At 54.4% G+C, this 90,681-nt stretch carries 85 protein-coding genes (1 of these 85 only partly in view); 35 read left to right on the forward strand and 50 right to left on the reverse strand.

Going from position 1 to position 90,681, the window contains the following annotated elements:
* Window positions 1-129, reverse strand: partial view of a hypothetical protein gene (locus CMR03_RS02425; protein WP_063881173.1) — the 5' portion only. It extends 507 nt beyond the left edge of the window; the window shows 129 of its 636 coding nt (coding positions 1-129); it begins with the start codon at window positions 127-129; its stop codon lies beyond the left edge, outside the window.
* A 561-nt stretch (window positions 130-690) separates the two neighbouring features.
* Window positions 691-1,083: a VOC family protein gene (locus tag CMR03_RS02430; RefSeq protein WP_096010645.1), complete on the reverse strand. Its 393-nt coding sequence runs from the start codon at window positions 1,081-1,083 to the stop codon at window positions 691-693.
* A gap of 70 nt (window positions 1,084-1,153) precedes the next feature.
* Between CMR03_RS02430 and CMR03_RS02435 the strand changes: the two genes are divergently transcribed.
* Window positions 1,154-1,717, forward strand: coding sequence for a GNAT family N-acetyltransferase (locus CMR03_RS02435; protein WP_096010646.1), 564 nt, complete (start codon window positions 1,154-1,156; stop codon window positions 1,715-1,717).
* A gap of 151 nt (window positions 1,718-1,868) precedes the next feature.
* On the opposite strand, the gene CMR03_RS02440 is transcribed toward CMR03_RS02435, so the two are convergent.
* The gene (locus tag CMR03_RS02440; protein WP_096010647.1) at window positions 1,869-2,963 is read right to left on the reverse strand and encodes a LacI family DNA-binding transcriptional regulator; all 1,095 of its coding nucleotides are present in this window, start codon (window positions 2,961-2,963) and stop codon (window positions 1,869-1,871) included.
* A gap of 195 nt (window positions 2,964-3,158) precedes the next feature.
* Here CMR03_RS02440 and CMR03_RS02445 point away from each other — a divergent pair, with 195 nt between their 5' ends.
* The 6 genes from CMR03_RS02445 to CMR03_RS02475 all read left to right on the forward strand — a co-directional run bounded on the left by CMR03_RS02445 (window position 3,159) and on the right by CMR03_RS02475 (window position 9,309).
* Entirely contained in the window at window positions 3,159-3,980 is an 822-nt protein-coding gene (locus CMR03_RS02445; protein WP_063879570.1) for an ABC transporter substrate-binding protein, read from the forward strand.
* A 73-nt stretch (window positions 3,981-4,053) separates the two neighbouring features.
* Window positions 4,054-4,860: an amino acid ABC transporter permease gene (locus CMR03_RS02450; RefSeq protein ID WP_096010648.1), complete on the forward strand. Its 807-nt coding sequence runs from the start codon at window positions 4,054-4,056 to the stop codon at window positions 4,858-4,860.
* Window position 4,861: 1 nt separating this feature from the next.
* Window positions 4,862-5,608 (forward strand): amino acid ABC transporter ATP-binding protein, encoded by a 747-nt coding sequence (locus tag CMR03_RS02455; protein WP_063879568.1) that lies wholly within the window; start codon window positions 4,862-4,864, stop codon window positions 5,606-5,608.
* Window positions 5,608-6,681 (forward strand): Gfo/Idh/MocA family protein, encoded by a 1,074-nt coding sequence (locus CMR03_RS02460; RefSeq protein WP_096010649.1) that lies wholly within the window; start codon window positions 5,608-5,610, stop codon window positions 6,679-6,681. Before CMR03_RS02455 ends, CMR03_RS02460 begins: the two co-directional genes overlap by 1 nt.
* Window positions 6,682-6,712: 31 nt before the next feature.
* Window positions 6,713-7,831, forward strand: coding sequence for an NAD(P)/FAD-dependent oxidoreductase (locus tag CMR03_RS02465; RefSeq protein ID WP_096010650.1), 1,119 nt, complete (start codon window positions 6,713-6,715; stop codon window positions 7,829-7,831).
* 446 nt (window positions 7,832-8,277) lie between these two features.
* Entirely contained in the window at window positions 8,278-9,309 is a 1,032-nt protein-coding gene (locus CMR03_RS02475; protein ID WP_096010652.1) for an NADP-dependent oxidoreductase, read from the forward strand.
* 47 nt (window positions 9,310-9,356) lie between these two features.
* On the opposite strand, the gene CMR03_RS02480 is transcribed toward CMR03_RS02475, so the two are convergent.
* The 6 genes from CMR03_RS02480 to CMR03_RS02505 all read right to left on the reverse strand — a co-directional run bounded on the left by CMR03_RS02480 (window position 9,357) and on the right by CMR03_RS02505 (window position 15,680).
* A complete protein-coding gene (locus CMR03_RS02480) occupies window positions 9,357-10,217 on the reverse strand; it encodes a PfkB family carbohydrate kinase (RefSeq protein WP_096010653.1) in 861 nt (286 codons plus the stop codon).
* A gap of 2 nt (window positions 10,218-10,219) precedes the next feature.
* Window positions 10,220-11,077, reverse strand: coding sequence for a MurR/RpiR family transcriptional regulator (locus CMR03_RS02485; protein ID WP_096010654.1), 858 nt, complete (start codon window positions 11,075-11,077; stop codon window positions 10,220-10,222).
* Window positions 11,077-12,048, reverse strand: coding sequence for an ABC transporter permease (locus CMR03_RS02490; RefSeq protein ID WP_096010655.1), 972 nt, complete (start codon window positions 12,046-12,048; stop codon window positions 11,077-11,079). The genes CMR03_RS02485 and CMR03_RS02490 overlap by 1 nt, the downstream gene beginning before the upstream one ends.
* Before the next feature lie 29 nt (window positions 12,049-12,077).
* Window positions 12,078-13,577, reverse strand: coding sequence for a sugar ABC transporter ATP-binding protein (locus tag CMR03_RS02495; protein WP_096010656.1), 1,500 nt, complete (start codon window positions 13,575-13,577; stop codon window positions 12,078-12,080).
* Between the two features lie 16 nt (window positions 13,578-13,593).
* The gene (locus CMR03_RS02500; protein WP_096010657.1) at window positions 13,594-14,634 is read right to left on the reverse strand and encodes a sugar ABC transporter substrate-binding protein; all 1,041 of its coding nucleotides are present in this window, start codon (window positions 14,632-14,634) and stop codon (window positions 13,594-13,596) included.
* Window positions 14,635-14,699: 65 nt separating this feature from the next.
* Window positions 14,700-15,680, reverse strand: coding sequence for a TIM barrel protein (locus CMR03_RS02505; protein ID WP_096010658.1), 981 nt, complete (start codon window positions 15,678-15,680; stop codon window positions 14,700-14,702).
* A 353-nt stretch (window positions 15,681-16,033) separates the two neighbouring features.
* On the opposite strand from CMR03_RS02505, the gene CMR03_RS02510 reads away from it, so the two are divergent.
* A complete protein-coding gene (locus CMR03_RS02510; protein ID WP_063879557.1) occupies window positions 16,034-17,500 on the forward strand; it encodes a catalase in 1,467 nt (488 codons plus the stop codon).
* A gap of 53 nt (window positions 17,501-17,553) precedes the next feature.
* On the opposite strand, the gene CMR03_RS02515 is transcribed toward CMR03_RS02510, so the two are convergent.
* From CMR03_RS02515 to CMR03_RS02610, 19 genes are all read right to left on the reverse strand, one after another.
* The gene (locus CMR03_RS02515) at window positions 17,554-18,183 is read right to left on the reverse strand and encodes a DapH/DapD/GlmU-related protein (RefSeq protein WP_096010659.1); all 630 of its coding nucleotides are present in this window, start codon (window positions 18,181-18,183) and stop codon (window positions 17,554-17,556) included.
* Between the two features lie 627 nt (window positions 18,184-18,810).
* Window positions 18,811-20,112, reverse strand: coding sequence for a PQQ-dependent sugar dehydrogenase (locus tag CMR03_RS02525; protein ID WP_096010660.1), 1,302 nt, complete (start codon window positions 20,110-20,112; stop codon window positions 18,811-18,813).
* 12 nt (window positions 20,113-20,124) lie between these two features.
* Window positions 20,125-20,532 carry a DUF2231 domain-containing protein gene (locus CMR03_RS02530; protein WP_063879554.1) on the reverse strand — a complete coding sequence of 136 codons (408 nt, stop codon included), beginning with the start codon at window positions 20,530-20,532 and terminating at the stop codon, window positions 20,125-20,127.
* Between the two features lie 153 nt (window positions 20,533-20,685).
* Window positions 20,686-21,117 carry a thiol-disulfide oxidoreductase DCC family protein gene (locus tag CMR03_RS02535; RefSeq protein ID WP_096010661.1) on the reverse strand — a complete coding sequence of 144 codons (432 nt, stop codon included), beginning with the start codon at window positions 21,115-21,117 and terminating at the stop codon, window positions 20,686-20,688.
* Window positions 21,068-21,709: a P-loop nucleotide/nucleoside kinase family protein gene (locus CMR03_RS02540; RefSeq protein ID WP_096010662.1), complete on the reverse strand. Its 642-nt coding sequence runs from the start codon at window positions 21,707-21,709 to the stop codon at window positions 21,068-21,070. The genes CMR03_RS02535 and CMR03_RS02540 overlap by 50 nt, the downstream gene beginning before the upstream one ends.
* Window positions 21,706-22,143 (reverse strand): PTS sugar transporter subunit IIA, encoded by a 438-nt coding sequence (locus CMR03_RS02545; protein WP_063879551.1) that lies wholly within the window; start codon window positions 22,141-22,143, stop codon window positions 21,706-21,708. The genes CMR03_RS02540 and CMR03_RS02545 overlap by 4 nt, the downstream gene beginning before the upstream one ends.
* A gap of 9 nt (window positions 22,144-22,152) precedes the next feature.
* Window positions 22,153-22,422: a hypothetical protein gene (locus CMR03_RS02550; RefSeq protein WP_063879550.1), complete on the reverse strand. Its 270-nt coding sequence runs from the start codon at window positions 22,420-22,422 to the stop codon at window positions 22,153-22,155.
* 66 nt (window positions 22,423-22,488) lie between these two features.
* Window positions 22,489-23,331, reverse strand: coding sequence for a class II fructose-bisphosphate aldolase (locus CMR03_RS02555; protein WP_096010663.1), 843 nt, complete (start codon window positions 23,329-23,331; stop codon window positions 22,489-22,491).
* Window positions 23,318-24,685 carry a PTS sugar transporter subunit IIC gene (locus CMR03_RS02560; RefSeq protein WP_063879548.1) on the reverse strand — a complete coding sequence of 456 codons (1,368 nt, stop codon included), beginning with the start codon at window positions 24,683-24,685 and terminating at the stop codon, window positions 23,318-23,320. Before CMR03_RS02560 ends, CMR03_RS02555 begins: the two co-directional genes overlap by 14 nt.
* Window positions 24,678-24,992 (reverse strand): PTS sugar transporter subunit IIB, encoded by a 315-nt coding sequence (locus CMR03_RS02565; protein ID WP_063879547.1) that lies wholly within the window; start codon window positions 24,990-24,992, stop codon window positions 24,678-24,680. The genes CMR03_RS02560 and CMR03_RS02565 overlap by 8 nt, the downstream gene beginning before the upstream one ends.
* A 9-nt stretch (window positions 24,993-25,001) precedes the next feature.
* On the reverse strand, window positions 25,002-25,982 hold the full coding sequence (locus CMR03_RS02570; protein ID WP_096010664.1) for a 6-phosphofructokinase: 981 nt from the start codon (window positions 25,980-25,982) through the stop codon (window positions 25,002-25,004).
* A 537-nt stretch (window positions 25,983-26,519) separates the two neighbouring features.
* The gene (locus CMR03_RS02575) at window positions 26,520-27,104 is read right to left on the reverse strand and encodes a YceI family protein (RefSeq protein WP_063879545.1); all 585 of its coding nucleotides are present in this window, start codon (window positions 27,102-27,104) and stop codon (window positions 26,520-26,522) included.
* A gap of 118 nt (window positions 27,105-27,222) precedes the next feature.
* Window positions 27,223-29,499, reverse strand: coding sequence for a pyrroloquinoline quinone biosynthesis protein PqqF (pqqF, locus tag CMR03_RS02580; RefSeq protein WP_096010665.1), 2,277 nt, complete (start codon window positions 29,497-29,499; stop codon window positions 27,223-27,225).
* On the reverse strand, window positions 29,499-30,641 hold the full coding sequence (pqqE, locus tag CMR03_RS02585; RefSeq protein WP_096010666.1) for a pyrroloquinoline quinone biosynthesis protein PqqE: 1,143 nt from the start codon (window positions 30,639-30,641) through the stop codon (window positions 29,499-29,501). Before pqqE ends, pqqF begins: the two co-directional genes overlap by 1 nt.
* On the reverse strand, window positions 30,628-30,906 hold the full coding sequence (gene pqqD, locus CMR03_RS02590) for a pyrroloquinoline quinone biosynthesis peptide chaperone PqqD (protein WP_063879542.1): 279 nt from the start codon (window positions 30,904-30,906) through the stop codon (window positions 30,628-30,630). The genes pqqE and pqqD overlap by 14 nt, the downstream gene beginning before the upstream one ends.
* Before the next feature lie 2 nt (window positions 30,907-30,908).
* On the reverse strand, window positions 30,909-31,664 hold the full coding sequence (gene pqqC / locus CMR03_RS02595) for a pyrroloquinoline-quinone synthase PqqC (RefSeq protein WP_096010667.1): 756 nt from the start codon (window positions 31,662-31,664) through the stop codon (window positions 30,909-30,911).
* 3 nt (window positions 31,665-31,667) lie between these two features.
* Window positions 31,668-32,585, reverse strand: a complete 918-nt coding sequence (gene pqqB, locus CMR03_RS02600; RefSeq protein ID WP_096010668.1) for a pyrroloquinoline quinone biosynthesis protein PqqB — start codon at window positions 32,583-32,585, stop codon at window positions 31,668-31,670.
* Window positions 32,586-32,637: 52 nt separating this feature from the next.
* Window positions 32,638-32,709 carry a pyrroloquinoline quinone precursor peptide PqqA gene (gene pqqA, locus CMR03_RS02605; RefSeq protein WP_009090272.1) on the reverse strand — a complete coding sequence of 24 codons (72 nt, stop codon included), beginning with the start codon at window positions 32,707-32,709 and terminating at the stop codon, window positions 32,638-32,640.
* A gap of 139 nt (window positions 32,710-32,848) precedes the next feature.
* On the reverse strand, window positions 32,849-33,871 hold the full coding sequence (locus CMR03_RS02610; RefSeq protein ID WP_096010669.1) for a dipeptidase: 1,023 nt from the start codon (window positions 33,869-33,871) through the stop codon (window positions 32,849-32,851).
* Between the two features lie 187 nt (window positions 33,872-34,058).
* Between CMR03_RS02610 and leuA the strand changes: the two genes are divergently transcribed.
* Window positions 34,059-35,774 (forward strand): 2-isopropylmalate synthase, encoded by a 1,716-nt coding sequence (gene leuA, locus CMR03_RS02615; RefSeq protein WP_096010670.1) that lies wholly within the window; start codon window positions 34,059-34,061, stop codon window positions 35,772-35,774.
* Here the strand turns inward: leuA and CMR03_RS02620 are convergent.
* On the reverse strand, window positions 35,695-36,477 hold the full coding sequence (locus tag CMR03_RS02620; protein ID WP_063879537.1) for an AraC family transcriptional regulator: 783 nt from the start codon (window positions 36,475-36,477) through the stop codon (window positions 35,695-35,697). The two genes, leuA and CMR03_RS02620, sit on opposite strands and share 80 nt — an antisense overlap.
* Window positions 36,474-37,334, reverse strand: coding sequence for an NAD(P)-dependent oxidoreductase (locus CMR03_RS02625; protein ID WP_096010671.1), 861 nt, complete (start codon window positions 37,332-37,334; stop codon window positions 36,474-36,476). Before CMR03_RS02625 ends, CMR03_RS02620 begins: the two co-directional genes overlap by 4 nt.
* A 365-nt stretch (window positions 37,335-37,699) precedes the next feature.
* Here CMR03_RS02625 and pqqU point away from each other — a divergent pair, with 365 nt between their 5' ends.
* The 3 genes from pqqU (at window position 37,700) to CMR03_RS02640 (ending at window position 40,737) form a co-directional block, all read left to right on the forward strand.
* On the forward strand, window positions 37,700-39,829 hold the full coding sequence (pqqU, locus tag CMR03_RS02630) for a TonB-dependent receptor PqqU (protein WP_096010672.1): 2,130 nt from the start codon (window positions 37,700-37,702) through the stop codon (window positions 39,827-39,829).
* A 234-nt stretch (window positions 39,830-40,063) separates the two neighbouring features.
* Window positions 40,064-40,312 (forward strand): type II toxin-antitoxin system Phd/YefM family antitoxin, encoded by a 249-nt coding sequence (locus CMR03_RS02635; protein WP_063879534.1) that lies wholly within the window; start codon window positions 40,064-40,066, stop codon window positions 40,310-40,312.
* Window positions 40,312-40,737: a type II toxin-antitoxin system VapC family toxin gene (locus tag CMR03_RS02640; RefSeq protein ID WP_063879533.1), complete on the forward strand. Its 426-nt coding sequence runs from the start codon at window positions 40,312-40,314 to the stop codon at window positions 40,735-40,737. Before CMR03_RS02635 ends, CMR03_RS02640 begins: the two co-directional genes overlap by 1 nt.
* A 3-nt stretch (window positions 40,738-40,740) precedes the next feature.
* On the opposite strand, the gene CMR03_RS02645 is transcribed toward CMR03_RS02640, so the two are convergent.
* The gene (locus tag CMR03_RS02645; protein WP_096010673.1) at window positions 40,741-41,298 is read right to left on the reverse strand and encodes an isochorismatase family protein; all 558 of its coding nucleotides are present in this window, start codon (window positions 41,296-41,298) and stop codon (window positions 40,741-40,743) included.
* A 179-nt stretch (window positions 41,299-41,477) separates the two neighbouring features.
* Complete coding sequence (locus CMR03_RS02650) at window positions 41,478-42,023, reverse strand: helix-turn-helix domain-containing protein (RefSeq protein WP_096010674.1); 546 nt, start codon at window positions 42,021-42,023, stop codon at window positions 41,478-41,480.
* A gap of 92 nt (window positions 42,024-42,115) precedes the next feature.
* Here CMR03_RS02650 and CMR03_RS02655 point away from each other — a divergent pair, with 92 nt between their 5' ends.
* The 4 genes from CMR03_RS02655 (at window position 42,116) to CMR03_RS02670 (ending at window position 50,126) form a co-directional block, all read left to right on the forward strand.
* Window positions 42,116-43,291 carry a benzoate/H(+) symporter BenE family transporter gene (locus CMR03_RS02655; RefSeq protein ID WP_096010675.1) on the forward strand — a complete coding sequence of 392 codons (1,176 nt, stop codon included), beginning with the start codon at window positions 42,116-42,118 and terminating at the stop codon, window positions 43,289-43,291.
* A gap of 162 nt (window positions 43,292-43,453) precedes the next feature.
* Complete coding sequence (locus CMR03_RS02660; protein ID WP_096010676.1) at window positions 43,454-44,788, forward strand: SrfA family protein; 1,335 nt, start codon at window positions 43,454-43,456, stop codon at window positions 44,786-44,788.
* A gap of 2 nt (window positions 44,789-44,790) precedes the next feature.
* Window positions 44,791-47,754 (forward strand): virulence factor SrfB, encoded by a 2,964-nt coding sequence (locus CMR03_RS02665; RefSeq protein ID WP_096010677.1) that lies wholly within the window; start codon window positions 44,791-44,793, stop codon window positions 47,752-47,754.
* On the forward strand, window positions 47,751-50,126 hold the full coding sequence (locus CMR03_RS02670) for a virulence factor SrfC family protein (protein ID WP_096010678.1): 2,376 nt from the start codon (window positions 47,751-47,753) through the stop codon (window positions 50,124-50,126). Before CMR03_RS02665 ends, CMR03_RS02670 begins: the two co-directional genes overlap by 4 nt.
* Here the strand turns inward: CMR03_RS02670 and CMR03_RS02675 are convergent.
* The 3 genes from CMR03_RS02675 to CMR03_RS02685 form a co-directional block, all read right to left on the reverse strand.
* The gene (locus CMR03_RS02675) at window positions 50,123-50,386 is read right to left on the reverse strand and encodes a barstar family protein (protein WP_096010679.1); all 264 of its coding nucleotides are present in this window, start codon (window positions 50,384-50,386) and stop codon (window positions 50,123-50,125) included. The two genes, CMR03_RS02670 and CMR03_RS02675, sit on opposite strands and share 4 nt — an antisense overlap.
* 2 nt (window positions 50,387-50,388) lie before the next feature.
* Window positions 50,389-50,826 (reverse strand): ribonuclease domain-containing protein, encoded by a 438-nt coding sequence (locus tag CMR03_RS02680; RefSeq protein WP_063879525.1) that lies wholly within the window; start codon window positions 50,824-50,826, stop codon window positions 50,389-50,391.
* An 89-nt stretch (window positions 50,827-50,915) separates the two neighbouring features.
* Window positions 50,916-51,272, reverse strand: a complete 357-nt coding sequence (locus CMR03_RS02685; RefSeq protein ID WP_063879524.1) for a helix-turn-helix domain-containing protein — start codon at window positions 51,270-51,272, stop codon at window positions 50,916-50,918.
* A 311-nt stretch (window positions 51,273-51,583) separates the two neighbouring features.
* Between CMR03_RS02685 and CMR03_RS02690 the strand changes: the two genes are divergently transcribed.
* The 3 genes from CMR03_RS02690 (at window position 51,584) to CMR03_RS02700 (ending at window position 56,313) form a co-directional block, all read left to right on the forward strand.
* Window positions 51,584-52,738, forward strand: a complete 1,155-nt coding sequence (locus CMR03_RS02690) for an efflux RND transporter periplasmic adaptor subunit (protein ID WP_096010680.1) — start codon at window positions 51,584-51,586, stop codon at window positions 52,736-52,738.
* 12 nt (window positions 52,739-52,750) lie between these two features.
* Window positions 52,751-55,906, forward strand: a complete 3,156-nt coding sequence (gene oqxB, locus CMR03_RS02695; protein ID WP_096010681.1) for a multidrug efflux RND transporter permease subunit OqxB — start codon at window positions 52,751-52,753, stop codon at window positions 55,904-55,906.
* Between the two features lie 221 nt (window positions 55,907-56,127).
* Window positions 56,128-56,313, forward strand: a complete 186-nt coding sequence (locus CMR03_RS02700; RefSeq protein ID WP_096010682.1) for a hypothetical protein — start codon at window positions 56,128-56,130, stop codon at window positions 56,311-56,313.
* 11 nt (window positions 56,314-56,324) lie between these two features.
* On the opposite strand, the gene CMR03_RS02705 is transcribed toward CMR03_RS02700, so the two are convergent.
* On the reverse strand, window positions 56,325-56,819 hold the full coding sequence (locus CMR03_RS02705) for an RrF2 family transcriptional regulator (protein WP_063879521.1): 495 nt from the start codon (window positions 56,817-56,819) through the stop codon (window positions 56,325-56,327).
* Between the two features lie 188 nt (window positions 56,820-57,007).
* The gene (locus tag CMR03_RS02710) at window positions 57,008-58,186 is read right to left on the reverse strand and encodes an MFS transporter (RefSeq protein ID WP_096010683.1); all 1,179 of its coding nucleotides are present in this window, start codon (window positions 58,184-58,186) and stop codon (window positions 57,008-57,010) included.
* A 192-nt stretch (window positions 58,187-58,378) separates the two neighbouring features.
* On the opposite strand from CMR03_RS02710, the gene tus reads away from it, so the two are divergent.
* The gene (tus, locus tag CMR03_RS02715) at window positions 58,379-59,320 is read left to right on the forward strand and encodes a DNA replication terminus site-binding protein (protein ID WP_096010684.1); all 942 of its coding nucleotides are present in this window, start codon (window positions 58,379-58,381) and stop codon (window positions 59,318-59,320) included.
* A 33-nt stretch (window positions 59,321-59,353) separates the two neighbouring features.
* Here the strand turns inward: tus and fumC are convergent, their stop codons facing one another.
* A complete protein-coding gene (fumC, locus tag CMR03_RS02720) occupies window positions 59,354-60,751 on the reverse strand; it encodes a class II fumarate hydratase (protein ID WP_096010685.1) in 1,398 nt (465 codons plus the stop codon).
* A 197-nt stretch (window positions 60,752-60,948) separates the two neighbouring features.
* Between fumC and manA the strand changes: the two genes are divergently transcribed.
* The 3 genes from manA (at window position 60,949) to add (ending at window position 64,966) form a co-directional block, all read left to right on the forward strand.
* The gene (manA, locus tag CMR03_RS02725) at window positions 60,949-62,124 is read left to right on the forward strand and encodes a mannose-6-phosphate isomerase (protein ID WP_096010686.1); all 1,176 of its coding nucleotides are present in this window, start codon (window positions 60,949-60,951) and stop codon (window positions 62,122-62,124) included.
* A 131-nt stretch (window positions 62,125-62,255) separates the two neighbouring features.
* A complete protein-coding gene (locus CMR03_RS02730; protein WP_096010687.1) occupies window positions 62,256-63,755 on the forward strand; it encodes a YdgA family protein in 1,500 nt (499 codons plus the stop codon).
* Between the two features lie 215 nt (window positions 63,756-63,970).
* A complete protein-coding gene (add, locus tag CMR03_RS02735) occupies window positions 63,971-64,966 on the forward strand; it encodes an adenosine deaminase (protein ID WP_096010688.1) in 996 nt (331 codons plus the stop codon).
* 77 nt (window positions 64,967-65,043) lie between these two features.
* Here the strand turns inward: add and CMR03_RS02740 are convergent, their stop codons facing one another.
* The 5 genes from CMR03_RS02740 to CMR03_RS02760 all read right to left on the reverse strand — a co-directional run bounded on the left by CMR03_RS02740 (window position 65,044) and on the right by CMR03_RS02760 (window position 70,796).
* The gene (locus CMR03_RS02740; protein ID WP_063879514.1) at window positions 65,044-66,084 is read right to left on the reverse strand and encodes an oxidoreductase; all 1,041 of its coding nucleotides are present in this window, start codon (window positions 66,082-66,084) and stop codon (window positions 65,044-65,046) included.
* 78 nt (window positions 66,085-66,162) lie between these two features.
* The gene (gene araC, locus CMR03_RS02745; RefSeq protein WP_063879513.1) at window positions 66,163-67,080 is read right to left on the reverse strand and encodes an arabinose operon transcriptional regulator AraC; all 918 of its coding nucleotides are present in this window, start codon (window positions 67,078-67,080) and stop codon (window positions 66,163-66,165) included.
* A gap of 72 nt (window positions 67,081-67,152) precedes the next feature.
* Entirely contained in the window at window positions 67,153-68,139 is a 987-nt protein-coding gene (gene araH / locus CMR03_RS02750) for an L-arabinose ABC transporter permease AraH (RefSeq protein WP_063879512.1), read from the reverse strand.
* Between the two features lie 12 nt (window positions 68,140-68,151).
* Window positions 68,152-69,672: an L-arabinose ABC transporter ATP-binding protein AraG gene (araG, locus tag CMR03_RS02755; protein WP_096010689.1), complete on the reverse strand. Its 1,521-nt coding sequence runs from the start codon at window positions 69,670-69,672 to the stop codon at window positions 68,152-68,154.
* A gap of 140 nt (window positions 69,673-69,812) precedes the next feature.
* Window positions 69,813-70,796: an arabinose ABC transporter substrate-binding protein gene (locus tag CMR03_RS02760; RefSeq protein ID WP_063879511.1), complete on the reverse strand. Its 984-nt coding sequence runs from the start codon at window positions 70,794-70,796 to the stop codon at window positions 69,813-69,815.
* Between the two features lie 365 nt (window positions 70,797-71,161).
* On the opposite strand from CMR03_RS02760, the gene CMR03_RS02765 reads away from it, so the two are divergent.
* Window positions 71,162-72,847 (forward strand): ribulokinase, encoded by a 1,686-nt coding sequence (locus tag CMR03_RS02765; protein ID WP_063879510.1) that lies wholly within the window; start codon window positions 71,162-71,164, stop codon window positions 72,845-72,847.
* 11 nt (window positions 72,848-72,858) lie between these two features.
* Entirely contained in the window at window positions 72,859-74,349 is a 1,491-nt protein-coding gene (gene araA, locus CMR03_RS02770) for an L-arabinose isomerase (RefSeq protein ID WP_096010690.1), read from the forward strand.
* 57 nt (window positions 74,350-74,406) lie between these two features.
* Here araA and CMR03_RS02775 read toward each other — a convergent pair whose 3' ends face one another.
* From CMR03_RS02775 to CMR03_RS02790, 4 genes are all read right to left on the reverse strand, one after another.
* Window positions 74,407-74,835: a VOC family protein gene (locus CMR03_RS02775; protein WP_096010691.1), complete on the reverse strand. Its 429-nt coding sequence runs from the start codon at window positions 74,833-74,835 to the stop codon at window positions 74,407-74,409.
* Window positions 74,836-75,050: 215 nt separating this feature from the next.
* On the reverse strand, window positions 75,051-75,434 hold the full coding sequence (locus CMR03_RS02780; RefSeq protein ID WP_128604270.1) for a hypothetical protein: 384 nt from the start codon (window positions 75,432-75,434) through the stop codon (window positions 75,051-75,053).
* A gap of 191 nt (window positions 75,435-75,625) precedes the next feature.
* Entirely contained in the window at window positions 75,626-76,369 is a 744-nt protein-coding gene (locus CMR03_RS02785; RefSeq protein WP_096010693.1) for an HD domain-containing protein, read from the reverse strand.
* A gap of 28 nt (window positions 76,370-76,397) precedes the next feature.
* The gene (locus tag CMR03_RS02790; protein ID WP_096010694.1) at window positions 76,398-77,102 is read right to left on the reverse strand and encodes a DJ-1/PfpI family protein; all 705 of its coding nucleotides are present in this window, start codon (window positions 77,100-77,102) and stop codon (window positions 76,398-76,400) included.
* Window positions 77,103-77,193: 91 nt separating this feature from the next.
* Here CMR03_RS02790 and CMR03_RS02795 point away from each other — a divergent pair, with 91 nt between their 5' ends.
* Window positions 77,194-78,120 carry a GlxA family transcriptional regulator gene (locus tag CMR03_RS02795; protein ID WP_096010695.1) on the forward strand — a complete coding sequence of 309 codons (927 nt, stop codon included), beginning with the start codon at window positions 77,194-77,196 and terminating at the stop codon, window positions 78,118-78,120.
* A gap of 77 nt (window positions 78,121-78,197) precedes the next feature.
* Here CMR03_RS02795 and CMR03_RS02800 read toward each other — a convergent pair whose 3' ends face one another.
* On the reverse strand, window positions 78,198-79,193 hold the full coding sequence (locus tag CMR03_RS02800) for a LacI family DNA-binding transcriptional regulator (protein WP_096010696.1): 996 nt from the start codon (window positions 79,191-79,193) through the stop codon (window positions 78,198-78,200).
* Window positions 79,194-79,456: 263 nt separating this feature from the next.
* Between CMR03_RS02800 and CMR03_RS02805 the strand changes: the two genes are divergently transcribed.
* From CMR03_RS02805 to CMR03_RS02835, 7 genes are all read left to right on the forward strand, one after another.
* Window positions 79,457-80,695: an MFS transporter gene (locus CMR03_RS02805; RefSeq protein ID WP_063879504.1), complete on the forward strand. Its 1,239-nt coding sequence runs from the start codon at window positions 79,457-79,459 to the stop codon at window positions 80,693-80,695.
* A 19-nt stretch (window positions 80,696-80,714) separates the two neighbouring features.
* The gene (locus CMR03_RS02810; protein WP_096010697.1) at window positions 80,715-82,151 is read left to right on the forward strand and encodes a glycoside hydrolase family 32 protein; all 1,437 of its coding nucleotides are present in this window, start codon (window positions 80,715-80,717) and stop codon (window positions 82,149-82,151) included.
* A gap of 94 nt (window positions 82,152-82,245) precedes the next feature.
* Entirely contained in the window at window positions 82,246-83,532 is a 1,287-nt protein-coding gene (locus CMR03_RS02815; protein ID WP_096010698.1) for an OmpG porin family protein, read from the forward strand.
* A gap of 14 nt (window positions 83,533-83,546) precedes the next feature.
* Window positions 83,547-85,040: a glycoside hydrolase family 32 protein gene (locus tag CMR03_RS02820; protein ID WP_096010699.1), complete on the forward strand. Its 1,494-nt coding sequence runs from the start codon at window positions 83,547-83,549 to the stop codon at window positions 85,038-85,040.
* A gap of 12 nt (window positions 85,041-85,052) precedes the next feature.
* Window positions 85,053-86,066, forward strand: a complete 1,014-nt coding sequence (locus CMR03_RS02825) for an OmpG porin family protein (protein WP_096010700.1) — start codon at window positions 85,053-85,055, stop codon at window positions 86,064-86,066.
* A 123-nt stretch (window positions 86,067-86,189) separates the two neighbouring features.
* The gene (locus tag CMR03_RS02830) at window positions 86,190-86,795 is read left to right on the forward strand and encodes a class I SAM-dependent DNA methyltransferase (protein WP_063879499.1); all 606 of its coding nucleotides are present in this window, start codon (window positions 86,190-86,192) and stop codon (window positions 86,793-86,795) included.
* Between the two features lie 232 nt (window positions 86,796-87,027).
* Window positions 87,028-87,726 carry an RluA family pseudouridine synthase gene (locus tag CMR03_RS02835; protein WP_096010702.1) on the forward strand — a complete coding sequence of 233 codons (699 nt, stop codon included), beginning with the start codon at window positions 87,028-87,030 and terminating at the stop codon, window positions 87,724-87,726.
* A gap of 77 nt (window positions 87,727-87,803) precedes the next feature.
* Here the strand turns inward: CMR03_RS02835 and CMR03_RS02840 are convergent, their stop codons facing one another.
* Entirely contained in the window at window positions 87,804-88,739 is a 936-nt protein-coding gene (locus tag CMR03_RS02840) for an alpha/beta fold hydrolase (RefSeq protein ID WP_096010703.1), read from the reverse strand.
* A 97-nt stretch (window positions 88,740-88,836) separates the two neighbouring features.
* Between CMR03_RS02840 and CMR03_RS02845 the strand changes: the two genes are divergently transcribed.
* Together CMR03_RS02845 and CMR03_RS02850 are read left to right on the forward strand one after the other, a co-directional pair.
* Window positions 88,837-89,427 (forward strand): CGNR zinc finger domain-containing protein, encoded by a 591-nt coding sequence (locus CMR03_RS02845; protein ID WP_096010704.1) that lies wholly within the window; start codon window positions 88,837-88,839, stop codon window positions 89,425-89,427.
* Between the two features lie 2 nt (window positions 89,428-89,429).
* The gene (locus tag CMR03_RS02850) at window positions 89,430-89,612 is read left to right on the forward strand and encodes a hypothetical protein (RefSeq protein WP_063879495.1); all 183 of its coding nucleotides are present in this window, start codon (window positions 89,430-89,432) and stop codon (window positions 89,610-89,612) included.
* Window positions 89,613-89,621: 9 nt separating this feature from the next.
* On the opposite strand, the gene CMR03_RS02855 is transcribed toward CMR03_RS02850, so the two are convergent.
* Entirely contained in the window at window positions 89,622-90,161 is a 540-nt protein-coding gene (locus CMR03_RS02855; RefSeq protein ID WP_063879494.1) for a DUF2058 domain-containing protein, read from the reverse strand.
* Between the last annotated feature and the right edge of the window lie 520 nt (window positions 90,162-90,681).

The raw sequence follows: 90,681 nt of genomic DNA on the forward strand, positions 1-90,681 counted from the left end.
TTCGGCTTCAGCCAGCAGGTGCGGCATGACCAGATGGCTGAGCTGCAGATGCGTCAGATTAAGCTGCCGGGCAGCATCGTCAAAGATGGCGATATTGCTGGCGGCGGTATGTAAGCAGGCAATATTGATCACGTGTTGGCTCTTTGGCTAGAAAACGTTCCCCATCATGCCATGTGTTTATCCCGGCACCAACACCAGGCTTGCGCACGCAGAGATGTCCACTTTGGCAGACATGGGCATTCCCTGACGAATCCGCTAACCATCACGTCCGCTATCGCTGTTTAGTCGCTTATGCGGAAAGTGTGCGGCGCAGTACGGCGTTTAACGACGAATCCCGTTGACCTTAGCCACCATGAAAAAGAATGCGTGCGGTAGAGGTAAAAGCAAAAGAATAGCGGGGAAATTGCGTTAACAAGATCGGGCATCAGAATGGCAGTTGCTGTAGCGCTTGTGAAAAATTCCGTGGTTTAGCCGTTGCGCTGAGTTTTAAAAAAATCCGATGTGAGTCGTAAAACCCTGTTGGCTACAGGCAAGAATTCGCTTTATCGACAACGTAAATGAAAATATGCCATGCATTAACGTTTAATTGATTGCCATAAAATTAGCGTCCATTGGCGATAGTCAGCTGCGCTTTGCTTCGCCTTAACTGAAACAAAGCGCCTGTAACGCGCGAAACTGAAAAGGCAGGCGTTAAGGTTGCCACGCGCCGTGCTGAAGCACGATCCGATAACCATCGTTGTCCTGAAAGGTTGCGCCGTTTTTCTCCCAATAAGGATTAAACGCGGTGACTCTCACAAAGCCTGCGCGCGTCAGGTCTGAGCAGCGCTGTTGCCAGTGGGTTTCATCCGGCAGATAAAGCACCAGAAGATCCTCGGCTGTCGAAGCCGGTTGTACCGGATGGTAATGACATTGGGTAAATTCCAGATGCCATGACAGGGTTTTATCGCCCAACATCACCCCGCTAAAACCCTCATGATCCGTGAATTCTCCCATGCGCGTGAGTCCCAGACCGGCACAATACAGGCTGCTGCTTGCGGCTACATCGCTCACGGGCCGCGCAATACGCATTTGCTGAATATTCATCACTTCTCCTTGTTGAGTAAACAGGCTATTAATACGTCATTCAGATGACTTTATTACAGTGAGGTTTATAGTGCATCTTCAGACCGCGCGTTTGTTGCTCAGAGCTATGCGCCCTTCCGATGACAAGGATCTGTTCAGCATTTACGGCGACCCCGCGACCAATACGTTTAACCCCGCAGGCCCTTATCCTGACCTGGCCCACGCGCAAAAGGTGCTGGCCGACAGACTGGCGTCGTTTCAGCGTTACGGCTATGACAGCTGGGCGATAGCGACTCAGGATGCGCCAGAGATCATCATCGGCTTTGGTGGATTAAGCGTGCGTACTTATGGCGAAAGGACCGTCAACAACCTTGGCTACCGCTTCGCCACCCACGCCTGGGGCAAAGGGTTCGCTACCGAGTTGTCACGCTTCGCCGTTGACTATGGTTTTGGCGAACTGGGGCTGGAGACGATTTCAGCCTCGGTAAGACGCCCTCATCAGGCCTCAATACGCGTGCTGGAAAAAACCGGTTTGCGGTTTATCGACGAGATCTATGATGTCGACAATGCACCGCCCAGCCTGTTTTATTCGATTAATCACAAAGCGTGGCAAGCACTGAGGGCGGCGGGTAACACCCCCAGCGCCAGAGAGTAATAGCAGTTGTTCAACTGCTGAAACGCAGATTCTTAAGGCTCGCGCAGTGAAGGCGCCGACATCACGACGGCTAATAAGCTGGTTGATAACAACCTGAACAGCGGTCTCAGGTGATCAATGCGATTGCCGTGGTTGCTGCCAACAACGCAAGCTAGCCGCCAGATTCTCTGCACGCTTTTGGCCGCTTTTCGCCAATCGATCCCCGCACCACCATCCAGCTTTCAAACTCAGGTAACGCGCCGGCCGGTTGCTGTCGGATATGGCAGATCAGCCTGCGCGCAGCCTCTCTGCCCATCTCATACACTGGTTGCGCCACGACGGTAATCGCCGGCGTCATCAGTTCGGTCCAGGGAAAATCATCATACATCACGAACGAGATATCCTTGGGGACGCGTAGCCCGCGTTTTGCCAGTCCGCGCAGTATCCCCATGGCAATGAGATTATCCGAGGCGATCAATGCGCTGGGCGCATCGGAGAGTGCGAGCAGTTCAGTTAATATCTGCTCAATGCAGTCATTATTAATAGCATTCAGACGGACCAGGGCCGGATCGAGAACCTTTCCCGCTTCATGGTGCGCATCAATCATGCCTTTAACACGTTGCGCGACAGGCGTGGGCCCCAGCGCCACAGAGTGGGAATAAGGTGTGGCGATGCGCATACTGGAAAGATAAGCGATACGTTGGTGGCCGGCGTTCAGTAATAATTCCGTGGCATGCTTTGCCACGTTCAGAAAGTTTGCCTGAATCGTTTCCACCTCCAGCCCTTCGACAGAGCGGTCAAAGGTCATCAGTGCCCGCCCTTCCACCAGCACCTGTTTCAGATGTTCATTATCCCGTGCCAGGGAGCTACAGGGCGCCACGATGATGCCATCGACGCGTTTATCCAGCATCACACGTACGGCTTCCCGTTCCTCTTCCACGGTTTCATCACTGTTACTCAGAAGCAAATGAAAACCCGCCTGGCGGGCAACATCGGCCATGCCACGTAATGCCAGCCCAAAATGGGGGTTTTCGATATCGCCCACGATGACGCCAAGGGTATTTGAACGCCCGGTGTTCATGCTGCGTGCCAGTTCATTGGGCCGATAGCCCAGCGTTTCCGCCGCCTGAGCCACACGGGTTTGTACATCTTCACTGACCGATCCATATCCGCCTAACGCTCTTGCTGCCTGCGCTTTGGAAACGCCTGCCTGGCGTGCAACATCCGCGACCGTCGGCCCCCGTAATTGAGGTTTTTTTGTTGTCATAATTATTTCGAATCACAAGTTGATAACATCTGGATTGACGCTGCTTAAAGCGTGTGCTTAATATCATTATATCCACTTGAGACCGGTCTCACAACAAGCACCGGTTTCATTTTACGCCTCACTGAGACCGGTCTCAATATAATATCACCGGCTAAGTGGACTCTGACGTTTCACCTGCACAATCGGAAGAGCTTTATGACATCGCATAAACGTTTACCCTCTTTATCCGCAGCCCTGTTTGGCATTGCTGTAATGCTCTCAGCCAGCTTCAGTGCACACGCGGCAAGTGATAACAATCCGTATGGCTTAATCGAACCGGGGCACCTGCGTGTCGCCAGTCTGGGTGATTCAAAGCCTTATACCTTTACGGACAAAAACGGCAATTTCACCGGTTTTGACGTCGAATTTTTCAGAAATGTGGCCCATCGCATCGGGATCGATAAGGTGGATTTCGTTGGGCAAGATTTCTCCGCCATCCTGCCCGCCGTCGCCAATGGGCAATATGACGCGGGCGTAGCCGCAATCGGCATTACCCCCGCCCGTGAAAAAACCGTGGATTTCTCGACAGGTTATCTGGCGGGTTATTTGACGGTGTTAACGCGCAGTGATTCTGGCGTGAAAAATGTCGAGACGCTGGCCCATAAGCGACTTGGCGTGATTCAGGGAACGCTGCAGGAAACCTATGCGCTGCAGCACTTTAAACAGACCGACCTGGTTCGGTTTCCTGACAACAACGCGGCGGTTTCCGCGCTGAATAACGGCACGCTTGATGCCACCTTCCTTGATTATGAAGCCGCCAAAGATTATGCCGCGCGCTTCAATCTGGTCATGGCCGCGAATATCCCTTCTTTTGATGCGCCTGCCGGGGTGGCGATAGCCAAAAACAAGCCAGCGTTCAAAGCGGCGCTGGATAAAGCCATTAAAGATGCGATGCAGGATGGCACCTGGGAAAAGCTCTATGAGAAGTGGTTCCCAGGCTCGCCGATGCCTGCACAGTACCTGCCCCAGCACCCTTAATCGCCGCGCACGTTGTGCGTGTGAATGTACCTGGTGATGGACCCTGTCTGTCACCCGCAAAAGAGAATCGGCTATGGATCTCATTACTATTCTTTCGCGTACCTTCTTCGATATCCCTGCGATGATGGACGTCCTGCCCCAGTTGCTGGCAACGGGGCTGGTTAACACCATGATCATCTCGGTGTCGGCCACGCTACTTGGCACCTTTTTCGGCCTGATCCTGGCGCTGATGGGGATCTCACCTTCGCGCTGGCTGCGCCTGCCTGCCCGGCTGTATACCGACTTGTTTCGCGGCCTGCCTTCCATCCTCACCATTTTGCTTATTGGTCAGGGGCTGGCGCGTTTCAGCTACCAGTTATTTGGCCCCACGCCTTATCCCCTCGGCATCTTTGCCCTAAGCCTGATTGCAAGTGCCTATATGGGTGAAATCTTTCGTGCGGGTATTCAGAGCATCGAACAGGGGCAGATGGAAGCCTGTCGGGCGCTGGGCATGAGTTATAGCCGGGCCATGCGGCTGGTGATCATTCCACAGGGCATCCGGCGTGTATTACCCGCCATCGTGAACCAGTTTATCGCCATCATCAAAGACTCTTCACTGGTGTATCTGCTGGGGCTGATGACTTATCAGCGAGAGCTGTTCCGGGTAGGCCAGGATGCTGCGGTACTCAGCGGCAACCTGTCTCCCCTGATGCTGGCCGGCCTGTTTTATCTGGTGATTACCGTGCCACTCACGCACGCCGTGAACCACATCGATATCCGTTACCGCACCGGACGCCGTCGTGCTGCGGCCCCTCAAAGCGGTTTAAAAGAAATCGATGAAGTGGATGTAAAACGGGCGGTCGCGCCCACTGCCTCTCTGACCAGCGGACAAGGACATTAACATGGCAACCTCTTCTGCCTTTCATGGCGCAAGCCTTGAGCTGCGCAATCTGACCCTGGCATACGGCCCGATTGAAGTGCTGCGCAATGTGTCGTTAGCCATCGCCCCCGGCACCACGACCTGCATTATCGGCCCTTCCGGTTCGGGAAAATCGACGTTACTGCGGGGCATCAACCGCCTGCATGAACCGAAAAGCGGCGATGTTTTACTCGCCGGCCGCTCGGTATTAAAAGACAAACCCGATGCGCTGCGACTGCGCATCGGCATGGTGTTTCAACACTTCAATTTGTTCCCCGACCACAGCGCGCTGGAAAACGTGGCGCTGGCACCGTGGAAAGTCAAAGGCCAGCCGAAAGCGAAGGCGCTGAGCATTGCCAGGCAACGTCTGGCCGAAGTGGGATTAGCACAACGCACCGATCATCGACCGCGCGATCTTTCCGGGGGGCAGCAACAACGCGTGGCCATCGCCAGGGCGCTGGCGATGGAACCAGAAGTGATGCTGTTTGACGAAGCCACCTCCGCACTCGACCCCGAACTGGTGAAAGGCGTACTGACGCTGATGGCCGAGCTGTGTCAGCGCGGCATGACAATGGTGGTGGTGACGCATGAGATGGGATTCGCCCGACGCGTTGCCGACCAGGTGGTATTTATGGACGAAGGCGAGATCGTCGAAGCCGGCACGCCCGAGCAACTGTTTGAACGTCCCCAGTCTGCCCGTTTACAGCGATTTTTATCGGAGGTGCTCTGATGTCACATTCTACCGTTTCAGGCCCTGTCCGCACGGCGCTGGTGGGTTTTGGTATTGCCGGAAACGTCTTTCATGCCCCGCTGCTAGCGCACAATGCCGATTACCGGCTTGACGTGATTGTCAGTCGCGATGAACAGCGCGTGGCATCCGCCCAGCAAGGTTACCCGCAGGCACGGATTGTGCCGGACTGGCCTTCGCTGATGCAGCTTATCGACAGCGGTGAAATCGCCCTGGATCTCATCGTGCTGGCCACACCACCTGCACAACATCGTGAACAGGCTTTGCAGGCCAGTATGCGCGACATTCATCTGGTGGTGGACAAACCCTTCGCCCCTGACGTCGAGGCAGCAGAAGCGATGATCAGCGCTGCCCGTCAAGCCAATACCTTGCTGACGGTCTTTCACAATCGCCGTTGGGATGGGGATTTTCTGACGCTTAAGCGCCTGGTGCAGGAAGAGGCGTTTGGCACTGTAAGAAGTTTTGAATCCCGCTTTGAATGGTGGCGACCTGAGGGGTTTGGCAACTGGCGTGACACGGTGTCCCTTGCGCAAGGCGGCGGCCTGCTGCTGGATCTCGGCAGTCATCTGATTGATCAGGCCATACAGTTATTCGGTCCGGTAGAGGAAGCCAGCGCCGAGTTAGCCCGCTATTCGGGCCAACAGTCGGACACCGACGAGGATTGTTTTGTCTCCTTGCTGCATAAAAACGGCGTGCGTTCGCGGCTGTGGATGAATGGTCAGGCTGCCCTGAACGCCCCGCGCTTCCATCTGCTGGGCAGCAAGCGCGCCTTTACCCACTGGGGACTGGATAACCAGGAGCCACAGCTGGCTGTAGGCATGTCGCCCACGGACAACCAGTACGGCGTTACGCCGCCCGAAGGTTATCCCCGGATGGGGACCGCGGAGGAAAGCGATGTCGTTATCCTGGAGCGCGGTAACTATCCCGCATTTTATCAATTGCTTGCCAGTGCGCTTTTGCATGGCGGCCCACCGCCTGTCGAGACAGATGAGGCGCTTGCGGTACTGAAGCTTATCGATCAGCTTCATCAGCAAAACCGCGTGCGTACTGCCTGAACGGCGTAACTTTTTAACAAAGGAATCAATCATGACTGAACAAGCTGTAGTCAAAACCGTTGTTGTACTGGGCGGTGGCGTGCTGGGCGTATCGACCGCCTGGCAACTGGCCAAAGCCGGTGCCAGAGTGACGCTGGTAACCGAAGCGGAACTCTGCTCCGGGGCCTCGGGACGTTCACTTTCCTGGCTCAACTCGTCGGGCGAACGGTCGCAACCTTATCATGCGCTAAGAATGGCAGGAATTGCGCGTTACCATACCCTGTTTGCACGCCATCCCGATCTCGACTGGCTGCGTTTTGATGGCGCGCTGTTCTGGGAGGAGGACGATGATGCGGGAACCCTGGCGCGCCATGATTACGAAAAAGCGCATGGCTATGAATCTCTCCTTGTCGATCACACCACAGTAAATCGTGTTGACCCTCAGGTGAACAGAACCGCCCTTACCCGTGTCGCGATTGCCAATCCGGGTGAAGGCTGGGTCAGCCTGCCCCATCTTATGGAACATCTGATTCATGAGTTCAAAGCCTCAGGCGGCGAAGTCGTTGAGCATGCGGGAAAAGCAAGCGTGATCACCACTGCGGGGCGTGCGACAGGCATTCGTAGCGAAAAGCGCGGTGAGTTTAGCGCAGATTGTGTGCTTGTCGCCTGTGGCCCCTGGACACCCGAGGTGGTTGCGCCGCTTGGCGTGCACATTGCAAACGCGTCGCCTGTCGCCATGCTGGTCACCAGCACTGCACAAAATCAGGGTTTGCAGATTGTCATGAACACGCCGCGCGCGGCGATACGCCCCAATCCGGGCAACACGCTGGCGGTTGACCATGACTGGTACGAAGAGGATATCGTTGCGCATGCCGATGGTCAGTACAGCATTGATCAGGCGGTCATCAACCAGTTAATGGCGGAAGCCGGTAAACTGATTGGTGAGGGTAAACCCCTGGATGCAAAGAGCTGGAAAATCGGGTTAAAGCCGGTTCCGGGTGACGGGGAACCGGTTGTCGGGGAGCTGAAAAAAGTGCCGGGGTGCTTTGTTGCGTTTACCCATTCGGGCGCAACGCTGGCACTGATTTTGGGCGAGCTTCTCACCGATGAAATACTCAATGGTGTGCAACATCCGATGCTCGCCACTTTCCGGCCAGAAAGGTTTAGCTAAGCCCTTTCCAGCGTCATGGCGGCGATGCGGTGATGGCCGTTATGGCGCTGGATGAACGCCCTGAAGCCTGTCACTGCCGTGCATGTCGTTACTGGCGCAGGCTTGATTTTGACTCGCCTGCAGAAAGAGACAAATATCAGGTCTGCTAATCTCGGTTTCAGCAGTTTTAGCGGCTGTATCTCACACCAGGGCTGTCACGGCGGTCCTGAAAAGCGCCACCGCCAACCCGCTTCGCGCGTTAAAGCACTGTCACGCCGCGCGGGTGATTCAGAGCAATCTGAATCGCCCCAGCAGAATCGCGCGCTGCTGCGTCGCGCGCCGGTCTTGCCCTTTCCCTCCTGCCTGTTAACCGCCAGCAGGGTTAAGCATCCTTTTTTCAGTCATCTACACTTTAGCCATTCATTCCCGGCAACCCCTAGCGGTTAGCCCATGCAAAGGACGACACTATGACTGAACAATCGACAACAAATCACGCCTGGCTTCTGGCTTCACGCCCACAGGGTGAACCAACGGAAGAGAATTTCCGTTATGTTGCGCAGCCGACGCCGGAGATTAAAGACGGCGAGATCTTACTGCGGACGATTTATCTGTCACTGGACCCTTACATGCGTGGTCGCATGGATGAGGGAAAATCGTACGCGCCACCGGCTGAGCTGGATCAACCGATGGTCGGCGGTACGGTATGTCAGGTCGCTGCATCCAAAAACAGTGAGTTTAAAGAGGGCGACTGGGTACTTTGCCAAAGTGGCTGGCAGGAATATGCGGTTTCTGATGGCAAAGATGTTGCCCGTCTGGATAACAATCTGCCCCATCCTTCCTGGGCGCTGGGTATTCTGGGCATGCCCGGTTTTACCGCCTATATGGGATTAATGGACATCGGTCAGCCGAAAGAAGGTGAAACCCTCGTGGTCGCCGCCGCAACCGGTCCTGTGGGTGCCACTGTGGGTCAGTTAGGTAAAATGAAAGGCTGTCGCGTGGTGGGCGTGGCGGGCGGCGAGGAAAAATGCCGTCATGCTGTAGAAAACCTGGGGTTCGATGCCTGTATCAACCACCACAGCCCGGACTTTGAAGAACAGCTTAAAAACGCCTGTCCGGACGGCATCGATATCTATTTCGAAAACGTCGGTGGCAAAGTGTTTGACGCCGTCTTCCCGCTGTTAAACACCGCCGCGCGCGTGCCGGTCTGCGGTCTGGTTTCCGCCTACAGCCAGAAAGCACTCCCTGCCGGTCCGGACAGAACCTCGCTGATTATGGCGGGCATCCTGAAACGTCGCATTCGTATGCAGGGTTTCATTATTTTCCAGGATTACGGCCATCGTTATCCCGAATTCCTGAAAGCCATGACGCCGTTGGTTGAGAGCAAAAAAATTCAGTATCGTGAACACGTGATTGAGGGCCTTGAACAGGCCCCCAAAGCCTTTATCGATATGCTGAACGGCAAAAACTTCGGAAAAACCGTGGTTAAAGTCGCCTCGTAAACCAGCCGATCCTGTAAAAATGCAACGTCCCTGACGTTGCATTTTTTTTATCTGATCGGGCGTGAGACGTGCTCTGCCGCAGCATCGTTGGCGGTTGCTACCGCGTGCGCAAGGCTGTTGCCATCATTAAGCGCCTTGCACAAGACGCCCATGAAGCAGTCACCCGCGCCGTGCGTGCTGACCAGCGTAATCTGACGGGCAGGCAGGCTGTGCGTTTCGCCGGCTTCGCTGAAAGCCACGCCATGTTCCCCTGCCGTGACCACAACACGACTGAAACGTGATGCCAGCTGCTCTGCCGCCTGTCTGGCTGACAGCAGATCGGTCACCGCTACGCCGCTCATATCCCGGGCTTCAACCGCATTCACCACCAGCAACTCGACGCAGCGTTCAAATTCGGCAGAGAGCTGGCGAGCCGGGGCGGCATTAATGCATACCGGAATACGCTGCTGCCGCGCAGCCTGCGCCGCCGCCAGATTCACCGCTTCCGGCACTTCATTTTGCAACACCAGCATCGACACATCCTGCCAGAAACCGGCCTGCATGAACGGCTCCGCCGCTATGTGCTGATTGGCATTGGATACCACCACCGCACCATAGTCGCCTTCCGCGTCGGTAATCGCCACGCTCATGCCAGACGGGACATCGTTAATCGTTGCGACCGAATCGGTGTTAACCCCGGCCTGACGCAGCGTATTCAGTAAAAACACACCCTGTTCATCGGCCCCTACGGCCCCGATAAAACGTACATCTGCGCCAGCGTTGGCTGCCGCTATCGCCTGGTTACCGCCTTTACCACCAAACTTGTAGTGGCAGGCGTTTCCCATCACCGTTTCGCCCTTTTCAGGCCGATGATGGGCATCCAGCATAATGTCGTAATGAAGACTGCCGGTAACTGCAATTTTACTCATGCTCAGAATTCCCGCAGATCCTGAACCGCATGCTGGGTTTTGATCAGGTTTTTCTCCGCCCGCTTTAAATCCTTTTTCGCGATAGCCACGAACAGCGCATCCAGTATATTTAACTGGGCAATTCGTGATGCGGCATTTTCACCTAATAGATGCGATCCCTGAGAAGTTGAATTAAGTACCACATGCGCATGACGCGCAACAGGCGACTCGGCGTAATTCGTAATCACAATCACTCTGGCACCGTTACGGGCGGCTAATTTAACCGGATCGTTCACAGCACGCGTGGCACCGGAGTGACTGATGGCGATAACCACATCATCATCAGATAACACTGCCGCAGACATCAGCATTATATGGGCATCATCATAAGCGGTGGATTTAATCCCAATCTTAAGCATCTTGTGGGAAAGATCGCGCGCAACCGTTGCCGATCCGCCCACGGCATAAAGATCGATATGACGAGCCTTAAAAATAATCTCTGCCGCACGGTTAAATTCAGAGACATCTAAAACCGACAGGGTTTCTTCAATGGCCTGAATTGAGGTTCTGAATACTTTCGCCAGTAACTGTTCCGATGAATCATCGGGCTCAATTTCCGCATGCAAACCTGCCACTTCAGAGGCGTTATAATAAATTAAACTGCTTCTGAAATTTCTGAATCCTGTGAAGTTAAGCTTTTTCGTGATCTTAACCACCATTGCTTCCGATACACCGTTTTCCTGCGCGATCTCTTTTAACGACGTTTGTTCGGTAATATCGGTTCTGGCAGTGATTGCCTCAATAACCCGCCGTTCTAACGGCGTCAGTTGAGGTAATCGCATACGTATCTGAGCGCCAATGGCTCGCGGATCTTGCTTCATTACTTGCCTCGGGTCGCTCGGTCAATCAACATCGCTATGATAATAATAAGACCCGTAGCGAGCAATTGATAAAACGCCTGAATATTAAGCAAGGTCAGACCGTTACGCAGCGCCCCCAAAATAATCACCCCAATCAGGGTGCCAAAGATACTGCCTTTGCCGCCCATTAATGACGCGCCGCCAATGGCCGCAGCGGCGATGGCGTCCAGCTCCCACAGGTTGCCGATGGTCGGTTCCGCCGCGCCCAGGCGACCAATCAGAATCAGCGATGCCAGAGAGGCCAGCATGCCTGAGATCACGTACACCGTGACTTTGGTTCGTTTGACCGGCACACCGGCCACACGAGCCGCCTCTTCATTGCCGCCAATCGCCAGAATGTACTCACCCAACGGGGTTTTGTTCATTACCGTCCACAGGCAGAGGGCAATCACGGCCACCACGACGATGGGCGTTGGCACACCGAACACCGTGCTGTTAATCAGGCTGCGGAACGACATCGGAATACCAAAGACCGGATTGCCGCCGGTGTAGATCAGCGCGATGGCACGAAACAGCGACAAGCCGCCCAGCGTCACGATAAAGGGTTGCAGCCCGGCATAGGCGATAAGCGTACCGCTGAAAATACCGCTCAGTGCGCCAATGCCCAGCGTGGCGATAACCGCCAGGGGCACAGGCACGCCAGAGACCATGAGCGTTGCGCCAAACACGGCAGAGAGTGCGGCGGTTGGCCCGACCGATAAATCAATACCGCCTGAAATAATCACCAGCGTCATGCCCAGAGCAATCAAGGCATTAATCGAAGATTGCTGCAAAATATTCAACAGATTCGGGACAGTAAAAAATACCGGCGACAGGAAAGAGAATGTCACCACAATAATCAGTAAGCCAATTAAGGTTCCGGCATCGCGCAGGTTAAATTTCAACAGCGGTGATGCACGGCCAACCGGCTGCATATTTGTTTCAGTCGTCATAGTGATAACCTTTATAGAGAGGTGTTCGCTCAGGCAGTTTCGACATCTTTAATCGCAAAGCGGGCAATATTGTCTTCGGTAATCGCCTCGCCCTTTAACTCTTTCGTTATTTTTCCTTCCCGCATCACTAATACGCGATCGGAGATGCGAATAATTTCCGTCATCTCTGACGAGACAACAATAATGGCTTTACCTGCCTGCGCCAGTCGTTCAATCAGATTATAAATTTCGGATTTGGCACCAATATCAATGCCGCGCGTGGGTTCATCAAATAAAAAGACTTTGGCATCCGCTGCGACCCAGCGTCCGATAATGACTTTTTGTTGATTTCCGCCACTCAGCGTACCGATGGTTTTTTCAATATCCATGGGGCGAAGTTTAAGGTCGCTCATGACATCGTGCGCCACCCGATTTAACCGGACTTTATTTATCACACCCGCCAGGGTGAACTGACGCATGGACGGCAGCGCCATATTCATCTTCACCGAGCGCGCTTTAATAATGCCCTCTTTTTTCCGGTCTTCCGGTACCAGACCGATTCCGGCTTTTATGGCCGCGCTGATATTATGATTCGGGACGGGCTGACCATTGACCTGTACCGTGCCGCTGCTGCGCTTGTCGATACCGGCAATCAGCTTGAGCAACTCGGTGCGTCCTGCCCCGACCAACCCGGCAATGCCCAACACTTCCCCGGCGTTGACGCTAAAATTAGCGGGTAATATTTCGTTGCCACGCGCCAGATTTTCGACCCGCAACACTTCCTGTGCGGTCACGAAGGCGTTGTGATCGAGCCTTTCTATCTTGCGGCCGACCATTTTGGCGACGATGCTCTCTTCATCTTCGTCACAGATATTCACCACCCCAACCTGTTTACCATCGCGCATGATGGTCGCCCGGTCGCAGACTCTGAAAATCTCGTTCATCTTGTGTGACACATAGATCAAGGACACACCCAGCGACTTGAGATCGGCAATCAGTTCAGCCAGCCGGTCAAATTCGCGCGGCGTCAGGCTGGATGTCGGCTCATCCATGGCGATGATTTTAGCGTCATCCAGTAACGCACGAGCAATTTCGACGATCTGCTGCTGAGACACTTTAAGATCTTTGATCGGGCTGTTGGGATCGATCGTGGGATCAAGCCGTTTCAAAATCAGCGTGGCGCGCGACAGCTGGGCTTTTTTATCCACCCACCACCCTTTTGCTTTGGTCAGTGGGCGGCCCAGGAACATATTCTGCGCAACCGAGAGCTCTGGAACGTGTTGCAGTTCCTGGTGGATCATCGCAATCCCCGCATGACGGGCGCTGAGTGGGCTTTTCATCTGCACCGTCTGACCGTTGACGCTGATTTCTCCACTGTCTGCGCCCCGCACGCCGGAAAGAATATTCAACAGCGTGGATTTCCCCGCGCCATTCTCACCAATCAGGGCATGCACTTCACCGGGCTTCACAAAAAAGTCGACATTCTGTAAAGCTGCGGCGCTGCCGTAGGTTTTGTTGATGCCGCGCATCATTAAACGATACTGTTCCATACGCTCTCCGCCAGGCTTATTGTTGCGCTAACAGTTGACGCAGCTTGTCCATGTCTTTGGTGGAAAATGCATCCGCATTCTCTTTGGTGATCAGCGCCTGCGGTGTGGAAACCACGCGTGAGATTTTCTGGCCGTTAATCAAACGCAGCATCACATCCATCGCCACTTCACCCGTCAGCACCGGGAAACTGTCCACGGTACCGGTCAGTTCACCGCGCTTGATGGACGCATAAGCATCGGAGATCCCGTCAGTACCAAATACGGCTACCTGTTTGGCTTTGTCCATCGAACGCACCGCTTCCACGACACCCAGTGCCATGGTGTCGTTATTGGCGTAAAAGCCGATCAGGTCAGGATGCTGTTGCAGAATAGTGCTGGCGGCATTAAATGCCTGCTCACGGCTCCAGTTGGCCGGTACGCTGGCCACCACATTGAACTTGCCGTTGGCCTTCAGCGTTTCTTTAAATCCACTGGTGCGCTGTCCGGCAGCATAGACGCCAGGCTGGCCTTCAATCACCGCAACTTTGCCGCCCTGCGGATGGTGCTCGATAAACCATTTCGCCACCCGCACACCGTTGTCTTTCTGGACGTTACCGACGTAATGTTCGGCATCTGGCATCACCGCATCGTTAACGTTCACTACCGGGATTTTTTTACTGTTGGCGCTTTCCAGGGCAGGCTCAAGGTTAATGTCGGTTTGCGGGGAAACCAGCAGGCCGTTATAGCCCTGGGAGATCATGGTTTCGGCAATCGACAGCTGCCCCAGTTGATCGTCTTCATTCGCTGCGGCCTGATAAGCCACGGTGATGCCATATTTTCTAGCGGCGTTCTGATAACCCTCGCCCAGCAAACGCCAGTATTCATTGGTCAGGGTTTTAGAGACACCACCGATTTTAAGCGATTTATCAACTTTGGGCATCGCGCCATATTTACTGTCGAGCTGCGACCATTCGGTGCGATCCTGTTCGGTATCGGACTTGAGCGGCGCCATCTCTGCGGCATAGACACTGGCGCACAGCAGCGAGGAAGCGATGACGGCGAGTAAACGTTTTTTCATTTTTTCAGCCTTTTATTATGCATTTGTAGGGTAAGATTTTGCTGTTCTGCAGCTGACGCCGTGCGTTAACGCGCCAGCATAATGTCGTTGACGATTTGCTGTGAGGCGACAGCGTCCTGACGGCTTATCGCCTCCATCAATGCGGGATTATCGTTAAGCTGGTCGCAAAGCTTGAGTAATCGCGTCACGGTGGCGATGTTGATTTCTGCTTCGCGCACCGGATCCAGCCCGCTGGCATCCGGGAAGGTGTCAAAATAGTAGGCACCCTGATAACCATCGCGCTGCATCTGCCACAGAAACTCCAGCGTGGCGCGCGGATTAACCGATGCCGCCATCAGCCCGTCATCCCGTTTGCCCCAGCCGTCATTCAAATCCAGCCCCAGCAGCATTGAACGACGTGCCACCATGGCCGCCGCCCAGGCAGGAATTTCATTGGCGAACAGGACATGGGCAAAATCCAGCGTGATGCCCAGATTAGGGCTACCGGCTTCTTCTACGGCCAGCAGGCAGGTTGTCACGTTAGGAAAGATGCTGTAGGCGCGAGGCTCATTGGGTTTGTATTCAATGCTCACATCCACGTCCGGCGCATAGTCGGCGATTTCACGCACCGCACTCACCGCGTCCTCCCAGATTTTTTTGTAATCGACCTGGAAGCAGTAGTCGAAACCGTCCTGCCCCATCCATAACGTCATTAACCGGGAGCCAAACTCGCGGCCGGTATCGATGCCGCGCTTGGTCAGATCAATCGCCTCACGACGAATCTTTGCGTCGGGATGCGTAAACGCACCGATTTTGAACTGCGGTGCATCCCAGCGCATCTGCATGCCGTTGACCGCCAGGCCCGCGTCGTCGATAGCCTGGCGCAGGGTTTTCACATCACTGGTCAGGTGCTGGGGATAGTTGAGATCCAAATGCGTTAAGCCTTTAACCTTGCCCGCGCGCGCAACCATTTGCAGTACAGAGGGTTTGCCCTGCAAATCTGGCCAGTAGAGATGTGCCCCTGAAGCGAATGAGTTAAGACGTGTAGCAAACTTTAAATCTGACATGAGGCTCAATCCTTAGTAACAGGGTTGTAATGTACTTTCCTTTTTCACAACTAAATGTGAAGTTATAATAGAATTTACTCTTTACGCGATAACGCGCAACCGTTGTTGTGGGGGAAATAAGTAAATTGCGAGAGCGGTCACGTATTAATCACCTCAGGCAACAACCTGTGGTGGTCAGTCAAAATGACACAACCTCTGCGTCAGCAAGGCGTTGCGGGGACAGGTGCGGGAAGGCGTCAGAAACGGGCAGGCGCCGTAAAAATGCACATCGGCGCGAGATCGGCCGTTGCTGTGTCCAGATTTACGCTACGCTTACTCCATGCATTACCCTTACAAAAATGGAGACAATTTCAATGAGTCATGATGAGCGTAAACCCACCACAACAGACGCTGGTATCCCCGTCGCTAGCGATGAACACTCGCTTTCCGTCGGTCCCGACGGTCCGCTGGTGCTTCACGACCACTACCTGATTGAACAAATGGCCAACTTCAACCGCGAGCGCATTCCTGAGCGGCAACCCCATGCGAAAGGAAGCGGCGCGTTTGGCTTTTTTGAGGTGACTGAAGATGTGAGTCGCTACACCAAAGCCAAAGTCTTTCAGCCGGGCACGAAAACCGACGTCGTGATGCGTTTTTCAACGGTGGCTGGCGAGCGCGGCAGTCCGGATACCTGGCGCGATCCACGTGGATTTTCCATTAAGTTTTATACCAGCGAAGGCAATTACGACATGGTGGGCAACAATACACCGGTGTTCTTTATTCGCGATCCCATGAAGTTCCAGCATTTTATCCGCTCGCAAAAGCGCCGCGCCGATAACAATCTGCGTGACAACGACATGCAGTGGGATTTCTGGACCCTGTCACCCGAATCCTCACACCAGGTCACCTGGCTGATGGGCGATCGCGGTATCCCTAAAAACTGGCGTCATATGAATGGTTATTCCAGCCACACCTATATGTGGGTGAATGACCAGGGTGAGAAGTTCTGGGTGAAATACCACTTCCATACCGATCAGGGCATTGAAAACCTGACGCAGGAAGAAGCCGACAAGCTGGCAGGGGAAGATGGCGATTACCACACGCGTGACCTGTTCATGTCTATCAAAAACGGCCATTTCCCGAGCTGGACGCTGTATATGCAGATCATGCCGTTTGCCGACGCTGACCACTATCGTTACAACCCTTTCGATTTGACCAAGGTCTGGCCGCACAGTGATTATCCGCTAATCAAAGTCGGCAAGCTGACGCTCAACCGGAACCCGACCGATAACCATGCGCAGATTGAACAGGCCGCTTTCGAGCCCAATAATCTGGTGCCTGGCATTGGACTCAGCCCGGACAAGATGCTTCTCGGTCGCGTGTTTGCCTATGCCGACGCCCACCGCGCACGACTTGGGGTGAACTATAAGCAGATTCCGGTTAATGCCCCGCAGTCGCCGGTGAACAGCTACAGCAAAGATGGCGCGATGCGCATGAACCCGGTGTCCGATCCGGTTTATGCCCCTAACAGCAAAGGTGGCCCCGCCGCCGATGGCGATCGTTATCCGACCGACTCTGTCTGGTCTGCCAGCGGTGATATGGTGCGTGCTCCTTACACTTTGCGTCGGGACGATGACGACGTCGGCCAGGCAAATACCTTAATCAACAAGGTGATGGATGACGCCGCGCGCGACAGGCTGGTGAATAATGTCAGCGGGCATCTGCTGAACGGCGTTGAAGAACCGGTGCTTTCACGTGCCTTTGCCTACTGGCGCAATATCGATCAAACCATCGGCGACCGTATCGCCAGCAAGGTGCAGGAAGCGCGCGCTAAGCGCTAACCCGCACGCCAAACGGTGGCGTTCGCCACCGTTTATTGGCTTTTCTGACGTTCTCAGCCATGTCTGGCACAAAACTGCTCAATGTCGTCTGACTGAAAATCGGCCAGGTTTGCCATGATTTTTTCCAGCGGCCAGTTCCACCATGCAATGTGCTGTAACCGGCTTGCAATGGCCGGATGAAAGCGAACGCGAATCGGTTTTGCTGGCACACCGCCGACCACGGTATAAGGCGCAACGTCTTTCGTCACCACCGCACCCGCCGCCAGGACCGCCCCATCGCCTACCGTCACGCCCGGCAGCACAATCACGCCATGGCCTATCCAGACGTCGTTGCCAATCACTACCCGGTCCTCACGGCGCGCCGTGAAAAAACCGTGGTCGCGCGTCGCGTCAGCATCATAATACTCTGGGCAATAGGTAAAGCGGTGTTGTGATGCCCGATCCATAGGATGGTTGGGCGCGCCAATACGCACCTGATTGGCGATGGCGGTGAAGCGGCCTATTTCGGTATCGGCTATGCAGCAGTGCTCGCCGACGTAAGAGAAATCGCCAATGGCGCTGTACTCAAGGTAACTGTGCGCCAAAATTTCACACTGCGCCCCAACCTCGGTTTCACGCATACGTACGCTGGTGTCAATTTCGGTCTGCTGAAGCCTGGCGGGTTTGACTGCGGCAAGTGACATGAAAAACTCCCGGATCTGGTCTGATGTCTGGATAAGTCGTGCCTTTCGGGCGCCTGATTGCCGCGCCACTGTAGCCGGGAAAGATGACAGGCAATTGACAACGAAAAAGGCGGAGTGGTTAGCTCCGCCTTGGTCAAAGTTCCGGTTAGTTTGCATGACCGGTCAGTTGCATAAGGGCAACGATGATCTGCAAGATGATCCGGATAATCTCCAGAATCAGCTTTGTCAGTTCCATCACTTTCCTTCTCCCACAACAGGAGCGCGCTGTTCAGCAGCCGGGGCTTTACCCTTACCCGCCGGGTGCCTGAGCACATCTTTGTGGAGAGGGCTGAGCGGCACTCATGGTTTAAGCCACAGGTCAGCACCACCTGTTACCTGCCGGGATTTATGTAACCGTGCTCCCCTGGAAGCAGTCAGTTAACCATGAGGCGATGCCCAACACTCAACACCTGTATAAATATACAGCATTTTGGCTAAACTTGAAGTCTGCGGCGGCACTCTTTACAATCTGTTTGTGGAGAGTGCTGAGCACCTCGTTCGCCATCCGGTTACCCGCCGGGCAACGAACACAAGAAAAAAGGATTTGGCATCACGCCAAATCCTTTTTTTATGCCTGCTGTTTACCGCTTAGTTTGCCGAACTGACGCGCCAGATGGAATCACCCGCATCATCTGCGATGATTAAACCGCCCTGTTTGTCACTGGCCAGGCCGACCGGTAAGCCGCGCACCTCTTTTTCATCTTCGGTTAAAAAGCCCGATACCACGGTTTGCGGTTGCCCCACCGGTTTTCCATTCTCGAACTTCACCCAAACCACTTTGTAGCCGTTAAGCGGTTTACGGTTCCAGCTACCGTGCTCGCTGATAAATGCGCCGCCGCGATACTGTGGCATATTCTCCGCGCCATAGAACAGCAATCCCAACGGGGCGACATGCGAGCTTAGTGCATAGTCAGGCTTGATCGCTTTTTCGACCAGGTCTGGACGCTGCGGCTGTGCCCGTACATCCACATGTTGACCAAAATAGCTGTAGGGCCAGCCATAGAAGCCGTTCTCTTTCACGGAGGTCAGGTAATCAGGCACGAGGTCCGAACCAATTTCGTCACGCTCGTTAATCACCGCCCACAGCTGCTTCGTCTGGGGTTCCCAGCCAAGACCGGTGGGATTTCGCAAACCGCTGGCGTAGATACGACTGGCACCGCTGGCGGCATCCACTTCCAGAATGGCGGCGCGGCGATATTCTGCGCCGATGCCGTTCTCGGTAATGTTGCTGTTGGAACCCACGCCAACATAGAGTTTACTGCCGTCCGGACTGGCGAGTAGCGCTTTGGTCCAGTGGTGGTTGATCGGGCCGCCAGGTAACTCGGTGACCCGTTGCGGAGCGGTCCGAATTTCGGTTTGTCCTTCGGTATAAGGGAATTTCACCAGGCTGTCTGCGTTGGCGACATACAAGGTGTTACCCACCAGCTGCATACCAAACGGGGCGCTCAGGTTGTCAATAAAGCGGTGCTGTTCCCATTTTCCGTTAACGTTACGCAGCAGGGTAATGCGGTTGCCGCCCTTACCACCTTTCCCCGAGGCATTTTTCACCAGACCGGTGATTAACTCTTTGGGTTTGGTCGTGGGTTTGGGCATGCCGTTGGATTCGGCAATCAGAATATCGTTATTGGGCAGCACATAAACCTGACGCGGATGCTGAAGATGGTCAGCAATCTTCTCAATCTTCAGGCCCTGCGCCACCGTGGGTTTTTCACCGTTCTTCCACGGCACGCCTTTAGGCACCTGCATTGGCGGCACCATAAAGTTTTTGGCTTCGGGTAATTCGGGATTGGCACCCGTTTGCTTTTGCGGATCGATTGTCGCACCGGTATCACAACCCGTCAGCAGGGCCATCATCGTCAGCGCAATAAGGGAATGTTGCGGCATTTTCATTATGGCTTCTCCTTAAGCAGTACGTTGACGCAGTGCAAGTTGCACATTCGCCAGCAGCAGCAGTATCACGACCAGCGTCGACAGCACAGCCGCCGTCGGCACCACGGCATAAGCATCACGGCTGTGAATAAAGGCATTGGCGATAGCCAGAAGAACGGCAACCAGGGAGAGCCAGAAATGGGTTTTCTCGGGTGCGGTACTGCCGCGAAACATATAAACCAGACTAATTACTCGGGGCAGGATGGCCATCACCAGGCCGATGGCAATCAGCCAGCTGGCACTGATTGACCAGAGAATGATATAGGTCTTCATATAGATGATGTCGAACAACCAGGCTGCCACAAAAAAGCCAAGCGGCACGGGTTCCAGAAGAGCATAAAGCGTCACGGCAACGGCCGATCGTCCAGAGGTATTGCGCATTTTCATCTCCATTTTCAATAATAATACCGCTCAGGCACAGCGCATTACGTTTCCATCGCGCGGTAAACCTGCCTGTAAAATATTAGTAAACCTGAAGGAAAATGAGGGTTTTAATTCACATTCGTGGTGTTTTTTACTGCAACCGCGTTGCAGTTAGGGATGTGGCGGCAGAAAGCGGCCCGGATAATCTGCCTGAATAGCCTGTTGAGCCGGGTGGCGGCCAAACCACCTGTAGCGGTTTAGCGCAATACAGTCGTAAAAACAATTACTGATGCGCGGGGGAAACCAGCGCAGCACACTCAGCGCCCGCCACGGCATCGGTAGCTGCTGCATAACACGCAGCACCGCCTGTGCCCGCAGCCAGTGCCGATCGCCACGGATATAGACGATGGTATTGATATTGTCCTCCGGCAACCCCGCCCACTTCAGCAGCGCTTTGCCCTGCTCACTTTGCACTGCAGCAAAACGGACCTGCTGCGCCAGTCGATGGCGCAGCAGGAAACTCACCCAGCCTGTACAGAGTTTGCAAACGCCATCATAAAGCACGACGCTCTCGCCCGTTTGCAGATAAGGCGGCTGTGGCATGCTGCTTCTCCTCGGTATTATCCTCATCAGAAGCAGTATAGCCTGCCCGGCCCAGAGACTGAGCCAGCCACTGGATCACGGCGTGCTCGTCGATAGCACTGGCATTGACCTTTAACAGCGGCCCCAGTCCCATCGGCTGCGCTTCCTCAGCCAGACGACGCAACTCAGGAAGGTACTCAGCACCGGGATGACCCGGCATGCGTTGCGTCAGCCGCGCCTGGTAGCGTGCTACGGCGGCATCCGGTGAGATCTGCATCCATACCTCCAGCACGTCATTCACGCCAGCCCGCTGTAATCCCTGCTCCAGGACCGTTTTAGGCTGAAAGCCAAACCAGGCATCAATCAGGAATACGCAGTCGCTGGGCGACTGGCCGATGATATTCCAGATAGCCTGATAAGCCGCACAGCCCAGCTGTCGGTTGCGCTGGCGATCGACCGGCGCAAAGCTGGACATAAACGGCTCCTTCAGGCTGTCCAGCGTTAACACCGGCAAGGAAAAACGCTGTGACAACGTGCGGGCCAGCGTGCTTTTCCCGGAGGCAGGAATCCCGTTAACTAACACCACGCGCTTTATGTCAGTCTCACTGGTCATAGGATCTCCATTACTTCCGCAACGCTGCTGGCACGCCGTAATTTTACCAGCGTCTCTTCATCCTCAAGCATACTGACAATGGCACGAATGCCCTCTTCTATGTGCGCATTACTGTCGCGGGCACCAAACATGATCACAATATCCGCCTTATCGCTTCCCTCAAACGAGATGGGTTCCGCCAGCAATACCATGCTGAAGCAGTCACGGATAACACCCGTTTCCGGGCGGGCATGGGGAATAGCGATACCTTCTTCAAACACGTAATAGGCACCATGCGTCAGCGTATTATCAATGACCGCCTGAGGATAAGAGGCATGAACATAACCGCCCTCCACCAGCGGTTTTGCCGCCATGGCAATCACCTGCCGCCAGTCCCTGGCGGCAATGCCTACCTGAACAGCATTGGCTTCCTGTAATAACTGTTTAATGGTCATTACTGCTCCTTAAACTGATTTACGCACCAGATTACGTAATTCATCAATTTTCACAAAAAGAGGATCAATGTCATCCCGGTAACGGCGGCTTTTCGCAAACAGGGATAATGCACGATTATATTCCAGCATTAATTGTTTCTGCGTTTCAATATCGCCTGAATTAATCGCCAGTTTCGCTTCCAGCGCCGTTATTTTTTCACTGACACTTTCTGCCTGACGATCCCGTTCTGCATCATCTGGGGCATTATTTCCCCCTTTCTTTTTCATGAATCCAAACATAGCGTCTCCTGCCCCGAAAAGCGCCAGGGCACCTCAGGTTTATTCACGTCGGGATAATAAAAGTGCTTAACGGAACAGCTGCATTTTCTCAACTAATACATTGGTGACGGCATTATTGGCAGGCACAAGGAAATTACGCACGCTGTCATTGACTTTGCCTTTCTCAAACGTCGCTTTGCACTGGGCAACCCACTGCACATTCATTTCCGTACCTACGTTAACTTTTTCGATACCGCTGCCCACGGCCAGGCGCATGTCCTCGTCACTGACCCCGGTTCCGCCGTGCAGGACCAGCGGCGTTCCCGTGGCAGCCGTGATCTCCGCCAGGCGTTGATGCTGGATGTGGGCTTTACCGGTGTAAAGGCCGTGAACGGTACCGATGGAGATGGCCAGCATGTCCACGCCGGTTTCATCCACAAAGCGTTTCGCATCCTCGACCGTGGTAAATACGATATCGCTCATTTCCACACATTTTCCGTCTTCAGAACCGCCGATCGCGCCCAGCTCAGCCTCGACGGAAACATTCACGGGACGGGCCATATCAATCACCCTGCGGGTATTCGCGATATTCTCTTCCAGCGATAAATGTGAACCGTCATACATTACTGAACTGAATCCGGCATTAATTGCCGTCTGAATCGCGTCTAAATCGGAACAGTGATCCAGATGCAGACAGGTCGGAATATTTTTACTTTTGGATAATGACTTAATGGCATCAACCAATAATTCGTGTCCCAGATATTTCGCGGTCCCGGTTGATATTTGAATCATCAGTGGACTGTGCGTATTTTCTGCCGCTTTAAAAAAGGCCGGCAACATCTCAAGACAGTGTAAATTAAACGACCCTACCGCTTTAAATTCGCGTTCTTTGGCAATTTTCAGCAATTCGGTAAAGTTATAAAGTTTCATGCACGTTTTCCTCACGGGGCTTAGTGGATTTTCCGTTAACAAACCAGGCGATGGCGGTAACAAAAGCAACGAATACGGCGACAAACAGCCAGTTATGCTGGAAAGCATGTCCCAGAACCAGACCGGTACTGATCACGTCGGAATCACTGAAGGTCACGCCGGTGAAGCCGTAGCTTTCCAGCATCGGTACCAGAATGGCGGGCAGGAAGGTAATAAATAATCCGTGGACGAATCCACCAATCATTGCCCCGCGCCGTCCACCCAGTGCGTTACCAAATACGCCTGCTGTACCGCCGGCAAAAAAGTTGGTCAGCAAGCCGGGCAGAATCATCGCCAGACCAAACATTGGGAAGACCAGCATGCCCACAACAGAGCCGAGCGTGGTCGCAAGAAAGCCGACGATGACCGCGTTAGGCGCATAAGGGAACATGACCGGGCAGTCGAGTGCAGGTTTGGCATCCGGCACCAGTCGCATCGCAATGCCGCGGAAGGCCGGGACCAGTTCATTCAGCAGCAGTCTCACGCCGCTGTATAAAACAAAGACGCCCGCCACAAACTGGATAGACTGCATAAAGGCATACATCAGGTAGTTGGTACCACTGCTGTACTGGGCGATAAAGGCTGGACCTGCCGCCACAGCGGGAATCAGGTACATCGGCACCATGACCACCGCCATCGACAGATAGGTGTCCTGCAAAAACTTAAAGTTATCGGGGAGTTTTAAATCTTCCGTTGAGCGTGAGCCTCGGCCGACGACTTTCGCCACCGCCGCCGTGAGCAGATAACCGATAGTGCAGAAGTGGCCGAGCGCGACGTCATCCGAGTCCGTGATACGACGCACCACCGGCTGGGCCAGTGCCGGCATCACCACCGCCATGATGCCGCCGAAAATACCGCCGGTCAGAATTAACGGTAATCCGGTCAGACCAGCTTTGTAGCCGATCACGGCCCCGATGGTTGCCATCCACAACAGCGCCTGGCCGGTGAGGAAGATGTATTTGAACGGTGTCAGGCGCGCAATGATGATATTGACGATAAAGATCACCAGTAGCGTCATGGCCACTTCCGAGCCCAGCTCACGGTTTGCCAGCCCGGCAATCGCGGCCACGTCGGTGATGTAGCCCTGCATGCCGAAACCGTGGGTAAAAATGCTGTTAAGGAAGGTAAGCGCACCCACAATAATGTTGATGCCCGCCATCATGATCAAGAAGCCCAGAAGGGTTTTAAAGGTCCCTTCCACGACCTTCCCGGCCGATTTTTTTTGCAGGACCAGTCCGATTAGCGCAATAAACGCGATCAGAATAGACGCCTGCCCCAATAAGTCTTTAACCAGAAAATTGATTACACTATTCATGATTAGCAACCTTCACATTACGTTCTTTTAAGAAAGCCACGATCTTTTGCTCAATTTCAGCTTTATCGGTGAGTTTATTTAATATAATTACGCGTTTAATTTGCTCTGGTGTGGCGTCGGCATTTAAGACATCCGCAAAGGCTTTTTGCGTTAAAATCATGTCGGATTTAAATGCGTTAGCTTCTGAAATCGTGGTGTGATCGATATCGGCTTCAATCTCCAGTTTTTTTAAAACTGATTTCGCACTCATTTCGATAGCGAAACTTGATCCCAGACCGCAACCACAGACACATAAAATTTTCAGCATGTTTTCTCCTCACAATATATGCAGTTGTTTAGCGAGTTTATAATGGTGCCCTTCTGTATCGACCAGGCGTTTTTTCATGCTTATTAAGTCAATCGGAATAGGCTTATTGCTGCCATTAATAATGACGGCTTTATTACGCATCCCGGATTGAATACAACGGACGACTTCACTTGCCATAATGGTGCCCTGATAAATCTCCTCACAGGTGGGGTCGCCATTACGCAGCCCATAGCCGACGATCGTTTTGCGAATACGCACGCCGATCAACGGTTCAAGTTGCTTGATTAATGTATCAATCGCGCCCTGAAATCCCGGTGAATATTCTCGTGTGTAACCTTCTGAACAGAGGATTACCACGCTGTTCTGTTCGCTGAGCCGCTGAGTGATGCGTTCTGCCAGCACGCCAGTGGGAATCTGGCACTCCGGGATCAGCGCAAAATCGGCATTGGATTTTATGGCGGACTGTAGCGTCAGCTCACCACAATAACCGCCGAGCAGTTCCACCATAAACACACGTCCGGTTAAGGCCCGACCGGTGTTTCTCAGCTTTGCCACCTCTTTTAAAACCTGCTCACAGGCGGTGGAAAAACCCACGGTGTAATCACTGCCGTAGACATCGTTATCAATGGTCATTCCGATGCCAAAACAGTTGACGCCAAATTCACTCAGCGTGTGCAGAAATTGCAGCGACCCGTCACCGCCAGCCAGAATTAATACATCAATGCGTAATGTTTTTAACTGCCGGGCAATGGTTTCATATTCGCTGCGAATTAATTTTCGCGCAGTTCTGCCCGACTGCATTACCGGAATGGACGTGATGGAAAAATCCAGTAAATCACGCTGCGATTTTTCCTGACAGACATTATCCAGCAGTCCAGGAATGCCGCCATTAAATAACACCATTTCCGCCTGGGTCATTCTGCCCACCTGGAAAATGAAATTATTAATGCCGGTTACGTCGCCGCCGCTAATTACCATTCCGATTCTCATCCTGACTTCCTTCTGGCTTAATGCGTCTGACGCTATTGTTTCGGGATAACAGACTGATATTTGCAATTAAGATCACAAAAATGAGAGGAATTTATTTAGGTGATGTATTGACAGCGCGTACGGATGGCTTATTTATGTGAAAGAAATCACATTTTAATCGCAAAGGTGGGTTGTAAGCTTATCCTTTTAAAACAACGAGTTAAATATGACGATGCCCCTCGCTTTTCTGTCAACGTTTTATCGCGCAGGCGTCGATAAAATCACGATGCAAATTTGTGATTTTCGCCTCATTTTTTTAGGTACGGCAGAGGATTAATTTTACGCGGGACGTGCTCAGGCTTTTTCAGCCGCCGAAAATAACGTGATGAAGTGCTTTTTTTTCAGACAATGCTGGCGCTTTTTGAGCCGGTTTCGGTCGCCGCCGACTCGTTCAGGGCCTGACAACGCTGAATGCAGACGCTGCCGGGTTGCCCGTAGCCAGGCCAGGCAAAAAAAAACCCGGCACCTGAGTGCCGGGCTGAGAACGCAAACGCAGAATTACTTCGCGTACGCTTCGGTAGAGAGCGTCAGTTTCACGTCATCACTGACCGCTGGCACGTACTTGTCCAGTTTGAAGTCTGAACGTTTGATGGTGCCGGTGGCATCAAAACCAATGGCCTGCTTCTTCACCATCGGATGCTCGCCCTGCTTGTTCAGCGTGGCGTGCAGTGTGACAGGTTTGGTAATGCCTTTCAGGGTGAGGTTCCCTTCTACATCGAACTTGTTATCGCCTTTGGCGATGACTTTAGTACTGCGGAAGGTGGCGCTGGGGTATTTCGCAACGTCGAAATAGTCCGCACCTTTGAATTCTTTGGTCAGGGCAGCGACATGGCTGTCAATTTTACTTACCGGCAGGGTAACGTCGACACGCGACTGCTCAGGTTTGCTGCTGTCAAACACCAGGGAACCTGTAGCATCTGGAATATCAGCGGTAGGATGCGAAAAGCCGAAGTGCTCCCAGCTCATCACTACAGACGTATGCTGTGGGTCGAGTTGATAATGCATGGCTTCTGCCTGAGAAGCAGGGACATACAGCGCAGCAGCCGCGAGCAGTGGCAGAGTTAAACGTTTTACATTCTTCACTTTCTATTCCTTATTTTATGGCGTCCATCTGAGTTTGGGGCATATACACGCGAATAAAAAGTGAAGAGATTTGGCGTAAACAATCAAATTTATTCAGCAATATCACTGAGTGATTATTTTAATTCTTACCTTTAGTGTAGAGAATGCGCCAGCGGTGTCGGCAGGTTAACAATCGTTGATGCAGCTGTTGCACCGCTTCCTGAGTCAGTGAGGCGACCTTTTCAGGCTCAAGGTTGGTCAGGCCGTTCGCCTGACGCAGGGCTGCCACCTCGGGGTCTTCTTTCATCCCCATGAGCTGAGTTTTGATCGGGTTGATATCACATTGTGCAACGCCAGGGGTCATGTCATGCAGGAAGGCTTCACAGAACTGAATCAATGTTGATGCCGGACAATCCGGCGACTGTAAGGCAAAAAGAAGGCCATCGGTGTCCACACTGCGATGGTAGCGGCAGCTGACCACATAACCTACCGGCTGCTCAACGCGATAGCGCTGGTAAAAACGCGGCTCACAGATCAGCGCCAGAGCACGAAGCGCTGCCAGTTGCTGCCCGTCGTCCAGGGGAATAAACAGCAAAACAGCACTGTCATCCGTCGCCTGGGGGATACAGGTTTCACCGGCAACCGATGCGGGAGCCGGACGCGTCGGGGAATTCACCTTAAGCACACTGAGTTGCTGCGCCACGATCCGCTGCTGGTCAGCATCACCGCCCAACAGGACAGCACGCCAGCCTGCAGGCTCCACAGAGGTAGCCAGTTGGTAAGGCAGTTGCCGCAGCAGCTCGCGTATCGCAATGCCCGGTATGTGTGGTGAGGATGCCCTGGCTGGCTGGCTCAGGCGTTGCAGAAGCTGCGCCAGCGCCGCGCTGAGCAGTGTCTTGTCTGACGGCAGCTGCAGCCTGAGTTGCCAGACGCCCTGAACGTCGCGCCACTCGCCGCTAGCGGCAAAATGGCGTAACACCGCAAAGACGGGCCGTAAGGCATGGTCATATGCCGGGCCCGCCGCCAGCGTGGTAAACAGCTCGGGGCGCAGCACCAGCGTACCCGGCGACGTATCCGGCGCGATGTGCGGCAGAACCGCCACATCCGTGGGCGCATCACTGAGTGGGAAAGGACTTTGCTGCGGGTAAAATGACCAGCTAACCGGCGGGCAACGGTGCGCTGGCACCTGCCAGGTTGCCAGCGCGAGTTCATAGCCCTGTATAAGGCGCTTTTCAGCCTGCGTATCGGCGGTACAAAAAAGCGTGGTCGCGGCAGGGGTGGACAATTCGCTTAATAAGGCAGAGATATCAGGACATTCACCCACGGCCGCAAAGCCCAGTGCACGGGCCTGCAGTTGCATCAGTGGCGATTGCGCAGCCAGCCGTTGCTGTGCAAGCTGCCAGTAATGTTGCCGTTGCGCCGTGGTGGTACGGCTTAACGCCTGCAGAAACGCATTCAGGAGTGCCATCACAGGCGCAGGCTGCTCGCTGACGACCGTTATCGCCAGCCAGTCGGTCGTGTCAGATCGATAAAGCCATTTCACCTGCAGGCCGGTCGCGATGTTGCGCGCATGGAGCGAGGCCAGTAAGCCACCCGGCGCCTCATCAAGTAAAAATTCCCGCACCAGAGTGACACTGTCACGAAATCCGGCAGGTAACAACCAGCTTTGCCACAGCGCGGACGGCCCTTCCTGCTGCAAGGCCAGGCTCCGGTCGGGGGACAGCTGAACCGGTTGCGGGGCGATGCTGGCACGCTTGCGCAGCTGCAATGGACGTGGGGAAAATGCGGCGGTAAAGGTTTCTGCCAGATCGGTGAGCGCTTCCAGAGACTGTGGCCCCTGGAGCCACAACGTCATATTCTCGGGGTGATAAAAACGCTGATGAAAGGCCCACAATGCAGCATGCAATTCTGTGACGTTGTCACCAAACGCTGCCCTGTTGCCCGTCTGGAAGCGCTGAAATACGGCGGGGAACGTCACCGGCGTGAAGATAGCGGCTTCCGCCCGCGCCGGAGCATGGTGCTGCAGCAGCCGGTATTCCGCATCAATAACGCCAATCTCCTGGCGTATAGCCTCAAGGGTTAATCGTGGCGCACTCAGCATATCCTGCAGGCGCAGCAGGCCTTCGCTAAAATTCTCAGGCGCGACTTCAAAAAAGTACGCGCTCTGGCGGGCCTGGGTACTGGCATTCACCTGCCCCCCGCAGGCCTGAACCCAACTCATCAACCGCCCGTCATTTGGCCAGCGCTGACTGCCGGTAAAAAGCAGGTGCTCAAGCAAATGCGCCAGGCCGGGCCAGCTATCCGGCTCATCATGGCTGCCTGCCGCGACGCTCACCAGTGCCGCTGACTGACTGGCCTCCGGCTGGTGGATGAGTGTCACCTTCAGTCCGTTGAGTTGCAGGCAACGTGTGTGCATTACAGAATCCGCGTTTTATAAATCAGCTGAGAGTTGCTGCGATTGCGGAACTGTAGCTGGCCGATTTTGATGTCGCTACAGTCAGCTTCACGGCGCGCATCAAGAATTTTACCGTGGTGCGGGGATTTACTGCACACCGGATCGGCATTGTCTGCATCGCCGGTAAGCATAAAGGCCTGGCAGCGACAGCCGCCAAAATCTTTCTCTTTTTCATCACAGGAGCGACAAGGCTCCGGCATCCAGTCAAAGCCCCGATAGCGATTAAAGCCAAACGAGTGGTACCAGATATCTTCCAGGCTCTGCTCAAGCACAGAGGGAAAAGCCACCGGCAGCTGGCGTGCGCTGTGGCACGGGAGTGCCGTGCCTTCCGGCGTGACGCTCAGGAAGATAGCGCCCCATCCGCCCATGCACGGCTTGGGACGTTCTTCATAGTAATCGGGGGTAACAAACAGCAGATTGGTCAGATTACCGCTGTCGCTCATGCGTTCACGGTACTGGTTAACGATGCCTTCGGCCCGGGCAATCTGCTCACGGGTTGGCAGCAGGCCCTCGCGGTTTAACTGCGCCCAGCCGTAAAACTGACAGGTCGCCAGCTCCACGTCATCGGCTTCCAGCTCGATACAGAGATCGATGATCTTATCGATCTGGTCAATATTGTGACGGTGCAAGACGAAATTCAGCACCATGGGATAACCATGGGCTTTGACCGCGCGCGCCATGTCCAGCTTCTGCTGAAACGCCTTTTTAGAACCGGCCAGCGCTGCATTCAGGGTTTCATCACTGGCCTGAAAACTGATCTGAATATGATCCAGCCCGGCGTCGCTGAATGCCTCCAGCTTTTTCTCCGTCAGGCCGATTCCGGAGGTAATGAGGTTGGTATAAAAACCTAAATCGCGCGCCGCTTTGATCAGTTCGGGCAGGTCTTTCCGCGTCAGCGGCTCACCGCCGGAAAAGCCGAGCTGCACGCTGCCCATGGCACGTGCCTGGCGGAACACCTCAATCCACTGCTCGGTGCTCAGCTCTTTTTCCTGCTGGGCAAAATCCAGCGGATTCGAGCAGTACGGGCACTGGAGCGGGCAGCGGTAGGTCAGTTCTGCCAGCAGCCAGAGCGGTGGGTTCACGCCGGGTTTATGCTGGGTCACGAAACTGTATCCACTTTTGTTCATACGCTGACTGCAGGAATTCTTTAACATCCTCGCCGACGCCACCTGCTTCGGGAAAACGGGCATCCAGGATGGCAATGATGGCGGCAATATCCTGTTTGCCGTCCACCAGCGCCAGAATGGCGGCGGCCGTTTCATTGAGTTTCGCCATGCCTTCTGGATAGAGCACGACGTGACTGTCCTGAGCTGCTTCCCATTGCATACGGTAGCCACGGCGAAAAGCGGCAATTGCGTGTTCGTTCATCGTTATACCAGTCGGGTTGTGTGCCAGGCTGCCTTATCCGTAACGCTATGATAAGGCGGGCGTTTGAGTTCGTAAGCCATTGTCATGGCATCCAGCATCGTCCACAGAATATCCAGCTTGAACTGCAGAATCTCTAGCATGCGGTTCTGTTTTTCAGCGGTATCACAAAATGCCAGCGCCAGCGCCAGGCCGTGTTCAACGTCGCGGTTCGCCTGACTCAGGCGGCTGCGGAAATAGAAATAGCCCTCTTCTTTGATCCACGGATAGTGCTGAGGCCAGCTGTCGAGCCGCGACTGATGAATCTGGGGAGCAAAGAGTTCGGTAAGGGAACTGCAGGCGGCTTCCTGCCAGTTAGCGCGGCGCGCAAAGTTGAGGTAGGCATCAACCGCAAACCGCACGCCCGGCAGGACATGCTGTTCCGAGACCAGCTCATCCCGGCTCAGGCCCACCGCTTCGCCCAGGCGTAACCAGGCTTCAATGCCGCCATCGTCGCCCTGGCTGCCATCGTGATCCAGGATGCGCTGTACCCATTTACGCCGGGTCGCCGGGTCCGGGCAGTTGGCCATGATCGCCGCATCTTTGAGCGGAATACTGGTCTGATAGTAGAAGCGGTTCGCCACCCAGCCCTGAATCTGCTCAGGCGTGGCCTGGCCGTTATGCATCGCAATATGGTAAGGGTGATGAATATGGTAGTACGCGCCTTTATCGCGCAGCGCCTGTTCAAAGGCCTGCGGCGACAGGGTTTCCGTAATCAGCATGATTTAGTCCTGAAGATGTATCGTCATCCCATCATGGCTCACCTCTATTCCCTGTTGTGACAGGAAGTGCCGCTGAGGTGACTGTTCGTTAAGAACAGGATTGGTGTTGTTAATGTGAATTAAAATTTTACGTTTTGCCGGCAGCCGGGCGAGTAATGCCATCAGCCCCTGCTCGTCGGCCAGCGCCAGGTGCCCCATCGCTTTTCCGGTATTTTTGCCCACTCCGGCGGTCAGTAACTCATCATCCTGCCATACCGTCCCATCAATCAGCAGGCAATCGGCCCGCTCCAGCCAGGGAAGGAGCACCGCATCCGGCTCACCAAGGCCTGGCGCATACAGCAGTGTCTGACCATTAGCGCGATTTTCAATAAACAACGCCACGTTGTGGCCCGGTAGCGGACGATCGCGGTATGGCGAGTATGGCGGCGCATTACTGAGAATCGGGATGGCGGTGAACTGAAGATCCGAACAAACATCGACGTTAAACGGCGTTAACGGACGAATGGGCCGATGCTGCAGTCCGCCATTCCAGTGTTTGAGCATGGTAAAGACCGGGAAACCGGTGGTCAGATCGTCATGAACTTCGGGCGTACACCACACCTGATGTGGGCAGCCTTCACGCAGGCTGAGCAGGCCCGTAGTATGGTCAATCTGGCTGTCGGTAAGAATTATGCCGCCGATGGCTGTACCGCGCAGGACGTTTTTTTTAACCAGTTCTGGCGTGTGCAAAATCTGCTGGCTGATGTCAGGAGAGGCATTGCATAAAACCCAGTCTTCTCCGTTATCGCTAACGATGATCGAGGACTGAGTACGCGGCGTGGCCTGGAGGGTGCCGTTACGCACACCCTGGCAATTGGGGCAGTTGCAGTTCCATTGCGGAAATCCACCGCCTGCAGCAGATCCAAGGACTTTAATAAACATGAAAGGGACCAGGTGTTGAAACGAAATGCCCGCGCAAACGGCGGGCAAATGATTAGCGGTTGGAGATGTACAGCGTGACTTCCAGACCGAGGCGCAGATCAACAAACGTTGGTTTTTTCCACATAATTTTCTTCCTTATAGATAAACAGACAAATAAATTACTGCAAAACAGCAGTGTGACAGGGATTGAAATGCGAACCTTGTCACACTATTTTCTCGCAGACCGCACAGTGAAATCAATGAAAAGCCCGTAAGAAAACGTGTTAACCCAGCCAGGTTTGTTGCAAAACCCGCAGCCAGTTTCCCCACGTTAATTTCTCCAGTACGTTTTGATCATAGCCCGAGTCGCGAAAAACGGCGAGCAATCGCGGCAGACCGCTCACGTCGCCCAGCGCTTCCGGCGGCGAAATCCCGTCAAAGTCCGATCCGAACGCCACATGATCGTCGCCCATTATGTTAATCAAGTGATCACAATGTTTGACGATTTCTGCCAGATCGGTGTCGCTGTCACGTTTACCGTCGGCGCGAAGGAAAGCGTTGCCAAAATTAATACCGACCACCCCACCGCTCGCACGGATAGCCTTGAGCTGGTCATCCGTCAGGTTTCGGGGCTGTGGGCACAGAACATGGGCGTTGGAGTGGCTGGCAACCAGGGGCGCGTCAGACAGGCGGACCGTATCCCAGAAGGCTTTTTCATTCATATGCGAAACATCAATCATCATGTTTAGCGCAGCGGCCTGGCCGATCAGCCTTTCCCCCTCTGCCGTCAGCCCTGGTCCTGTGTCCGGCGATCCCGGGAAACTGCCGTTAACGCCTTCTCCAAAGCGGTTTTTCAGGTTCCAGAATGGCCCGATGGAGCGGACGCCAGCCTGATAAAAGGCGTTCAGCGTTTCGCCGTCTGCGTCCAGCGCGTCAGCGCCTTCAATATGCGCCACCAGCGCCAGAACCCCTTCAGCGCGGCAGGCTTCGATCTCTGCGGCGCAGTGGCAAAGCCTGGCGCGCCCGTCTGACTGCGCGGCTATTTGCTGCAGTATCGCCAGTTGCTGCCACATAATGGTCAGTGGCTCATAGGCTTCTTGCGCCGCACGCGCCGGGGCGACCTGGGCAAGGTAGTCCTGCGGCGGTACAAAAAGAGCAAACAGCCCACCGGCAAAACCGCCCTGCTGCATACGAGAAAAATCCAGATGGCCTTTCGGCACGCCCGCAAAGAATGCCTCTGCGGGCGCATCGCGATGGTACAGCCACAGATTAAGTAACAGATCGTTGTGCCCGTCAAAAACCAGCATAGGAAAACCACCTTGGGAAACATCGGCTTATGCTACCGCTCTCTTTCCGCTTCGGCAAACGCCTGCGCACGCAGCGCCACAAGCCGTCAACAAGGTTGTCACTTTTGCGCTTCAGGTTGTCAGTTTTCCGCGCGCGACAGACTTCTCGCCACGCCACACTGGCTTAAACACCTACAAGGAGATGACTATGTTGATGCACCCGGCTGAGAAATACCGCCCGTTTCCGTCCGTTGAGCTGGCTGGCCGCCAGTGGCCTTCACAACAGATCACCCGTGCGCCGCGCTGGCTGTCTACTGACCTGCGGGATGGAAATCAGGCGCTGGCGGAACCGATGAACCGCACGCAAAAACTTCAGTTCTGGCAGTTGCTGCTGGACTGCGGTGTCAAAGAAATTGAAGCCGCTTTTCCTTCCGCCTCGCAAACCGATTTTGACTTTGTGCGCGACCTGATTGAACAAAAGCGAATTCCAGATGATGTGACGCTGCAGGTATTAACGCCCGCGCGTCAGGACCTGATTGCAAAAACCTTCTGTGCACTGGAAGGGGCACCGCGCGCCATTGTGCATTTGTACAATGCCACCGCCCCCTTATTTCGTGAGCGCGTGTTTAATCAGAGTAAACAACAGATCGTGGCGCTGGCGACCGCAAGCGCACAACAGATTCGAGCCGCCTGTGAGGCCGCGCCCGAAACACAGTGGAGCTTTGAGTACTCGCCGGAAACCTTCTGTTTTACAGAGCCCGCCTTCGCGCTGGAGATTTGTGAAGCGGTCGCCGACGTCTGGCAACCCAGCGCGGAACGGCCGATGATCATTAACCTGCCGGCCACCGTTGAAGTTAACACGCCGAACGTCTACGCCGATCAGATAGAGTTTTTCTGCCGCCACTTTAGCCGACGTGACGCGGTGTGTATCAGCGTTCATCCTCATAACGACCGGGGGACGGGCGTGGCCTGCGCGGAACTGGCTCTGCTGGCGGGTGCCGATCGCATTGAAGGCTGCCTGTTTGGCAATGGCGAGCGTACCGGTAATGTCGATTTAGTCACGTTGGCGTTAAATCTTTATACCCAGGGCATTGCGCCAGGACTGGATTTTAGCGATATGGCCCGGGTGATTGAGGTGGTCACCGACTGCAATAAACTGCCGGTCCATCCCCGTCATCCCTATGCAGGCGAGCTGGTTTTTACCGCTTTTTCCGGCTCTCATCAGGATGCGATCAAAAAGGGATTCGCTTATCGCCACCAGCACCAGGAAACACGGTGGCAGATCCCCTATTTGCCGCTCGATCCTGCCGATATTGGATGCAGTTATGAAGCCGTTATCCGGGTAAACAGCCAGTCAGGTAAAAGCGGCGCGGCCTGGTTGCTGGAGCAAAACCACGGCCTGCACCTTCCCCGTGCACTGCAGCAGGATTTCAGCCGTTGTGTTCAACAGGAAACCGATCTGCATGGAAAGGAAATGACGCAGCATGCTGTCTGGCAACTTTTTTGCCGTCACTATCAGATTGAACAGCCTGCCCTGCGCCTGATGGATGCACACAGTCAAAGCGAGTCGGGCGAGCAGACGCAGTTGCGGGCTCACGTCCATCATCACGACCGCACCGTGCCGCTGACTGGTAGCGGGAATGGCCTGCTTTCCGCCGCCGTTACGGCACTGCGTCAGACGCTGGACCTGGCGCTGACCATTGAACATTATCATGAACACACGCTGGGAAAACGCAGCGACAGCCGCTCAGTCGCCTATGTCAGCTGCATGAATCTTCAGGGCGAACGCCACTGGGGCGTCAGCATCGACAATGATACGTCGCGCGCCGCACTGCAGGCGTTGCTTAACGCGGCGAGCCACTTTCTGCCGCAGGAAAGTAGTCCGTTGGTGACACGCCCAGCAGACGGCGAAACATGGCGCTGAAGGCACTTGGGCTTTCATAGCCCAGATCCAGAGCCACGCGTAATACGCTGTCGCCCTGTGCCAGCCGCGTCAGGGCGATAGCCACGCGGGCTCGCCGTACCCAGTCGCTGAACTGCAGGCCGGTTTCACGTACAAAATGGCGAGCCAGCGTTCGACCAGACAGGTTGAGCCTGGCGCTGGCTGCCGCCAGCGACCAGTCGCCAGACAGATCAGCCTGAACCTGCAGGCAGAGCGCCTGTAAACGTGGACTCTGTGGCAGGGGCAAGGCAAAAGGCAGCACGTCCATGCTGCGTATCTCATCCAGGATCAATTCATAAATCCGTTCGGTGCGGCTGGCTGGCGCGTAGGACACAGGCAAATCGATGGCGTTGATAATCAGCTCGCGCAGCAGCGCAGAAATTTGCACGACCTGACAGCTGGCGGGAAGATCGGCTCTGGCAAAGGGATCGATAAACAGCGTGCGCGCAGCGACTGCCCCGGTGATGTGTAAGCTGTGGCGGGTGAAGGCAGGCAGCCAGACGCCACGGCTGGGCGGTACGGTCCAGCTGCCCAGTTCCGTTTCAACCCGTACTACGCCGCTCAGCGTATGAATAAGCTGCGCGCAGCTGTGATGGTGCCAGGGTTCTGTGGCACCATGCGGATAATCGTGCGCCAGCGGCACCAGCGGGCGGGTGCTGAAATCAAAACTGACCGTCGAACTCATTGCGATTTAAGATACTTGTAGATCACCGCTAAATCCTCTTCACCGTGCCCGGCTTCCACGGCCTGCTGCCAGACGCTGGCGATATTTTCCAGTGCGGGCAGTGAACGCTCAGAGGCATCCAGCGCCAGCTTTGCGTCTTTGAGCGCCCATTGCAGATGCATCTGCGGGGTATAATCATCGCTGGCGATCATGCCCAGCTTCATTTTGGCATAGGGCACGGCCAGCGGGCCGCCGTCCAGCACCTGCCACAGGTCGTCGGTGGAAAACCCAAACTGGTCGGCGAGCCGGGTACTTTCGGCCAGACTCTGCATCAGACCAATGAGCCAGCTGTTGATGACCAGCTTCATGCGCGAACTCTTGCCCGCCTCACCCAGCCACTGCGTTCCTTTACCTATCGCGCCGAACACGGCTTCTGCTGCCTGAGCACGGGACCGATCGCCGCTGGCCATCACCAGAATCTGGGCGTTTTCTGCGGGGGCTTTGGTGCCGGAAACCGGCGCGTCAATAAACACCACATCGGGGCGCGCCTGAGCGAATAAGGCAATCAGCGCATCGGTTTTTTCCACACCGATGGTGCCCATCTGGCACAGGGTTGCGCCCTGTTTTAACGCCGCTTTCGCCTCATGCAGCACCTGCTCTGTGGTGCTACCGTCCGATAACATCGCAATCACGACGTCGGCCTGCTGCACTGCGTCCGCGGCGGATGCGGCTAACGTCAGCCCGGCGTCAATCAAATCTTCGCCCCGTGCGCGGGTGCGGTTCCAGCCGTAAACCCTGAAACCTTTTTTGAGTAAATTGGCGGCAAAGGCGTGCCCCATGGCGCCTAATCCCAGTACTGCAACATCAGGTTGTTTCATGCTGATTTCCTTATTTTTGATTAGTGGTGTCCGCCTTAAGCTTACCCGGCTGTGCACGCTAAAATGTAGCACCTGTGACCCTGTACGTCCGCTGGCGTTTGCCTTACTGGCTTGCCCGCCTGCCCGCCCGTCGTGCGTTATCACGGGGTTAACCGCGCTAAGGGCATGACGTTTTAACGCCATGACGATCATATAAACCGATCAATCATTTACGATTTCCAAACAACTGACAAAGCTATTAATATATGCCGCGATTGTTCCAGTTGGTTCGTTTAGCACCACTAGTTTCGCGACCTGCCGTTAACCGCTGTGGTTTTAAGCCACTGGTTGGCAGGCGACATACCCAGGGAATCGGCCAAATACAAATGAATATTAAGCGATTACGTCGGGTCAGCCTGCCGTTTTTAGTCCTGCCTGCCACATTTTCTTCGCTGCCGCTCTTCGCAGCAGACGGCGATAATACGCTGGTCGTCAGCGCGGCACCGTCCGCAAAAGGCCTGAGCGAACTTGATACGCCTGCCGCCGTTAGCGTGGTTAACGGCGATGATATGCGCCAGGCCACGCCGCGCGTTAACCTGTCAGAAAGCCTGACCAGCGTACCAGGATTGCAGATCCAGAACCGACAAAATTACGCCCAGGACCTGCAGTTGTCCCTGCGCGGCTTTGGTTCCCGTTCCACTTACGGGGTGCGTGGCCTGCGTATTTATGTTGATGGCATTCCTGCCACCATGCCGGATGGTCAGGGGCAAACGTCTAACATTGATATCGGCTCGGTTGATCGGGTGGAGGTATTGCGTGGGCCGTTTTCTGCGCTGAATGGCAACGCCTCCGGCGGCGTGATTAACGTCATCACCCAAACCGGACAGCAACCCCCGACGCTCGAAGCGGGTAGCTGGTTCGGTAGTTATGGCAGCTGGCGCAACAGCGTGAAAGCCAGCGGTGCCACTGGCGATGGCACACATGCCGGCGACGTTAACTACACGATTTCCGCCTCGCGCTTTACCACTCACGGTTATCGCGACCACAGTGCCGCGCAAAAAAATCTTGGTAATGCAAAGCTGGGCGTGCGCATCGATGACGTCAGCACCCTGACGTTGCTGTTCAACAGCGTTCATATCGACGCGCAGGACCCGGGCGGCTTAACGCCGGACCAGTGGCGGGCAAATCCCCGTCAGGTTGTCAGCACCGTCTCGCTGTTCAATACGCGCAAAACCGTCGATCAAACCCAGGGCGGCCTGCACTATCAGCGCCAGATGAGTGAAAACGATGACCTCAGTGTGATGATGTATGCCGGTACGCGTGAAACGACGCAGTTCCAGTCGATTCCTGTCAGCGTGCAGCGCAACCCGTCACATCCCGGTGGCGTGATTTCCCTGACTCGCCACTATCAAGGCATTGATACCCGCTGGACGCACCGTGATGCCCTGTTTTCGGTTCCGGTAACGCTTACCGGCGGACTTGATTACGAAACCATGCGCGAGCAGCGTAAAGGTTTTGAGAATTTCACCACGGTAAACGGCGTCACGCAGTTTGGCGAACAGGGAAATATGCGTCGCAACGAACGCAACCTGATGTGGAATCTTGATCCCTACCTGCAAACCAGCTGGCAGCTCAGTGAAAAATGGTCACTGGATGCAGGCATCCGTTTCAGTACGGTCAGTTTTGACTCCAACGATGTTTACATTACGCCAGGTAATGGCGATGACAGTGGCGATGCCCGTTACCACAAATGGCTACCCGCCGCCGCGTTGAAGTACGCCTTTGACGACAGCTGGAACACCTATCTGTCGGCCGGACGCGGCTTCGAAACGCCGACAATAAATGAACTGTCCTATCGTTCAGACGGACAGTCTGGACTGAATCTGGGGCTGAAACCCGCGACCAGCGACACGGTTGAGTTAGGCACTAAAAAACGGCTGGGCAATGGCCTGGTCAGCGCCGCCATTTTCCAGACCGATACCCAGGATGAGATTGTGGCTGACAGCAGCAGCGGCGGGCGTACCACCTATAAAAATGCGGGAGAAACCCGGCGTCGTGGCCTGGAGCTGGGCCTTGATCAGCAGTTTAACTATGACTGGCGGCTGAAGATGGCTTACACCCTGCTGGATGCGCGCTATCGCACCAATGCCTGTGGTGACAACAGCTGCAACGGCAATCGTATTCCCGGCATCGCGCGCAATATGCTTTACACCGGGCTGGCTTACGCCCCAGAACAGGGTTTTTACGCCGGGGCAGAATGGCGTTACATGAGCAATATTGCGGCGGATGACAGCAATGACGTCCGCGCGCCCTCTTACGCCATTACCTCGCTGAACAGCGGCTATAAGTGGCAGGTTGCCAACTGGACACTGGATCTGTTTGGTCGGGTAGATAACCTGTTTGACCGGAATTACGTGGGCTCGGTGATCGTCAACGAAAGTAACAGCCGTTATTTCGAACCGGCACCGGGGCGCAACTACAGCGTGGGCCTGACGGTCAGTTACGCTTTCCAGTAATACAGGGCGGCCGCGCCGCTATCACGCGGCCGCCGCTCTGGTGGCCTCTCTCCGCTATCCTTCCTGACGCTGGCATCTCGCTGTCGTCAGTCAGTTCATCGTATCACCCACCCATCCCGGTTTCCGCTGTGCCATTTTGCGAGAACACTCGAGGTTTCGTTCAAAACTTGCTCAAAAAGATCCACTCACATAAACTCTATGTAGTAACGTAACTACATGTGAGGAGCGCTCACGTTGAACAAAATCTATTCAAGTCGTGCCTTTAATCAAGACGTGTCAAAGGCGAAAAAAGAGGCGGAGGACGGCCCAGTGTACATTACCGATCGCGGTAAACCCGCACATGTCCTGTTAACGTTTGAGGCTTATCAAACATTAACAGGTGGCAAAAAAAATCTGGCGATGGCATTAGCCATGCCTGAAACAGCAGATATCGATTTTACACCGGAACGCCTAAGTATTACCGCGCGGGATGTCGATTTCTGATGCGATATTTACTGGATACGAATGTCGTTTCCGAATTGCGCAAGGCAGGAACAGCGCGCGTCGATCCAAACGTCGAAGCCTGGGCTGTCACGGTCAGCACTGACAACACCTTTATTTCCGCCCTGACGTTGCTGGAAATAGAGAGAGGGATTTTGCATCTTGAACAGCGGGATGAAGAGCAGGCCCAACGTTTGCGCCTCTGGTATCAGACACAGGTACTTGAAGCGTATCGTCAGCGAACCTTGCCTGTGGATGGCCCCATCGCGCGGCGCTGCGCCCAACTGCACGTGCCCGACCGGCGCGCTGAAACCGATGCGTTGATTGCGGCAACGGCGCTACAGCACGATTTAATCCTGGTCACGCGTAACCTGAAAGATTTCCAGGGACTGGGCGTCATGCTGCTCAATCCCTGGGATATTGCTTAGCGATTACTGCGCGTTGAGTTTTGCACGCACATCATCACAGCTGCCCGTTTCGCCCAGACGGGGAAACACGCGCTTGATGCTGTTTTCGTGGGTGTCGCTATTAAGGTCAGTCATTGCATCCACTGCCAACGTGACGTTGTAACCTAATTCATAGGCCTGACGTGCCGTCGATTCCACACCAATGCTGGTGGCAATGCCGCAAATAACGACCTGCGTAATGCCACGCTTTTGCAGCTCATCATGCAGCGCCGTGTGATGAAAAGCGCCCCAGGTTTTTTTGGTGATGGTCAGGTCGTTATGCTGCGGTGTCATGGCAGGAACCAGGGTTGCCCAGTTTGCAGGCAGCTCGCCTTCGTGACGCGGCATCTCATTGCGTCCTGGCGCACCGCCAGCAACGTTGACCAGCACAACGGGCAGATCTTTTTCACGGAATGCAGCGGCGAGCATTGCGCAGCGTTCGATAACCGGCTGTGGCTCATGCACAACTGGCAGCGCAACAATCCCCTCTTGCAGATCGATGACGATCAGCGCGGTTTTCGCATCAAGTGTGGTTAAAGCCATGATAATTCCTCTGGAAGCGGTAACAGATAACGAGTCAGTAAGGTGCAGACTGCGACGCTCAGGCAGTCAGCGTTTGCAACGAGGTGCAAACAGGCGTGCAGCGCGGCCTTACAAAGGGGAAGTGAGTATACAAATGCCGGTCAGGTCTGAACAGGCGCGGCTGGTTTCAATTTGTAAGCTCAGGTTCGCCCAAGGTAATGAATCAGGCTGTGAAAGCGTAAGCGGCTGTTCAGGGGATTACGGTAGCTGTGGGCAACATCCGCCCTGAACTGAAAGGCCTCATCCTGTTTAAGTCGCCGCCAGGTATCTTCGATGCCCAGTAACAGTTCCCCTTCCAGCACCACCACCTGCTCAATCACACCGTGCTCATGGGCCGCGGAATCGCTTTGTGCACCGGCCGCCAGCTCAACCGCCAGCAAATCAAAACGCAGTCGTTCGTCATAAGGTAATAGCGGCGTGACCGTCATCTGGGCATTATGCTGTCGGTAACTTGCCACCTCACCGGCGGAAAGCGATACGTTATGAACAAAAAACGAGAACGGGACATTGAACCCGGTGGCGATTTTCCACAAGGTCGCCACCGTGGGGCTGGATTCGCCACGTTCGATCTGACCCAGCATCGCCTTGCTCACGCCCGTTTTTTCCGCGGTTGAAGTCAGGCTCCAGCCGTTGGCCTGGCGCAATTGTTTCAGCGCATCGCCAAGATATTGCTGCAAATTTTCCATGTTGTCTCCTGCTGTACCGCTTCAGTGTAACACTTGTGCGTTATAACGCCCTGTGCGACGATGTGCGCTATAACGCACAAGAGGGTTACATCATGTCTGCACGCCGCGCGCCGTTCCCCATTACCTTGCCCATGACCGTTTCCGGCTTTGTCGCGGTGTTGGTGGGCTATAGCAGTACCGGTGCGATTATTTATCAGGTCGCTCAGTCGGCGGGTGCATCGCCCACGCAGATCGCCGGTTGGCTTTCCGTGATTGGCCTTGCGATGGGCATTGCCTCGGCGGGGCTGTCTCTGGCGTACCGGATGCCGATCTTAGCCGCCTGGTCCACACCTGGCGCGGCGTTACTCGCGACCAGCCTGCAAGGGGTTTCTGTCAACGACGCCGTCGGGGTGTTTGTTTTTGCCAACGCCCTGATTGTGTTGTGCGGCGTAACCGGCCTGTTTGCCCGGCTGATGAACCACATACCCGCCTCGCTGGCAGCCGCCATGCTGGCGGGGATTTTACTGCGATTTGGCCTGCAGACGTTTAGCGATTTATCAGTTAATTTCACTCTGGCCGCATCAATGTGTTTTATCTGGCTGCTGGCACGCCGCTGGTTCGCCCGCTATGCCATTCTTATCGCCCTGCTGGCGGGCTTTGCCATCGCCTTTGGGCAAGGCAGCATTCATTTCCCTGAGCATGTGGCGCGCTTTAGCCTTCCCGCCCCTGTCTGGCCGACCTTTTCACTGCCCACGCTCATGGGTATTGGTCTACCCTATTTTCTGGTGACCATGGCCTCGCAAAATGCCCCAGGCATTGCGACCTTGCAGGCACACGGCTACCGACCGCCAATCTCCGCATTAATGAGCTGGACCGGGCTGCTGGCCCTGGTGCTGTCTCCGTTTGGCGGATTTTCGGTTTGTGTGGCAGCGATCACTGCCGCGATTTGCATGGGCGAAGAGGTGGATGCCGATCCGCAACGACGCTGGATAGCGGCCGCGCTGGCTGGTTTTTTTTATCTGCTGGCCGGATTATCCGGGGCGTTGATTGCCGTGCTGTTCAGCGCACTGCCTGAGGTGATGGTTCAGGTTCTGGCCGGTCTGGCCCTGCTTGCCACCCTCGGCGGCAGTTTGCAACGTGCACTCGATAAGCCCGACGAGCGCGACAGCGCCCTGATTGCCTTTCTGATTACCGCATCCGGCGTGACGCTCTGCGGTATCGGTTCGGCGTTTTGGGGCTTGGTCGGTGGCGTGGTTGCACATCTGTTATTAAAGCGTAAAACAGCGTAACATCATCAGGGCATTGGTTATTTTCCCGGCAGCGGGTCAAAAAACCACGCATTTATCCCCTTTTTCAGCGGTTTGATTTGCCATTGTCCCACGTAAAATCACCGTAATCGACGATAACACGCGATCTTCTGCCTCAGACAACGACCGATAAGGGCTTAACAGGTGGCAAAAACTTTTCTGCGCAGCGGCAATCTGGATGCGGTTCTGGCTTTGGGCGAGAACGGCCAGCCTGTATTTGCTTCCGCCCTGCAAATCCGTGAAACCCTGCGTTTGCGCCGTCAAAGCGCGCTGGCAAATTGCCTGGCCATTCCACAAACCAATGAACGTGGCGACCGGCTTGACTGGTACTCGCCCTTCCCGGGCAAAGTGAAATCCTGGATGGGTGCCAGCGATTATGAACGCCGTCAGGCTTTACAACACCTCACCGCCTGCCAGCAGGACCTGCAGGAGATCAGCGCCCGCGCACGCGATGCAGCTAATCCGGCCATGCGCCTGTTTGGTGCGCTGTTAGGCAAAAGCCTGCACTTCCCTAATCAACAATATGTGTATCTGGTTAACGGTAAACCCGTCATTACCTTTTGGGGATTTGTCGACGCTCAGGAGCGTAATCGTGATGATGCGCTGGCCTGCCTGCGTGACAGCCTTGAAGAGTCACTGCCCACTGTGCTGGTTGAACCGCCACCTGAGCCTGTCGCCGTGGCTGCTGCGCCAGAACCTGAACCTGTGGTGATACCTGAACCCGGGGTTACGGAGCCGACGGTCAGCGATGTCCCTGTTCAGGCACCCGAACCGGTGCCTGTGGCGGCAGTGCGTCGTCGGTCTTTCCGCCTGTGGTATCTCATCCCAACCCTGGCCGTGGCCGCTGCGGCAGCGACGGCTGTTATTTTACATATGCCAAAGTCAGAACCGGTTACCACGGCGCAACCCGTTGCTCAAAACAGCCCGGCTCCTGCGCCGGTTATCGCGAGTAAGCCTCCGGCGGTGGTGGCTTCGGCTGAAAAACTGTCCGCCACGCTGCCACAAAAACCGGCCGCAGTGGTGGCAAACGCCGCGACAGCAACGGCCAGCGCCCCGTCATCCACGCTTTCAAACGTCGTTGTACCGGCAGTGCCCGCTAAACCCGAGGATCTGGTGGTGACACCGGATGCCGTTCGCGATGGCCAGGTACAGGTCATTGATGGTCGCTGGCGCGTGGAGATTGACCAGGTCAAAACCCCAACCGGTAAACCGCCTGTTATGCGCTTCCAGTTCAAAAACGGCAAAGGCAACGTCCAGATTAACCAGGGCAACACCACCTGTAAGGCTGATGTGACCGCTGCGATGACCAGCGCCGGTAACCTGGTGATTGAGAGCCGCTTTACTGCCCGGTGCGCGGACAAATCGCGTTATCGCATGCCGTTGTTAGTGTGTCATTCCAGCATTGGCGCGGCAGCATGTGAAGCACAGTACAGTGGGGATCGTACGTATCCCATTACGATTAAGCGTGAGAGTAAGTAACTATGTTGGCTCCCCTGATCGATGATAAGCAGAAGATTTCACTGATTGAGAACAGTGGCGTACAGTTCCTTGATTTTGGACTGCAACTTTCCGCTACTCAGGCGCGCCGCCAGTTCGTGCGCCAGACCGCGAACGGCCCGTTGCTGCGCCTGAATGTAGACGGCAACAGCGGTAAGTTTTTACTCTATCCGCAGGACGGCGGTGCGCCGGAAGTGGTGCGCCCTGAAACCGACATCGCCCTGGCCGACTCCCTGACGCTGCTGGAAGCATGCTGGCTGCCGCTGCCGATGCTGCGCTGCGCATCAGGCCGACGTTTTATTGGCGGCCCGGAAAACTGGGCGCGCATGCGGCTGGTTGCCCTGGATAAGCCGGACAGTACAGGCAATACGCACCGCGTCACCCTGGCTTTTGATACCCGCTGCGTGCCTGAAGAAGACGGCGGCGAGCAGTTGGGACTGACGCCCTCCGATGCGCAAAACGGTGTCACCTTTGCGCTGGCCTGGCACAACTACGAGCTGGGCGATTTTCTTGACCATACGTGGGTGGATGGCTGGCTGCGTGAGTCCTTCACGGATCGCGTATCCGATCGCCGGGAACAGGCAATTAGCCAGGCTCTGCGTGAATTTGAATACCAGGCGCATTACCTCAACCTGCTGGAATTGCTGGGCGAACAACTTAACCTTACTGAAATTCATATTCAGGCCGCCACGCTGCAAACGCCGGCGGTCAATGTCGATATCATCCTCGACGTGGGGAACTCCCACACCTGCGGCATCCTCGTGGAAGATCACCCGGAAGAGAGCAATGGCCTGAAGCAGACCTATGAGCTGCAAATGCGCGATCTGTCTCAGCCCCATCGGGTTTATAACGAACTGTTCGACAGTCGACTGGAATTTGCCGAAGCCCGTTTTGGTAAAGCTAACTTTTCGCTGGAAAGCGGCCGCGAGCAGGCCTTTATGTGGCCCTCGTTAACCCGTGTCGGACGTGAAGCCAGTCGCCTGGCGCTGCAGCGTGCCGGTCTGGAAGGCAGTACCGGCCTGTCCAGCCCTCGCCGTTACCTGTGGGACGAAGCACGCTATCAGCCAGGCTGGCGCTTCAATCAACAGAGTCCGCAGGGTGAGCCTCAGGCCTGTGCTGCACCTTTTACCTCATTGATGAATGACGAAGGTCAGCCGCTGTATGCGCTGCCCGTGGACGAGCGCTTACCCGTGTTCTCCGCCCACTACAGCCGCAGTTCACTGATGACCTTTATGCTGTGTGAGTTACTGGCTCAGGCGCTGATGCAAATGAACAGCGCGGCACAGCGTCAGCGTATGCCGCAAAGCCATGCGCCGCGTCAGTTGCGCCATGTCATTTTGACGCTGCCGTCCGCCATGCCAAAACCCGAACGTGAAATATTCCGTCGCCGTATGCAGGAAGCCATCGCGCTGGTGTGGAAAGCCGAAGGCTGGCATCCGGCTGACGAGGATTTTACCGAGCAGAGCCAGGCCCAAAGCAGCAAACCCGTGCCGGATGTGCAGATGGAGTGGGACGAAGCCACCTGCGGCCAGATGGTGTGGCTGTTTAACGAGACCCAGGTTAACTTTGCCGGTCGTGCAGAAGATTTCTTTAGCAGCATGGCGCGCCCCGACCGTCCGCGCGAAGCCGACGAGCTGCCAGGCAAGAGCCTGCGTATCGCCTCCATTGATATTGGCGGCGGCACCACCGATTTAGCCATTACCCAGTACCGTCTTGATGACGGTCAGGGCAACAACGTCAAAATCACCCCACGCCTGCTGTTCCGCGAAGGTTTCAAAGTGGCCGGTGATGATATTTTACTGGATGTGATTCAGCTGTGGATTTTGCCTGCACTGCAGCAGAGCCTGCAAAAAGCAGGACTGACGCTGGCTGAGCCGCTGATCAACAAGCTGTTCGGTCACGACAGCCGCATGGATGGACAGGCAACGTTACGCCAGCAGGCCACGTTACAGCTGTTTATCCCGCTGGCTCAGGCGGTGCTGGAACGGTACGAAAACTGGGACCCGCTGGAAAGCCATGCCGAGATCAACGCCCTGTTTGGCGAACTGGTCGATCAGCGCCCTGCCGATGCGGTGCTTGCCTTTATTAATGGTGAAATTCAGCGAGAACTGGGCGGTAACAGCCGTTTCGATCTGCTTGAGGTGCCGCTGGTCGTGAGCATGGCCCAGCTTCACGGTGAGTTTATGCAGCACCGCATGGCGATTATTCCGGCCCTGCGCTCCATGTGTGAAGTGGTCTCGCTCTATCAGTGCGATGTGCTGCTACTGACCGGACGTCCGTCGCGGTTCCCGGGCATTCAGGCACTGGTGCGCCATCTACAGCCACTGCCGGGTAGCCGTATTCTGTCGCTCGAAGGCTATCACACCAGTGACTGGTATCCGTTTAATAAGCACGGCCGTATTGATAACCCGAAATCGACCGCCGCAGTCGGCGCGATGCTGTGTCTGCTGGCGCTGGATTTACGCCTGAGCAGCTTCTGGTTCCGTGCAGGTGACTTTGAGCCTTACTCCACCATTCGCTATCTGGGTATGCTGGACGAAAATCAGGCGCTGACGGATGAGAACCTCTGCTATAGCGACATCGATCTCGACGATCACCAGTTCTCGCTGGACCGCAAAAGCAGCTTCCGCATTCGCGGTAACGTATGCCTGGGATTCCGCCAGTTAGATAATGAACGCTGGCCCGCCTCGCCACTGTACAGCCTGACGCTCAACGATGCGGCACTGGCACGCAAGGTCGCAGGTGAAAGCGTTCTGCGCGTGAAGCTGGCAGTGAAGGCCGGTCCGGGTGCGCCCGGCCCTGAAAATCTGGTGTTAAGCGAAGCCAAACTGGATGATGGCACGCGTGTTCCACTTGAACATCTGAGCCTCAAACTGAATACTCTCTCCGCCACGGGCAATGCCAATGCGCAATACTGGATTGACAGCGGGAGTGTGTGTAAACGATGAGATCGGTAAAACCCCGCCAGCCGCAGACGCTGGCAAAACGCCTGAGTTTATTGCAGGACGCCCTGAACGGCAGCCTGGCCTGGATTGAGAGCACCCGCGAACAGTCGCCGCGGCTGGCACTGGAAGCCGAAACCCTGACCCTGCAGTTACGGCAGGCGCGCGTGCAGGCGCAGGCCCTGGCGCAGCAGGTTGCGCGCCCGGTAACGCTGGCACTGTTTGGACAGTCGCAGGCGGGCAAAGCCTGGCTGCTGACGGAAATGGTGGCTGACGCACAAGGTCAGTTAATCACCGCGCTGAGCGATAAACCGATTAATTATTTCCAGCACGTCAACCCGGGCAATCTCGATTTTGCCACCGCAACGCGTTTTACCCACCAGCGTGAAATCCTCTCCTCGGAGTGGCCGGTCGAGCTGACGCTGCTGAGCGAGGCCGAGGTGTTGCGTTTGGCCATCTCCTGTGGTGAAGGGGTAACGCAGCCCGACACCGCGAAAATTGACAGCGTGCTGCAACGCCTGCAACGCCATCGTTTAACTACGCCGTTGCCGGGTCTGGAGAGCGATGCACTGGTCACGCTCTGGTCCTGGTGCCGCCGTCATCACCTGTATGACGCCCAGTTGGATCGCCATTTCTGGCCGCAGGCTGTTGAACTGGCTCCCTGGCTGAGCGTGGATGACCGTGTGCAGCTGTTTTCACTGCTGTGGCCCGCCGAGCCGGCCCTGAATGAGCTGGTGCGGAGCTTACTGCACTTACGCCATCAGCTGCGTAACAGCACCCGGGTACTGGCTCCGCTCAGTCTGCTGACGGATAATTCCTTGCTGCCCGCTGAGCAGCTGATCGTTCCCGCCAGCGAGCAGGATCAGTCGCTGTCGGTTGAAGTCTGTCCGTTAAACGGTAACCGTCTGGGTAAGCCGCAGAACGTGACGCTGGGATTACTGGCCCTGCTAACGCTTGAGGTCACCATCCCACTCAGCTCCACCCCGCGCACCGCGCTGTATGACGATGCCGACATGCTGGAACTGCCTGCACCCGGGACGCCGAGCGATCCGGCGCTGCGTGAAGAGCGCCAGCGTCTGCAGAAGCAGGATGCGTTACGCGCGCGCCTGCTTGAGCACAAACGAATCCTGATACCGGGCCTGTATGCCGCCCGGCAAAGTATCGACCTGCTGTTGATCTGCACCGCCGCCAGCCAGCGTCAGGATGTCGATGTCGCCAGTCGGGCATTGCGTGAATGGCAGCGCCACCAGCCGGTCAATGAAGCGGGTGAAAAACCTCGCCTGATTTGGGCGATCACGCCTTACGATGCGCGCCATCAGCAGATCAATGTTGACGAGGCGGTACAGCGTCAGGTGGGACAACCGGGTCAGCAGTGGGGTTCTATGCTGGCCCTGGATCGCGCAGGCGTGGATCGGATGTCTGACTGGCTGCAGGAAGAAATGCAGCCCGACGCACGTCGCGATATGCTGATTGCCCAGTTGGCACAAATCCAGCACGCCGTAGTCGAGCGCCGACTGCAGCCCTGGACGGAAGCCGGTGCGTCGCCAGACCAGGCCGCTCGCAGGCAAAGCATCGCCGACACCTTGCTGAAATGTTTACAACACCGCACCGGTTTGCATGGCGAACTGCTTGAGCGCTTACAGCCGTCCCGCGAAGCCTTGCGCCAGCTGTGGCTCAACCAGTCCACCTCGTCTGTTCCGGCGGCGACCTCCAGTATTCAGGCACCGGAAAATCAGTTTGGTATTGGCTTTGAGTTTGATTTGTTCAGCGATGCCGAAGTTGAACAGCCTGCCCCTAAGCAGACCAGCTTCGGTCAGGGTTCAGCCCAGTTTCCACGTCAGGTTTTTAGCCTGTGGCTGAACCACCTGCGTCAGCTGCCGGAAAACCAGAGCCTGTTAGCCCTGCTGAATATTGATAAAGCGACGATGGAGTGGTTGATCGAAGAACTGATTACGGCCAGCTTCCGCACCGGTATTCTGCAGTCCCTGCAGCAGGCGTTACATGAACCGGATGCACAGAGCATGACACACGAATCACGTGCCGACCGTCAGGTAACCCGCGCGATGACGGTGCTGGGGGATTTTGTCGCCTGGCTTGGTTTTCTTCAGCGGCCAGAAGCGGAACGTCCGGGAAGCCGGGTCAATCGGGGACAGTCCATTTTCTCGCGTCCGCCCGCGCCCAGCGTGAATTTTAGCGCAGGTCAGCGACTGACGAAGCTTTCTGCCGCGCCCGCTAACCATACGGCCTATTATATTTACGACTGGCTGGTGGGGCTGAACACGGTGATTATTGAGAACAACGGTTATACCGGCGGTGGCGATCTGCCGGTCGCCGCGCGCGAGTCACTCACCGCGCTGCTTAAACCGTTACGCCACTAACTGCCAATCAGGCGCAGCTCGCCCGCCAGCGACTGCGCCGCCTCTTCCAGTAGCGCCACCACAGGTGCCAGCTCGGCATGACACTGTTCTGCATGTAGCAGATGAATCTCGGCGGGCAACGCCATTCCTCCGGTCAGCCAGTCCCATAGCGCATCCAGATTGTTGCCGAATCCAGCGCTGCAACCGCTCTGCGCGGCAAACGCACGATAGAAGGCATCACGCTCGGTGATCTGACGCAGGTCGAAACGTAAGGTCAGCATGATTAAGGGACCGGCTTGAAGGTGCGGTAGTGATCGGTAGAGAGGAAAACCAGGCCATCGGAGGAGTAAACCAACCGGTCTGCTTCACGGTGACCGCAGCGGTAGTTCACATCGGCCTCAAACCACTGACGATCGGAACGTTCAGGTAATTTTCTTTCGCGGTTGGAAAAACGATCGCCGCCGATAGCTTTACCCGGCAACACCTCGCACAAGTCCCCTTTCGCGGGATTCCAGCCAAGGCGACGGGCCTGCTTCTTGGTAATGTAATAATCGGGCAGTTGCTGATGCTGCAGGACCCACCGGGCGACCGTTCGCACATCCGTAAGAGCAGCAATGTCTGACGCAGACGTTTTGGCTGGTGCAGAGGTCAAATAAGGTTTTAACCCTACCCAACAGAGGACAAGGATCAGAACCAGCCCAACCCACAGTTTTTTTGACATGATGGCATCCCTTTAAACAGGATGCAGATGATAGCAGCTTTACCTGAGGATCAAAAAGCGCGGGCCAGATTACCTGGCCCCGGCGGTGTTTACTGCATTGACTGCATGGCAGCCTGAGAAGGCACGCTGTGACGACGCCATGCGCCCGGTGCCACACCATACTGTCGTTTGAAGCTGCGATTGAAAGACTGCTGAGAGTCAAAACCCAGCGATATCGCCACGTTCAGGATAGGTTCATTGGTGCTGGTCAGGCGGTCAGCCGACTTTTTCAGCTTTTTAATGCGAATATATTCACCCAGTGGATAGCCCGTGTGCTCTTTGAACATCCGTTGCAGGTGCCATTTTGAGTAGCCCGCGCGCTCAGAAACGGTGTCGAGATCGAGACGTGCTTCGATGTTGTTGTCGATCCAGTCAATAAGGTCGTGAATAAAAGCGTTACTCATCATGTTTAGTCTCCCGTCGCGACAGCGAACAGTATTAGTATCAGTTGCAGTTGCAGTTACACTAAAAGCGTGGATGACAATGCCACTTAATGCAAGTTTAATTAATACATTAAATGCCGCACTTTTTATGGGGCTTATTTTCAGTCACCGCCAGGCCGATTTCTTCGGCTTGTCATACCGCACATAAAGTGTATCAGTAATTCTTGCAGTTCTTTGACGCACAAGCCTACACTCCTCGCGATAAATTGCAACCATAGAAGTTGCAAATATTGGCCTGCGGGCTTCATTTCACTGTTCATCGCGGAATCACAACAATGATTACTAACTGGGTTCGTCAGGGATCTACCCTACTGGGAATGGGACTGTTGGTCAGTCTGCTAAGCGGGTGCGACACCGGCCAGACAAAAAATGCACCGCCGCCGCCGCCCGAGGTCAGCGTTGCAGATGTACTGGTAAAGCCTGTCAGTCAGTGGGACAGCTTCAACGGGCGCGTCGAAGCCGTAGAAAGCGTGCAGCTTCGGCCACGGGTTTCGGGTTATATCGATACCGTGAATTATCACGAAGGTGATGAGGTTAAAAAAGGTCAGGTGCTGTTTACCATCGACGATCGTAGCTACCGCGCGGCGCTGGAACAGGCAAAAGCGACGCTGGCCCGGGCACGGAGTCAGGCCAGCCTGACCCGAAGCGAATCGGCGCGAACGGAGAAGTTAGTCGGGACTCAGGCCGTATCGCGCGAGATGTGGGAACAGCGGCGTTCAACAGCCAGTCAGGCGCAGGCCGATGTGCTGGCCGCCGAGTCCTCTGTGGCAATGGCCCAGCTCAATCTGGATTTTACCCGCGTGACCGCCCCGATTGACGGTCGGGCCAGCCGGGCCATGATCACCAGCGGCAACCTGGTCACCGCCGGTGACAGCGCCAGCGTGCTCACCACGCTGGTCGCGCAGGACAAGATGTTCGTCTATTTCGACGTCGATGAAACGACGTTTCTGCACTATCAGGCGATGGCGCGTCAGGGACAACAGCGGCACGCCCTGCCCGTTGAAATTGCCCTGGCAGGGGAACAGGGATATCCGCATCGTGGCAACGTCGACTTCCTTGATAACCAACTCAACGCCAGCACCGGCACAATCCGTATGCGCGCCCTGCTGGATAACCGCGATCGCACCTATACGCCCGGCCTGTTTGCCCGCGTACGTCTTCCCGGTAGCGCGCAGTTTAATGCCCTGTTGATCGACGATAAAGCCGTGCTGACCGACCAAGACCGCAAATATGTCTATGTGGTCGATGCCCAAGGGAAAGCCCAACGTCGGGACGTTAAGCCCGGCGCGATGGCAGACGGATTACGCATCGTTGCCGCCGGTTTACAGGCAGGCGATCGGGTTATCGTTGCCGGACTGCAAAAAGTGTTTATGCCCGGTATGCCGGTAACGGCAAAAACTGTCGATATGGCTGCCACTGCCGCTCAATAATCTGAGGTTGTTATGGATTTTTCCCGCTTTTTTATTGATCGGCCGATCTTTGCCGCCGTGCTGTCCGTATTGATTTTTATTACCGGACTGATCGCCATCCCGTTGTTGCCCATCAGTGAATATCCCGATGTCGTGCCGCCCAGCGTACAGGTGCGTGCCGAATACCCTGGCGCTAACCCGAAAGCGATCGCTGATTCCGTAGCGACCCCGCTCGAAGAAGCGATAAACGGGGTTGAAAACATGATGTACATGAAGTCGGTGGCCGGTTCTGACGGTGTGTTGGTGACCACGGTGACCTTCCGTCCCGGCACCGATCCGGATCAGGCGCAGGTTCAGGTGCAAAACCGCGTGGCTCAGGCGGAAGCGCGGCTGCCGGAGGACGTGCGTCGGCTCGGCATCACCACTCAAAAAATGTCGCCAACGCTGACGTTAGTGGTGCATCTGTTTTCCCCGAATAACACATACGATTCGCTCTACCTGCGCAATTACGCCACGCTGAAAGTGAAAGATGAGCTGGCCCGCCTGCCGGGTGTTGGGCAAATCCAGATTTTTGGTGCCGGTGAATACGCGATGCGCGTCTGGCTGGACCCGAATAAAGTGGCGGCGCGCGGTTTAACCGCGTCTGACGTTGTGAACGCGATGCAGGAGCAGAACGTGCAGGTCTCCGCCGGGCAACTTGGGGCAGAACCGTTAAAAAAACAGAGCGATTTTCTCCTGTCCATCAATATGCAGGGGCGGCTGGAAAACGAGCAGCAGTTTGGCGATATCATCTTAAAAACCTCGGAAGACGGTTCGCTGGTGCGCCTGCGTGATGTCGCGCGTATTGAAATGGGCTCGGGCAGCTATGCTCTGCGTTCGCAGCTAAATAACAAAGACGCTGTCGGTATTGGTATCTTCCAGGCACCGGGAGCCAACGCCATCGATCTGTCCAATGCGGTGCGGGCCAAAATGGACGAACTGGCAACCCGTTTCCCTGATGATGTGAAGTGGGCCGCGCCTTACGATCCGACCGTTTTCGTTCGTGACTCCATCAAGGCCGTGGTGCAAACCCTGCTGGAAGCGGTGTTTCTTGTGGTGCTGGTGGTGATTCTGTTCCTGCAAACCTGGCGGGCCTCGATCATTCCCCTGCTGGCGGTTCCCGTGTCGGTGGTAGGCACATTCAGCGTGCTTTATTTGCTTGGATTCTCGCTTAATACGCTGAGCCTGTTCGGGCTGGTACTGGCCATCGGTATCGTGGTGGATGATGCCATCGTGGTGGTGGAGAACGTTGAACGCAATATCGAGATGGGACTGTCACCTAAGGCGGCTGCGCATCAGGCAATGCGTGAGGTCTCCGGTCCCATTATTGCTATTGCCCTGGTGCTGTGTGCCGTGTTTGTCCCCATGGCGTTTCTGTCGGGCGTGACCGGGCAGTTTTACAAGCAGTTCGCCACCACCATTGCGATTTCAACGGTCATTTCCGCCATTAACTCACTCACCCTTTCGCCCGCGCTGGCCGCGCTGTTACTTAAGGATCATCAGGCCCCGAAAGATATGCCGACGCGCCTGATCGATCGGCTGTTTGGCTGGATTTTCCGTCCGTTTAACCGCGTCTTTCAGCGCAGCGCGCACGGCTATGAATCGATGGTGGAAAAAACGCTGCGTCGTCGCGGCGCCGTGTTTGGCGTCTACCTGGTATTACTGGTTGGTGCAGGCTGGATGTTTCATGCCGTACCAGGAGGATTTATTCCTACTCAGGATAAACTTTACCTGATTGGTGGCGTAAAAATGCCGGAAGGCTCGTCGTTAGCGCGCACCGATGAAGTGATTCGTCAGATGAGCGAAATCGGCCTGCAAACGGAAGGCGTGGCCTACGCGGTGGCGTTCCCCGGCCTGAATGCGTTGCAGTTTACCAACACACCGAACAGTGGCACGGTCTTTTTTGGCCTGAAACCCTTCAGCGAGCGCAAACAAACGGCGGCGCAGATTAATGCGGAGATCAATGCGAAAATTTCCCGCATTCAACAGGGCTTTGGCTTTTCGATTATGCCACCGCCTATTCTGGGATTAGGTCAGGGTTCGGGCTATTCCCTGTACGTGCAGGATCGGGCCGGACTGGGCTATGGCGCACTGCAAACCGCCATTAACACCCTCTCGGGTGCGGTGATGCAGACGCCAGGCATGCACTTCCCCATTTCCTCTTACCAGGCCAACGTGCCCCAGTTAGAGGTGCAGGTTGACCGTGACAAAGCGAAAGCTCAGGGCGTGACGCTGACCGCGTTGTTCAGTACGCTACAAACCTATCTGGGTTCATCCTATGTTAACGATTTCAACCGTTTTGGCCGCACCTGGCGCGTCATGGCGCAGGCGGATGGGGAATTCCGCGACAGCGTTGAGGACATTGCGAACCTGCGCACCCGTAACGACCGCGGTGAAATGGTGCCCATCGGCAGCATGGTGCACATCACCACGGCCTACGGACCCGATCCGGTTATTCGTTATAACGGCTATCCGGCAGCAGACTTAATCGGTGATGCCGATCCGCGCGTGCTCTCTTCAGCTCAGGCGATGCGTCAACTTGAAACCCTGTCCGGCCAGTTACTGCCGAACGGCATGAATATTGAATGGACCGATCTCAGCTATCAGCAGGCGACGCAGGGCAATACGGCGCTTATTGTTTTCCCTGTCGCTGTCCTGCTGGCGTTCCTGGTGCTGGCCGCGCTGTATGAGAGCTGGACGCTGCCGCTGGCGGTGATCCTGATTGTGCCGATGACGATGCTGTCTGCCCTGGTGGGAGTCTGGTTAACCGGCGGCGACAATAACGTGTTTGTGCAGGTCGGACTGGTGGTGCTCATGGGGCTGGCCTGTAAAAACGCCATTTTGATTGTCGAATTTGCCCGTGAACTGGAGATTCAGGGCAAAGGCATTGTTGAGGCCGCGCTGGAAGCCTGTCGCCTGCGTCTCCGCCCTATCGTCATGACCTCTATTGCTTTCATTGCCGGTACGATTCCCCTGATTCTGGGTGAAGGTGCGGGCGCTGAAGTTCGGGGCGTCACGGGTGTAACGGTATTTTCCGGCATGTTAGGCGTCACCCTGTTTGGTCTGTTTCTGACCCCGGTGTTCTACGTGGCGCTGCGTAAGCTGGTGACGCGTAAAGCCGCGCATCACGCTTTACAGCATCCACAATAATCGGTTTGATCCGGGCGGTAATCTTATCGCCCGGATCGGATTTTGCTCTCATATTTTCCTGAACCGCACCACCTGATGCCTGATGTGTTGCCACACAGATTATGCCATGCCTGTCAGGGGCTGGTGCGTTTAAGGGAGCATGGTTTAACACCGACGAAAAGGGATTTGCCCCAGAACGCCAGGTTGTGTAGCACACGACGAAGTGAACAGATGCAACCAAGATGGCTAAGCTGGCAAACGTATCATCGCAGACTGCGAACAGGCCTTGGGTCGATAACGACATCATGGATGAAGGGAGTGAAGTACAGGCGGGCGTTAATATGCGTGTGGTTTTTCAGCTGGCGGTAATGATTGCTCAGTTACTGATCCGTATGACGGATTTAGCGGCTGGCAGGTTCAGGATATAAAAAAAGCCGCATCAGCGGCTTTTTTTGCACAGGTTTTCTGGCTCTGCCACATCCGGCTCAGGCACGGCGGTGCAGTTGCTGGTATCGTGGGTTTTAAGCTCATTTAGCGCATCCGCAACGGTACGTTTGGCTAATACCGCCAGGGATGCCTGCTCGGCTTCTTCTGCGATGGATTTAAAATACCAGCACAGGTTGGCGCTGACCAGACAGCGCGGGGCAACGTCCGGGCGGGCGGCCCAGAGTTTTTTGTCATCGGTGACGGAGACATAAATATCACGCAGAGTGATATCCGCCGCCGGTCGGCCAAGATGGATGGAACCAGTACGACCCAGCGTGGACACGATAATTCCGTCACGCGTCAATGGCACCATCAACTTGCGTATAAAACTTGGGTTTGCTTCAAGCCCGTAAGCGAGAATCGCGCTGGTAGAGCGTTTTCCCATTTGCTCCGCCATCGCCACGCTCAGAACCATTTGCAAAGCTGTCGGGAAGCGATAATCAAGCATCTTTGTATCCTGAGTTGCGGTACGTTTTTATTGTTGTATTGCCGCATGAGTTAACAATGAATCAGCTGTAAATATAACAAACACGGTTACTTTTTAGAAGCAAGAGGCCCGCGACAAGGCACATATTCACCAGCATAAGGCCCACGACAGCACAAGGTGCTTACCGCCCTGCCACTTCCCCGATTCGCTTACGGTGCAGCACTGACGCGCGCGGGAAGCCGTTTTTTCAGCGCCACCACCAGCAATACATTAAGCACGGCCAGCACGCACAGGAGCCACAACGTGACGTTTGCCCCATAGGTGGCAAATACATAGCCAAACACCAGCGGCGTCAGCGCCTGACCGATCAGCGCCGGACGCGCCATTCTGCCCGCCAGTACCGCATAGGCTTCCGGCTTAACCATCACCAGCGGCAAGGTGCCACGCACAATCGCACGCAGGCCGTTGCCCGCGCCGTACAATATCATGCTGAACAGCGCCGTTTGAGGAAACAGTGCCAACAGCAATAAACCCAGCGCGACCAATCCCACTGAAAAAAATGTGGTCCAGATGGGATGCCCGCCTTTAAAAGCCATATCGATAATGCGCGACGCCACCTGACACGGCCCCAGAATGGCACTGATTGCTAGCGCAGAGGCCAGGCTGTAACCGCTTGCTTCCAGCAGCGTGATTAACTGAACGGATATCGCCGTCATGATCACCGATGCCAGGGTAAAAATGGCGCACAGCAGACGGAACAGCACTACAGGAAAATCCGCTTCAGCGCCGTGCGGACTTTTATTACGCTTTACCGGTGCGGGCGGTTTACCTGGCGGCAATGCAAACAGATAGGCAGGCAGGACACAGACCAGTAACAACCCGGCGATGGCGAAACAGGCGCCGCGCCAGTCAAGCCAGTGAATAAGCAGCGCCGTGCCCGGCCAAACCAGGCTGGTGCAGAATCCAGAGATAAGCGTGATGCCGGTAATGGCACCGCGCGCGTGTCCGCCATAGCGAGTGCCCAGCGTGGCAAACAGTGCATCGTACAGCCCCATCGCCATGCCCACACCAATGATCACCCAGGCAAATAAAAATACAGGTAAATGATGGCTGAACCCCATCAGGGTTAACCCTGCTGCCATGACGAGCCCATTTAATGCCAGCATCAAACGCCCGCCGGTCTGTGCAATGATGCGCCCACAGCGAGGTGCCAGCAGCCCGGAGACCAGAATACCCAACGACAGCGCGCCATAAACCCACTGTTGTGACCAGCCGGTTTCCGCCACGATGGGCGCAGCCATCAGGTAGAAAGATCCCCCCCATGAGACGATCTGAACCAGTCCCATAAGGATAATGCTGAATGAACCAGGCTTTTTCATTACATCCATGTCGGGCATCCGTTAGCAGGCAAAGGGTTTTTATAACATGTTAATGCATAGGGGGAAAAATGTTGCCGATGGCTTTTTTGCTGTCAACGCGGGCTGGCGGCACGGTTTTCATTGTCTGACTAAAAGTATGTTGTAACTATAAGCGCTATTGCAGAGAAGGAACCGTTCTGCCACAGTAAGCATGTTGTAACTATGGAGAAGACAACCGTGCGCTACGATTTAGTGACAGACATGCAGCAATGCGTAAAGGATCTTGAGCAGGCATTGGGGGAACTCCGTCAGCAGACAGAGTCGCTTCCGCTGTTGATTGCCCGGGTCTTTCGTTTACCGCCGGTCGAAAAAGGCCACGAACATGACCCCATCAGCCAGATTACCGTCGAGCAGCAGCTTGGCATTGCGGCACGCGAGATGGCGCTTAATCACTACTGTCGGTTGTTTATGCAACATCAGTCGGAAAAGCTCAGCACTAAAGCCGCCGTGCGCTTACCGGGTGCGCTTTGCATTGAATGCAACGAACAGGAAGAGCGTGAACTGACCGGCCGTATCGCGGGGATCAATCAAAGTAAAGCCCGTCTGGAACAGTTGATTACCGTGGAGTCCGGCCTGCCCTCTGAAGCCCGCTTTGAATTTGTTCATCAGCATTTACGTGGGCTGATCACCCTTAATGCCTACCGAACCCTTACCGCTATCACAGCACCAGAGAGTTTGCGTTTTGGTTGGGCCAATAAACAGGTCATTAAAAACGTGAAACGGGAAGAGATTGTCGCCCAACTGGAAAAAAGCCTGAAAGCCGGTCGCGCACAGGCGCCCTGGACGCGTGAGCAGTGGGCAGAAAAGGTGCAGCAAGAGCTGGCGGATGTCCGTGCCCTTCCCGCTTCGGCGCGTCTTAAAATCAAGCGTCCGGTCAAAGTGCAGCCTATCGCGCGGGTCTGGCGCGCAGAAGAGAAAAAGCAAACCCAGTTGGCCTGTCCGTCACCGATTTTGGTGCTGTGTCGCGACCGCAGCCAGGTGCCCCAGTTAGGTGAACTGTTGAATTATGATGCCGACAATATTACGCATCGCTATAAGCCTGCCGCCGAACCGCTGTATTTGCTGATTCCCCGACTGCATTTATGGGTGGATTGTCCGGTATGACATCAGGGCCGTGCTGGCCCTGATGAACCTGACTTACTGCTTCATACTGCCGACCATCTCTTCCGGACGAACCCAGGCATCAAACTCTTCTTCAGTGAGATAACCCAGCTTCAGCGCCGAGGCTTTAAGCGTTAAGCCTTGTTTGTGAGCCTGCTTGGCAATTTCCGCGGCTTTGTCATAGCCAATATGCGTATTTAACGCGGTAACCAGCATAAGCGACTCGTTAAGTAACTGCTCAATTCGCTCACGTACAGGTTCAATACCGCTGGCGCAGTGGTGGTTGAAACTGTCCATGCCATCTGCCAGTAAACGCACCGACTGCAGGAAGTTATGGATAATCATCGGACGATAAACATTAAGCTCAAAGTTGCCTGACGCACCGCCCATATTAATCGCCACATCATTCCCCATCACCTGGCAGCACAGCATCGTCAGGGCTTCGCACTGGGTTGGATTCACCTTACCTGGCATAATCGAACTGCCCGGTTCGTTTTCCGGGATAGCGATTTCACCGATACCACAGCGTGGGCCTGATGACAGCCAGCGCACATCATTGGCAATCTTCATCAGCGACGCCGCCAGCCCTTTAAGCGCCCCGTGCGCATGTACCAGCGCATCACAGGTTGCCAGCGCCTCAAATTTATTCGGCGCGGTCACAAAAGGTTGTTGAGTTAAATCGGCTAAAGCTTTAGCCACGCGAACCGCATATTCAGGATGGGTATTCAGGCCGGTTCCCACCGCCGTTCCGCCCAGTGCCAGCTCCGCAAGGTGCGGAATGCTCTGCTCAATATGCTTAAGATTATGTTCGAGCATGGCGACCCAGCCAGAGATTTCCTGGCCTAGCGTTAACGGCGTGGCATCCTGTAAATGTGTACGACCAATTTTTACGATGTCTTTGAACGCCTCTGACTTGGCGCTCAGCGTTTGTTTAAGCACGTTCAGCTGTGGAACCAAATGTTCGCGAACCGCAATCACTGCCGCCACGTGCATGGCGGTGGGAAACACATCATTCGAACTCTGGCTCTTGTTAACATCGTCGTTAGGATGCACCAGACGCGCCATTCCGCGCTCACCGCCGAGCAGCTCACTGGCGCGGTTAGCCAACACTTCATTCATGTTCATGTTGGTCTGGGTGCCGGAACCGGTCTGCCAAATCGCCAGGGGGAACTCGTCACTGTGCTTGTCCGCTAACACCTCATCGGCGGCGTTAACGATCGCCTCAGCCCGCTCCGCTGGCAATAAACCCAGATCCCGGTTAACGCTGGCGGCGGCACGCTTGGTCATGGCCAGCGCGTGAACCAACGCGACAGGCATTTTTTCTGTCGAAATACGGAAATGCTCCAGTGAGCGCTGTGTCTGTGCGCCCCAAAGTTTCTCAGCCGGTACATCAATTGGCCCCATTGAATCTTTTTCAACGCGATTGGCTGCCATGATTCTCTCCTTAGCACAGTTTTAGATAAGACGTCGCGTCACCCATTGCCGGTTAAAGCCTGTGTGACGCGGTTAAACCTATACAATTTATTAACATCCTCCGAGCTTAGCATCCTTCTTGCGCTGGATATGTATTTTCCATGTCAGTTTCTGGTTTAATAAGCGCAATATTTCCCGCCAGTAAGGCAATTAATTTCATGAAAAAAATGGCTAACTCTCTGCAAAATTATGCATGGGGCAGTAAAACAGCATTAACGTCGCTTTATGGCATGGCGAATCCTAAGCAGTTGCCGATGGCTGAACTGTGGATGGGGGCGCACCCAAAAAGCCCATCGACTGTAGAAGAACATGGCAAGCCCCGTTCGTTACGTGATGTGATTGCGGCCAATCCGCAGCAGATGCTGGGCGATGCCGTGGCGAAGCGCTTTGGCGAATTGCCTTTTCTGTTTAAGGTGCTGTGTGCCGATCAGCCGCTGTCAATTCAGGTGCATCCCTGCAAACGCGCCGCCGAAGAGGGCTTTGCGCGGGAAAATGCGGCGTCCATCCCACTTAACTCCGCGGAACGTAATTACAAAGACGCTAACCACAAACCCGAACTGGTTTATGCGCTGACGCCGTTTAAAGCCATCAACGGCTTTCGCGAACTGAAAGAGATGGTTTCACTGCTGGAGCCGGTTGCCGGGGCGCATCCGCAGATTGCGCAGTTCCTGCGCCAACCTAACCTGGAGAGCCTGGCGGCGCTGTTTTCCACCCTGCTCTCACTTGAGAACGATGCAAAATCGCACGCGTTAGCTGTCCTGATGACCACAGCCCAGCAACACCAGGGTGAGCCATGGCAGACCATTACCGACATCGCCGTGCAGTATCCGGATGACAGCGGTCTGTTTTCTCCGCTGCTGCTCAACGTGATCACTCTGCAACCCGGCGAAGCCATGTTCCTGTTTGCTGAAACCCCGCACGCCTATCTTCATGGTGTCGCGCTGGAAGTCATGGCCAATTCCGATAACGTGTTGCGCGCTGGCCTGACGCCAAAATATATTGATATTCCAGAACTGATGGCCAATCTGAAATTTGAAGAAAAACCGGCCAGTCAGTTACTGACCCAACCCGAACAGCACGAAAACAGTCTCAACTTTCCTATTCCGGTGGATGATTTTTCATTTTCCATTCATACGGTTACGGATAAGCCGCTTTCTGTCCATCAGGACAGTGCAGCCCTGCTGTTTTGCATTGAAGGTGAGGCAACGCTCGTCTGCGGCCAGCAGCAACTGGTGCTAAAACCCGGCGAATCCTGTTTTGTCGCGGCGAACGATCCGTCCCTGACGATCGTGGGTCACGGCCGTGTAGCACGTGTATTTAATGCGTTAAACTGAGACGGCTGACGTCACTGCGCTTAACTGCTATTATTTCAAACTATTAGCTAAAATGCCTGCGGGCGCTTCTTCTTCCGCTGTCTGGCGCAGTCTGCAAGGCGGATGAAATCAAGGATAAGGACGATTCAGCAATGAAAAAGACTCAAGTTGCCGTTGGTGTGGTAGTTGCTCTGGGCGTAGTCTGGACAGGTGCGGCATGGTTTACCGGCAAAAAGCTGGAAAGCAATATGGATCAGATGATTCAAAATGCCAACGCTCAGTTAACTACTCTGGCGCCCAACAGTCGTCTGAAGGTCAGCTATCAGGATTATCAACGCGGCATTTTCAGCAGTAAAATGAATGTGGTCATTCAGGCGAGCTCTCAAACGGAAGATAACCCGCTGTTAAAACCGGGTCAGAGCATCATTCTTAATGAGCAGATCGATCACGGTCCTTTCCCGTTCGCCCAACTGAAAAAATTCAACCTGATCCCGAGCATGGCATCGGTTCATACCACCCTGACAAACACTGACGCGGTCAAAAAACTGTTTGAGCTGACGAACAACCAGTCGTTCATTAATGCTGAAACGCGCGTGGGTTACAGTGGAAGCACCGATACCGCGGTAAATATTCTGCCAATCGATTATCAAAATGCGCAAACGGCGCAGCGCGCGGCCACCAGTGGCGGCACGGTGAACATCAGTGCAGATAACAAAGGCGATAAAGTCTCGCTGGACAGTGACATCGCAAGCGTTGCTATCACCAGCAAAAATCAGGTCGACCAGCCAGTCATGTTTACGCTGAACGGCCTGAAAGTTAACGCCGATACCCATCTCACCAGCGAAGGCGTGCGCATTGGCGATCAATCCATCAGCGTGGATAAAGTCGCCGCCGCCGTGAATGGTCAGGACGCTGTGATTCTTAACAAGATGGTCGGTGATTCTGCCTTTGATAACAAAGCGGGCAAAATCAGTGGCGATATCAATTACAAGATTGATGGCGTTGAAGTACAAAAACAAAATCTGGGCCAGTTTGCCTTAAAAATGAAGCTGTCACAGTTTGATGCGCAGAGCGTAAAAACCTTCTCGGATAACTATAACGCCCAGCTGACCACGCTGATGAATCAGCCCGGCGTGGCAGACGATCCGGTACGTTTCCAGACTGGCGTGCGTGCCATTCTGCTGAACAATCTGCCTGTGCTGTTAAAAGGCGCGCCAACAATCAGCGTTGCACCTCTGAGCTGGAAGAATGATAAAGGTGAAAGCACCTTTAATCTGAACGCGAACTTTAACGATCCATCAACAGTGACTGGCGAGCCGCAGACGCTGGCCGCCACGGTAGACCGCGTGTTGAAAACGCTGGATTTAAAACTGTCTATCAATATGCCGATGGCAACAGAAACCATGCGTCACATTGGACTGGCAGAAGGTTATCAGGCTGACGACGCGCAGAAGCTGGCCGATCAGCAGGTTAAAGGCCTGGCGGCGATGGGGCAGATGTTCCGTCTGACACAAACCCAGGACAACAACATCGTCACCAGCCTGCAGTATGCTAACGGCCAGGTGAATATGAATGGCGATAAAATGACGCTGGAACAGTTTATGTCGCGTTATATGCTGGGCGTGCCAACCAACGAAGGCATGCCAGAATAAGCGTTATCTTCCTGAAGCAGGCGGCTTTGGCCGCCTTTTTTTATGCCTGAACGCCCCATGCTGCCCCATAACTGGCAAAACGCATGTTCGAAGATCACCTTCCCTTGCGCAATTAAGCAGCACCTGACTCACTTGTTGCGCAAATCGCTGGCGTTGTTGCGCAAGATATTTTTATAATGTTCTGCACTTTACAGATACCCGGACGAGTGCACTCCATGATTGATTCAACGCTTCCCCTTACTGATATTCATCGCCACCTTGATGGCAACATCCGTGCACAAACCATTCTTGATTTAGGCCGTCAGTTTAACCTGACCTTGCCAGCCACTACGCTTGAAGCCCTGCGTCCGCATGTGCAGGTTACGGAAACACAGCCGGATCTGGTGAGCTTTCTGCAAAAGCTGGATTGGGGCGTAAAAGTGCTGGGCGATCTTGATGCCTGCCAGCGCGTGGCCCGCGAAAACGTGGAGGATGCCGCCAGAGCAGGTATCCATTACACCGAGCTGCGTTTTTCGCCAGGCTATATGGCGATGACGCATAATCTGCCGATTGCAGGTGTGGTTGAAGCCGTCATTGACGGCATAAAAGCCGGATGCCAGCAGCATGATATCGACGTGCGTTTAACGGGCATCATGAGCCGCACGTTTGGTGAGCAGGCCTGCCTGGACGAACTCAATGGTTTACTGGCTTTTCGCGATCACATCACCGCCGTCGATTTAGCCGGTGATGAACTGGGCGCGCCGGGTAATCAGTTCCTGCGTCACTTTGCCCGCGCGCGGGATGCCGGTTTCCGCATTACCGTGCATGCCGGTGAAGCGGCAGGTCCGGAAAGCATCTGGCAGGCCATTCGCGAGTTAGGCGCTGAACGTATCGGTCATGGCGTAAAAGCGATTGAAGACCGCGCGCTGATGGATTTTCTGGCGGAAAACGCCATCGGTATCGAATCCTGCCTGACCTCAAATATCCAAACCAGTACCGTTACCTCACTGGCACAACATCCGCTTAAAGTGTTCCTGGAGCATGGCGTTCTCGCCACGATTAACACCGACGATCCTGCAGTACAGGGCATTGAGCTGGAACATGAATATCGACATGCTGCACCTGCTGCGGGACTGAGTCAGGCGCAGATGCGCCAGGCTCAGGAAAACGGTCTTACGATTGCCTTCCTGAGTGAAGCTGAAAAAGCGGCTACTCGGGCGAAGCTGCAATAAAAAATGCAGAAATAAAAAGTGCAGTAAACAGAAAGGCCGCTGAATCAGCGGCCTTTTTAAAGGTTTTCACTCTCTGACTATTTCAGAGACAGGGTCTGGCGTTTCTCGGCTGACTGCAGCCCCCGTTCGATCAGCTCCATCACCTGAATCGCCTCTTCAGCCGTCACCGGATTGGGCCCACGTCCGTTGATGGCATCACGAACGCCGGCATAATAAGCCGGATAGTTGCCCGGCTGGGTCAGACAGCTTTTCTCGGTCATGGTGTCACCGTCAACCTGCGTCAGTGTGCCATCGCGCATGTCGTAGCCCCACGCTTCGCTGGGCGGAAAATCGCCGGCCTTCAGACGATCTTCCTGCGGGTCAAGGCCATATTTAACGTAGCTGCCCCGCGTACCGTGAACGGTATAACGCGGGGACTCTGCCGCCACTAACATGCTGGCGTGGAGCACCACACGGCGCTGCGGATAGGTTAACGTGGCGTGGAAATAGTCGGTGGTCTGTGCACCGGGGCGCAGTTCAGCCAGATCCAGATTGATAGCCACCGGTGGACCAAACAGCTGTAGCGCCTGATCCAACAGATGCGGCCCCAAATCGTACCAGATACCGCTGCCTGGCCCTTTCATTTCACGCCAGCGCTGACGTACCTCAAGGCGGAAGCGGTCAAAGTGCGACTCAAAATAGCGCACTTCGCCCAGCTCGCCGTCCGCTAACAGGGCTTTCAACGTCAGGAAATCACTGTCCCAGCGGCGGTTATGAAACACGGACAGCAACAGCCCTTTGGCTTTCGCCAACGCATCCAGCTCATGTGCTTGTGACAACGTCACGGTAAAGGGTTTATCCACGACCACATGTTTACCCGCATTCAGCGCCGCTTTGGCCAGAGGGAAGTGAGTATCATTGGGTGTGGGGATAACAATCAGTTGTAGGCTGGGATCGTCCAACAGCGCCTGAGGATCGGCCACCACCTTCACGGATGGCCAGTCGGCATTGACTTTGTTGGCATCGCTGCTGGAGATGGCTGCCAGTTCAACATCCGGCGTGCCCGCAATCAGCGGAGCATGAAATGTTTTACTGGCAAAGCCATATCCAATGAGTCCAACTCGCAGTTTCTCGCTCATTCCTTTTCCTCTTTATTCGCTAACCAGACTGATTTAAGACTAATAGTCTCGTCAGGACAAGGAGGATTCCCCTTAAAATCAGGAGACTGTGCTGCGGGCTGCGGTCCAGGCGCTCTGACTGGCTAAATTATCGTGCACATCCTGATTACGTCGGCGGAAATCACTTGGGCTAACGCCGACGCGTTTACGGAAGACTCGCGAAAAATAAAGCTGATCGTCGTAGCCCACTTCGCGACCAATGCTGGCGATGGGTTCCTGGGTGGTTTGCAGCAACAGTTTTGCTCTTATCACCCGCTGATCTTCGCGCCAGCGAAGCAGGTTGACGCCCATCTGCTCGCGGAACAGGTGCGCCAGCCGTGAAGGCGATAAACACACGTGACGAGCCACTTCTTCAATCTTCACCTCGCTGGCGAGATGATTATTGACGTACTGGCAGGCTTCAATGATGCGCGGATCGCGAATTTGCTGATGATTACGCGGATCTTCTTCCACCGCGCGCAGCAACAGACGTTCCAGCAGATTCATCGCCAGCTCTTCGGCAAAGCGGCGCGAGGAGTTATGGGTTTGTTCAATGGTGGCAAACAGGCGATCAAACTCGCCACGCAGCGATTCGGGTAACCGCAGGCGTCCAACGCCTTCCTGTTCATCCTGCCAGCGCAGCCAGTCATGCCAGTAAGCGCGCGGACGGAAATAGACCCAACGATGAAACCACTGCGGGCTGTCGGGTGCACGACCGTAATAATGGGCGGTTTTAGGCTGGAACAACAGCATTTCGCCAGGTTCACAATCAAAGGCTTTTTCGCCGTCAAATACCCGGCCTTTGCCTTTAATGGTCAGGTTAAGAATATAGCCCTTCATGCCGTGTGGGCGATCAATAAAGAAATCCAGCGGACCATCCGCGGTAATAGGCGTTAAACCCGCCACCAGCCAGGCATTAAACGAATATCCAGGCAGCAAAGGGTTTTGCTGCTCTGCCGGTAATTCACGGTGATACATAACGTCCTCACTTCGTCGTTGATTGATCACGCGCGGACGCCTTTCGCGTCCGCGGGAAGGTTTCACGCCAAATCAGACTTTATTCTTTTGTTTGTAGCGATCGAATATCACCGCTGCCAACAGTATCAAACCACGTACAACATACTGTGAGAATGGCGAGATATTTAATAAATTCATCGCATTCTCGACGGTGCCAAGAATAAGCACCCCGGCCACGACGTATGAAATCTTGCCGATGCCGCCCTTAAGGGACACGCCGCCCAGCACGCAGGCGGAAATCACCACCAGTTCATAACCGATGGAGGTCATGGGCTGGCCGCTGGTCATACGTGAGGCAAGAATGATGCCCGCAGCAGCCGAGACCAAACCTGACAGGATAAAAATAATGATGCGGGTTCGCACCACCGGTACGCCAGCCAGACGAGCGGCTTCTTCATTACCACCGATGGCCAACGTATTACGACCAAAGGTGGTTTTGTTCAGCAGGAAGGCGAAAATCACCATGGTGGCCAGGGTGATCCAGATTGGCGCAGGCACGCCCAGCCAGTTAGCGAAGCCCAGAACAAAGAAACGCTCGTCTTCGATGCCTACTGCTTTACCATCCGAGAAGATATAAGCCAGGCCGCGCACAATCTGCATGGTCGCCAATGTGGTAATCAGGGCGTTGATCTTCAGCCGTGCAATCACAAAACCATTGATAAAGCCGGTTGCCATGCCCAGTACCAGCCCGGCACCGACGCCGATCCACAGGCTTTCGGTCATGTTGATGACCACGGCGGTCACCACGCCTGCACAGGCGATAACCGAGGCGACCGACAGGTCAAAATCACCCGAGGCCAGGCAGAACAGCATACCGCAGGCGACCATGCCGGACATCGACATGGCCAACCCCAAGCCTTTCATATTGATAAAAGAGCCGAAGTTAGGCACAAAAACAGCACAGGCAATAAACAGCAGTGCAAAGACCACCAACATGCCGAAATTGTCCCAGATGCGACCAAGATGCAGACCACGGCGTGGTGCTGCTGGCGGCGTATTAGATGTCGTGGATGAAGTCACGGTACTCTCCTGTCAGGCCACGGCGGCCGCTTGTGTCGTTTTAGGCATAGCCAGGCTCAGCGTCTGCTGCTCCGTAGCCTCGTCATGCAGTATTTCTCCGGCGATAGCGCCTTCACGCATCACAACAATGCGGTCGGCAAGGCCCATCACTTCCGGAAGATCGCTGGAGGCAAACAGCACCGCAATGCCTTTGTTTGCCAGTTCATAAATCAGGTTATAAATCTCGTGCTTGGCCCCAACATCGATGCCGCGCGTTGGCTCATCAAGCAGGATCACTTTCATCTCCTCTGACAGCCAGCGCCCCAGAATGGCTTTTTGCTGGTTGCCTCCAGAGAGGTTCATGATCAGCTGATCGGCACTTGGGGTTTTAATATTGAGCGAGCGGATATGGCGGTCAGCATTGGTAGCTTCCCAGCCGTTTTTGATCAGGCACCCGGCGGTCAGGTTGTGGCGGCGTGCGCTGATATTGATATTGTCGCGGACCGAATGCACCGGAATAATGCCCTCGGCTTTGCGGTCTTCCGGGCACAACATCACTCCCGCACGAATCGCATCGATCGGTGCGCCGATCTTAAGCGGCTCACCATCCAGCAATACGCGCCCACCGCGCAGTCGCGTCGCCCCGAACAGCCCTTTTAGCAGTTCGCTGCGCCCTGCGCCGACCAGGCCAAACAAGCCGACAATTTCGCCCGCATGGACATTAAGCGAAATCGGCGTTCTGACGCCCTTCGCTTCAACATTTTGCAGCTCCAGCCGCACGGCCCCTTTTTCACGCGGGGAGTAACCATAAATATCGCCCAGGTTACGTCCCACCATCGCCTGAACCAGATCGTCGTGATGCGTGTTTGCCATGTCCGTAAAGGTACGAACATAACGACCATCTTTAAACACGGTGATGGCGTCGCTGAGGGCAAAAATCTCTTCCATACGATGCGAAACATAAAGCACAACGCGCCCTTCCGCCCGCAGTTGACGGATGACGCGAAACAGATTGTCGATTTCCCGCGCGGACAGTGAACTGGTGGGCTCATCAAAGGCGATGATGCGCGCATTACGTGCCAGCGCTTTGGCAATTTCCACCATCTGCCACTGCCCCAGAGACAGATACTTCAGCGGCATGTCTGGATCGACATCCATGCCTAAATTTTTGAGTTGCAGGCCCGCTTCATAACGCAGCAGTTTTCGGTTTACCAACCCGCGCTTATGTGGCAACTGACCCAGATAGATGTTCTCTGCCACGCTCATTTCGGGGACTAAATGCAGTTCCTGGTAGATAATTGCAACACCCGCGTCCAGCGCGTCGGTGGTGTGCTGAAAATTGACCGGCTTTCCTTTGATGCGAATTTCGCCGCCGCTTGGCAGATAGCTGCCGCTGAGGATTTTAAGCAGTGTCGATTTACCGGCACCGTTCTCCCCCATCAGCGCATGCACCTGACCACCGTGGCACTCAAAAGAGATATCCTGTAACGCTTTCACGCCGGGAAAGGTTTTACTGATGCCATGAAACGACAGAAAGGCTGAATCAGTGTTCATGGTTTCTCCAATAAATAACGTTGATGAGTCGGGCCACCGGCAGTTTAGGGTTTGTCCTGTTACCCATTGCAGTCACGTGGGAAACCCCTGCGTTCTCTGTGGCCCGATTACTTTACCTGTGCTGCCTGAGCAGCCTGTTGTTACATCAACCCTTTCTTCGCCAGCTCGGCTTTGAAGTTATCGCGGGTGATTAACACCACGTCGGTGACTTCGGTAAATTTCGGTGGTTCCTGACCTTTGCTCACCCAGTTGTAGAGCATCTGGCTGCTCTTATAACCGTGGATATCCGGGCTTGGCAGCAGAGAACCGTAGAAGCCAGTAGCGTTAGCTTTTGACAGTTCACTCACCGCATCCACACCGTTAATGCCGATACCGATGACGTCAGCGGCCTTAAAGCCCTGACCTTCTGTTGCGCGCACGCCGCCCAGCACGGTGTTATCGTTCATGCCGACAATCAGCCAGTGTTTCACTTCAGGATGCTGTACCAGCAGGGAGTTACCGGCATCGAATGCGCCGGGGATGTCATTAGACTTGGTTGGCACCTGATAGATCTGTTTTGCCGGGAATCCCGCGGCTTTCAACGCATCCATCGAACCACCGGTGCGGCGACGGGCGGTATCCAGCTCGTTGGCGGTAATCGCCATCACAGCCGTATCTTTCGCGTCCCAGCCGCGTTTTTGCATTTCTTTATACAGTTCCTGACCCTGACGCTCACCGATCTTGGTCGCCGCCATCATGACTAATGGTACGGTATCCATTGGCTTGCCTTTGGCGTTAACAAACTGGTCATCCACTGCAATCACTTTCAGACCATAGCCGCGCGCCTTGGCCATAATGGCCGAGCCCAGTTTTGGGTCCGGTGTACAGATAACAAAACCTTTCGCGCCACTTGCCGCAAGGCTGTCGATGGCATTCAGGGTTTTTTCACCATCCGGAACGGCGATTTTAATCACGTCAAAGCCCAGATCTTTACCGGCCTTATCAGCGAACTTCCATTCTGTCTGGAACCACGGCTCCTCCGGTTGCTTGACCAGGAAACCCAGCTTCATGGTTTCGGCGATAGCTGATTGTGACATAACCGCTGCCAGCCCAATGGCTGCCAACGCTTTAGTGAATTTATGCATGATGCTCTCCGGCGCTAGTTGTTTTATCGCTGTTAAAAACGAATTGGTGTAAACGTTACCAGTTAACTTTCTTTTTTGGGTACAGAAGTAAATCAGGACGTTAGCGCGAGCCGCGATGGGAGCCTGCTTAAACGTTGGCCTATTTTTAGCGGGAATGGAGAAGAAAAATGTAGAGCGGTATCACATCTTAAAATCACGACAGAATGATCCATACATTTAGCAAATTCAACCGTCTATTAACTTTTGCAATGGATCACAATTTCACTGCTCATGGCAGAAAAGTGCATATTCTCAGCCAGCCATGACTAACCGTTATTTCTTACACATCACAGGATAAGGAGGTTTATTCATAACAGGAGATTCAAATGCGTACTGAAGCCATCACCCTGGGACTGGACTTTGGTAGTGATTCGGTGCGTGCGCTGGCGGTGGATTGTCACTCTGGTCAGGAGCTGCAAAGTGCCGTGGCAAACTATGCACGCTGGCAGCAAGGACTTTACAGCGATCCTCACAGCAACCGCTTCCGCCACCATCCACAAGATTATATCGACGCCATGGAGCAGGCGATGCTCGGCGTATTAAATGCGCTGAGTGAAACGCAACGTGCGGCCGTCGTCGGCATCGGCGTTGACAGCACCGGCTCCACCCCGGCCCCTATCGATCGTGACGGCAACGTACTGGCTCTGCGGCCTGAGTTTGCTGAAAACCCGAATGCAATGTTTGTGCTGTGGAAAGATCACACGGCAATAGAAGAAGCCGAAGAAATCAACCAGCTTTGTCACAGTGGCCGCTTTACCGACTACAGCCGATATATTGGCGGGATTTACTCTTCTGAATGGTTCTGGGCAAAAATCCTTCACGTTACCCGCAACGATGCTGCGGTGCGCGAGGCCGCCGTGTCCTGGGTTGAACTGTGCGACTGGGTACCGGCGCTGCTTAGCGATACCGTCGCCCCTGATAAACTGCGGCGTGGGCGCTGCGCGGCAGGACACAAAGCCCTGTGGCACGGTGACTGGAACGGGTTGCCCGATGTTGAATTCCTCAATGCGCTGGACCCCAGTCTGACCCAACAGCTGGATTCGCCGCTGTTTAAAGAGACCTGGACGGCGGAGTTGCCGGTGGGCACCCTGAGTGCCGAATGGTCACAGCGCCTGGGTTTATCACAGCAGGTCACCATTTCGGGCGGTGCGTTTGACTGTCACATGGGCGCAGTGGGCGCAGGCGCACGGCCTTATACGCTGGTCAAAGTGATTGGTACCTCCACCTGCGACATTCTGATTGCTGACACCGAAAAAGTCGGCGATCGCGCCATTAAAGGCATATGCGGCCAGGTCGATGGCAGCGTGGTGCCTGGCGCAATAGGTCTGGAAGCCGGTCAGTCGGCATTTGGCGATATTTATGCCTGGTTCAGCCGTCTGCTGGGCTGGCCATTACAGCAGGCGGCGCAGCAACATCCTGAACTCAAGCCGCAGCTGGCGGAGATGCAAAAGTCGCTGATCAAAAACCTGACTGACGCCTGGGCCGCTAATCCTCAGTTGGATCACCTGCCGGTGGTGCTGGACTGGTTCAATGGCCGCCGCACACCCAACGCCAATCAGCGTCTTAAAGGCGTGATTACCGATCTTAATCTCGGCACCGACGCGCCGGCCCTGTTTGGTGGCCTGATTGCAGCGACCGCCTTTGGCGCTCGCGCCATCATGGAGTGCTTCGAGCAACAGGCTATTCCGGTTGAGAACATTTTGACCCTGGGCGGTATTGCCCGTAAATCCCCCGCCATCATGCAGGCCTGCTGCGACGTGATGAACCGTCCGCTGGATATCGTCGCCTCGGATGAATGCTGTGCGCTGGGTGCGGCGATCTTCGCTGCCGTGGCCGCCGGTGTTCACCGCGACGTCGAGCAGGCACAGAAAGTGATGGCCAGCCCGATTGACGTCACGCTGCAGCCCGATCCGCAGCGCGTCGCGCGCTATCAGGAACTTTATCAACGCTATCAACAATGGTGCGTGACGGCAGAACCTCATTATGCCGCACGTTCCGCTTCCGCTAAGTAAAGGAGTGGTTTATGCAACAGTTCAACGTGTGGTTTGTCATTGGTACACAGCACCTCTACGGAGCGGAAACGTTACGTCAGGTTGAGCAGAATGCCCGTCAGGTGGTGGAAGGTTTAAATCAGGCGGGACTGCCTGTGCGCCTGGAACTGAAACCGCTGGTGAAATCGCCTGATGAAGCGCTGTCGCTGTGCCGCGACGCCAGTCACGATCAAAACTGTGTGGGTATTATTACCTGGCTGCATACTTTTTCGCCGGCCAAAATGTGGATCGGCGGTTTAAACGTATTAACGAAACCGTTATTGCAGTTTCATACACAGTTCAATGCTGAAATCCCGTGGGACAGCATGGACATGGACTTCATGAACCTGAACCAGACGGCCCACGGCGGCCGTGAGTTTGGCTTTATTGGCGCACGTATGGGCCTGCAACACAGCGTGGTGACCGGTCACTGGCAGGATAAACACAGCCAGCAGCGCGTTGCCAACTGGATGCGTGCCGCACTGGCTAAGCAGGCCAGTCAGAACCTGAAAGTGGCCCGTTTCGGCGATAACATGCGTGAAGTGGCCGTCACGGAAGGCGATAAAGTCGCCGCGCAAATCACGTTTGGCTATGCCGTCAACGGCTGGGGCGTGGGGGATTTGGTCGAGGTGATTAACAGCGTCAGCGATGGTGATGTTAACGCGCTGGTCGATGAGTACGAAAGCCACTACCGCTTTACTCCTGTGGCCGCCGTCGGCGGAGAAAAGCGTCAACATGTTCTGGATGCTGCACGCATTGAGCTGGGCCTGAAGCGTTTTCTGGACGATGAAGGCTGTAAGGCGTTTACCACCAACTTCCAGACGCTCCATGGGATGACCCAGTTACCCGGTCTGGCGGTACAGCGCTTAATGGGCCAGGGTTATGGTTTTGCGGGCGAAGGCGACTGGAAAACGGCTGCCCTGCTGCGCATTTTCAAAGTGCTGGCGGGCGACCGTCCCGGCGGAACCTCCTTTATGGAGGATTACACCTACCACTTCTCACCGGGTAACGATTTAGTTCTGGGCTCACACATGCTGGAAGTGTGCCCGTCCATCGCGCTGGAAGAGAAACCGCTGATTGACGTTCAGTTCCTGGGCATTGGCGACAAAGCCGATCCGGCGCGCATGATCTTCTCGACACCCGCAGGCCGCGCGATCAACGCCAGCGTGATTGATATGGGTGACCGCTTCCGTCTGTTGGTCAACGTGGTGGATGCCATTGAACAGCCTAAACCGCTGCCAAAACTGCCCGTCGCCCGTGCGCTGTGGAAGGCTCAACCGTCACTGGCAACCGCCTCTGAAGCCTGGATTCTGGCCGGCGGCGCGCATCATACCGTGTTCAGTCAGGCATTGAGCCTGGATGATATGTATCTGTACGGTGAGATGCACGGCATTGAAGTGCTGGTTATAGACGAACATACCCGGCTGCCTGCTTTCAAAGATGCCCTGCGCTGGAACGATGCGTACTACCATATGAAACGTTAAGATTGCTGAGACGTTGCGAACGGGTCAGATTGCTGGCCCGTTTTCATGGTTCACCGGTTACTCCATAAATTCAAGCGTCTGCCCGTCAGGACTCATCACGTATATCACTCTGGTTCCCTTTAACGGGCCGGCAGCGATGGTCTGGGGTTGGCCCGGCGTCTTCCAGCCATGCAGTGAGACACGCTCCAGCAGTGCATCCAGATGTTCAACCCTGAAAGCCAGATGTGCATAGCCCGGCGCATAGGGAGGCGACGATTCATCCGCCACCGCAATATTGTCATATTGCAGGAGTTCTATTTTCATGCCTGCCAGCTCAACCAGTGCCATTTGCACATCCGCGCCTCGCGCTCCCGTTACCTCATCAATTATCGCGCCGGACATGTTCCCTTCACGTAACAGTGTGCCGCCCAGCACCGCTGTCCAGAAGTGCAAGGACTGCTTGATGTTTCTCACTGAAAACCCGACATGATCGTAACTTTTTATCATCTGATATAGCCTTTGCGTTGAGGAATCGAGCTTTTTAAGAATGTATCATTAGCTTCATCGGCATAAATCACAGGGCGTGCTTTGCCGGAGTCGATATAAAACCCAGGCAGCATAACCGTGACCGAAATAACAGAACGCCCGGACTGCTGATCCCGCTCGATCCAGCCACAGAAGCCAGAATAATCATTCAGTCTGGCGTTGTCGTGAGGTGATGGCTATTTGGCAACAAGCCCGGCAGGTAAACGATTATCGGGACAATAGCGGTAAGTGACTGCGCCCTGACCTTGTCTGAAGGTAAACCGGTGATGATTTATCATCGTCAGGGTAAACGTATCGCTGACGTCAGGGCCAGCCCCCACACCGGCATCAATGCAACGCTGAGTGACAACATAGTTGCGGCCCTGAGCAGACTGGATATTCAGCTTGCAGGCGTGGGTATGCGCACTATTCAGTCCCACCCCGTCATAGTGTTTTATCCCGGCGTTCGCGGGATCACGACACGATTGTGATGTATCGACATAAATGCCCTTTTGCAGCGCTAACACACCCTCCGCACAGGCCGGGGCGATAAACAGGACGGTCACTGAGGCTAAAATCATTTTTAAGCTGCTGACTTGCGCTCGCCCCTGAAAAATCTGTAATGGTTTTTTTTGCATCATCATCCTGCCGCTCCCTTTTCTGCCAGGTGATGCATTATCTGTTAAACATAAGACGATGGCCGGCATGCGTTCTGGACAGTAAATCCGGCGTTAAATGACCGGTTATCGTTCATACGACTGCGCGTTAAATTCTAGTGGTTAAAAGGATAAGCAGGCTTTTTATCGCAATAATTTAGCGGATGATAATCTTTGACCCTGCGTATGCCGATATCGTTTTCAAACGTCAGGTAGGCTGTGTGCGGTTTTTTCGTCAGCACATTCGCCACAAGTTCGATAAAATGCGCTTTGTTGCCCTCTTGAGGATAGCGTTCGAAGATTTCCTCAAAAAATGACAGGGGGAACATGTCTGCGTTCATCCCTCCATCCATAAATGCCCCTAAATGTACCAGCGCGATTTCAGGTCTTTTACGTACGGGGATTTCCATACTGGCATGAAGCGCGATTGCATCCCAAATCACCTCTGCTTTGGTTTCTGAAAACCCGTTTTCAATCAGATAATGGTGGGCCGCATCCGCCCCATCCAGTTCAAATCGCGCCTCTTTGATGTAGTTATCTGTTAACCCTAAATCGTGCATGATGCAGCCAAGATACAGCATCTCTTCATCAAAAACTTTTCCCAGCTTTTTCCCAATTGATGCGCCGAAAAGATAGGTTCTGACAACATGATTAAACAACGGCACTGATGAGCTGGCGGCCACCAGCGCGGTGGCGCCATCGGCGATGGCGCTATGCGGGATGGTAATTCCCGCAATGCTGGCCGGCAGTATCGCTTTCCCCTTTGTTAACGCTATTGCTGGCATCGCCTTGCCTGCGGCGTTAACTATCGAAGCACACATTACGCAACAGCATGAATAAAGAAACTCTCTGCGTTTCATATCCGTCTTTCCTGAATAAAGTCTATCGTTAACCCCGGTGTGCCGACGCAGGCGCCAGTTTTTGGGCGGCCTTCTCAATGAGAGGTTTTTTCGCGTTAATCATTTCGGCTGAGCGCGCCATCACGTCCTTTCTGACAGCGGCGGGGGCCGTTTCCAGTCGACCGGCGTTGAAAGGGGGCGCTGGCACATATTCGAGTCCGAGCTGCGCTTTCATCGCCGTTTCTTCTCCGCAAAGTTCGGCAATGAGGGTCAGGGCAAAATCAATTCCAGCGGTTACGCCTCCGCCGGTAATGATGTTTCCATCCCTGACCACGCGCCCCGCATCAGGTATGGCACCGAACAGCGGCAGTTGGTCACGCCATGCCCAGTGACTGGCTGCCCGCTTGCCCACCAGCAAACCTGCCGCCCCCAAAATGATCGAGCCAGAGCAGACCGAGGTTATATACGTCGCGGATGATGCGAGTTTCTTTATTGCCGCCATATAGACGTCGTCCTCAAGGGCATTGGTGCAGCCACTGCCCCCCGGGACGCACAGCACGTCACATTTCACAATCTGCATCAGGTCTTTCAACTCAGCGAAACAGATCCCGTCAGCATGGACAGGTCTTCCGCCGACAGAGGCAAGGATGGGCGTAAACTGCGGCGTACGAGAGAAGAACTGATAGGGCCCGGTAAAATCCAGTTGCGTCACACCGTCATAGAGGGGAATGAGTACGTCAAAATGTCCGGTCATGATTTTTACCTTAATCAATGAAGTTTTCAGGACACAAACTAGCATCTGGCGTAATATCCTAAATGACATTAATCGTTCAATTTAGGACATCATGAAAATCTGCTTTTACATTTTTGACGATTTTCAACTGCTCGATCTGAGTGGCCCACTGGCCGCTTTTCAGATGGTGTCCTTTACTGAGCACCCTTTCCCCTACACGCTCAAGGTCTGCTCTTTTCAGGGCGGAATGATAAAATGTACCGCGGGATTTGCGCTTGAATCTGAGCGCCTCGATCCTCAACAAGCCTACGATTTACTGCTGGTTGTCGGCGGAAAAGGTGCCCGAAGGATTAAAGGATCGACGCCCGAGGGCGAAGCGATCAAGACGGCCTGCCTGAACAGCAAACAATTTGGCAGCATCTGCACCGGCGCGTTCGTCCTGGCCTCGCTGGGGCTGCTGGCGTGCAAAAATGCCACGACGCACTGGAAGCAAAAACGTGCTTTTGCTCAGCAATATCCTGATGTCCAGCTGTCGATTGATAGCCTGTTTGTGCGTGATGGCAACGTCTGGACGTCGGCAGGCATCATCAGCGGAATCGATCTTGCGCTGGCCATTATCGAAGACCATCTTGGCGGGGATATTTCCCGAAAGGTCGCGCAGGAACTGGTTGTGGCTCAGCGCCGGGCGGGCGGTCAGACACAATTTTCGCCACTGTTACTGTCTGAGCCTGAGTCATCCAACATTCGCAGCGTGCTGAATTATATTCATACGCACCTGGATGCAGACCTGTCTGTGACTCGCCTGGCCGAGATAGCCTGCCTCAGCCCCAGGCAGTTCAGCCGCAAATTCACCGCTGAAACCGGTGAAACGGTGGCGAGAGTGGTCGAGCGGATTCGGGTAGATGCTGCAAAAGGGATGCTGGAAAACGGGGTGGGCAATGTTGAAAAAGTCGCCAGGCTCTGCGGTTTTGGCAGTACCGGACGAATGAGGCGGGCATTTTTAAAATACTGGGATAAATCTTCCCAGGCCTTTAAATAACACCGGCCTTCTTTCGGGCAGCGCGACATCAGCCCTGCCCGTCGTTGTTCGGGCTTATCCTGGCTGACAAGGCATTTTTAAAATGACTGACGTGACAGCAACGGACTGTCGACCAGCACGCTATTGCGGTGGCTATACCCGTTAATAATATGCAACGTACTCAGGCGACCAATTTCGTAATGCGGCAACTGCACCGTCGACAAAGGCGGCAAAAACAGATTACCGATGCCAACAAGATTATCGTAACCCAGCACCGCAATATCCTGTGGGATACGTATTCCCTGCCCCAGCAACGTCTGATAAACCATAAACGCAATGCGGTCATTGCCACATATCACGGCATCGAACTGCGGCTGACCCTGATGAATATGTGCCATCAGCATGTCCGGAATATCACGGTAGTGCTCGTCACCATATTGCATATAACAATGATCAAGATTATCGGGGTTAATATTGGCTTCACGACAGGCCTGATCCAACCCCTTACGGCGGCGGCGCGTCGCCAGATGGTTGATCGGTAAATGCAGACAGAGCGGTCGGCGGTATCCTGCCGCGAGCAGTGACTGCACTGCGTGATACTGGCCTTGTTCGTCGTCAGGGATATAGCTGGCCACCGGCTCCCCTTTATTCTCACAATTCGCCAGCACGCAGGGATGCGTCAGTAGCTTGGGTGGCACGCTGACTTCGCGCAGTCCCATGGTCGTAAAGATGATGCCGCCAGGCCGGTGCGCAAGAAGCAGATCGACAATATCATCGGGGTTATCATCTGAAAACATGTTCACCACGAAGCTGTTCCAGCCATACGCGCGCGCGGTTTCCTCAATGGACAGCGTGATCTCGACAGAAAAAGGCGTGGTGACCGTATCCAGCGCAAGCACACCAATCGTTTTGTTTTTGGCACCGACACGCCGAACCTGCCTGGCAGAAAGATCCGGCACATAGTTAAGCTGTAATATTGCCGCCTGCACCCTGGCAAGGGTTTCTGCCTTCACACGGTCAGGGTCATTCAGCACCCGCGATACCGTCATTAACGATACATTAGCCAGTCTGGCCACATCTTTTAAAGACGCCATACCTCTCCATTAAGCCTGCCCACGATTCCGGCCTGGTTTTCATGCATCCCGCTATTAACGGATGCTGTGCCACTACCCATGCCCTTACCACAGCGTAAATCTCAGAAATATGCAAACCCGAATCAAAAAGTTGATCGAGGTCTCAACACATCGATGTTAACGTTAACTTTTGTGATTAACATCGACTATTGCACTCAAACGCAGTGTACACCACAAATGTTAACGTTACCATTCTGGCATATCCTTCTTATGAGATTATGTAGATGAAAAAACGGCCTTCCCGCAGCTATTTGCTACTCAGCGCACTGCTGTTCTTTTTCTTTATGACCTGGTCCTCTTCCAGTTCACTTCTCTCCATTTGGCTTCACCAGGAAGTCGGCCTTAAGGCGTCGCAAACCGGCATCATCTATTCGGTCTTATCCGTATCGGCCCTCTTTGCCCAGGTTTGTTATGGTTTTATTCAGGACCGACTGGGTCTGCGCAAACATCTGCTGTGGTTTATTACCGCCCTGCTGATTCTCTCTGGCCCTGCTTACCTGCTGTTTAGCTATTTGCTGAGTGTGAATATTCTGTTGGGTAGCCTGTTCGGTGGTGTGTTTATTGGCCTGACCTTTAACGGCGGTATCGGTGTGCTGGAATCCTATACCGAACGCGTTGCCCGTCAGAGCAGCTTCGAGTTTGGCCGGGCCAGGATGTGGGGCTCCCTCGGTTGGGCTATCGCCACGTTTTTTGCCGGGCTGCTGTTTAATATCAACCCCAATCTTAATTTCCTGGTGGCATCATGCTCCGGACTGGTTTTCTTCTGCCTGCTGGCGCGTTTGAAAGTGGCGGCCCCGGCAAGTATGGAGAAACTCGAAATCGGGGCTAAAAAAGTCTCGCTTGCCGATGCCTTTCGCCTGCTTACCCTGCCGCACTTTTGGGCGCTGATCTTTTTCGTGGTCGGCACCTGTATTTATGGCGTGTACGATCAGCAATTCCCGGTTTATTTCTCTTCTCAGTTTCCGACGTTAAAAGAAGGGAACGCCATGTTTGGCTATTTAAACTCCGTCCAGGTCTTTCTGGAGGCAGCAGGCATGTTTTGTGCGCCCTGGCTGGTTAACCGGATTGGCGCTAAAAACGGTTTGATATTCGCCGGTATGGTGATGGCGCTGCGCATGGTGGCATCAGGCCTGGTGGTAGGTCCGCTGCTGATTTCCATCACCAAACTGCTTCACGCTGTTGAACTCCCTATCCTGTTGGTCGCCATTTTTAAATATAACAGTCTGAATTTCGATAAGCGTCTGTCCTCCACGATCTATCTGGTGGGCTTCGCCTGTACCAGCTCAATTATTGGCACCGTGTTATCGCCGCTGGCGGGCTTTAGCTATGAGCGGTTTGGCTTCGCCCAGTCCTATCTGATTATGGGCATCATGGTGTTCTGCACGACCTTTATTTCCATTTTCCTTTTGCGCTCAACTAAGTCCTCCTCTGAGCCATCCTTGTTACAGCAAAACGCTGTGTAATTTATTGAGAGTAAACACAATGACATCTTTATTAAAACAGGCTGAACAGGCACTTGAAACCTCGCAATCCGGGATTAATCCACGCTGGTATCCACGTTATCACCTTGCCGCTCGCGCAGGCTGGATGAACGACCCTAACGGCCTGGTCTGGTTTGAAGGCTGGTATCACGCGTTCTACCAGCATCACCCCTACTCCACAAAATGGGGACCGATGCACTGGGGGCACGCCCGCAGTCAAGATTTGGTGCACTGGGAGCATCTGCCGGTTGCGCTGGCACCGGAAGGCCCGGCAGACAAAGACGGCTGCTTCTCAGGCTCTGCCGTGGTGGACGGCGACACGCTGGCATTGATTTATACAGGCCATAAATTTCACGGACCCGCCGACACGGATGACAACCTCTATCAGGTTCAGTGCCTGGCAACCAGTCACGACGGTATCCACTTTGAACGCCAGGGTTGCGTGATCGATACCCCGCCAGGCCTGCATCATTTCCGCGATCCCAAGGTATGGCGCGAAGGTGAGTTCTGGTACATGGTTGTCGGCTCCCGCGTCGAGGACACAGGTCAGGTGCGCCTGTATCGCTCCGCCGATCTGCGTGAATGGCACGACGAAGGTGTTTTTGCCGAGGCGGCAGACGGAATGGGCTTTATGTGGGAGTGCCCGGACTTCTTTTCCCTGGGCAATCGACGCGTCCTGATGTTCTCCCCGCAGGGGATCGCAGCGACAGGTTATCACCATCGCAATCTGTTTCAGAGCGGCTATCTGCTCGGCGAATGGCAACCCGGTGAAGCCTTCACCCATGATGGACAATTCATTGAGCTGGACCATGGTCACGATTTTTATGCGCCGCAAAGCTTCCTGACCCCGGATGGTCGCCGCATTGTCATCGGCTGGCTGGATATGTGGGAATCACCGATGCCCGAACAGCAGGACGGTTGGGCCGGGATGCTTTCTCTGCCGCGTGAGTTAAGCCTGGGCGATGATGACCGTGTGCGGATGAAACCCGCGGCCGAGGTCGCCGCCCTGCGTGGCGGTTATTATGCGGTCCCGGTGCGCGAGCTGAACAATCAAACCCTGTCTATCGGGGAACATGCCGAGGCGGTTGAAGTGCGGCTGGAATGGGATCTCAACGCGTCCTCGGCGGAGCAATATGGTCTTGCGTTAGGCGACGGGCTGCGAATTTACGTCGACAATCAGGCCCAACGGCTAATTGTAGAGCGTCGTTACCCGGAATTTTTGCTTGAGGGCACACGCAGCATTTCCCTGCCAGCTGACAAGCGACTGTCGCTGCAAATTTTCATTGACCGTTCCTCTGTGGAAGTGTTTGTCAATGCGGGCACCGCCTGCCTGAGTAGCCGAATTTACCCTCGGCCTGACAAGCGCGATTTAACGTTGTTTGCCCATAACGGCGTCGCCGCCTTAGAAGACGCTGGGTACTGGTCTCTGGACAGATAATTCCGTCCCGATCCGTAACGCCTCTTAGTTGCTGATTTTTTATTTCTGTCAGTCTCTGACTGGCTGCTCTCGCCTGAAATAATGAGACAGAAAAATGGATGAAATATTAACGCCGTTCCACCGGGTTAGTGTGATGAATAGAAAAAATAGGATTTCGGGAAAAGAAACACTGGCATTGATGCTGTCATTAGCGGCCTTTCCTGCTGCAGCCGAAAACACACCGGACCCGTCAAATGTTTATACCGGGAACTATCAAAGTTATTTTTATGATGAAACGGATAATCACCCTATCCGCACGGCGCCTGCTAAAAAGGAACCTGCGCCGCCGGTCAGCCACGTTTCCTCCTCGCCGGTTACGGTGGACAGGACAGCCGAACATGCCGCATCACCCGTGCCGGCGACCTTATCCCCTGCAGGCGAAAATAACATAACCGACCCTGAACTCAGCAGTAAGGTGGCTATGCCAGCAGATGTCAGCCTGCTGCGTTTAAGACAGGAAGATCCGCCGGTTCACTGGAACAGTATCGGCCGCAATATGGAGGCTGGCGGCTTACACGGCAACATTGGCACACAGATCGAAATTGATGATGTTCGCTGGCGTGATAAGAGTAAAAACAGCGGAAAGTTTAAGCTCGCAACCATACAGGCTTTTTTAAGGCATGATGAGTTACCAAACTGGTACTTTGGTTTCTGGAATGCCCGGGAAGACAGCTATAAAGGCCAGTTTAGCAATCAGAAATACGATGCCACCAATACGATTAATGAGTTTTTTGTTGGCCATATCTTTGAAACCTGGCGAGGTAATATAGGCACAGAAGCCATGATCGGTTCCGAAACGGCCACGAAACGCTGGAAGAATCGTTTTAAAGTCTGGCAAGACCTGCGACTCAGTAATAAATGGAGTCTTGCCGGTTATGCTTATGGCGAATATCAGCCCCAGGGCAATGAACCGGGAAATGGCGATCTTGAACAATATATTTTTGAAACTGAGCCGGCTATTCAATATCGCGTGAATCCGGATATGGGATTGTATTTACGGCCTTATTATTACTATAACCGTCAGGTACGTGAAAACTGGGGTGACATTGTTGAAGTGGAATGGAAAGTAACGGCCGGGCTTTGGCGAAACTGGTATCCGCTTTTAACCTCGCTGTATGTGGGCTTCGGTCAGGACAAAACCGAGAACGCCAGTAACGCCAACGAAGTTTTTTATAACGGCCGCTATAAATTTATCGGCGGCACCCTCAGCTATCCGGTGTTTGGTGAAGTCAGACTCTATGGTGAATTCAGAGCAGAATTTACGAAAGAAGACGGGCTCTGGACATATAAAGGTCACTCATGGAATCCCTTTACCGTGGTTGGCGTGAATTATAACTTCTGATATTCAGGTGCAGCATGAAAAAATTAACGTTAGCGACATTCGTCGCACTGCTGACGCTTTCCGTTGGAAATACGCCAGTTTATTCACAACCCTCTAAAGAAACATTACAAAATAAAAGCATTACGCGAATTAATGGCTTTTTTCCGCGAGTGGAAGGCTCATTTATTGGCGATCCCATGCCGGTGTATAACAATGGCGAATTTGATATTTTTTATCTTAATGATGTCCGTGGCGGCAGTGACTTAGGCGTGCACGCGATTCATCTGCTGTCGAGTGCCAACTTATATGATTATCAGAACCACTCTGAAGTGATTCCCTACGTCAATAACGTTGACGACCCGGAATTGCTGTTGGGAACCGGATCGTTCATTAAAGTCGGCGACACCTGGCATGCCTGGTATACCGCCCACAATGAAAACGTGTTTCCGGTGGAGTCCATTATGCACGCCACCAGTAAAGATCGTCTTCACTGGGTTAAACATCCCAATGACACCCTTCTGCCGGGCAATAAGTATCGCGGTAATGACTTCCGCGATCCTCACGTTGTCTGGATTGAAGAAAAAAAAGAATACTGGATGTTAATTACCACGCGTAGCAACGGCCGAGGGGTTATTGCCCGTTACCGTTCAACCGATTTAACAAACTGGGAAGACAGCGGTATCTTTTTCGATAATGACACTATCACCACGAACGCCAATCTCGAATGTCCGACACTGGTGTTCTTCAACGGGCGTTGGTATCTCAGCTTTAGCGATCAGTGGCCGCTGCGTCTGACACAGTACCGTGTCGCGGATAATCCGGAAGGGCCGTGGCGAAAAACGGATAATTATGTGGTCGATGGTTCAGGTTTTTACGCGGGAAAACTGGTACGCAAAAACGATCGCTTATTCGTTTTCGGTTGGATACCCACCAAAGCAGGAAACCGTGACAGCGGCAATATTGACTGGGCAGGGAATCTGGTTGTTCACGAGTTAATCGCGGAGCCTCAGGGCCAGCTCAAGAGTGTTATTCCGCAGGAATTGCAGACCGCCATCGACGCGAATCCAGGTCCGGTTACCACGCTGACAGAAAGTAAAACGCTAAAAACGACCACACAGTTCGCATCGCTACAGTCCTCTGTGTATCCGCCCCTGCCTAAACGCGCGGTGCTGACTGCCACCGTGGATATTCCCTCTGCCGGCATGGTTATGAGCTTTGGCCTTACTGACGACAGCATCAGTAAGGCCGGGCTGAACGTGGTGTTCAATAAGAGCAAAGGGAAAGTTTATTTTTTTAACTCTCCGCTGACCTCAATTCATCAAGACAATGCGGAATCCTGGGTAGATGTTCCGCTTGATGAAAAAATTGAGTTGCGCGTCCTGATACAAAACTCAATTGCTGTTTTTTACATCAACAATAAGGCGGCATTCAGTACCCGGATGTATTCCATGGAGGGTAAACCCTGGAGCATCAGCCTGCCTCAAAACGATCATTTTCACGCGACGTTGAAAATAAAAAAAATGATTTAATGGGATCGTATTATGAAAAAACATCATGCCCTGAGTATTATTTTTGCCCTGCTGTGTCCAACCCTGACCCATGCGAGCATGAGCGTCATGAAGGATTTATCAGGCACCGTTATTGCGGTCGATCCGTGGTCCTATCTGGATGAGGATATTATGTGGACCTCTGCCCGCTCATCAAACCCAGCCGGCGGTCGCGTTCATGGCCAGTTAAAAATGAAATATGCGATTGAGGATAACAACTGGCGTAACAGCCATTTTCATAACGGCAATGACTCACTCACCTTTGTGCAGGGCGTAATGCGTCATGATGCATTACCCGGCTGGTATCTGGCCTTTTCTGAAGGGCGAACCACCAATTATAACGGTACCTGGGAAGACCAGACTTACCTCAGCCAGAATCAGTGGACTCAACTTATTGTCGGCCACGAATATTTCTACAAACGTCTGCGCTACGGCTGGGATGTGATGGGTGGAAGTTCGTCTGTAGAGGACCGCTGGCAGGGGCGCGTCAAATTCTTTACCGATTTACGTTTAACAGACCGCCTCTCATTTTTTAATTATCTTTATCAGCAAATCGATCACCGCCGCAGTGGCGGTTCACAAAATGATCGTGATGTACGTTCATTCCAGATTGAGCCGGGTGTGCAATATATCATCAACAACACAACGGGCATCTGGTTTCGCCAGCAATTCGCCTCGGGAATTTTAGACAGAGAACAATGGGGCGATATAGACGAAAAAAGCTGGACCACATCCGTAGGCGTCTGGCATAACTGGGGAAAACTCTCTACAACCCTCAGCGGGGGATATGGACATTATAAGAAAAATAATGCCCAACCTGAGGATGGTGAAATATTCCAGAACACCCGCAGTCGGTTCCTGAAAGTGTCGATGAATTATCCGCTGACTACGCGCTTTACTGTTTCTGGCGAAGTCACGGGGGCATTGAAAAATCAGAGTGGCAGTTGGGTCACTCAAGGCGATGCGATCACTACCCGTTACACGTTGATGCTGGATTATAATTTTTAAACAGGGGCGTAAATCATTCGCGGTGTAAGGGAACGGATCGTGTTATTCGACACAGCCGGACTTACGCCGCGAACCTGATCACGATAGTGATAATGATGATAACTCTGAGGTTACGGAGAGATGATGGATAATGAGGCGTTCAGGTCAGTAATATCATTGTATGAAAGAAACGCTGCCGCATTTGCAAAACTGCGCGCCACCAACCTGTCAGAAAAACCCTGGCTGGACAGATTCCTACATCATGTTCGTCCCAACGGACATATTCTGGATCTGGGATGTGGCAATGGAACGCCGATTGCCGGGTATCTGCTGAGCCGTGGGTTCCGTGTGACAGGCATTGACAGCTCGCCTTCAATGATTGCCCGCTGCAAAGAAACCTTTCCTGAACACACCTGGCAAGTGGCGGATATGCGGGAGCTGCAGTTGGGACATCGTTTCGATGGTATTCTTGCCTGGGACAGTTTTTTTCATCTTACCCGTGCCGATCAGCGGCAGATGTTTGCCATTTTTTCTGCGCATGCCAGTAAGGGCACCGCACTGATGTTTAACGCTGGCCCGGCGGACGGCGAAGCCATAGGTGAATTTCAGGGTGAGCCGCTTTATCATTCCAGCCTGTCGCCGCTTGAATACGCGTCACTCCTGCAGCAGTACGATTTCCATATTGTGCATCATGTTGTCGAGGATCAGCAGTGCAATGGCCGGACATTATGGCTCGCAGCTAAAGATTAATCCTCCCGTTGCCACCCACAACAGCCCTTACTCGTCGCATTCTCGCCAGCATCGTGTGTGAGTCTGCGCCAGCAGGCTGATTTTCTGCCTGCAACGCTGCCGTCTTGTCAGCAAGGGCCTCATTAATCGCATTGATATAAGCCTGTGGCTGTCGGGTTCTGTAACCGGCCCCATTCGCCTGACCGTTAATAATTCGCTATCATCCCTCCCTGCTCACTCCTCAGGCTTACTGATGTCTACGATCGTTGATACTTTTATTGCTCCGCCGTGCCACGAGGCGATAAGCATTCTCTATGAGGATGACCATCTGGTGCTGATCGACAAGCCCAGTGGGCTACTGAGCCTGTCGGGTAAAAACCCTCAAAACCTGGACTCGGTACATCATCGCCTGGTGCAACTGTTTCCTGGCTGCACACTGGTTCACCGGCTGGATTTTGGTACCTCGGGGCTGATGGTCGTGGCGCGAAATAAAACCATTAACGCCGCGCTTTGCCAGCAATTCAGCGCGCGCGCCGTCACCAAGCAATACAGCGCGCTGCTGTGCGGTCATGTAACGGATGAGCAAGGTGTGATTGATGCCCCAATTGCCAAAGATGCGGCCCGCTTTCCACGGATGTCGATTTGCCCGCGCCATGGCAAACCAGCCCGGTCTGGTTACCAGGTTACTGAACGTTTATATCAGAAACGGGATGACGCCACGGCCCTTCCCCTGACCCGGGTGACGCTGACCCCGGAAACCGGACGCACGCATCAGCTACGTATTCACTGCCAGCTGTTGGGTCATCCGATTCTGGGCTGTGATCTCTATGGCGGTCTTGATCTGCCGGGTACGCAGCAGACGCCGCGGCTCATGCTTCATGCCAGTGAACTGCACTTTGTCCATCCCGTCAATGGCACGCCGTTTCACGCCCGCTGCCCCAGCCCGTTTTAACGCACGTTAATCACACCGCTGGCCCGGCCGCCATGCACTGCGCGGCACCGGCTCTTCACATCGCACCGGATATCGGTTTATTTCAGCCGTAAGTTGTCCAGGAAGTCTGCGATCACGCTCGCAATCACCTGGCCGTGCGTTTCGAGCGCGAAGTGTCCGGTATCAAAGAAACGAATGTCCGCCGCAGGCAGATCCCGTTTCCACGCACGCGCGCCAGCAGGCAGGAAGAAGGGATCGTTCTTTCCCCACACCGCTAACAATGGCGGCTGATACTGGCGGAAGTAGTTCTGGAACACCGGATACATGGCAACATTTGACGCGTAATCCAGCAGCAGATCGAGTTGAATGTCCGCGTTACCCGGCCGCAGAATTTGCAGCCCTTCAAGCGTGTAACCATCGGGTGAGACACGACTTTTATCCGGCACGCCCTCAAGATATTGCCATTTAATGGAGGCGGGTGTTGGGAAGTCTTGCAGCGCATTGCGGTTCTCCTGAGTCGGTTCCTGCCAGTAACGCTGAATCGGTTTCCAGCCCTCTCCCAGCCCTTCCTCGTAGGCGTTACCGTTCTGAGAAATAATGGCCGTGATCCGCTCCGGATGACTGACGGCAAGCCGCCAGCCGACAGGTGCGCCGTAGTCGTGCACCATCAGTGCATAGTTATTCAGCCTGAGCTGCTGTGTTAACTGTTCGATAGTGATCGCCAGTTGATCGAAGGTGTAAGCGTACGCGTCCCGCGTGGGCGCTTCGGTAAACCCGAATGCAGGCAGGTCGGGAGCGATCACGTGATAGCGCCCAGCCAGTTGTGGAATCAGGTCTCTGAACATAAATGATGACCCCGCGAAGCCATGCAGTAACAGTATTGTTGGCCTGCTGGGATCGCCCGCTTCGCGATAAAACACATTGACGTCGCCGACCTGCTCGTAGCGGTATCTTACGCCATCCAGTTGCTGTGCATCGTTAACGTCGTGCGTACGCAAACTGTCTGTCGTCGTAATGGATTTTGAAGCCGCCATGATGTTTCCTTATAATGTAACCGTTAAATTTGTTATTTGAAGGTTACGATCTTATTTGATAACCTGTAAAATATGTTTTTAACAGTTACAGGCAGCTATGAATCCTGATCTCAACACCCACGACTTCCTTTTCCTGGCGGATAACCTCGCACTGGACTTTATCAATAGTGAATACGGCGTGGACGAGCAGCGACATGACGGTTTCAGCGACGATCGACGCGTGATGCTCTGGCTGGAGATGGCAGGGATCTGGCCGGATGGTGCGCCTTTACAGGCACCTGATGGGCTGTTACATGAAGCGCGGGCGCTGCGCCATAGTGCACGTGCATTAGTCGATGCTGCGATGAATGGCTTATCTGCGGACCTGACTGTTCTTAACAGGCTCTATAAGGACGGGCGCCCGACGGAGCGACTGGCGTGGGATGATGACGCGCAGCGATACCAGATCGCGATTAGCCACGAGGAGATAAGCACAGCCACCCTGCTTTGGCCCGTGGTCAACGCACTGGTCGAGCTTGTTGTCAGTGACAGCTTTATGTACGTGCGTCAGTGTGAAGCACATGACTGTATCCTGCTTTTCCATGACCTTAGTAAATCGCACCGCCGCCGCTGGTGCAGCATGGCGACCTGTGGCAATCGCATGAAAGTCGCGGCGTTTCGATCCCGAAAGCGATCGGATCAGGCTTGATTATGTATCCCGGCTCGCCTGAGGATGCCGGGACGATGTTATCGATGCTCAATACCGATAAATGCGCGGTCAACCTGGCCCAGGGTAATGCGCCCTGCCGCCGCCGTCCGAGCGGCAAACGGCGCGAGCCCTGCGGCGAGAGTGCACAGCACTTTGCTGCAAGGCTTAGCGGTTATCCCGCCTGATTGCAGTCATTACCACATCAGATCATCGGGTACTTTGAAATCAGCATAAGGATCGTCTTCATCCTGCGCTTCCTGACTCAGCGCACTGTTTAAGACGATACTGTTCGCATCACGTTGGGCAATTTTATCGGCAACGCTCGCGGGGATAATGGCGTAATGACTCTCTTCGCTGTTGTCTGCCTGCAAACGCGCAATCGCCAGACGGCCACTAATAAGCTGTGACTGGGTCAGCTTATCGACCATTATCTTTTTAATCAGATTATTATCGGTGAAGTTAAAACCAATATTGCCTTTAGAAATGTCGATTTTATTCATTTCGATCAGCTGCTTCACCTGCGCCTTATATTCTTTTGAAAGCGCGGCCTGCCGGTGTTGTTCATTGAGCTGTTTGTCGCGTTCAAGCTGGGCTTTTTTGTTTTCTTCCACAGCTTCGCGCGCCTCGCGGGCCTGAACACGCGATTTTTTGGCCGTTCTCTGGACCTTGTCCATTTTCTTACTGGTGACCAATCCCGCTTTTAACAGCTGCTCTTGTAAGGTGAGTTTTGCCATCTTCGTCTCTGAATCTGATAAGGAATGGGCGGGATTATACCTGAGGCGGTGTCAGATTGCAGACGCTGATGTGGTGCGCGCTTAAGATCGGAGAGTCAGTTTTACATGTGTAGCGGGTTACTGCGATTCTCCTGGTGTGAAGGGTGTCGTTGTCGATGCCACCGGCGATGTTGTGATAGTGAGCGAGGTTCCTGCAGTTCACACTATCCGGGCTACGGGTTTATCAAACAGGCTGTGATCTTCTGCGCCCCTTGTGCTTATCCCGCCACATGTCATTTTATCGGCCTGCGTCAGGTAACGTCCTCAGTTGATAAAGGATTTCTTTGTGAATGCGTTCTGCCCTGATTATCCGTAAAGCACCCGCCAGCCAGGAGCATGTTATCCCCTCCCTTCATCGTCACTGCTCTCAACGTCTGCCGTCTGCGCCATCACCGCACTGTCGACACTGAATATCTGATCCGGCAGCGTGAACCCCCGCAGTTCCAGCAGCGCCAGCGGACCTTTTCCGAGTTGTGAGCGC

Origin of the sequence: Pantoea allii, from assembly GCF_002307475.1 — a bacterium.
GTDB lineage: Bacteria > Pseudomonadota > Gammaproteobacteria > Enterobacterales > Enterobacteriaceae > Pantoea > Pantoea allii.

What these genes read in the sequence shown, in the direction of transcription:
- CMR03_RS02430 (WP_096010645.1), bottom strand. Translation starts at nt 1,083, where the DNA reads ATGAATATTCAGCAAATGCGTATTGCGCGGCCCGTGAGCGATGTAGCC.
- CMR03_RS02440 (WP_096010647.1), bottom strand. Translation starts at nt 2,963, where the DNA reads ATGACAACAAAAAAACCTCAATTACGGGGGCCGACGGTCGCGGATGTT.
- CMR03_RS02445 (WP_063879570.1), top strand. Translation starts at nt 3,159, where the DNA reads ATGACATCGCATAAACGTTTACCCTCTTTATCCGCAGCCCTGTTTGGC.
- CMR03_RS02450 (WP_096010648.1), top strand. Translation starts at nt 4,054, where the DNA reads ATGGATCTCATTACTATTCTTTCGCGTACCTTCTTCGATATCCCTGCG.
- CMR03_RS02455 (WP_063879568.1), top strand. Translation starts at nt 4,862, where the DNA reads ATGGCAACCTCTTCTGCCTTTCATGGCGCAAGCCTTGAGCTGCGCAAT.
- CMR03_RS02460 (WP_096010649.1), top strand. Translation starts at nt 5,608, where the DNA reads ATGTCACATTCTACCGTTTCAGGCCCTGTCCGCACGGCGCTGGTGGGT.
- CMR03_RS02465 (WP_096010650.1), top strand. Translation starts at nt 6,713, where the DNA reads ATGACTGAACAAGCTGTAGTCAAAACCGTTGTTGTACTGGGCGGTGGC.
- CMR03_RS02475 (WP_096010652.1), top strand. Translation starts at nt 8,278, where the DNA reads ATGACTGAACAATCGACAACAAATCACGCCTGGCTTCTGGCTTCACGC.
- CMR03_RS02480 (WP_096010653.1), bottom strand. Translation starts at nt 10,217, where the DNA reads ATGAGTAAAATTGCAGTTACCGGCAGTCTTCATTACGACATTATGCTG.
- CMR03_RS02485 (WP_096010654.1), bottom strand. Translation starts at nt 11,077, where the DNA reads ATGAAGCAAGATCCGCGAGCCATTGGCGCTCAGATACGTATGCGATTA.
- CMR03_RS02490 (WP_096010655.1), bottom strand. Translation starts at nt 12,048, where the DNA reads ATGACGACTGAAACAAATATGCAGCCGGTTGGCCGTGCATCACCGCTG.
- CMR03_RS02495 (WP_096010656.1), bottom strand. Translation starts at nt 13,577, where the DNA reads ATGGAACAGTATCGTTTAATGATGCGCGGCATCAACAAAACCTACGGC.
- CMR03_RS02500 (WP_096010657.1), bottom strand. Translation starts at nt 14,634, where the DNA reads ATGAAAAAACGTTTACTCGCCGTCATCGCTTCCTCGCTGCTGTGCGCC.
- CMR03_RS02505 (WP_096010658.1), bottom strand. Translation starts at nt 15,680, where the DNA reads ATGTCAGATTTAAAGTTTGCTACACGTCTTAACTCATTCGCTTCAGGG.
- CMR03_RS02510 (WP_063879557.1), top strand. Translation starts at nt 16,034, where the DNA reads ATGAGTCATGATGAGCGTAAACCCACCACAACAGACGCTGGTATCCCC.
- CMR03_RS02515 (WP_096010659.1), bottom strand. Translation starts at nt 18,183, where the DNA reads ATGTCACTTGCCGCAGTCAAACCCGCCAGGCTTCAGCAGACCGAAATT.
- CMR03_RS02525 (WP_096010660.1), bottom strand. Translation starts at nt 20,112, where the DNA reads ATGAAAATGCCGCAACATTCCCTTATTGCGCTGACGATGATGGCCCTG.
- CMR03_RS02530 (WP_063879554.1), bottom strand. Translation starts at nt 20,532, where the DNA reads ATGCGCAATACCTCTGGACGATCGGCCGTTGCCGTGACGCTTTATGCT.
- CMR03_RS02535 (WP_096010661.1), bottom strand. Translation starts at nt 21,117, where the DNA reads ATGCCACAGCCGCCTTATCTGCAAACGGGCGAGAGCGTCGTGCTTTAT.
- CMR03_RS02540 (WP_096010662.1), bottom strand. Translation starts at nt 21,709, where the DNA reads ATGACCAGTGAGACTGACATAAAGCGCGTGGTGTTAGTTAACGGGATT.
- CMR03_RS02545 (WP_063879551.1), bottom strand. Translation starts at nt 22,143, where the DNA reads ATGACCATTAAACAGTTATTACAGGAAGCCAATGCTGTTCAGGTAGGC.
- CMR03_RS02550 (WP_063879550.1), bottom strand. Translation starts at nt 22,422, where the DNA reads ATGTTTGGATTCATGAAAAAGAAAGGGGGAAATAATGCCCCAGATGAT.
- CMR03_RS02555 (WP_096010663.1), bottom strand. Translation starts at nt 23,331, where the DNA reads ATGAAACTTTATAACTTTACCGAATTGCTGAAAATTGCCAAAGAACGC.
- CMR03_RS02560 (WP_063879548.1), bottom strand. Translation starts at nt 24,685, where the DNA reads ATGAATAGTGTAATCAATTTTCTGGTTAAAGACTTATTGGGGCAGGCG.
- CMR03_RS02565 (WP_063879547.1), bottom strand. Translation starts at nt 24,992, where the DNA reads ATGCTGAAAATTTTATGTGTCTGTGGTTGCGGTCTGGGATCAAGTTTC.
- CMR03_RS02570 (WP_096010664.1), bottom strand. Translation starts at nt 25,982, where the DNA reads ATGAGAATCGGAATGGTAATTAGCGGCGGCGACGTAACCGGCATTAAT.
- pqqF (WP_096010665.1), bottom strand. Translation starts at nt 29,499, where the DNA reads ATGCACACACGTTGCCTGCAACTCAACGGACTGAAGGTGACACTCATC.
- pqqD (WP_063879542.1), bottom strand. Translation starts at nt 30,906, where the DNA reads ATGAACGAACACGCAATTGCCGCTTTTCGCCGTGGCTACCGTATGCAA.
- pqqC (WP_096010667.1), bottom strand. Translation starts at nt 31,664, where the DNA reads ATGCTGATTACGGAAACCCTGTCGCCGCAGGCCTTTGAACAGGCGCTG.
- pqqB (WP_096010668.1), bottom strand. Translation starts at nt 32,585, where the DNA reads ATGTTTATTAAAGTCCTTGGATCTGCTGCAGGCGGTGGATTTCCGCAA.
- CMR03_RS02610 (WP_096010669.1), bottom strand. Translation starts at nt 33,871, where the DNA reads ATGCTGGTTTTTGACGGGCACAACGATCTGTTACTTAATCTGTGGCTG.
- leuA (WP_096010670.1), top strand. Translation starts at nt 34,059, where the DNA reads ATGTTGATGCACCCGGCTGAGAAATACCGCCCGTTTCCGTCCGTTGAG.
- CMR03_RS02620 (WP_063879537.1), bottom strand. Translation starts at nt 36,477, where the DNA reads ATGAGTTCGACGGTCAGTTTTGATTTCAGCACCCGCCCGCTGGTGCCG.
- CMR03_RS02625 (WP_096010671.1), bottom strand. Translation starts at nt 37,334, where the DNA reads ATGAAACAACCTGATGTTGCAGTACTGGGATTAGGCGCCATGGGGCAC.
- pqqU (WP_096010672.1), top strand. Translation starts at nt 37,700, where the DNA reads ATGAATATTAAGCGATTACGTCGGGTCAGCCTGCCGTTTTTAGTCCTG.
- CMR03_RS02640 (WP_063879533.1), top strand. Translation starts at nt 40,312, where the DNA reads ATGCGATATTTACTGGATACGAATGTCGTTTCCGAATTGCGCAAGGCA.
- CMR03_RS02645 (WP_096010673.1), bottom strand. Translation starts at nt 41,298, where the DNA reads ATGGCTTTAACCACACTTGATGCGAAAACCGCGCTGATCGTCATCGAT.
- CMR03_RS02650 (WP_096010674.1), bottom strand. Translation starts at nt 42,023, where the DNA reads ATGGAAAATTTGCAGCAATATCTTGGCGATGCGCTGAAACAATTGCGC.
- CMR03_RS02655 (WP_096010675.1), top strand. Translation starts at nt 42,116, where the DNA reads ATGTCTGCACGCCGCGCGCCGTTCCCCATTACCTTGCCCATGACCGTT.
- CMR03_RS02665 (WP_096010677.1), top strand. Translation starts at nt 44,791, where the DNA reads ATGTTGGCTCCCCTGATCGATGATAAGCAGAAGATTTCACTGATTGAG.
- CMR03_RS02670 (WP_096010678.1), top strand. Translation starts at nt 47,751, where the DNA reads ATGAGATCGGTAAAACCCCGCCAGCCGCAGACGCTGGCAAAACGCCTG.
- CMR03_RS02675 (WP_096010679.1), bottom strand. Translation starts at nt 50,386, where the DNA reads ATGCTGACCTTACGTTTCGACCTGCGTCAGATCACCGAGCGTGATGCC.
- CMR03_RS02680 (WP_063879525.1), bottom strand. Translation starts at nt 50,826, where the DNA reads ATGTCAAAAAAACTGTGGGTTGGGCTGGTTCTGATCCTTGTCCTCTGT.
- CMR03_RS02685 (WP_063879524.1), bottom strand. Translation starts at nt 51,272, where the DNA reads ATGATGAGTAACGCTTTTATTCACGACCTTATTGACTGGATCGACAAC.
- CMR03_RS02690 (WP_096010680.1), top strand. Translation starts at nt 51,584, where the DNA reads ATGATTACTAACTGGGTTCGTCAGGGATCTACCCTACTGGGAATGGGA.
- oqxB (WP_096010681.1), top strand. Translation starts at nt 52,751, where the DNA reads ATGGATTTTTCCCGCTTTTTTATTGATCGGCCGATCTTTGCCGCCGTG.
- CMR03_RS02700 (WP_096010682.1), top strand. Translation starts at nt 56,128, where the DNA reads ATGGCTAAGCTGGCAAACGTATCATCGCAGACTGCGAACAGGCCTTGG.
- CMR03_RS02705 (WP_063879521.1), bottom strand. Translation starts at nt 56,819, where the DNA reads ATGCTTGATTATCGCTTCCCGACAGCTTTGCAAATGGTTCTGAGCGTG.
- CMR03_RS02710 (WP_096010683.1), bottom strand. Translation starts at nt 58,186, where the DNA reads ATGGATGTAATGAAAAAGCCTGGTTCATTCAGCATTATCCTTATGGGA.
- tus (WP_096010684.1), top strand. Translation starts at nt 58,379, where the DNA reads ATGGAGAAGACAACCGTGCGCTACGATTTAGTGACAGACATGCAGCAA.
- fumC (WP_096010685.1), bottom strand. Translation starts at nt 60,751, where the DNA reads ATGGCAGCCAATCGCGTTGAAAAAGATTCAATGGGGCCAATTGATGTA.
- manA (WP_096010686.1), top strand. Translation starts at nt 60,949, where the DNA reads ATGAAAAAAATGGCTAACTCTCTGCAAAATTATGCATGGGGCAGTAAA.
- CMR03_RS02730 (WP_096010687.1), top strand. Translation starts at nt 62,256, where the DNA reads ATGAAAAAGACTCAAGTTGCCGTTGGTGTGGTAGTTGCTCTGGGCGTA.
- add (WP_096010688.1), top strand. Translation starts at nt 63,971, where the DNA reads ATGATTGATTCAACGCTTCCCCTTACTGATATTCATCGCCACCTTGAT.
- CMR03_RS02740 (WP_063879514.1), bottom strand. Translation starts at nt 66,084, where the DNA reads ATGAGCGAGAAACTGCGAGTTGGACTCATTGGATATGGCTTTGCCAGT.
- araC (WP_063879513.1), bottom strand. Translation starts at nt 67,080, where the DNA reads ATGTATCACCGTGAATTACCGGCAGAGCAGCAAAACCCTTTGCTGCCT.
- araG (WP_096010689.1), bottom strand. Translation starts at nt 69,672, where the DNA reads ATGAACACTGATTCAGCCTTTCTGTCGTTTCATGGCATCAGTAAAACC.
- CMR03_RS02760 (WP_063879511.1), bottom strand. Translation starts at nt 70,796, where the DNA reads ATGCATAAATTCACTAAAGCGTTGGCAGCCATTGGGCTGGCAGCGGTT.
- CMR03_RS02765 (WP_063879510.1), top strand. Translation starts at nt 71,162, where the DNA reads ATGCGTACTGAAGCCATCACCCTGGGACTGGACTTTGGTAGTGATTCG.
- araA (WP_096010690.1), top strand. Translation starts at nt 72,859, where the DNA reads ATGCAACAGTTCAACGTGTGGTTTGTCATTGGTACACAGCACCTCTAC.
- CMR03_RS02775 (WP_096010691.1), bottom strand. Translation starts at nt 74,835, where the DNA reads ATGATAAAAAGTTACGATCATGTCGGGTTTTCAGTGAGAAACATCAAG.
- CMR03_RS02780 (WP_128604270.1), bottom strand. Translation starts at nt 75,434, where the DNA reads ATGATTTTAGCCTCAGTGACCGTCCTGTTTATCGCCCCGGCCTGTGCG.
- CMR03_RS02785 (WP_096010693.1), bottom strand. Translation starts at nt 76,369, where the DNA reads ATGAAACGCAGAGAGTTTCTTTATTCATGCTGTTGCGTAATGTGTGCT.
- CMR03_RS02790 (WP_096010694.1), bottom strand. Translation starts at nt 77,102, where the DNA reads ATGACCGGACATTTTGACGTACTCATTCCCCTCTATGACGGTGTGACG.
- CMR03_RS02795 (WP_096010695.1), top strand. Translation starts at nt 77,194, where the DNA reads ATGAAAATCTGCTTTTACATTTTTGACGATTTTCAACTGCTCGATCTG.
- CMR03_RS02800 (WP_096010696.1), bottom strand. Translation starts at nt 79,193, where the DNA reads ATGGCGTCTTTAAAAGATGTGGCCAGACTGGCTAATGTATCGTTAATG.
- CMR03_RS02805 (WP_063879504.1), top strand. Translation starts at nt 79,457, where the DNA reads ATGAAAAAACGGCCTTCCCGCAGCTATTTGCTACTCAGCGCACTGCTG.
- CMR03_RS02810 (WP_096010697.1), top strand. Translation starts at nt 80,715, where the DNA reads ATGACATCTTTATTAAAACAGGCTGAACAGGCACTTGAAACCTCGCAA.
- CMR03_RS02815 (WP_096010698.1), top strand. Translation starts at nt 82,246, where the DNA reads ATGGATGAAATATTAACGCCGTTCCACCGGGTTAGTGTGATGAATAGA.
- CMR03_RS02820 (WP_096010699.1), top strand. Translation starts at nt 83,547, where the DNA reads ATGAAAAAATTAACGTTAGCGACATTCGTCGCACTGCTGACGCTTTCC.
- CMR03_RS02825 (WP_096010700.1), top strand. Translation starts at nt 85,053, where the DNA reads ATGAAAAAACATCATGCCCTGAGTATTATTTTTGCCCTGCTGTGTCCA.
- CMR03_RS02830 (WP_063879499.1), top strand. Translation starts at nt 86,190, where the DNA reads ATGGATAATGAGGCGTTCAGGTCAGTAATATCATTGTATGAAAGAAAC.
- CMR03_RS02835 (WP_096010702.1), top strand. Translation starts at nt 87,028, where the DNA reads ATGTCTACGATCGTTGATACTTTTATTGCTCCGCCGTGCCACGAGGCG.
- CMR03_RS02840 (WP_096010703.1), bottom strand. Translation starts at nt 88,739, where the DNA reads ATGGCGGCTTCAAAATCCATTACGACGACAGACAGTTTGCGTACGCAC.
- CMR03_RS02845 (WP_096010704.1), top strand. Translation starts at nt 88,837, where the DNA reads ATGAATCCTGATCTCAACACCCACGACTTCCTTTTCCTGGCGGATAAC.
- CMR03_RS02850 (WP_063879495.1), top strand. Translation starts at nt 89,430, where the DNA reads ATGTATCCCGGCTCGCCTGAGGATGCCGGGACGATGTTATCGATGCTC.
- CMR03_RS02855 (WP_063879494.1), bottom strand. Translation starts at nt 90,161, where the DNA reads ATGGCAAAACTCACCTTACAAGAGCAGCTGTTAAAAGCGGGATTGGTC.